At 65.1% G+C, this 112,159-nt stretch carries 103 protein-coding genes and 2 pseudogenes (2 of these 105 only partly in view); 49 read left to right on the top strand and 56 right to left on the bottom strand.

What is annotated here, in order from left to right; translation table 11 throughout:
* Positions 1–444 carry the beginning of an amidohydrolase gene (locus ACIPIJ_RS08255; RefSeq protein WP_401074793.1) on the bottom strand. The gene continues 1,239 nt to the left of window position 1, outside the view, so only the first 444 of its 1,683 coding nucleotides appear in the window; it begins with the start codon at positions 442–444; its stop codon lies beyond the left edge, outside the window.
* A 132-nt stretch (positions 445–576) separates the two neighbouring features.
* Here ACIPIJ_RS08255 and ACIPIJ_RS08260 point away from each other — a divergent pair, with 132 nt between their 5' ends.
* Positions 577–1,197: a TetR/AcrR family transcriptional regulator gene (locus ACIPIJ_RS08260; RefSeq protein WP_401074796.1), complete on the top strand. Its 621-nt coding sequence runs from the start codon at positions 577–579 to the stop codon at positions 1,195–1,197.
* A 10-nt stretch (positions 1,198–1,207) separates the two neighbouring features.
* Positions 1,208–1,687, top strand: a complete 480-nt coding sequence (locus ACIPIJ_RS08265; protein ID WP_401074799.1) for a GNAT family N-acetyltransferase — start codon at positions 1,208–1,210, stop codon at positions 1,685–1,687.
* On the opposite strand, the gene ACIPIJ_RS08270 is transcribed toward ACIPIJ_RS08265, so the two are convergent.
* From ACIPIJ_RS08270 to ACIPIJ_RS08285, 4 genes are all read right to left on the bottom strand, one after another.
* Complete coding sequence (locus tag ACIPIJ_RS08270) at positions 1,657–4,137, bottom strand: TonB-dependent siderophore receptor (protein ID WP_401074801.1); 2,481 nt, start codon at positions 4,135–4,137, stop codon at positions 1,657–1,659. The genes ACIPIJ_RS08265 and ACIPIJ_RS08270 overlap by 31 nt on opposite strands.
* 96 nt (positions 4,138–4,233) lie before the next feature.
* Entirely contained in the window at positions 4,234–5,202 is a 969-nt protein-coding gene (locus tag ACIPIJ_RS08275; RefSeq protein ID WP_401074804.1) for a FecR domain-containing protein, read from the bottom strand.
* Entirely contained in the window at positions 5,199–5,702 is a 504-nt protein-coding gene (locus tag ACIPIJ_RS08280; RefSeq protein ID WP_401074806.1) for a sigma-70 family RNA polymerase sigma factor, read from the bottom strand. The genes ACIPIJ_RS08275 and ACIPIJ_RS08280 overlap by 4 nt, the downstream gene beginning before the upstream one ends.
* A 169-nt stretch (positions 5,703–5,871) precedes the next feature.
* Positions 5,872–6,453, bottom strand: a complete 582-nt coding sequence (locus ACIPIJ_RS08285; RefSeq protein WP_401074809.1) for a helix-turn-helix domain-containing protein — start codon at positions 6,451–6,453, stop codon at positions 5,872–5,874.
* A 156-nt stretch (positions 6,454–6,609) separates the two neighbouring features.
* On the opposite strand from ACIPIJ_RS08285, the gene ACIPIJ_RS08290 reads away from it, so the two are divergent.
* From ACIPIJ_RS08290 to ACIPIJ_RS08310, 5 genes are all read left to right on the top strand, one after another.
* The gene (locus ACIPIJ_RS08290) at positions 6,610–7,515 is read left to right on the top strand and encodes a DMT family transporter (RefSeq protein WP_401074812.1); all 906 of its coding nucleotides are present in this window, start codon (positions 6,610–6,612) and stop codon (positions 7,513–7,515) included.
* 137 nt (positions 7,516–7,652) lie between these two features.
* Complete coding sequence (locus tag ACIPIJ_RS08295; RefSeq protein WP_401074815.1) at positions 7,653–7,802, top strand: hypothetical protein; 150 nt, start codon at positions 7,653–7,655, stop codon at positions 7,800–7,802.
* A 108-nt stretch (positions 7,803–7,910) separates the two neighbouring features.
* Positions 7,911–8,420 carry a sigma-70 family RNA polymerase sigma factor gene (locus ACIPIJ_RS08300; protein WP_401074817.1) on the top strand — a complete coding sequence of 170 codons (510 nt, stop codon included), beginning with the start codon at positions 7,911–7,913 and terminating at the stop codon, positions 8,418–8,420.
* Positions 8,420–9,364, top strand: coding sequence for a FecR domain-containing protein (locus ACIPIJ_RS08305; RefSeq protein ID WP_401074820.1), 945 nt, complete (start codon positions 8,420–8,422; stop codon positions 9,362–9,364). The genes ACIPIJ_RS08300 and ACIPIJ_RS08305 overlap by 1 nt, the downstream gene beginning before the upstream one ends.
* 65 nt (positions 9,365–9,429) lie before the next feature.
* On the top strand, positions 9,430–11,826 hold the full coding sequence (locus ACIPIJ_RS08310) for a TonB-dependent siderophore receptor (RefSeq protein ID WP_401074823.1): 2,397 nt from the start codon (positions 9,430–9,432) through the stop codon (positions 11,824–11,826).
* Here ACIPIJ_RS08310 and ACIPIJ_RS08315 read toward each other — a convergent pair.
* A complete protein-coding gene (locus tag ACIPIJ_RS08315; RefSeq protein ID WP_401074826.1) occupies positions 11,823–12,446 on the bottom strand; it encodes a glutathione S-transferase family protein in 624 nt (207 codons plus the stop codon). The two genes, ACIPIJ_RS08310 and ACIPIJ_RS08315, sit on opposite strands and share 4 nt — an antisense overlap.
* A 72-nt stretch (positions 12,447–12,518) precedes the next feature.
* Positions 12,519–14,630, bottom strand: a complete 2,112-nt coding sequence (locus tag ACIPIJ_RS08320) for a TonB-dependent receptor family protein (RefSeq protein WP_401074829.1) — start codon at positions 14,628–14,630, stop codon at positions 12,519–12,521.
* Between the two features lie 438 nt (positions 14,631–15,068).
* Between ACIPIJ_RS08320 and ACIPIJ_RS08325 the strand changes: the two genes are divergently transcribed.
* From ACIPIJ_RS08325 to ACIPIJ_RS08385, 13 genes are all read left to right on the top strand, one after another.
* Entirely contained in the window at positions 15,069–16,778 is a 1,710-nt protein-coding gene (locus tag ACIPIJ_RS08325; RefSeq protein ID WP_401074831.1) for an ABC transporter substrate-binding protein, read from the top strand.
* Entirely contained in the window at positions 16,775–17,707 is a 933-nt protein-coding gene (locus ACIPIJ_RS08330; protein WP_401074833.1) for an ABC transporter permease, read from the top strand. The genes ACIPIJ_RS08325 and ACIPIJ_RS08330 overlap by 4 nt, the downstream gene beginning before the upstream one ends.
* 21 nt (positions 17,708–17,728) lie before the next feature.
* Complete coding sequence (locus tag ACIPIJ_RS08335; RefSeq protein ID WP_401074835.1) at positions 17,729–18,973, top strand: acyl-CoA dehydrogenase family protein; 1,245 nt, start codon at positions 17,729–17,731, stop codon at positions 18,971–18,973.
* A 13-nt stretch (positions 18,974–18,986) separates the two neighbouring features.
* Positions 18,987–20,342, top strand: coding sequence for an LLM class flavin-dependent oxidoreductase (locus tag ACIPIJ_RS08340; RefSeq protein ID WP_401074838.1), 1,356 nt, complete (start codon positions 18,987–18,989; stop codon positions 20,340–20,342).
* 52 nt (positions 20,343–20,394) lie between these two features.
* Positions 20,395–21,450 carry an NADP(H)-dependent aldo-keto reductase gene (locus ACIPIJ_RS08345; RefSeq protein ID WP_401074840.1) on the top strand — a complete coding sequence of 352 codons (1,056 nt, stop codon included), beginning with the start codon at positions 20,395–20,397 and terminating at the stop codon, positions 21,448–21,450.
* A gap of 143 nt (positions 21,451–21,593) precedes the next feature.
* Positions 21,594–22,448, top strand: a complete 855-nt coding sequence (locus ACIPIJ_RS08350) for an ABC transporter permease (protein ID WP_401074843.1) — start codon at positions 21,594–21,596, stop codon at positions 22,446–22,448.
* A complete protein-coding gene (locus tag ACIPIJ_RS08355) occupies positions 22,445–24,088 on the top strand; it encodes a dipeptide ABC transporter ATP-binding protein (RefSeq protein WP_401074845.1) in 1,644 nt (547 codons plus the stop codon). Before ACIPIJ_RS08350 ends, ACIPIJ_RS08355 begins: the two co-directional genes overlap by 4 nt.
* Before the next feature lie 289 nt (positions 24,089–24,377).
* Entirely contained in the window at positions 24,378–25,970 is a 1,593-nt protein-coding gene (locus ACIPIJ_RS08360) for an ABC transporter substrate-binding protein (protein WP_401075734.1), read from the top strand.
* Entirely contained in the window at positions 25,967–26,953 is a 987-nt protein-coding gene (locus ACIPIJ_RS08365; RefSeq protein WP_401074848.1) for an ABC transporter permease, read from the top strand. Before ACIPIJ_RS08360 ends, ACIPIJ_RS08365 begins: the two co-directional genes overlap by 4 nt.
* Positions 26,950–27,813: an ABC transporter permease gene (locus tag ACIPIJ_RS08370; RefSeq protein ID WP_401074850.1), complete on the top strand. Its 864-nt coding sequence runs from the start codon at positions 26,950–26,952 to the stop codon at positions 27,811–27,813. Before ACIPIJ_RS08365 ends, ACIPIJ_RS08370 begins: the two co-directional genes overlap by 4 nt.
* Positions 27,810–29,522 carry a dipeptide ABC transporter ATP-binding protein gene (locus ACIPIJ_RS08375; protein WP_401074852.1) on the top strand — a complete coding sequence of 571 codons (1,713 nt, stop codon included), beginning with the start codon at positions 27,810–27,812 and terminating at the stop codon, positions 29,520–29,522. The genes ACIPIJ_RS08370 and ACIPIJ_RS08375 overlap by 4 nt, the downstream gene beginning before the upstream one ends.
* Before the next feature lie 10 nt (positions 29,523–29,532).
* A complete protein-coding gene (locus ACIPIJ_RS08380) occupies positions 29,533–30,744 on the top strand; it encodes an acyl-CoA dehydrogenase family protein (protein WP_401074855.1) in 1,212 nt (403 codons plus the stop codon).
* Positions 30,741–32,123, top strand: coding sequence for an MFS transporter (locus tag ACIPIJ_RS08385; RefSeq protein ID WP_401074858.1), 1,383 nt, complete (start codon positions 30,741–30,743; stop codon positions 32,121–32,123). Before ACIPIJ_RS08380 ends, ACIPIJ_RS08385 begins: the two co-directional genes overlap by 4 nt.
* Positions 32,124–32,168: 45 nt before the next feature.
* Here ACIPIJ_RS08385 and ACIPIJ_RS08390 read toward each other — a convergent pair whose 3' ends face one another.
* The 6 genes from ACIPIJ_RS08390 to ACIPIJ_RS08415 all read right to left on the bottom strand — a co-directional run bounded on the left by ACIPIJ_RS08390 (position 32,169) and on the right by ACIPIJ_RS08415 (position 39,330).
* The gene (locus ACIPIJ_RS08390; protein ID WP_401074861.1) at positions 32,169–32,798 is read right to left on the bottom strand and encodes a hypothetical protein; all 630 of its coding nucleotides are present in this window, start codon (positions 32,796–32,798) and stop codon (positions 32,169–32,171) included.
* Positions 32,799–32,886: 88 nt separating this feature from the next.
* Complete coding sequence (sfnR, locus tag ACIPIJ_RS08395; RefSeq protein ID WP_401074863.1) at positions 32,887–33,987, bottom strand: sigma54-dependent transcriptional activator SfnR; 1,101 nt, start codon at positions 33,985–33,987, stop codon at positions 32,887–32,889.
* A 9-nt stretch (positions 33,988–33,996) separates the two neighbouring features.
* Entirely contained in the window at positions 33,997–35,184 is a 1,188-nt protein-coding gene (locus ACIPIJ_RS08400; protein WP_401074864.1) for an acyl-CoA dehydrogenase family protein, read from the bottom strand.
* Positions 35,185–35,193: 9 nt separating this feature from the next.
* Positions 35,194–35,754: an FMN reductase gene (gene msuE, locus ACIPIJ_RS08405; RefSeq protein ID WP_401074865.1), complete on the bottom strand. Its 561-nt coding sequence runs from the start codon at positions 35,752–35,754 to the stop codon at positions 35,194–35,196.
* 333 nt (positions 35,755–36,087) lie between these two features.
* Entirely contained in the window at positions 36,088–37,095 is a 1,008-nt protein-coding gene (locus ACIPIJ_RS08410; protein WP_401074866.1) for an ABC transporter substrate-binding protein, read from the bottom strand.
* Positions 37,096–37,185: 90 nt separating this feature from the next.
* A complete protein-coding gene (locus ACIPIJ_RS08415) occupies positions 37,186–39,330 on the bottom strand; it encodes a methyl-accepting chemotaxis protein (protein ID WP_401074868.1) in 2,145 nt (714 codons plus the stop codon).
* A 226-nt stretch (positions 39,331–39,556) separates the two neighbouring features.
* Here ACIPIJ_RS08415 and ACIPIJ_RS08420 point away from each other — a divergent pair, with 226 nt between their 5' ends.
* Positions 39,557–40,876: a Na+/H+ antiporter family protein gene (locus tag ACIPIJ_RS08420; RefSeq protein WP_401074869.1), complete on the top strand. Its 1,320-nt coding sequence runs from the start codon at positions 39,557–39,559 to the stop codon at positions 40,874–40,876.
* Positions 40,877–40,880: 4 nt separating this feature from the next.
* Here the strand turns inward: ACIPIJ_RS08420 and ACIPIJ_RS08425 are convergent, their stop codons facing one another.
* On the bottom strand, positions 40,881–41,888 hold the full coding sequence (locus ACIPIJ_RS08425) for a FecR family protein (RefSeq protein ID WP_401074871.1): 1,008 nt from the start codon (positions 41,886–41,888) through the stop codon (positions 40,881–40,883).
* Between the two features lie 270 nt (positions 41,889–42,158).
* On the opposite strand from ACIPIJ_RS08425, the gene ACIPIJ_RS08430 reads away from it, so the two are divergent.
* From ACIPIJ_RS08430 to ACIPIJ_RS08440, 3 genes are read left to right on the top strand one after another with little or no spacing between them, the layout of a single operon-like run.
* Positions 42,159–42,632 (top strand): MarR family winged helix-turn-helix transcriptional regulator, encoded by a 474-nt coding sequence (locus tag ACIPIJ_RS08430; RefSeq protein WP_401074873.1) that lies wholly within the window; start codon positions 42,159–42,161, stop codon positions 42,630–42,632.
* 30 nt (positions 42,633–42,662) lie between these two features.
* Positions 42,663–43,856, top strand: coding sequence for an HlyD family efflux transporter periplasmic adaptor subunit (locus ACIPIJ_RS08435; RefSeq protein ID WP_401074875.1), 1,194 nt, complete (start codon positions 42,663–42,665; stop codon positions 43,854–43,856).
* Positions 43,853–45,388 carry a DHA2 family efflux MFS transporter permease subunit gene (locus ACIPIJ_RS08440; RefSeq protein ID WP_401074877.1) on the top strand — a complete coding sequence of 512 codons (1,536 nt, stop codon included), beginning with the start codon at positions 43,853–43,855 and terminating at the stop codon, positions 45,386–45,388. The genes ACIPIJ_RS08435 and ACIPIJ_RS08440 overlap by 4 nt, the downstream gene beginning before the upstream one ends.
* 99 nt (positions 45,389–45,487) lie before the next feature.
* Here the strand turns inward: ACIPIJ_RS08440 and ACIPIJ_RS08445 are convergent, their stop codons facing one another.
* Together ACIPIJ_RS08445 and ACIPIJ_RS08450 are read right to left on the bottom strand one after the other, a co-directional pair.
* Positions 45,488–46,417, bottom strand: a complete 930-nt coding sequence (locus tag ACIPIJ_RS08445) for a DMT family transporter (protein ID WP_401074878.1) — start codon at positions 46,415–46,417, stop codon at positions 45,488–45,490.
* 294 nt (positions 46,418–46,711) lie between these two features.
* Positions 46,712–47,305, bottom strand: coding sequence for a helix-turn-helix domain-containing protein (locus ACIPIJ_RS08450; protein ID WP_401074880.1), 594 nt, complete (start codon positions 47,303–47,305; stop codon positions 46,712–46,714).
* Between the two features lie 245 nt (positions 47,306–47,550).
* Here ACIPIJ_RS08450 and glnT point away from each other — a divergent pair, with 245 nt between their 5' ends.
* The 4 genes from glnT (at position 47,551) to ACIPIJ_RS08470 (ending at position 51,899) form a co-directional block, all read left to right on the top strand.
* Complete coding sequence (gene glnT, locus ACIPIJ_RS08455) at positions 47,551–48,885, top strand: type III glutamate--ammonia ligase (RefSeq protein WP_401074882.1); 1,335 nt, start codon at positions 47,551–47,553, stop codon at positions 48,883–48,885.
* A gap of 65 nt (positions 48,886–48,950) precedes the next feature.
* Positions 48,951–49,856, top strand: a complete 906-nt coding sequence (locus ACIPIJ_RS08460; protein ID WP_401074884.1) for a glutamine amidotransferase family protein — start codon at positions 48,951–48,953, stop codon at positions 49,854–49,856.
* A gap of 27 nt (positions 49,857–49,883) precedes the next feature.
* The gene (locus tag ACIPIJ_RS08465) at positions 49,884–50,558 is read left to right on the top strand and encodes a protein glxC (protein ID WP_401074885.1); all 675 of its coding nucleotides are present in this window, start codon (positions 49,884–49,886) and stop codon (positions 50,556–50,558) included.
* 15 nt (positions 50,559–50,573) lie between these two features.
* Positions 50,574–51,899: an FMN-binding glutamate synthase family protein gene (locus ACIPIJ_RS08470; RefSeq protein ID WP_401074887.1), complete on the top strand. Its 1,326-nt coding sequence runs from the start codon at positions 50,574–50,576 to the stop codon at positions 51,897–51,899.
* Positions 51,900–51,978: 79 nt separating this feature from the next.
* Here ACIPIJ_RS08470 and ACIPIJ_RS08475 read toward each other — a convergent pair whose 3' ends face one another.
* The 4 genes from ACIPIJ_RS08475 to ACIPIJ_RS08490 all read right to left on the bottom strand — a co-directional run bounded on the left by ACIPIJ_RS08475 (position 51,979) and on the right by ACIPIJ_RS08490 (position 57,141).
* Positions 51,979–53,232 carry an OprD family porin gene (locus ACIPIJ_RS08475; protein WP_401074888.1) on the bottom strand — a complete coding sequence of 418 codons (1,254 nt, stop codon included), beginning with the start codon at positions 53,230–53,232 and terminating at the stop codon, positions 51,979–51,981.
* 35 nt (positions 53,233–53,267) lie between these two features.
* Entirely contained in the window at positions 53,268–54,572 is a 1,305-nt protein-coding gene (locus ACIPIJ_RS08480) for a CitMHS family transporter (protein WP_401074890.1), read from the bottom strand.
* Positions 54,573–54,684: 112 nt separating this feature from the next.
* Positions 54,685–56,001: a C4-dicarboxylate transporter DctA gene (dctA, locus tag ACIPIJ_RS08485; protein WP_401074891.1), complete on the bottom strand. Its 1,317-nt coding sequence runs from the start codon at positions 55,999–56,001 to the stop codon at positions 54,685–54,687.
* 69 nt (positions 56,002–56,070) lie between these two features.
* Positions 56,071–57,141 (bottom strand): 4-oxalomesaconate tautomerase, encoded by a 1,071-nt coding sequence (locus ACIPIJ_RS08490; protein ID WP_401074893.1) that lies wholly within the window; start codon positions 57,139–57,141, stop codon positions 56,071–56,073.
* Between the two features lie 147 nt (positions 57,142–57,288).
* On the opposite strand from ACIPIJ_RS08490, the gene ACIPIJ_RS08495 reads away from it, so the two are divergent.
* Positions 57,289–58,188, top strand: a complete 900-nt coding sequence (locus ACIPIJ_RS08495) for a LysR family transcriptional regulator (RefSeq protein ID WP_401074894.1) — start codon at positions 57,289–57,291, stop codon at positions 58,186–58,188.
* A gap of 213 nt (positions 58,189–58,401) precedes the next feature.
* Here ACIPIJ_RS08495 and ACIPIJ_RS08500 read toward each other — a convergent pair whose 3' ends face one another.
* Positions 58,402–59,814: a purine-cytosine permease family protein gene (locus ACIPIJ_RS08500; RefSeq protein ID WP_401074896.1), complete on the bottom strand. Its 1,413-nt coding sequence runs from the start codon at positions 59,812–59,814 to the stop codon at positions 58,402–58,404.
* Between the two features lie 295 nt (positions 59,815–60,109).
* Complete coding sequence (locus tag ACIPIJ_RS08505) at positions 60,110–60,562, bottom strand: Lrp/AsnC family transcriptional regulator (protein WP_401074897.1); 453 nt, start codon at positions 60,560–60,562, stop codon at positions 60,110–60,112.
* Between the two features lie 110 nt (positions 60,563–60,672).
* On the opposite strand from ACIPIJ_RS08505, the gene ACIPIJ_RS08510 reads away from it, so the two are divergent.
* From ACIPIJ_RS08510 to ACIPIJ_RS08520, 3 genes and pseudogenes are all read left to right on the top strand, one after another.
* On the top strand, positions 60,673–61,287 hold the full coding sequence (locus ACIPIJ_RS08510; protein ID WP_401074898.1) for a LysE family translocator: 615 nt from the start codon (positions 60,673–60,675) through the stop codon (positions 61,285–61,287).
* A gap of 73 nt (positions 61,288–61,360) precedes the next feature.
* Positions 61,361–61,690 (top strand): annotated as a pseudogene (locus ACIPIJ_RS08515) (LysE family translocator); the annotation flags it as partial.
* A gap of 87 nt (positions 61,691–61,777) precedes the next feature.
* Positions 61,778–63,943 (top strand): response regulator, encoded by a 2,166-nt coding sequence (locus ACIPIJ_RS08520; RefSeq protein WP_401074900.1) that lies wholly within the window; start codon positions 61,778–61,780, stop codon positions 63,941–63,943.
* A 7-nt stretch (positions 63,944–63,950) separates the two neighbouring features.
* Here the strand turns inward: ACIPIJ_RS08520 and ACIPIJ_RS08525 are convergent, their stop codons facing one another.
* The 10 genes from ACIPIJ_RS08525 to ACIPIJ_RS08570 all read right to left on the bottom strand — a co-directional run bounded on the left by ACIPIJ_RS08525 (position 63,951) and on the right by ACIPIJ_RS08570 (position 73,454).
* Complete coding sequence (locus ACIPIJ_RS08525; protein ID WP_401074902.1) at positions 63,951–66,134, bottom strand: ATP-binding protein; 2,184 nt, start codon at positions 66,132–66,134, stop codon at positions 63,951–63,953.
* A gap of 123 nt (positions 66,135–66,257) precedes the next feature.
* On the bottom strand, positions 66,258–66,821 hold the full coding sequence (locus ACIPIJ_RS08530; RefSeq protein ID WP_401074904.1) for an NUDIX hydrolase: 564 nt from the start codon (positions 66,819–66,821) through the stop codon (positions 66,258–66,260).
* 2 nt (positions 66,822–66,823) lie between these two features.
* Complete coding sequence (locus ACIPIJ_RS08535; RefSeq protein ID WP_401074906.1) at positions 66,824–67,576, bottom strand: GntR family transcriptional regulator; 753 nt, start codon at positions 67,574–67,576, stop codon at positions 66,824–66,826.
* 88 nt (positions 67,577–67,664) lie between these two features.
* Positions 67,665–68,054 carry a carboxymuconolactone decarboxylase family protein gene (locus tag ACIPIJ_RS08540; RefSeq protein ID WP_401074908.1) on the bottom strand — a complete coding sequence of 130 codons (390 nt, stop codon included), beginning with the start codon at positions 68,052–68,054 and terminating at the stop codon, positions 67,665–67,667.
* 99 nt (positions 68,055–68,153) lie between these two features.
* Positions 68,154–68,639, bottom strand: a complete 486-nt coding sequence (locus tag ACIPIJ_RS08545) for a flavin reductase family protein (protein ID WP_401074909.1) — start codon at positions 68,637–68,639, stop codon at positions 68,154–68,156.
* Between the two features lie 13 nt (positions 68,640–68,652).
* Positions 68,653–70,134 carry an aldehyde dehydrogenase gene (locus tag ACIPIJ_RS08550; RefSeq protein ID WP_401074911.1) on the bottom strand — a complete coding sequence of 494 codons (1,482 nt, stop codon included), beginning with the start codon at positions 70,132–70,134 and terminating at the stop codon, positions 68,653–68,655.
* A complete protein-coding gene (locus ACIPIJ_RS08555) occupies positions 70,131–70,964 on the bottom strand; it encodes an alpha/beta fold hydrolase (protein ID WP_401074912.1) in 834 nt (277 codons plus the stop codon). The genes ACIPIJ_RS08550 and ACIPIJ_RS08555 overlap by 4 nt, the downstream gene beginning before the upstream one ends.
* A 68-nt stretch (positions 70,965–71,032) precedes the next feature.
* Positions 71,033–71,629, bottom strand: coding sequence for an amino acid synthesis family protein (locus ACIPIJ_RS08560; RefSeq protein ID WP_003256068.1), 597 nt, complete (start codon positions 71,627–71,629; stop codon positions 71,033–71,035).
* 229 nt (positions 71,630–71,858) lie between these two features.
* Entirely contained in the window at positions 71,859–72,902 is a 1,044-nt protein-coding gene (locus tag ACIPIJ_RS08565) for an LLM class flavin-dependent oxidoreductase (protein ID WP_401074914.1), read from the bottom strand.
* A 66-nt stretch (positions 72,903–72,968) separates the two neighbouring features.
* Complete coding sequence (locus tag ACIPIJ_RS08570; protein WP_401074916.1) at positions 72,969–73,454, bottom strand: flavin reductase family protein; 486 nt, start codon at positions 73,452–73,454, stop codon at positions 72,969–72,971.
* Between the two features lie 316 nt (positions 73,455–73,770).
* Here ACIPIJ_RS08570 and ACIPIJ_RS08575 point away from each other — a divergent pair, with 316 nt between their 5' ends.
* On the top strand, positions 73,771–75,174 hold the full coding sequence (locus ACIPIJ_RS08575; protein ID WP_401074918.1) for a purine-cytosine permease family protein: 1,404 nt from the start codon (positions 73,771–73,773) through the stop codon (positions 75,172–75,174).
* A gap of 41 nt (positions 75,175–75,215) precedes the next feature.
* Here ACIPIJ_RS08575 and ACIPIJ_RS08580 read toward each other — a convergent pair whose 3' ends face one another.
* The gene (locus ACIPIJ_RS08580; RefSeq protein ID WP_401074919.1) at positions 75,216–76,841 is read right to left on the bottom strand and encodes a methyl-accepting chemotaxis protein; all 1,626 of its coding nucleotides are present in this window, start codon (positions 76,839–76,841) and stop codon (positions 75,216–75,218) included.
* Positions 76,842–77,073: 232 nt separating this feature from the next.
* Entirely contained in the window at positions 77,074–78,273 is a 1,200-nt protein-coding gene (locus ACIPIJ_RS08585; RefSeq protein WP_401074920.1) for an NAD(P)/FAD-dependent oxidoreductase, read from the bottom strand.
* Positions 78,274–78,537: 264 nt separating this feature from the next.
* On the opposite strand from ACIPIJ_RS08585, the gene ACIPIJ_RS08590 reads away from it, so the two are divergent.
* Positions 78,538–79,056: an RrF2 family transcriptional regulator gene (locus tag ACIPIJ_RS08590; protein ID WP_401074922.1), complete on the top strand. Its 519-nt coding sequence runs from the start codon at positions 78,538–78,540 to the stop codon at positions 79,054–79,056.
* 15 nt (positions 79,057–79,071) lie between these two features.
* On the opposite strand, the gene ACIPIJ_RS08595 is transcribed toward ACIPIJ_RS08590, so the two are convergent.
* The gene (locus tag ACIPIJ_RS08595; RefSeq protein WP_401074924.1) at positions 79,072–79,983 is read right to left on the bottom strand and encodes an AraC family transcriptional regulator; all 912 of its coding nucleotides are present in this window, start codon (positions 79,981–79,983) and stop codon (positions 79,072–79,074) included.
* Positions 79,984–80,085: 102 nt separating this feature from the next.
* Here ACIPIJ_RS08595 and ACIPIJ_RS08600 point away from each other — a divergent pair, with 102 nt between their 5' ends.
* From ACIPIJ_RS08600 to ACIPIJ_RS08620, 5 genes are read left to right on the top strand one after another with little or no spacing between them, the layout of a single operon-like run.
* Complete coding sequence (locus ACIPIJ_RS08600; protein WP_401074926.1) at positions 80,086–80,643, top strand: carboxymuconolactone decarboxylase family protein; 558 nt, start codon at positions 80,086–80,088, stop codon at positions 80,641–80,643.
* A 46-nt stretch (positions 80,644–80,689) separates the two neighbouring features.
* Complete coding sequence (locus ACIPIJ_RS08605; protein WP_401074928.1) at positions 80,690–81,754, top strand: acyl-CoA dehydrogenase family protein; 1,065 nt, start codon at positions 80,690–80,692, stop codon at positions 81,752–81,754.
* Positions 81,751–82,572: an ABC transporter ATP-binding protein gene (locus ACIPIJ_RS08610; protein WP_401074929.1), complete on the top strand. Its 822-nt coding sequence runs from the start codon at positions 81,751–81,753 to the stop codon at positions 82,570–82,572. The genes ACIPIJ_RS08605 and ACIPIJ_RS08610 overlap by 4 nt, the downstream gene beginning before the upstream one ends.
* Positions 82,559–83,764 carry an ABC transporter substrate-binding protein gene (locus ACIPIJ_RS08615; RefSeq protein WP_401074931.1) on the top strand — a complete coding sequence of 402 codons (1,206 nt, stop codon included), beginning with the start codon at positions 82,559–82,561 and terminating at the stop codon, positions 83,762–83,764. The genes ACIPIJ_RS08610 and ACIPIJ_RS08615 overlap by 14 nt, the downstream gene beginning before the upstream one ends.
* Positions 83,764–84,519: an ABC transporter permease gene (locus ACIPIJ_RS08620; RefSeq protein ID WP_401074932.1), complete on the top strand. Its 756-nt coding sequence runs from the start codon at positions 83,764–83,766 to the stop codon at positions 84,517–84,519. Before ACIPIJ_RS08615 ends, ACIPIJ_RS08620 begins: the two co-directional genes overlap by 1 nt.
* 48 nt (positions 84,520–84,567) lie before the next feature.
* On the opposite strand, the gene ACIPIJ_RS08625 is transcribed toward ACIPIJ_RS08620, so the two are convergent.
* Positions 84,568–85,254: a GNAT family N-acetyltransferase gene (locus ACIPIJ_RS08625; protein WP_401074934.1), complete on the bottom strand. Its 687-nt coding sequence runs from the start codon at positions 85,252–85,254 to the stop codon at positions 84,568–84,570.
* Between the two features lie 82 nt (positions 85,255–85,336).
* Entirely contained in the window at positions 85,337–86,278 is a 942-nt protein-coding gene (argC, locus tag ACIPIJ_RS08630; RefSeq protein WP_401074937.1) for an N-acetyl-gamma-glutamyl-phosphate reductase, read from the bottom strand.
* Positions 86,279–86,396: 118 nt separating this feature from the next.
* Here argC and ACIPIJ_RS08635 point away from each other — a divergent pair, with 118 nt between their 5' ends.
* Positions 86,397–87,278: a LysR family transcriptional regulator gene (locus ACIPIJ_RS08635; protein ID WP_401074939.1), complete on the top strand. Its 882-nt coding sequence runs from the start codon at positions 86,397–86,399 to the stop codon at positions 87,276–87,278.
* Positions 87,279–87,284: 6 nt separating this feature from the next.
* On the opposite strand, the gene ACIPIJ_RS08640 is transcribed toward ACIPIJ_RS08635, so the two are convergent.
* Together ACIPIJ_RS08640 and ACIPIJ_RS08645 are read right to left on the bottom strand one after the other, a co-directional pair.
* A complete protein-coding gene (locus ACIPIJ_RS08640; RefSeq protein WP_401074942.1) occupies positions 87,285–87,491 on the bottom strand; it encodes a 4-oxalocrotonate tautomerase family protein in 207 nt (68 codons plus the stop codon).
* Positions 87,492–87,509: 18 nt separating this feature from the next.
* Positions 87,510–88,244, bottom strand: coding sequence for an SDR family NAD(P)-dependent oxidoreductase (locus ACIPIJ_RS08645; protein ID WP_401074944.1), 735 nt, complete (start codon positions 88,242–88,244; stop codon positions 87,510–87,512).
* Positions 88,245–88,368: 124 nt separating this feature from the next.
* Here ACIPIJ_RS08645 and ACIPIJ_RS08650 point away from each other — a divergent pair, with 124 nt between their 5' ends.
* Together ACIPIJ_RS08650 and ACIPIJ_RS08655 are read left to right on the top strand one after the other, a co-directional pair.
* Positions 88,369–89,289, top strand: a complete 921-nt coding sequence (locus ACIPIJ_RS08650) for a LysR family transcriptional regulator (protein ID WP_401074947.1) — start codon at positions 88,369–88,371, stop codon at positions 89,287–89,289.
* A gap of 93 nt (positions 89,290–89,382) precedes the next feature.
* Entirely contained in the window at positions 89,383–89,646 is a 264-nt protein-coding gene (locus ACIPIJ_RS08655; RefSeq protein WP_401074949.1) for a hypothetical protein, read from the top strand.
* Between the two features lie 64 nt (positions 89,647–89,710).
* Here ACIPIJ_RS08655 and ACIPIJ_RS08660 read toward each other — a convergent pair whose 3' ends face one another.
* From ACIPIJ_RS08660 to ACIPIJ_RS08670, 3 genes are all read right to left on the bottom strand, one after another.
* The gene (locus ACIPIJ_RS08660; RefSeq protein ID WP_401074952.1) at positions 89,711–90,361 is read right to left on the bottom strand and encodes a TIGR04211 family SH3 domain-containing protein; all 651 of its coding nucleotides are present in this window, start codon (positions 90,359–90,361) and stop codon (positions 89,711–89,713) included.
* 179 nt (positions 90,362–90,540) lie between these two features.
* Positions 90,541–91,590 (bottom strand): cytochrome D1 domain-containing protein, encoded by a 1,050-nt coding sequence (locus tag ACIPIJ_RS08665; protein ID WP_401074954.1) that lies wholly within the window; start codon positions 91,588–91,590, stop codon positions 90,541–90,543.
* 98 nt (positions 91,591–91,688) lie between these two features.
* Complete coding sequence (locus ACIPIJ_RS08670) at positions 91,689–91,841, bottom strand: hypothetical protein (protein ID WP_401074956.1); 153 nt, start codon at positions 91,839–91,841, stop codon at positions 91,689–91,691.
* Between the two features lie 270 nt (positions 91,842–92,111).
* On the opposite strand from ACIPIJ_RS08670, the gene ACIPIJ_RS08675 reads away from it, so the two are divergent.
* Positions 92,112–92,591, top strand: coding sequence for a VOC family protein (locus ACIPIJ_RS08675; RefSeq protein ID WP_401074959.1), 480 nt, complete (start codon positions 92,112–92,114; stop codon positions 92,589–92,591).
* Positions 92,592–92,730: 139 nt separating this feature from the next.
* On the opposite strand, the gene ACIPIJ_RS08680 is transcribed toward ACIPIJ_RS08675, so the two are convergent.
* Positions 92,731–93,807 (bottom strand): AbrB family transcriptional regulator, encoded by a 1,077-nt coding sequence (locus ACIPIJ_RS08680; RefSeq protein WP_401074961.1) that lies wholly within the window; start codon positions 93,805–93,807, stop codon positions 92,731–92,733.
* Between the two features lie 123 nt (positions 93,808–93,930).
* Here ACIPIJ_RS08680 and ACIPIJ_RS08685 point away from each other — a divergent pair, with 123 nt between their 5' ends.
* Positions 93,931–94,833 (top strand): LysR family transcriptional regulator, encoded by a 903-nt coding sequence (locus ACIPIJ_RS08685; RefSeq protein ID WP_401074964.1) that lies wholly within the window; start codon positions 93,931–93,933, stop codon positions 94,831–94,833.
* Between the two features lie 27 nt (positions 94,834–94,860).
* On the opposite strand, the gene ACIPIJ_RS08690 is transcribed toward ACIPIJ_RS08685, so the two are convergent.
* The 3 genes from ACIPIJ_RS08690 to lpxO form a co-directional block, all read right to left on the bottom strand.
* The gene (locus ACIPIJ_RS08690) at positions 94,861–95,430 is read right to left on the bottom strand and encodes a GNAT family N-acetyltransferase (protein ID WP_401074967.1); all 570 of its coding nucleotides are present in this window, start codon (positions 95,428–95,430) and stop codon (positions 94,861–94,863) included.
* 78 nt (positions 95,431–95,508) lie between these two features.
* Positions 95,509–95,853 carry a carboxymuconolactone decarboxylase family protein gene (locus ACIPIJ_RS08695; protein WP_054886376.1) on the bottom strand — a complete coding sequence of 115 codons (345 nt, stop codon included), beginning with the start codon at positions 95,851–95,853 and terminating at the stop codon, positions 95,509–95,511.
* Between the two features lie 70 nt (positions 95,854–95,923).
* The gene (gene lpxO, locus ACIPIJ_RS08700) at positions 95,924–96,823 is read right to left on the bottom strand and encodes a lipid A hydroxylase LpxO (protein WP_401074971.1); all 900 of its coding nucleotides are present in this window, start codon (positions 96,821–96,823) and stop codon (positions 95,924–95,926) included.
* 157 nt (positions 96,824–96,980) lie between these two features.
* Here lpxO and thpR point away from each other — a divergent pair, with 157 nt between their 5' ends.
* Positions 96,981–97,526 carry an RNA 2',3'-cyclic phosphodiesterase gene (gene thpR / locus ACIPIJ_RS08705; RefSeq protein WP_401074974.1) on the top strand — a complete coding sequence of 182 codons (546 nt, stop codon included), beginning with the start codon at positions 96,981–96,983 and terminating at the stop codon, positions 97,524–97,526.
* Positions 97,527–97,532: 6 nt separating this feature from the next.
* On the opposite strand, the gene ACIPIJ_RS08710 is transcribed toward thpR, so the two are convergent.
* The 3 genes from ACIPIJ_RS08710 to ACIPIJ_RS08720 form a co-directional block, all read right to left on the bottom strand.
* Positions 97,533–99,968 carry a TonB-dependent siderophore receptor gene (locus tag ACIPIJ_RS08710; RefSeq protein WP_401074976.1) on the bottom strand — a complete coding sequence of 812 codons (2,436 nt, stop codon included), beginning with the start codon at positions 99,966–99,968 and terminating at the stop codon, positions 97,533–97,535.
* Between the two features lie 79 nt (positions 99,969–100,047).
* On the bottom strand, positions 100,048–101,037 hold the full coding sequence (locus tag ACIPIJ_RS08715) for a FecR family protein (RefSeq protein WP_401074979.1): 990 nt from the start codon (positions 101,035–101,037) through the stop codon (positions 100,048–100,050).
* Entirely contained in the window at positions 101,034–101,540 is a 507-nt protein-coding gene (locus ACIPIJ_RS08720; protein WP_400686711.1) for a sigma-70 family RNA polymerase sigma factor, read from the bottom strand. The genes ACIPIJ_RS08715 and ACIPIJ_RS08720 overlap by 4 nt, the downstream gene beginning before the upstream one ends.
* Before the next feature lie 260 nt (positions 101,541–101,800).
* Here ACIPIJ_RS08720 and ACIPIJ_RS08725 point away from each other — a divergent pair.
* Positions 101,801–102,178 (top strand): annotated as a pseudogene (locus tag ACIPIJ_RS08725) (TetR/AcrR family transcriptional regulator); the annotation flags it as partial.
* A 26-nt stretch (positions 102,179–102,204) separates the two neighbouring features.
* Here ACIPIJ_RS08725 and ACIPIJ_RS08730 read toward each other — a convergent pair.
* Positions 102,205–103,110: an AraC family transcriptional regulator N-terminal domain-containing protein gene (locus tag ACIPIJ_RS08730; RefSeq protein ID WP_401074982.1), complete on the bottom strand. Its 906-nt coding sequence runs from the start codon at positions 103,108–103,110 to the stop codon at positions 102,205–102,207.
* A gap of 181 nt (positions 103,111–103,291) precedes the next feature.
* Here ACIPIJ_RS08730 and calA point away from each other — a divergent pair, with 181 nt between their 5' ends.
* Positions 103,292–104,344, top strand: coding sequence for a vanillin reductase (calA, locus tag ACIPIJ_RS08735; protein ID WP_346612377.1), 1,053 nt, complete (start codon positions 103,292–103,294; stop codon positions 104,342–104,344).
* 132 nt (positions 104,345–104,476) lie between these two features.
* On the opposite strand, the gene ACIPIJ_RS08740 is transcribed toward calA, so the two are convergent.
* Positions 104,477–105,793 carry a hypothetical protein gene (locus ACIPIJ_RS08740; protein WP_401074985.1) on the bottom strand — a complete coding sequence of 439 codons (1,317 nt, stop codon included), beginning with the start codon at positions 105,791–105,793 and terminating at the stop codon, positions 104,477–104,479.
* 202 nt (positions 105,794–105,995) lie between these two features.
* Between ACIPIJ_RS08740 and ACIPIJ_RS08745 the strand changes: the two genes are divergently transcribed.
* On the top strand, positions 105,996–107,195 hold the full coding sequence (locus ACIPIJ_RS08745; protein ID WP_401074987.1) for a sugar transporter: 1,200 nt from the start codon (positions 105,996–105,998) through the stop codon (positions 107,193–107,195).
* A gap of 76 nt (positions 107,196–107,271) precedes the next feature.
* On the opposite strand, the gene ACIPIJ_RS08750 is transcribed toward ACIPIJ_RS08745, so the two are convergent.
* The 3 genes from ACIPIJ_RS08750 to ACIPIJ_RS08760 form a co-directional block, all read right to left on the bottom strand.
* Complete coding sequence (locus ACIPIJ_RS08750; RefSeq protein ID WP_401074990.1) at positions 107,272–107,856, bottom strand: LysE family translocator; 585 nt, start codon at positions 107,854–107,856, stop codon at positions 107,272–107,274.
* A 50-nt stretch (positions 107,857–107,906) separates the two neighbouring features.
* Positions 107,907–108,737 carry an AraC family ligand binding domain-containing protein gene (locus ACIPIJ_RS08755; protein WP_401074993.1) on the bottom strand — a complete coding sequence of 277 codons (831 nt, stop codon included), beginning with the start codon at positions 108,735–108,737 and terminating at the stop codon, positions 107,907–107,909.
* Between the two features lie 84 nt (positions 108,738–108,821).
* Entirely contained in the window at positions 108,822–109,712 is an 891-nt protein-coding gene (locus ACIPIJ_RS08760) for a LysR family transcriptional regulator (protein WP_401074996.1), read from the bottom strand.
* Between the two features lie 104 nt (positions 109,713–109,816).
* Here ACIPIJ_RS08760 and nfsB point away from each other — a divergent pair, with 104 nt between their 5' ends.
* Positions 109,817–110,470 carry an oxygen-insensitive NAD(P)H nitroreductase gene (nfsB, locus tag ACIPIJ_RS08765; protein WP_401074999.1) on the top strand — a complete coding sequence of 218 codons (654 nt, stop codon included), beginning with the start codon at positions 109,817–109,819 and terminating at the stop codon, positions 110,468–110,470.
* Positions 110,471–110,538: 68 nt separating this feature from the next.
* Here the strand turns inward: nfsB and ACIPIJ_RS08770 are convergent, their stop codons facing one another.
* Both ACIPIJ_RS08770 and ACIPIJ_RS08775 read right to left on the bottom strand, forming a co-directional pair.
* Positions 110,539–111,693: a cysteine desulfurase family protein gene (locus ACIPIJ_RS08770; protein WP_401075002.1), complete on the bottom strand. Its 1,155-nt coding sequence runs from the start codon at positions 111,691–111,693 to the stop codon at positions 110,539–110,541.
* Between the two features lie 188 nt (positions 111,694–111,881).
* Positions 111,882–112,159, bottom strand: partial view of a LysR family transcriptional regulator gene (locus ACIPIJ_RS08775; RefSeq protein ID WP_401075005.1) — the end only. It continues 649 nt past the right edge of the window; only the last 278 of its 927 coding nucleotides appear in the window; its start codon lies beyond the right edge, outside the window; the stop codon is at positions 111,882–111,884.

Here is a 112,159-nt window from a genome sequence, read left to right on the forward strand (position 1 = left end):
CCACATGGTGTGGTAATCGGTGGACAGCAGGCACACCGGTTTGTCCGGGCAGATCGCGTCCAGCACTTCGCGGCGCAGCAGGTGCGGTGGCATCAGCGGCTGGATCCAGCCCATGCCGGTGATGGCCGTTTCCGTAGGGTTGGCGTCGACGTAGCGTTTGAGCAGGGCCAGCACTTCATCTGGGTCTTCATGGTTGACCAGCGCCTGGAAGGCGAAAGCGGTGCTGGAGAAGTGCCAGTGCGACTCGACGAAGCCGGGCAGCACCAGCTTGCCGCCGGCATCCACTAACCGCGTTGCCGGGCTGGCGTGGGCCATGACGCTGGCGTTATCGCCCACGCAGACGATGCGTTCCCCTTGCACGGCCACGGCGTTGGCCCAGGGCCGGTGCGGGTCGACGGTGTAGAGGCGGGCGTTATGGATGATGAGGTCTGCAGCGGTGGTCATGGCGGCTCCCTGGGTCAAAATGCCGCGCTAGTTTTGCGTCGATAAAAAGTTTTAGTCAATAAAATATTTTTGCGAGTTCAGCGATGTTGTATGCTGCCCATTCCCACCGATGGGTTCGACAAAGGTAGTGACGTGAGCGGATTACGCGAACAGCAGAAGGCCATGCGCCGGGAAACCATCAGCCGTACCGCGCTTGGCCTGTTCGAGGCGCAGGGCTACCAGACCACCACCATGGAACAGATCGCGCGCCTGGCGGCGGTGTCGGTGCCCACCGTGTTTGCCTACTTCGGCAGTAAGCAGGAGATCCTGCTGGAAAAACTGCGCGAAGCCGACCATCGCGCGGTCACCCAGGCGCGCCGCCGCCTGCCGGAATTCGACGATGCGCTGGATGCCTTGTGCTGCTACGAGGAACACCTCACCGACTACGCCTTCGCCGTGCTGCCTGCGCCGCTGTGGCGGGAGATACTGCCGCCCTTGCTGCCCCTGCTGGGCGGTGATCAGCACGACGTGCCGGCGGCGTACAAACGGGTCAACGACGCACTGGTCGATGAGTTGAAGCACTTGCTGCAGGATCTATGCGACAGCGGCAAGCTGCGGGCTGACCTGGATGTCGGCTATGCGGCGTTTCTGATCAACGACTATGGGCACCTGCAGTTGCTGCGCCTGTGCAATGGCGATGCGCTGGACATGGCCACGCACCGCGCCGAGGTGCGCAGGTTCATGGCCATGTTGCTGGCCGGCATGCGCCAATGAGGGGACGCCCATGGCTGTGACGCTGCGCAAGGCACGGGTCACCGACCTCCCTTCGATCTATTTGGGCGAGCAGGACTACATCCGCACCTGGGAGCCCGCTCACGCACTGGCCTGGCAGAACGACCTGCACCGCCACCTGACACGCTGGGTCGAGCACTTCGAGCGGCTCACCGTGGCGTTGCTGGATGAGCAGTTTGCCGGCTATTCGTTGTGGGCGCCCACCGAGGGGCAGGCCGAGCTGTGCACGATCAACGTCAGCCCGGCTTATCGGCGCTGTGGCATTGGCCGGGCGCTGCTGGAGCGTTATGGCGCCGATGCCGCACAAGCGAACTGTACCCGCCTGGTGCTGAGTGTCCGGGCAGACAACCCCGCCAGGTTGATGTACGAACAGGCAGGCTTCGCTTGCACCGGCACCGATTGCCATGGCTACCTGCGTTACGAAACAGTGACCGAGAGCCTTCAGAACGTGCCGCGCAAGGTCACCATGTAGCTGCGCGGTGCCCCATACCAGTTGCCGGTGTTGCTGGCATCCACGGTTTGGAAGTAGGTCTTGTCGAACAGGTTGTTGCCGTTGAGCGTGGCCGTCCAGTGCGCGTCGATGCGGTATTCGATCAAGCCGTTCCACAGCGCATACCCCGCCTGGCGGAACGCGTACGGGTCTTGCTGGCTGAGCGAGCCGTCGGGCATGCGATGCTGGACGAAACCTTGCTTGTAGCTGTCGCTTTGAATCGTTGCGCCCAGGCCGACCTTCCAGCGCTCGAACTCACCCGGCAGCTGATAGGTGGTGAAGAACTTGAACAAGTGCTTGGGCGTCTGCGTGCTCATCGGTTGGCCGTCGTTGCTCGGGTTGCCGGCGGTGCGCTGTTTGTTGATGTTCAGGGTGTAGCCGACCATCGCCTGCCAACCCGGTGCCAGCTCGCCGGAAATCTCGCTGTCGATGCCCTTGCTGATCACCTCGCCCGAAGCGCTGTAGAACCCTTGCCCGATGCTCACTGCCTCATTCATGCGCTGGGTGTAATACAGCGCACTGGACAGGTTCAGGCGCCCGCCCAGCAATTCACCCTTGGTGCCGAACTCATAGGTTTCGCCCTCGATTGGGTCCAGCGGCTGGCTGCTGGCCGACTTGTAGGCAGTCTGTGGTTGGAAGATCTCGGCGTAGCTGGTGTACAGCGACCACTGCTCGTTGAGGTCCAGCACCACGGAGCCGAAGGGGGTGATCTCGCCGCGGTTGCTCTCCTTGACCCGGGTGTCCATGTTGAAGTTGGGCACCACAGTGCGCACGTTGTCGCGGTAGTCGGAGTAGCGTGCGCCGAGGGTCAGGTGCAGCGGTTCGGCCAGTTGCGCTTTAAACGTGGCGTAGGCGCCGGATTTGCGCTGGTTCCAGTCGGGGTTGTAGTAATAGATGCCGGGCGTGCGTGGCTTGGGCATCGACCCTGCGTCGCCGCTGGTGATGTCGAACGGCACGTTGATGTCGCTGCTCGCCGACAGGTCGCTGTGGTCGGAATAGGTGCGCATCACCTCTTCATAGTCGGCGCCCACCAGCACTTCGTGTTGCAGGCCGAAGGCTTCGAAGGTGCCGGACAGGTTGGTGTCGAACAGGTCCTGCTCGTTGCTGTAGCCGCGGATGAAACGTTTGAAGGTGGTCAGGTTGGTGACTGGGTTGACCGAGTCGCTGACCTCGCCGATGTCCTGGGTCGAATCGAATTTGCTCTTGGTGTAACTGGCCTTGAGCGTCCAGTTGTCGTTCAGCGCGTGGTCGACCTTGGCGAAGTATTCGGTGCGTTTGTAGTTGTTGGCCGACCAGTCGGCTGCCAGCGAGCGGCTGCGCGAGCTGCCGATGGGCGAGCCGTCCTTGTAGCGCACCATGCCGCGGTCCCAGTAGCCGTCCATGTCGCGCCATTCGTAGGTGCCGCCGACAGTAACCAGCGTGGCGGGGCTGAGGTCGGCTTCGAGGGTGCCGAAGATCACGTGTTTTTCACTGTCGGCGTTGTCGTAGAAGTATTGTTTATCTTCGAACGACATCGCCACCCGGCCGCGCAAGGCGCCGTCGAACCCGAGCGGCCCGGTCAGGTCGACTTCGCTGCGGTAGTTGTCCCAGCTGCCGGCCGACTGGCTGATCTTCAGCTGGTTGTAGGGCAGGGCGCGCTTGCGCACCAGGTTGATGCTGCCACCGGGGTCGCCGGTGCCGCCGAACAGGCCGTCCGAGCCGCGCAGCACCTCGACGTGGTCGTAGGCGGTCATGTCGGGGAGGGTGTCGAAGGTTTCGTTGCGCAGCATCGGCGCGCCGCTGTCGGTCTGGATGCTGCGGATGACGAAGCCGCGCGAGTAGATCTCGTTCTTCGAATCGTTGCCACCCACCACGGTGATGCCCGTGGTCTGGTCGAGCACCTGGGTGAGGCTGGTGAGGTGCTGGTCCGCGATGCGCTGGCTGCTCATCACCGACACCGACTGCGGGGTTTCACGCAGGCTGCGGGCACGCTTGCCGCCTGCTGCGATGGCACCGGTAGTGTAGGAGCCGGTATTTTCGGTCTGCTCGCCAAGGTTGGCGGTACTGGTCACGTTGGTCGGGTCGAGCGCCACGGCGCCGTGCTGTGCGCCAGTGCCGATGGGCATCAGGCGATAGCCGCCGCTGTCTTGCGCCACCGCCAGCAAGCCACTGCCTTGCAGCAGGCGCTGCAGGGCCTGGTCGCTGCTGAAACTGCCTTGCAGCCCAGGGCTGTATTTGCCGGCCAGGTCGGCGGGAGCGAAGGCGATGTTCAGGCCGGTGGCGCGGCTTAGCGCGGTCAACGCGGCGTCCAGTGAACCTGCGGGGATGGCCAGTGCATGGCTGGCGCTGCTGTCGGCGGGTGCGGCCTGGGCCAGCGGTACACTGGCCAGGCCCAGGCTGGCGCAGAACAGGGCATGGCGGATGGCGATGCGCAAGGGAAGGTGTCGGGTCACGTCGAGTCTCGTTGGCAGTGTGAGTGTTTTGCTGTATATGCCGGGCGAGATCGACAACCCCTTCACACTGCGAAGCATTTTTTGCGTAGGTGGGTATCAGGCGCTCAGGCGCACCCAGTATCGGGTGTAGGCGTGCAGGCGCAGGCCGTGGGCCTGGGCGATGAAGGCCAGGGTGGCATCGGTGTCGGTGAGGTTGAAGTTGCCGCTGATCAGGCGTTGGCCGACCTGCGGGTCGCAACCCAGGTAGCCGCTGCGGTAGCGGCCGAGTTCGCCGAGCAGCTCGGCCAGTGGCATGTCGCGTGCGGGCAGCACACCGTCGCGCCAGGCTGCGGCGTCCTGGGCGCTACCGGGTAAGCGCAGGCAATTGTCCGCCGTCATCTGCCAGGTTTCGCCAGCCTGGGCGATGACCGCTTCACCGTGGCGCGGCTGCAGGCGCACCGCGCCTTCGGTAACGCCCAGGCGGCAGGCTTGTGGGGCCAGGCGCACGCTGAAGCAGGTGCCCAGGGCTTCGAACTGCCCCAACGCCGTGTCCACGCGCAGCGGGCGAGGGCGCGGGCTGCTGCTGTCGGCGCCGCTGTTGAGGTTCAGCTCGCCGCGCAGCAATTCGATATGCCGGGCACGCTCGTCGAAGTGCAGGCGCACGGCGCTGTCGGTGTTGAGCTCCAGCAGGCTGCCATCGGCGAGGGTCCAGCGCCGGTGTTCGCCCACGCCGGTGCTGTAGTCGGCCAGCAAGCGCTGCACGGGCGCGGCATCGCGCAGGCCCCAGCTGGTGCTACCGACTGCGGCGAACAGGGCCAGCAGCTTGAGCATCTGGCGCCGTTGCAGGCGTGCTTCGGGCAATTTGGCCAGTGCCTGGCGGGCCAGCCCGCTCGGCATGCCGGCAAACCGGCCGGTCAGGCTCTGCATACGCGCCCAGGCCTGGCGGTGCACGTCGTCACTGGCCAGCCAGGCGTCAAAGGCCTGGCGGGTGGCGAGGTCGGGTTGGTTGTAGGTCAGGCGGATTGACCATTCGATGGCCTCGTCGACCGCATCGCTCGGCAGCGAAGGCAGCGCGGCGCCTTTCATGGCGTGCCCTCGAAAACCAGTTGGTAGCAATGGCGCAGGGCCTTGGCCAGGTCACGCTCCACCGTCGACAGCGACACCCCCAGCTGCTCGGCGATGCGCGGGCAGGGCAAACCGTCCAGTTGTGCCAGCAGGAAGACCGTGCGCGCCCGCTCCGGCAAACTGTCGAGCAGGCGGTCGATGGCCACCAGGGCTTCGATGGCCAGGGCACTGACCTCCGGCGAAGGCGCTTGCGCCTCGGGCAACTGCGCCAGGGTGTCAAGCCAGGCGCGTTCGATGTCGCGGTGGCGCCAGAGGTCGATCACCAGGCCGCGGGCAATGGTCCGCAGATACGCGCGTGGCGTTTGTGGCACCTGTGCTTGGCGCCGCTGCAGCACGCGTACGAAGGTGTCCTGGGCCAGGTCGGCTGCATCCGCCGCGTTGTTCAGCCGATGGCGCAGCCAGCCTTGCAGCCAGCTGTGGTGTTCGACGTAGAGGTGCTCGATGGGGTGTCTGGCGGGCATGCGTGCTTCCCTTGCCATGCATGAATGCTAATGAATCGCATTATTACCCATTGTTCGACCGGCAAACCAGTGCTTTGCCATTTGCCCTGGCCCGCGATCGTGCGCTACGCCTCCTCACCGGTCGATCAACCGATGACGAGGCATGTGCACCGCGTGCCGGGCCCTGCACTCAAGGGTGCTCGATCACCATCACGGCGGTAGTATCCGCCTCGAACGCTTCGAACACATGCGGCAGGTGCGCCGAGTAGCTGATGTAGTCGCCTGCGTGCAGCAACACGGGGTCGCTGGCCGGGCCGATGTTGGCGCTGCCGGTACACAGCACCACGTGCTCGACCGTGCCTGGCAGGTGGGGTTGCGACAACCGCGCCTCCCCGGGCTGCACCTTCAGCCGGTAAATGTCCCGCTGCACGCCGGCAGGGCAGTCGGCCAGCAGGGTGGCGGCGTAGTTGGAGGCTTCGGCATAGGCGGTCATGCCCTCGTTGGCACGGATGACACGCAGGTGCTGCTGCGGTTGTTCGAAGAACCGCGTCACCTGCAGGCCCATGGCCATGGCCAATGACCACAGGGTTTCGATACTGGGGTTGCCGATACCCGATTCGAGCTGTGACAAGGTCGACTTGGCAACCCCAGCGCGCTTGGCCAGCTCGGTGACCGAGAGCCCGGCCAGCTGTCGTTCACGTTTGATTGCCAGGGCCAGCAGGTCGATCCGGCTGAGCGGGTTGCCGGGCATTTCGTTCGTTATGTCATTCATTTGTTCTTTAAATCATCCTTAAAGGTGTTGACGGTCCGGCAGGTGCTGTTCACTATGTCGGTCGTTAGTTCATTATATCGTTCGATTTGCCGACCATGGGGCCAGCATCAAGGTGGCTTAGGTTACGGCAACGCCCGCAGCAAGGAAGCAGTGCAAATGAAGCCAGATGCCCGTGGGGCCGTTGAAATGATTTTGGCCATGGTGATTTCCGGCACGGTCGGCTGGTTTGTCGTCATGTCCGGGCAAGCGCCGGAGGCCGTGGTGTTCTGGCGCTGCCTGTTCGGCGCCCTGGCAATGCTGGTGGCGTGCCTGGCGCTCGGGGTTTTCCGCCAGCCGCGGATCACTGCCCGGCAATTTGCACTGGTGTGCCTTGGCGGTGTAGCGCTCATGCTCAATTGGGTGCTGCTGTTCAGTGCCTACGGCCATTCCTCGATCGCCATTGCAACAGTGGTCTATCACGTCCAGCCATTCATGTTGGTCGGCCTGGGCGTGGTTTTCTTTGCCGAGCGCCTGAGCCCGGCCAAGGTGGGCTGGCTGCTGCTGGCCTTTGCCGGGTTGGTGCTGATCGTGTCGGCAAAGCGCAGCGGGCAAGCGGTGGGCTCCGACTATGTGGCCGGTATCTGCCTGGCGTTGGCATCTGCGTTCTTCTACGCAGTGGCGGCGGCAATCACCAAGCGCCTTAAAACCGTGCCGGCGCACCTTATCGTGCTGATCCAGATGATCGTCGGCGTGCTGGCGCTGGCACCGTTCGTGGATGTTGCCGCACAGGACATGGCGAGCGATGCCTGGACCTACCTGATCATTATTGGCGTGGTGCATACCGGGGTCATGTCGACGCTGCTGTACAGCGCCATCCAAAAGATCCCGACCGCGCTGGTCGGGGCGCTTTCGTACATTTACCCGATCGTCGCGATCATGGTCGATTGGCTTGCCTTCGGCCACCCCCTTGGCGTGCTGCAGATGGCCGGTGCTGCCGCCATCCTGCTCGCCGCCGCAGGCATGAATTTCGGTTGGGCGCTGACGCGCGCCAAGGGGCAGGAAGCGGCTGCTGGTTCGAGGTAGATCGCCAGGCGATCTGCCTGACTGCGCTGCAGGCGCTGGTCGACCAGGGCCGCCTCGCTGCGTCGGTGCTGGCCCAGGCACGCGCTAGGCTGTGCGACACAGCGGTGGCCCATGACTGATCCGGGCGAGATGACCGAGTGAGCCTGGTGTTGCTCAAGTGCCATCTCTATTGGGTGTGCCTGCTGTGGCAGGCACTGCCCCTCAGCGTCGAGGACTTTCGGGCGTTGCTGGTGGCCACGCAACTGGGCGTCCAGCAGTGCCCGCGCCTGTATTGCGGGCCGTTCTGAAGGGGCAGGCACAGCCGTTCAGGCGTTCGCGTACGCATAAAACCCTTGGACCTGCACAGTGACGTAAATTAGAATCACTCCTATTTACGCCACTGCAGGGCTTTCCCCATGATCGACGCCGCGACGCCCCCGCAGCACAGCCTGCCTGCCCTGTACCGCGAGCATCGGAGCTGGCTGGAAGCCTGGCTGCGCCGGCGCCTGGGCAATGCGTGGGATGCGGCCGACCTGAGCCAGGACACCTTCCTCAAGGTGCTGGCCAGTGCCCAGCCGCTGGCGGAAATTCGCGAGCCGCGCGCTTACCTGCTGACCGTGGGCAAGCGCCTGCTGAGCAATTTTCACCAGCGACGTAGCCTTGAACAGGCCTACCTGAACGCGCTGGCGCAGTTACCTGAACAAAGCCTGCCGTCTGCGGAGCAACGTTGGATTCTGCTGGAAACCCTGCAAGCACTCGACGAATTGCTCGACGGGCTCAAAGCCCCGGTACGCAAGGCCTTTCTCTGGAGCCAGCTAGAAGGCCTGGGCTACTGCGAAATCGCCGAACGCCTCGGCGTTTCCGAGCGCACCGTCAAACGCTACATGGCGCAGGCCTATGAGCACTGCCTGTTGGCGCAGCTGTAATGGCTGCACCTTCCACCGAGGCCCGTGAAGTGGTGCGTGCTGCGGCGCGCTGGTTGGCGCTGCTGGAGTCTGGCAAAGCCAGTGAGCTCGACCTCCAGCGCCTGGCGCAATGGCGCGCCAGCAGCAGCCTGCACGAAAATGCCTGGCAAAAGGCGCAGTTGCTGCGCCAGCGCTTTGCCCAGTTGCCGGGCGAGCTGGCGATGGCCACGTTGGACCGCCCGGACGCCGGGCGTCGTGCACTGCTCAAGCAGGCGCTGGGGGTGGCCGCACTGGTCCCCGCCGCCTGGCTGCTTGGCCGGCAGATGCCGCTGGAGGCCTGGACCGCCGACGTGCATACCGCCGTGGGGGAGCGCAGGCGCTTGCTGCTGAGCGATGGCACGGCCTTGCAGTTGAACACCGACAGTGCGGTCGACATCGACCTGCCTGCGCGACGGCTGACATTGGTCAGGGGGGAGGTTGCCGTCACGGTCCCCGCCGGCGTGAGCATGGCGGTGCAGGTGCCCTTTGGCCAGGTTGCCGTCAGCGCGGGCGAGGCCTGTGTGCGCCTGATCGATCAGGCCTGCCGAGTGTCTGTGCTCAGTGGCACCGCCATCCTGCAGCCACTGCGTGGCGCAGCCCTGGCGCTGCAGGCCGGGCAGCAGGCCAGCCTGCAGGCCGGCGGCGCTGGTCCGGTCACCGCGCTGGATGATCTGCTGCTGGGGTGGCGAGACGGGGTGCTGAGGCTGGACGATCGGCCGCTGGGCGACCTGTTGCGTGAGTTGCGCAGGTACCGCGCCGGTGTGCTGCGTTGGGAGCCGGCGCTGGAAACCCTGCGGGTCACCGGCACCTTCCGCCTCGACGACACCGACCGGGTACTGACGCTGCTGGCCGCCAGCCTGCCGCTGGAGGTGCATGCGCGCACCCGTTACTGGGTCACACTGGCTGCGCGAGAAAATCGCGCGTGAGGCTGTCCCCTTTTCTCCACTCGCCGGTCATTAGCAGTAGGAAAAAATAACGGGAGCCTTGTTCGATGCCTGCAGTACAGCCTTGCCGCCCACATCCCTGGATGCACCTGGGTTTCACCCTGAGCCTGCTGTTGAGTACCCCCGCCTGGGCCGATGACCTGGCCCGGCGCGCCTATCAGGTGCCCGCCGGCAGCCTGGGCGCGGCGCTTACCCGGTTTGCCGACCAGGCCGGCGTCAGCCTTTCGCTGGACCCGGCGCTGCTCAATGGCCGGCAAAGCGCCGGGTTGTCCGGCAGTTACAGTGTGACCGAAGGCTTCCTGCAGTTGCTGCAGGGCAGTGGCCTGCAATTGCGGCAGGTAGGCGAGGGCGCCTATACCCTGATGCCCGCAGTGCAAGGCGCCGATGCCCTGGAAATCGCCCCGACCAGCATTGTGGGTGGCCATGCCTCGGGCAGCGAAGCCCAGCCTTACGCCGGCGGGCAAGTCGCGCGCCAGGGCTCGCAAGGCCTGCTCGGCACCCGCGATTTCATGGACACGCCGTTCAGCATGACCACCTACACCAGCGACCTGGTCAAGAACCAGCAGGCCCGCACCTTGGGTGACCTGATTGCCAGCGACCCGTCGGTGCGCGCCACCAACCCGGCGGGTGGGCGTTTCGAGCAATTCACCATTCGCGGCTTCAGCCTGTTCAACAGCGATGTGGCCTACAACGGTCTGTACGGCATCCTGCCGACCTATTCGATCGACATGGAAATGGCTGACCGGGTCGACATCATCAAAGGGCCGAGCCAGATGATCAACGGCATCTCGCCACGCGGCAGCGTGGGCGGCGGCATCAATGTGGTGCCCAAGCGCGCAGGCGATACGCCCATCACCGAGTTCACCGGCAGCTACGCCTCCAACAGCCAGGTGGGCGGCGCAGTGGATATCGGCCGCCGCTTTGGCGAAGGCGACCGGTTCGGCGTGCGCTTCAACGGGGTGAAACAAGCCGGCGATACCGAATGGGACCACCAGCGCGTCGAACGCGAAATGGCCGTGCTGGGCCTGGACTTTCGCGGCGAGCGCCTGCGACTCTCGGCTGACCTCGGCCACACCGAGCGCGACACCGACGCGCCGCAGGAGCGGGTGCTGGTCGGCGCCAACGCCAAGGTGCCCAACGCCGACGACGTACGCCGCAACTACGCCCAGGCCTGGAGCCAGGCACGCACCAACGACACCTTCGGCGCACTGAATGCCGAGTATGACATCAGCGATTCGCTGCTGGCCTATGGCGCGGTCGGTGCCCGCAAGAGCCACCATGACTTCCTGCGCCACAACGTTTCGATCGTCAATGACGACGGCGACTTCACCGTCCAGCCGCGCGATTTCACCCGCGATGAATCGGTGCGTACCGCCATGGCCGGGTTGCGCAATTGGTTCCACACCGGGCCGGTCAGCCATGAGCTGAACCTGGCCGCCAGTTACTTCTACATGGACTTCGAAAACGGTGGCGCACGCTATGCCTCGGCGCCCAGCAACCTCTACAACCCGGTGGCAACGCCGACGCCCGGCACCCCGTCGCGGATCGACGCCCAGGTGTACACGGAAAATCGCTTTACCGGGCTGGCGCTGGCCGACACCCTCGGTTTTTTCGACGACCGCCTGCTGCTGACACTCGGTGCCCGCTGGCAGCGGGTGCAGGTGGATGACTGGAGCGATGGCGTGAAAGGCGACACCGCCTATGACGAGGAGAAAGTTTCGCCATCGGGAGGGGTGCTGCTCAAGGTCACCGACCAGCTATCGCTCTACGCCAACTACATGGAAGGCCTGAGCCAGGGCAAGATCGCGCCTTCCACTTCGGTCAACGAAGACCAGATTTTCCCGCCCTTCACCAGCCGCCAGGTCGAGGTCGGCGCCAAGTACGACCTGGGCCGCGTCGCCTTCACCGCCAGCGCCTTCCGCATTCGCCAGCCGGCCTACGAGACCAACGCCCGTTCCCGCGTGTTCGGCCCCAATGGCAAACGTGACAACCGCGGCATCGAGCTCAGCGTGTTCGGTGAGCCGCTGGATGGCGTGCGCCTGCTGGGTGGGGTGATGTACATCGACAGCGAACTGACCGACACCGTGGGCGGCACCTTCGATGGCAACCGAGCACCGGCCACGCCTGAGTACAACGTCAACCTCGGCGCCGAATGGGATGTGCCCGGGCTGGCTGGGCTGACCCTGACGGCGCGGGGCATCCACTCCAGCTCGCAGTACCTGGATCAAAACAACAGCAAGCAGATCGACGGCTGGGAGCGCTTCGACCTGGGCGCGCGGTACGCCTTCAAGGTCGATGCCACGCAGGTCACCCTGCGCGCCAGTGTCGAGAACGTGCTGGATGAGCGCTACTGGGCATCGGCCGGGGCGTCGGATGACAGCGAGCCGGGGCTGACGTTGTCGACGCCCCGGACCTATCTGCTGTCGGCAACGCTGGGGTTCTAGGCCATGCCGTTGCGCCCATGGGTCAGGAAGCCGTCACGCTCGCTCAGCCGTTGGTAGTAATCACGCACTGCCGGCAAATGCGGGTGCTCGAAAGGCGTTTCAAACCAGCGGTTGACCGACAGCCCGATGGGGATGTCGGCCAGGGTGAAGCGCTCACCGGCCACATAAGCACCGGTGGCGGTCAGCTGCTGTTCGAGTATGCGCATATAACGTGACCAGTCCTCGCACCCTGCGGCAAGTGCCTGGGCATCCTGGTGGGCCGGTGAATGCCGCACCAGCGACATGAACGCGTAGCTCCACGAGCGGTTCAGGTCCGAGGCCTGCCAGTCGATCCACTGATCGACGCGGGCCCTTGCCTTGGCGTCGGTGGGGTAGAACGCGGCATCGCCATAGCGCGTGGCGAGGTAGCGAATGATGGTGTTGGATTCCCACAGTGTGAAGTCGCCGTCCTGGATCACCGGGACCATGGCATTGGGGTTCAGAGCCAAAAATGCTGGGGCATCGGTGGCCTGGTAGCCCGCGCCCCAGTCTTCGCGCTCGAAGGGGATATCGAATTCGCTGCAGGCCCACAGGACCTTGCGCACGTTGATGGAAGACGCCCTGCCCAATATCCGTAACATGCTGTCAGTCCTTTACCGGGAAGAGCCGATCGTCAACCACGGCCCTTCCTCGGTCAAGCGCAAAAACAGCGGTCAGTAACGCACTTCCAGCCCCACGTACGCGCCGATGCCGTCGCCCGGCCAGAACGCCGCCGTGTCCTGACCCCGTGCGTCGTACACCGGCGTGATCGCCGTCACATAAGCCTTGTTGGCCAGGTTCTTCAGGTCCAGCGAGACCTTCCAGTTACCTTTGGGCGCTTCATAGCCCAGGTTCGCACCCCAGAGGGTGTATGACGGCGCGTACAGGCTGTTGGCATAGTCCGCCGCCGTGCGCGACGCCGACTGCACGTTCACCCCGGTGTACCAGCCGCTGTGGTCCTGGTACTGCAGCTCGCCCTGGTAGATGTGCTTGGGCACGCCCGGCAGCTGGTTGTCGCCAAAGGCCTCGTCATGCCGGTAGTAGAAGTCGTTGTAGGTGTACACCTGGCGCCAGCGCAGCCGGTCGCCCTGGGCGTTTTCCCACAAGCGGGTGTTGAGGCCGGCCTCGACGCCCTGGTGGATGGTAGGCGAGGCGTTGAATGCACCCGTGACCGCCGCTGCCGTGGAGGTGGCAGGGATGAGCTGCACGTTCAGCAGCTCGTCGTGGATCCACGAGCGGTACAGTGCCAGGCTGCCGTCGAAGATGCCGTGCGAGCCCTTGATACCGACTTCGAAAGTGTTGGCCTTCTGCTCCACCAACGGGCGGATGTAGGGCAGGGCAGGGCCCGAGCCCGAATATTCCCACGAGGCAGGCGGGTCGATGCTGCGGCTGAAGTTGGTGAACAGCTGCAGGTTGGGGCTGAACTCGTAACGCAGGCCAATACGGGGGGCAATGCTCCAGTTGTCGTAGTCCACATGCTGCGGGAAGGCGGTGGTGTTGGCGTTCACCGCGTGGTCGATGTCGACCTTGCGCCGCACATTGATGAACGAAACACCGCTGGTGAGCCACAGGTTGTCGACTAGGTTGAGGTCGTTGCCCAGCGCGATCACCCGGTCGAACGAGTCCTTGTAATCGACTTTTTTCAGCGACACTTTGTCGTCGTTGGCCGAGTTCACGCCACCGCGCAGGTGCTGGGTGGAGGTGAAGGCGATGTTGCTGCGGCTTTCATGGCCGAACAAGGTGTCGACGCGGTCGTAGCCCAGCAGCAGGCCGAGGTCGTGCCAGTCCCAGTAGCTGGGGTTGCTCGGGCTGCGCGGGCTGTTGGTGTGGCGGTAGTCGTGGTACGACAGGCCGACGGTCAAGCGGGCGTCGTCGTCGAAGGTGTAGGTGGTCTTGCTGCCCAGCCAGATGCTGCCGGGGCGGCGCGCACCGGCACCGCTGCTTTCGGCGGTGGCGCTGGCGCGGCGGCTGTGGTGCAGGGCCGCATCCAGGGTGGTGGCGCTGGGGTCGTTGTGGGTTTCGTCGCGGTAGCGCAGCAGCAGGCGGCTTTCCAGTTTAGGGCTGAAGCGGTAGCCGGCATTGGCAACGATGCCGGAGCTCTTCGCCAGGCTGTAGTCGCGGTAGCCTTCGTTGCGGTAGTTGTCGGCTTGCAGGTAGTAGTCCAGGTCGCCTTCGACGCCGCCGTAGCTGATGCTCTGCTTCTGGTAGTGGTAGCTGCCGGCTTCGGCGCGCACGCGCAGGCCGGGGGCGCTGTAGCCACTGTGGTTGACGAAGTTCACCGCACCGCCCAGGGTCAGCGCACCGTACTGGAAGGCGTTGGCGCCGCGCAGGATCTCGGTGTAGTTGACGCCGCTGGTGTTGAGGAACTCGTAGGGCGTGCCGCCGGGGCCGGTCAGCGGCAAGCCGTCGAAGAGGAACTTGATGCCTTCGCGAAAGTACCCCGGCGAGGTGTTGGCGCCCGAGCCGCGAATGGAGATTTTCGCCGCATCGTTGCCGCCGGTGGACTGCACGAACACCCCGGGCTGGTAGGCGAGGGTGTCCTGCAGGGTAGCGGTGCGGCCTTTGGCGACTTCCTCGCTGTCGACCACGCTGGTGCCGCCGGGTACTTCGGCCAAAGCACTGGCCGCTTGTTGCACTTCGGTTTGCTTGTTGCCCTGCACGGTCACCGTGCCCAGGGCCTGGTCAGCCGCCAGTACCGTGGCCGGGGCCAGCAGGGCCGTGGCCACGGTGGCCAGGGCGGCCTGGCGGACCGCCAGGCGCAGTGGATGGGGTTGGCTCGCACGCATCGTCGTATTCCTTGAAAGTCATCGTAGGTCCTCGGCGTTCTATGGGAATAGTCAGGCCTGTCGAAGGGGACAAGAGCAGTTTCTGTGCCAGGTGGCAATGTGCCGAAAGTTGTGGCTTGGTCGCCGCGTTGTATTTAAATCACTGAACAGATCGGCATAGTTTGTTGCGCCGCTGTTGTACGTCGAACAGTGCCAGTTATAGTTAAATACCGAAAACGACAGCAGCGTCCATGGTGCCTTGAGAAAAGCAGTACAGAGCGCTTGCTGTTGGTTTTGCAACATACGCTGAACAGTTTGTGCGGTTCGGCAACTTACAATCGCTTAAGCCCCTAATAAATAGGCCGGTAACGGCTGGCACGACTACTGCAACAGACTTTTTTACCTGAAAGGCGACGCGTAAAGATGTCGGCTTTCTATATAAGGGAGTCTCTGCAGTCGATGAAGCACTTCATTTATCGCTGGTGGGTAACAAGTACCTTGTTGCTGGCCGCCTGCTCGCCGGCCACGCCGCCGGACACCGCCAGCACCTTGAAGGGCGAGACGGTCAGCGAGGTGGACGGTGTACTGCGCTATGCGCCCGGCGACTTCGTCGAGCAGCAACCCGGCCGGCGTGGCGGCACCTTGCGCGTGTCGGCCGCAGGCGATGCTGGCAGCTTCGACATTCATGCGCTGTCCCACGGCAACATCGCCTGGATGGGCCGAGTGCTTTTCGACTGCCTGGTGTACCAGGCCGAAGACGGTACCCTCACACCGTGGCTGGCGAAAAGCTGGGACATCAGCGCCGATGGCCTGACCTACACCTTCCACCTGCGCGACGATGTCACCTTCAGCGACGGTGAGCGCTTCAACGCCGAAGCGGTGCGGGTCAACCTGGAGCACATGCGCGACCCGAAGACCAAGTCGCCGCTGGCGGCGGCCTATATCGCGCCATACCTGAAGGGCCGCGTCGTCGATGAGTTCACTTTCGAGGCCACCTTGCGCGAGCCCTACGCGCCGTTCCTCGATGTGCTGTCGCAAGGCTGGCTGGGGATGATCTCACCACGGCAGATCCTGGAAGCGCCCGCGACCATCGCCAGCAAGCCCGTCGGCAGCGGCCCGTTCGTGCTCACCCGTTGGGTGCGTGTGCAGGGCGCCACCTTCGAGCGCCGCCGGGGCTACCACTGGGCGCCGCCGGCCACCCATCACCAGGGCGAGGCCTACCTTGACCGCATCGAGCTCAGCTACGTGCCCGAAGCGATGATCCGCTACACGTCGCTGGAGGCCGGCGACAGTGACATGGCCCTGGATGCACCGGCGCAGAACGCCGAGGCGATCCGCGCCAACCCCGACCTGGTGTTGCGCAGCCGCGTGCGCAAGGGCATCCCGTTTCGTAGCATCACCTTCAATGTCGAGCGCCCGCCCTTCGATGACGTGCGCGTGCGCCAGGCAGTGGCCAAGGCCATCGACCGCAAGGGCCTGGCGTGGATCTCAGGCTTTGGCGAATACCTGGCCAACGACGGCTTCCTGGCCGTGAACACCCCCGGCTACGACCCGGTGGCTGCAGCTGCGCTGGCTTTCGACCCGGCACTCGCCAACCGCCTGCTCGATGACGCCGGCTGGACCGGCCGAGATGCGCAGGGCTTTCGTACCCGCAATGGCCAGCGCCTGGCCGCGACCCTGTTGACCTACGACAACCCGGCGTTCCCCGCCAACGTCGCCGTGGCCACCCAGGCCGACCTGCGCAAGGTCGGTTTCGACCTGGACATCCAACTGCTGCCCATCACCCGGGTTTCCGAGCTGCGCTACGCCGGCGACTTCGATGCGCTCGGCGGCGGTTACTGGCACACCAACACCGCCGATGGGCTGTACATCCTCTATCACAGCCAATCGATCCCCAGCGCGCGCATGCTCGGGCAGAACGTCGGCCACTTCCGCGATGCGCAGGTCGATCAACTGCTGGGCGAAGCCCGTGGCAGTACCGACCCGGCTCGCCGCCAACAGCTCTACCGCCAGGCCCAGCAACGCCTCGCCCAGACCCTGCCCTCGGTGCCTTCGGTGGAGGCGCAGATGCTGCTGGCCTACCGCAAGGCCGTGGGCGGCGTGCTGTTCGACGGCTCGCACAACGTTCCCCTGTTCACCGGCGTGTGGCTGGCCAAGGAGCAACCATGACACTGCTGCCAACCCTGCTGCGCCGCCTGCGTGACGGCGTAATCGTACTGTGGGCCGCTGCGACGCTGACCTTCATCGCCGTGCAGCAGACTGCCGCAGACACCGCGCTCGCGATTCTCGGTGGCCCTGACGCCATGCCAACGCCGGCCATGCTTGCCCAGGTGCGCGCCGATTACGGCCTCGATGAACCGCTGTGGGTGCAGTACGGCCACTACCTGGCACGCCTGGCCCAAGGGGACCTGGGCGAATCGTATCGGCTGCGCATTCAGGTCAGCCAAGCTATCGGCGAACAGGTCGGTGCCACCCTGGCCCTGGCCAGCACGGCGGCGCTGCTGGCGGTGTTGTTGGCGCTGCTTTCGGCGCTGCTCACCGCCAACCGCAGCCGGCGCCTGCGGGCGCTGGTGTCGGGTGTCGAGCTGGTGCTGTCGTCGACCCCCAACTTCGTGATTGGCACCTTGCTGCTGCTGGCCTTCGCCTTCTACTTCCACCTGCTGCCGCCCTCAGGTTCCAGCGGCTGGCGCTCGCTGGTGCTGCCGACCCTGGCCTTGGCGCTGCCGATTGCCGCGGTGCTGGCCCAGGTGCTGCGCCAGTCGCTGGAACAGGTGCTGGAACAACCCTTCATCACCCAGGCCCGCGCGCGCGGCATGTCCGACACCGCCGTGCGCTTGCGTCATGCCCTGCGCCACGCGCTGGTGCCGCTGGTGACCCTGGCCGGCTACGTGTTTGCCAGCCTGCTGGGCGGCGCGGTGGTGCTGGAGCTGCTGTTCGGTCGCCAGGGGATTGGCCGGCTGATGCTCGAAGCCACCGGCAACAAGGACGTGCCGCTGGTGCTGGGCGTGACCCTGCTGGCGGCGGCCATCTACGTGCTGGTGAACCTGCTGGTGGACCTGCTGACCCAGGCCATCGACCCGCGCACCGCGCGCCGCTGAATTCAACAGAAAGGAACCTTCATGAGCCAAACATCTGTTACCGACGCCGAGCTTGATGCACGCTTCGCGCCCCTGTACGCGCGCATCGCCGAGGGCGCGGTGGCGCGCGAGCAGCAACGCACCCTGGCCTTCGAACCGGTAGCCTGGTTGCGCGAGGCGGGCCTGGGTGCCTTGCGTGTGCCGCGCAGCCACGGCGGCCTTGGCGCCAGCCTGCCGCAGCTGCTGCGCCAGCTGGTGCGCCTGGGCCAGGCCGATTCCAACCTGCCGCAGATCTTCCGTGCTCACTTTGGCTTCGTCGAAGGGCGCCTGGCCTCCAACGATGCAGCGTCGCAGGACTATTGGTTTGCCCGCGTAGTGGCCGGCGAGCTGTGGGGCGCGGCCATGGCCGAGCGCTCCGACAGTACCGGCAACACCGTACAGCTCAGCGACGCTGAAGGCGGCTTGCACCTGGACGGCGAGAAGTACTACTGCACCGGCACCCTCTACGCCGATTGGGTAGCGGCGGTGGCCAACCATGGCGATGACTTCGTCAGCCTGGCGGTGCCCACCCGTGCACCGGGCGTGGAGCGGGTCGATGATTGGGACGGTTTCGGCCAGCGCCTGACCGGCAGCGGCACCACGCGCTTCACGCGCGTCGCCGTGCAACCGCAGCACCTGCTGCGCCGCTTCGCCAAGGGCGAGCTGCGCGCCGAGTCGTACCTCACGGCGTTCTACCAGGCCGTGCACCTGGCTACCCTGGCCGGCATCGGCCGCGCTGTGCTGGCCGATGCCGTGGCCTTTGTCCAGGGCCGCACGCGGGCGTTCGGCGTGCCGGGGCAATCGCAACCGGCCGACGACCCGCTGGTGCAGGCGGTGATCGGCCGCCTGGCAAGCCTGGCCTTCGCCGCCGAGGCGCAGGTCACGGCGGTGGGCCAGAGCCTGCAGGCCGTGTTCGAAGCCGGGCAGGCCGGCGAGGTGCCGGAGCAGCTGTACACCGACGCCGAGATTCACACCTTCCAGGCCCAGCAAATCGTGCTGCCGCAGGTGCTGCAGGCCAGCACCTTGTTGTTCGAAGTCGGCGGCGCCTCGGCCACCAGCAATGCCCGGCGCCTCGACCGCCACTGGCGCAACGCGCGCACGTTGGCCTCGCACAACCCAGCCATCTACCGCGAGCAGGCCTTGGGCAACTACTACCTCAATGGCATCAGCCCGGCCCAGGCCTGGCGTGACCGCCAGGCCGCCGCCAGCGAAGGGCAGGGCAGCGGCGACGAAGCCAGCGCGGTCTGAACAGGAGAACCCCATGAGCAGCAAACCCGCACAGATGAGCCTGGGCATGAATATCCTCGGCTTCGGCTCGCACGCCGGCGCCTGGCGCCAGGGTGAAGCGGCGATCGATGCCTATATCGACGTCAACTACTACCGCGACATCGCCCGGTTGTCCGAGCGTGGCTGCCTGGATGCGATCTTCCTCGCCGATGGGCCAGCACTGCCGCCCGATGTATCCAGCCAGCCGGGCGGGCGCCTGGAGCCGACCGTGTTGCTGACGGCCGTGGCCGCGGCCACGGATCGGATCGGTGTGATCGCCACCTGTTCCAGCACCTACAACGAGCCGTTCAACCTGGCCCGGCGCATCGCCTCGCTGGACCACATCAGCGGTGGCCGCGCGGCCTGGAATGTGGTCACCAATGCCGGTGACGCCGCTGCGCAGAACTTCGGCCTGGCAGGTGCGCCGTTGCATCTGGACCGCTATGGCCGTGCCGAAGAGTTTGTCGATGTGACCCTGAAGCTGTGGGACAGCTGGGAGGACGACGCGGTGATCGGTGACCGCGCCGGCGGGCGTTTTGCCGACCCGCGCAAGGTCCACACCCTGGATTTCCAGGGCAAGCACTTTCAGGTCAAGGGCCCACTGAACCTGCCGCGCTCGCCACAAGGGCGGCCAGTGGTGGTGCAAGCGGGGTCGTCCGAAGGCGGCAAGGCGCTCGGTTCGCGTTATGCGGATGCGATCTTCACCACCCAGACCACCCTGGCCGACGGGCTGGCCTTTTATCAGGACATGAAGGCCCGAGCCAAGGCCTGGGGGCGCAACCCGCAGCACCTGAAAATCATGCCTGGGCTGTCGACCGTGATCGGCAGTACCGAAGCCGAGGCGCATGCGCGGTTCGATGAACTCAATGCCTGGCATGGCGAGCATGGGCTGCTGCAGCAAGTGGCCGGGCGCATCGGTATCGACGCCAGCCAGCTGGACCCGGATGCGCCGTTGCCCTGGGCGAAGATCGGCGCGGTGGCGGATTTCGAGCGCGGTTCGCATGGGTTCCTCGAAGCCCAATTGAACCTGGCGCGCAGCGAGAACCTGACCATTCGCCAGCTGTCGCGGCGGATCCTGGTCGGGCACCGGTTGGCGGTGGGCACACCGGAACAGGTTGCCGACACCCTCGCCGAGTGGTTTCTGGCAGGCGCCGGGGATGGCTTCAACATCATGCCCGACATGTTTCCCTCGGGGGCGCGGGTATTCGTCGAGGAGGTGGTGCCGTTGCTGCAGAAGCGCGGGTTGTTCCGCACCGAGTACACCGGGACGACGCTGCGCGAGCACCTCGGGTTGCCTAAGGCAGCGAACCAGTTTGCCGAGGCTCGGCGCGAGACCGCGGCGGCTGTTTAGGGGGCTGAAAAGCAGCCCCTCGAATTCATTCCACTACCCAAGGATTCACACCATGCTCTACCGCCACCTGGGCCACACCGACCTGCAAATCAGCCTGCTCAGCCTCGGCACCATGACCTGGGGCCACCAGAACACCGAGCAGGATGCCCACCAGCAACTGGACGCGGCCATCGCCGCCGGCATCAACTTCATCGACACCGCCGAGATGTACCCCACGCCCACCCGCGCCGAAACCTGGACCACCACCGAGCGCTACATCGGCACCTGGCTTGCCGCCCGCGGCCAGCGCGACAAGCTGGTGCTGGCCAGCAAGATCGCCGGCCCCGCCCGCGACCCCGGTGCCCAGGCGCACATCCGCGATGGCCTGTCACACCACGACCGCAAGAACATCGTCGCCGCCCTGGACGGCAGCCTGCGTCGCCTGCAGACCGACTACCTGGACCTCTACCAGTTGCACTGGCCGGACCGCAGCAGCAACTTCTTCGGTATCCGCGAATACCCTTACGTCGACGACCACCCGCAAACCGCCGCCATCGAAGAAACCCTCGCCGTGCTCGATGACCAGGTCAAAGCCGGCAAGGTCCGCCACATTGGCGTGTCCAATGAAACCCCCTGGGGTGTAGCGCGCTTCCTGCGCCACAGCGAGGAGCAGGGCCTGGCACGCATCGCCAGCATCCAGAACCCCTACAGCCTGCTCAACCGGCTGTACGAAAACGGCCTGTCGGAGTTCAGCCACCGCGAAGGCATTGGCCTGCTGGCCTACTCGCCGCTGGCCTTCGGCGCGCTGACCGGCAAGTACCTGAACGGCGCGCGCCCGGAAGGTTCGCGGTTGTCGTCGGTGTACCGCACGTTCAATCGCTACGGCAGCGACGAGGCCAACAGCGCCATCGCCAGTTACGTGCAGATTGCCCACGAGCACGGGCTGACCCCGGCACAGCTGGCGTTGGCGTTCGTCATCCGCCAGCCGTTCGTGGCCAGCGCGATCACCGGGCAGACCACCTTGGCGCAGTTGCAGGACAACCTCAGCGCGGTGGATGTGCAGCTCAGTGACGAAGTGCTGGCCGACATCCAGGCCGTGCACCGCCGCATCCCCAACCCATCGCCGTGAGTTGAATGGCAAGGGCTTCGCCCTTGTTCGCGGGGCAAGCCCGCTCCCACAGGTTCTGCACATCATTCTAGGTTGGTGTGAATCCTGTGGGAGCGGGCTTGCCCCGCGAAGAGGCCGGCACAGGCAACCAAAAAAGGACTGACATGACCGCAAGTGCACTTACCCATCCAACTTCAAGCGGCCGCACCATCTGGCCAGCCCGGCCTGGCCTCTGGCTAGCCTGGGGCATGCTTGGCCTGTTGCTGCTGGCGGTAGCCTTCCCCAACGGGCTCTCCCCAGTCGACCCCCTGGCCGCCGACGCCCGCCTGGCCTACCAACCCCCCAGCAGCACCTTCTGGCTGGGCACCGACGAAAACGGTCGTGACCTGCTCAGCCGCCTCATCCACGGCGCTCGCCCATCGCTGTTCATCGGCCTGGCCGCGACCCTGGTCGGCCTCGGCCTGGGTACGCTGCTCGGCCTGCTGGCGGGCCTGGCGCCGGGCTGGCTGGACAACTTGCTGATGCGTGCCGTCGACGTGCTGCTGGCGTTCCCCGACCTGCTGCTGGCGTTGGTGATCATCACCCTGTTCGGCCAGGGCACCAGTAACCTGATCCTCGCCGTGGGCATCGCCTCGGTGCCGCGCTATGCCCGGTTGGTGCGTGCACAAACCCTGACTATCCGCCACGCAGGTTTCGTCGAGGCGGCAGTGACCTTGGGCCGCAAGCCGCTGGCAGTGGTACTGACGCACGTACTGCCCAACGCCGTGCAACCCGTGCTGATCCTTGCCTGCATCGGCTTGGGTGGCGCGATCACCGCCGCCGCCGCCCTGAGCTTTCTCGGCTTCGGCGCACCGCCACCGGCGCCCGAGTGGGGCGCGATGATGGCCGTGGCGCGCAATTTCATGGCCAACGCCCCTTGGCTGATGGCCTGGCCGGCGCTGGCGATCACACTGACTGTCACTTCCATCAGCGTCATCGGCCGTGACTGGCTGCGGCGCAGCGAGGGTAGAAGCGTATGAGCCTTATCGAAACACAGCCACCGCTGGTGGACATCCGCGACCTGCGCGTGGCCTTCAATGGCGTACCGGTGGTACGCGGCGTCAACCTGCAGTTGCACGCCGGGCAGTGCCTGGCGCTGGTGGGCGAATCCGGCTCCGGCAAAAGCGTGACCGCGCGCACCCTGGTGGGCCTGACCGGCCCAAGGGCCGAGGTGCAGGCGCAGCGTCTGGCCTTTGCCGGGCAAGACCTGCGCAAGCTCGACGAGGCCGCCTGGCAACGCCTGCGGGGAGGGCGAATCGGTTTTGTCATGCAGGACGCGCTGGGCTCGCTCGACCCGTTGCGGCGGGTGGGTGCCGAGATCGAGGAACCGCTGTTCCTGCACACCCGCCTCGGCGCCGAACAGCGCCGGTTGCAGGTGCTGGAGCTGTTGCGCCAAGTCGGTGTGCCAGAGCCGCAGGTGCGTGCCCGGCAATACCCGTGGCAGTTGTCGGGTGGGTTGCGCCAGCGGGCGTTGATTGCCTCGGCCATTGCCTGCCAACCGAGCCTGCTGATTGCCGACGAGCCGACTACCGCGCTGGATGCCACCGTGCAGGCGCAGATCCTCGACCTGCTAGAGCAGCTGCGTGCGCGTGACAATAGCTTGCTGATGGTCAGCCATGACCTGGCCGTGGTGGCGCGCCTGGCCGACTGGGTCGCGGTAATGCGCCATGGCGAGGTGGTCGAGCAGGGCAGCGTCGAGCAGATCCTGCAGGACCCACAGGACCCCTACACCCAACGCCTGTTGAGCGCGGCGCGGGCGGTGCATTTTCAGCGCCCGGTGGCGCCAGCCCTGGCCCTGGTGGACGCCGTGAACGAGCAACCGGTGCTGTTGGAAGCCCGTGGCTTGAGCAAAGTCTTCGTTGGCCCGGACGGTCGTCCTCGGCAGGTGCTGGACGACGTGTCGCTTCAACTGCGTGCAGGGCAGACCTTGGGTGTGGTGGGTGAATCCGGCTCTGGCAAGAGTACCCTGGGCCGCATCCTCTTGGGCCTTGAAAAGCCGGAGCAAGGCACTGTGGCGTTTGCCGGGCAGGACTGGCTGGCGCTTTCTGCCGAGCAACAGCGCCAAACCCGCCAAGGCATCCAGGTAGTGTTCCAGGACCCGTTGGCCTCGTTCGACCCGCGCTACACCGTGCTGCGCGTGCTGTCCGAGGCGCTGGCCCAGGCCGGCGTGCCACGGGGGCTGCGGCGTACCGAGGCGACGGCGTTGCTGGAACGGGTACAACTGCCGTCAAGCGTGCTCGACCGGCGTCCGCTGGAGTTGTCTGGCGGGCAACGCCAGCGCATCGCAATTGCTCGGGCACTGGCAATGAAACCGAAGGTGCTGGTGTTGGATGAGCCGGTGTCGGCGCTGGATGTGTCGGTGCAGGCGCGGATCCTGGCGTTGCTGGCCGAGCTCAAGGCCGAGCTGAATCTGGCGTGCGTGTTCATCTCGCATGACCTTGGCGTTGTTGAGCAAGTCAGCGATCAGGTGCTGGTGATGCAGGGCGGCAAGGTGGTGGAGCAGGGCGCAGCGGCGCAAGTGCTGGGGCAGCCGCGGCATCCGTACACCCGCGCGTTGCTCGAGGCGGTGCCGAGCTTGCCCGAGGCGCGGCCGAGTTGGGTTAGCCGGGTTGCTGTGTGAGTGTTGGCCGATGTTTTAGGTGTTGCGCAGATCGAGCGCCGCGCGCGCGGCGCTCGATCTGGAGGGCGCCAAAACCCTGTCGACATGCACCGGCGGGCCCAACAACTGTCCGCCTCCCAACACCCCCCACACACTTTGCCCTCCCACCAGCACCACTCACCCGCCAAACCTCAACAAAATCAACCTTTTGAACCCGGCACAACTCCTGCAACAGGCCTGGCATAGCCCAGTCCCCGCAGGAGCGACCTTGAACCGACCCATCCTCCCCCTGATCCCGCTCTGCGCCGCGCTGGCCCTGGTCGGCTGCGAGCGTGCCGAGCAGCACACGGTGCAAAGCACCCAGCCCATCACCGGCGGCACGCTGGTGTACGCCACCGACCGCGAACCCACCTGCCTTGACCCGCATGTGGCCGGCGACATGCCCCAGGTATTCGTCGCCCAGCAGTACCTCGACTCGCTGGTGTCGATGGACAGCAACGGCCAGATCGGCCCCTGGCTGGCCAACAGCTGGGAAGTCTCCGCCGATGGCCTGCGCTACACGTTCCACCTGCGCCGCGACGTGCACTTCACCGATGGCACACCGTTCAATGCCCAGGCGGTCAAGGCCAACCTCGACCACATGGCCAACCCCAAGACCCAATCCAGCACCGCCGGTGGTTATATTCGCCAATACCGCAGCACAAAAGTGCTCGACGAGTACACCGCCGAGGTCACCCTGGCCACGCCCTATGCCGCCTTCCTCGAAGTGCTGGCGCAGGGTTTCCTCGGTATCCAGTCGCCCACCGCACTCACCCGCAGCCGTGACGAAAACTGCGAAAGCCCGGTGGGCAGCGGGCCGTTCAAGGTGGCGCGCTGGGACCGGCAGAACCAGGTGGAGCTGGTGCGCAACCCGGACTACAACTGGGCACCGCCAACCGCGCAGCATCAAGGGCCGGCGTACCTCGAGCGCATCGTCTGGAAGTTCATCCAGGAACCGTCGGTGCGCTTCGCCTCGCTGCAGGCCGGTGAGGTGGATGTGATCGAAGCGCTGCCGCCGGAATCGCACGAGGCCGCACGGCGCAACCCGGACGTGGATTTGATCATCGCCCAACGCCCGGGCAACCCCACCAACGGCACCTTCAACCTGCGCCGCGCACCGTTCGACGACATCCGCGTGCGCGAGGCGCTGGTGCGCAGCGCCGATGTCGAGGGCGCGCTCAAGAGCGTGTACTTTGGCGAGTTTCCGCGTTCCGGCGGGCCGCTCAGCGTGGCCACGCCGTACTACAGTGGCGACTTCGAACACAGCCAGGCCTACGACCCCGCCCGTGCCGCCCAGTTGCTCGACCAAGCTGGCTGGACCGGCCGCGACAGCGAGGGCTACCGCACCAAGGGCGGCCAGCGCCTGCGTGCCGTGGTGCTGATCGGCGCGCGCACGCCGCCGTCAGAGCTGACCCTGTGGGAACAGGTGCAGGCCACCACCCGCCAGGTCGGCTTCGAACTGGTGCTCGACCAGATGAGCGACGCTCAGGTCACCAGCCGCCAGGCGGCCTGGGACTACGACATCCGCATCGGCTACTGGAACACCAACACCCCCGACGTACTGCGCATCATCTTCACCAGCGCCTTCGTCCAGCCTGCTGGGGTCGGCGGTTATCACCAGAACTCCTCCGGCTATGCCGACCCAGGTTTCGACGCATTGCTCGACAGCGCCCTGGCCACCCAGGACACCGAGCAGCGCCGCCAGCGCTACCACCTGGCGCAGCAGCAGGCCGCCGCGCAGTACCTGCAACTCACCACCTACCCGCAAAGCACGCGCCTGGGGATCTACAAGACCGCCCACGGTGTGCGCCTGGAGCCTTCGCTGGCGGTGACCTACCTCTATGACGCATGGGTGAACAAATGACGTCGACAACCCTCGCCGTAACCGACCCGCGCCGTGAGCGGCTGGCCGCCCTGGGCCGCCGCGCGGCCATCCGCCTGGCGGGTGGCGTACTGGTGCTGTGGGCAGTGGCAACGCTGACCTTCTTCGCCTTGCGCCTGATGCCCGGCGACCCGGTGCTGGCCATCCTCGGCGGCACCACCGGCAACCCGTCGCCCGAAGCCATTGAAGCCGCGCGCCAGGAATTCGGCCTGGACAAGCCATTGCCGGTGCAATACGTCCTGTACCTCGGCCGCCTGTTGCAGGGTGACCTGGGCATGTCCTATTCGCAGCACCTGCCGGTCACGCGGGTGCTGGTGGAGCAGGGCGGCGCCACCCTCGAGCTGACCGTGGCGGCACTGGTGCTGGCCTGGTTGCTGGTGCTGTTGCTGACGGTGGTCACCGCTGGCCGTGGCCGTTTGATTGGCGGCGTGGCCTCATTGCTGGAGACGGTGAGTGCGTCCTTGCCGCACTTCTGGCTCGGCGTGGTGCTGCTGGCCGTGTTCGCCTTTGGTCTGCGCTGGTTCCCACCGGCGGGCAGCGATAGCTTCGCCAGCCTGGTGCTGCCGGCGTTTTCGCTGGCGATTCCGTTGGCAGGCTTCATCGCCCAGGTGACCCGTGAATCGCTGGAGCTGACCCTCGAACAGCCTTTCGTGCTCACCGCGCGTACGCGCGGCCTGAGCGACCTGGCGGTGCGCTTCAAGCACGCCCTGCGCCATGCCTTGCTGCCCGGCGTGGCGCTGTCGGGCTGGGCCATCGGCGCGCTGATCAGCGGCGCGGTGGTGTGCGAGGTGATCTTCTCCCGCAAGGGCATCGGCCGCCAGTTGTACCAGGCCGTGCAGTTGCAAGACCTGCCGCTGGTGATTGGCATCAGCCTGGTGGTGGCCGCCGGCTATGTGCTGGCGAATATTCTGGTCGACCTGCTGTACCAGTGGATCGACCCTCGGCAACAGGAGGCTGCAGCATGACGGACCTGACCTTGGACCGGGCCCAGGCGCCCGTGCGTCGGCAACGGCGCCTGAACCTGCCGCCGCTGGGCGCGAGCCTGGCGATCCTGTTTCTGCTGGCGCTGCTGCTGGCGGCGTTGCTGCCGGGGCTGTTCACCCGCATCGACCCGCTGGCCATCGTGCCGCGCGAGGCGTTCCAGCCGCCGAGCTGGACGCACTGGCTGGGCACCGACCAGTCGGGCCGCGACATCTTCGCGCGGATCATCCACGGCGCCCGTCAGAGCCTGCTGATCGGCGTGGCCGCCACGGCCATCTCGATGGCCATCGCCATCACCCTGGGGCTGCTTGGCGGCCTGGGCGGGGCGCGCCTGGACCGGGGGGTGGGCTGGCTGCTGGAGGTGCTGTTCGCCTTCCCCAGCCTGGTGCTGGCGCTGTTGTTCGTGGCGGTGTTCGGCAGCGGCGTCGGCCCGTTGATCGTCGCCACCGGGTTGGGCGGTGCGCCGGGTTATGCGCGCATGGTCCGTGGCCAGGTGCTGGCGGTGCGCAACGCCGGCTATATCGAAGCGGCGCGGGCGCTGGGGCACCCGACCTCGCGCATCGTCCTGCGTCAGCTGCTGCCCAACGCCATGCGCCCGCTGGTGGTGACCCTGACCATGGGCGTCGGCCAGGCCATCGTCTGGGCCTCGGCGCTGAGCTTTCTCGGCCTGGGCGCACGGCCGCCGGCACCGGAGTGGGGGACCATGCTGTCAATGGGCCGCGACTTCATTGCCAACGCCTGGTGGCTGACCTTCTTCCCCGGGCTGTTCATCGTCCTGACCACGCTGGCCACCACCGTGACCGGCCGCTATATCCAACAACGCCTGGAGGGCCGCCTGCCATGAACGACAAGACCTTGATCGTCGAGGGGTTGAACGTGGCCTTCGAGGGCCGCAGTGTGGTCCGTGAATTGTCCTTCACCTTGCAACCGGGGCGCTGCGTGGCGCTGGTGGGGGAGTCGGGCTCGGGCAAGAGCGTCAGTGCCCGCAGCCTGGTCGGCCTGGCCGGGCCACGGGCACAGGTGAGTGCCCGGCACGTGAGCTTCGGCGGGCATGACCTGCTTGACCTTAGCGAGCAGCAGTGGCGCGCGGTGCGCGGCAAGGACATCGGCTTCGTGCTGCAGGATGCGCTGGTGTCGCTGGACCCGCTGCGGCCGGTGGGCAAGGAAATCCTCGAAGTGCTGCAGACCCATCAGTACGGCGACCGGCACACCCGTGCGGCGCGGGTGCACGCTTTGCTGGAGCGGGTCGGCGTACCGGACGTCGCCTTGCGTGCCCGGCAGCGCCCGGGGCAATTGTCCGGTGGCCTGCGCCAACGTGCGCTGATTGCCAGTGCACTGGCTCTGGACCCCGCACTGGTCATCGCCGACGAGCCGACCACCGCGCTGGATGCGACGGTGCAGGCGCAGATTCTCGACGTGTTCCAGCACATCAAGGCCCGCGGCGCTTCGCTGCTGATCATCAGCCACGACCTGGCGGTGGTTGCGCAACTGGCTGACGAAGTGGTGGTGCTGCGCCACGGCGAGGTGGTGGAGCAGGGCCCTATGCAGCAGGTGCTGCGCCAGCCGCGCCACCCTTACACCCAGGCATTGCTGGCGGCGGTGCCGGCTGAACACCCACGTGGTAGCCGCCTGTCACCGGCGCGCGCAGGCGTAACCCGTGAGCCGAAGCCACGGCTGAAAAGTGACGTGCTGCTGGAGGGGCGCGGCCTGGGCAAGCGCTACCTGGGCCCGGATGGCCTGCTGCGGCAAGTGGTGCAGGGCGTCGATTTCACCCTGCGCGCCGGGCGCACGCTGGGCATCGTCGGCGAGTCGGGCTCGGGCAAGACCACCGTGGCACGTATCGCCCTCGGCCTGTTGCAGCCCGATGAAGGTGAAGTGTTGTACCGCGGCCAACCTTGGAACCGCCCGGGCAACGCTATAACGGAGGCGCTGCGCAGGCCGCTGCGCCGCCAGATCAGCGTGATCTACCAGGACCCGCTGGGTTCGTTCGACCCGCGCTGGAGCGTGGCGCAGATTCTCGATGACGCCCTGCAGGTAGCCGGTATCGAGGCAGCGGCACGGCCTTCACGCATCGCGGTGCTGCTGAACCAGGTGCGCCTGCCGGCTGAACTTGCCCAGCGCCGGCCGTTGCAGTTGTCCGGCGGGCAGCGCCAGCGGGTGGCCATCGCCCGTGCGATCGCCAGCGAACCGAAGCTGATCATCTGCGACGAGCCGGTCTCGGCCCTGGACGTGTCGGTACAGGCCCAGGTGCTCGACCTGCTCGCCGACCTGCAGGACGAATTGGGCCTGGCCTACCTGTTCATTTCCCACGACCTCGGTGTGATCCGCCATGTCAGCGATGACGTGCTGGTCATGCGCCACGGCCAGGTGGTGGAGTACGCGCCGGTGGAACAATTGTTCAACGCCCCGGCCCACGAGTACACCCGGCGGCTGCTGGGCGCGGTACCCAGGCTGCCCGGCAGCGGCAGCGAACTGGTGGTGCCGCCGCTGGACCTGGCGCACGAAGCCTTCGACCTGTTCGACGAATCACGCCTCTGGAAAATCGCCATCTAAGGACTGAACCATGACCACGTTCCAACGTTTCCCCACCCAGGCACCGGCCGCCAACGTTGCGGCGCTCAAGGCGCGCATCGTGGCGCTGCTGCCGACCATCGCCGCGGGCGCCGCCCAGCGTGAACGCGAGCGCCAGTTGCCCTTTGATGCCATCGGCCAACTGGCCGCTGCCGGGTTGTATACCGTGCGCATTCCCGTTCAGTACGGCGGCCCGGGCGGCACGGTCAGCGATGTGATCGAGCTGCTGCTGCAGGTGGCTGCAGTCGACTCCAACGTCGCCCAGGCCCTGCGCCCAGGCTTTGCCTTTGTCGAAGGGCTGCTGGTGTCGCGTGCCGAAGGCGCAGAACAGGAGCGCGAACGCTGGTTCGCCCGCTACCTGGACGGCGCGGTCATCGGCAACGCGGGCTGGGAGCTGGGCGGTGCCAACGGTGCCATCGCGGCCCGCCTGGTACGCGAGGGCGAGCACTTCCGCGCCAATGGCAGCAAGTTCTACAGCACCGGCGCGTTGTTCGCCGATTACGTCAGCGCCGTGGCCCTGGACGAGGACGAACAGCCGGTGTCGTTCATCCTGCCGCGTGATCGCGAGGGCCTGGAGCTGGTCGACGACTTCGACGCCATGGGCCAGCGCCTGACCGCCAGCGGCACCACGCACCTGCGCAATGTGAAGGTCGAGGCCAGCGACATCCGCACCCGCACCGTGGAGGAGGGCAAACGCACGCTGGTGACGCCGTTCCTGCAACTGTTCCTGGGCACCGTGCTGGCGGGTATCGCCCGCAATGCGCTGAACGATGCCAGCCAGTTCGCCCGCGAGCACGCCCGCCCGATCAAGCACAGCACGGCCAGCCATTCGGTGGACGACCCTTATGTGGCGCTTTCGGTGGGTGATATTGCGGCCCGCGCCTATGGCGCTGAAGCGCTGGTGCTCAAGGCCGCTGCAGCCATCGACAAGGCCTGGGCCGCAGAACTGGACGAGGCCGCAGTCGAGCAGGCTGCCATCGAGGTGGCGCAGGCTCAGTACCTGGTCGCCGAACTGGCGCTCAAGGCCGCCGAGACGCTGTTCGACGTGGGTGGCGCCTCTACCACCGGCCGCCAGCACAACCTCGACCGCCACTGGCGCAACGCCCGCACCGTGGCCAACCACAACCCGCGCCAGTGGAAGGCGGCGGTGGTGGGCGCGTGGCAGCTCAAAGGCACCCGGCCACCTGTCTCGGGGCTGTTTTGACCGCACAGCCGGCCTTGCTGGCCGGCCATGTGCAGAGCCCCAAGGTGCCGGTGATCATCGGCGCCGCGCTGTTCATGGAGTTGCTCGACAGCACGGCGGTGATGACCGCGCTGCCGCAGATGGCCGCCGATTTTGGCGAGCCGGGCCTGCGCATGAACCTGGTGGTGTCGCTGTACATGCTGGCCCTGGCGTTGTGCGTGCCGCTCAGCGGTTGGGCCGCCGAGCGCTTTCGCCCGCGCCAGGTGATGCTGCTGGCGATGGGCCTGTTTACCTTCGCGTCACTGACCTGCGCCCTGGCCGATACGCTGTGGCAGCTGTGCCTGGGGCGCATGCTGCAGGGCGCTGCCGGGGCGCTGATGACCCCGGTGGGGCAGGTGATCATCCTGCGCTGGTCAAGCCGCGAGCAGCTGCTGCAGGCGATGTCCTGGCTGGCCTTGCCGGCGCTGGTCGGGCCCTTGATCGGGCCGTTGCTGGGCGGCTTGCTGGTGACGGTGCTGTCGTGGCACTGGATCTTCCTGGTCAACCTGCCCATCTGCCTGCTCGGTACCTGGCTGATCCTGCGCCATGTGCCGGACTACCCGGCACGCCCGGTGCCGCCGCTTGACCTGCGTGGCCTGCTGCTCAGTGGCGGGGCCTTGGCCATGCTGGTGTTCGGCCTGGAATCACTGGGCCTGGGGCAGTTGCCGCGGGCGTGGGCGCTGGCCCTGATCGCTGGCGGGCTGGCCTGCACGCTGGGCTACCTGGCGCATGCGCGGCGGCACCCCAATCCGCTGGTCGACCTGTCGTTGCTGCGCTTGCGCAGCTTCGGCGTGGCCCAGGCCGGTGGCGGGTTGTTTCGCCTCGGCTCGGCGGCGCAACCGTTCCTGATCGTGCTGCTGTTGCAGAATTGCCTGGGCATGAGCCCGCTGGCGGCCGGGTGGCTGGTGGTCAGTGGCGGTGTGGGCGCCTTGCTGATGAAGTTGCTGGCGGTGCCACTGGTGCGGCGCTACGGCTACCGCCGGGTGCTCAGTTGCAATGCGGTGCTCAGCGGCGTCGGCATTGCCTTGTGTGCCAGCTTCGACCTCGACACGGCGGTCTGGTTGATGGCCGTGGTGCTGTTTGCTGCAGGCCTGGTGCGTTCGCTGCAGTTTTCCACATTGGGCGCTGCCAGTTATCAGGATGTACCGGGTGAGCGCTCGGCGGCGGCCAGTTCGTTGTCGGCGATGTCGGTGCAGTTGACCATGGCCATGTCGGTCAGCCTGGCAGGCGTGCTGCTCGGCGTATTGGCCGGTGCAGATGGGCGCAGCGAAACCTCGGTGGCGGACATCGCCACGGTGATGCTGCTGTGCGCCGCGATGTGCGGGCTGTCCGGGGCGGTGTTTCGGCGTTTGGCGAACTGACGTATCGGATGACCGGTCGCGGGGCCCTGCGACCGCAGGCTACGCTCAGTACCTAAGAAACATTTCGCAACATTCACCCAGCACACCCTGAAGGATCACGTTCACCCGCTGTTGATGGAAGGCTGCGCTGGTTGGCAGGTCGCCCCATGGGGGGCCGGAAATCACGGGTTGTGGCAAGCACGCCCGTGCAACTCCAAGCGGAGGCTCATCATGCTCAAGAAATCCTTGTTGGCGTTGGCCATCGGCGCCGTGTTGTCGGCGTCGACAGCGCTGGTGCCTGACTCCATTGGCGGCGCGTCCAGTGCGTATGCGAAGGATGGTGGCGGTGGTGGTGGTGGCGGTGGTGGCCATGGTGGCGGAGGTGGCCATGGTGGCGGAGGTGGCGGTAGCGGTGGTGGCGGTCACGGTGGCGGAGGTGGTGGCAGCGGCGGTGGCAGCGGCGGTGGCAGCGGCGGTGGCGGTGGTCACGGCGGCAGTGGAGGCGGCAGTGGCAGTGGGCACAGTGGCGATGGCGGTGGCCATGCCAGCTCCGGCCGCGGAGAGAGTGGCCGCAATGGGGCTGATGATGGGGCCAACCATGAGGCCAACCACGAGGCCAATCATGCTGTGGGTGAAGCGCACGGTGTAGGGCATGGCGCTGATGATGGGGCCAATCATGATGTCGGGGATGATCATGGAGGTGATCGGACCTGATATTCACATAGCCTGCACCGGCCCCTTCGCGGGTAAACCCGCGAAGGGGCCGGCAGCCACGCTATGAATCTCAGATCGACAACCGCACGATCCGGTTGTCCACCACCTGCGGCTCCGGCCCCCGCCGCTTGTTCACCACCAGCTCGCCAATCGCAATCAGCCGGGTACGCGTGACATTGCGCGACAACCCCAGCAACTGTGCGGTATGCACCTGGTTGTAATGGCAGAAGTGGTACGCCGAGCGCAACAGCGCATTCTCGACCTTCTCGTACAAATCCCCAGGCTGTTCTTCATACAGCCGGCTGAACGCCTGCTGCAGCAAATCTTCCACGGCATTGCTCGCCGGTTCTTCTTCCTGTCGCTCCAGGCGCAGGTTGGACAGGCGCAGGTCCTGGGCCTGGACCAGGCCGTCGCCGCACGTCAGCAAGCTGTGATGAATCACGTTCTCCAGCTCGCGAATATTCCCCGGCCAGCTGTACTCCACCAGTTTGGCCTGGGCCTTGGGGCTCAGCTCCACTGGGCCATAGTTCAGCCGCTCACTGTAGGTGCGGATGAAGTGCCGGGCCAGTGGCAGGATGTCCCCCGGCCGGTCACGCAGGGGGTGCAACTGCAGGGTCACCACGTTCAGGCGGTAGTACAGGTCTTCGCGAAAGTGCCCGGCATTGATCGCCTTTTCCAGCTGCACATTGGTCGCCGCCAGCACCCGCACGTTGATCGGGAGGCTCTTGCGCGAGCCCAGGCGCACCACCTCGCGCTCCTGCAGCACGCGCAGCAGCTTGACCTGGATGGGCAGGGGCAAGTCACCGATTTCGTCGAGGAACAGCGTGCCGCCGTTGGCCTCCTCGAACCAGCCGGCCTTGGCCGCCAACGCGCCGGTGAAGGCGCCCTTTTCATGGCCGAACAGTTCGGCCTCGACCAGCGATTCGGAAAACGCGCCGCAGTTCACGGCAACGAACGGGCCGTTGCGCCGGCCGCTGAGATTATGAATATGGCGCGCGACCAGCTCCTTGCCCGTGCCGGTTTCGCCGATGATCAGGACGCTGGCCTCACTGGGGGCGACCTGTTGCAGGTGGGCGAGCAGCGCCTGCGACCTGGGGTCTTCGAAGACCTGTGCGGTCGCCCTGATCGAGGTAGCCAGTGTCGGTGACGGGGGGAGGGTCAGCAGTTGCATGGGCGATCCTTAGGAATAGAAGGATGGGGCAGGGCGCTTGCCGCTGAGGGCCCACTCGCCGAGCTCGTGGATACGGTAATCCACCGGATCGTGCAGGGTTTGAGTCCTCAGGTTGCGCCAGTGGCGATCAAAGCGCAGCGAGGCGTGGGTGGCGCGGGCGCCGGTCACCTCGAACAATCGGTTGCAGATGTCCAGGCCGTGGCGGGTAGCGGCGACCTTGGCGGTGCCGATGGCCAGGGCCAGGTCGCCGCGCGCCTCGGCGGTCAGCGCTTGCTCCTTGGCCCAGGCACTGTCGAGCTGGTTGGCGGCGCGCTCGATCAACAGCCGTACGCTCTCCAGGCCGACCCAGAATTCGCCGTAATGGCGCAGCACGTAAGGGTCCTCGGCGGTGGTGGCGGCGCTGGAGCGGAACCACGGCCGGCTTTCCTTGAGGGTGTATTGGCGCGCCTCCTCGAAGGCGCCTTCGGCGATGCCGAGGAACAGGTTGGCAAAATGCAGCTGGGCGATCAGTGGGCGCAGGGCAGCGAACGGGGTGCTCAGCGGGCCTGGGTCGAGCAGCAGCTCGTTGTGTTCGACCCGCACCCGTTCGAAGGTGGCGCTGCCACTGTCGGTCTGGCGCTGGCCGATGTTGTTCCAGTCGTTGTGCAGGGTGATGCCGGTGCGCCCGCTGGGGATCGCGGCGATCAGCAGCTTGCCACCGGCGCGTTCGTCCACCGCCGAGGCAATCAGCATTTCCGAGTCGCTGGCGCCGGAGCAGAAGCTCTTCTTGCCAGAAAACTCGCACCAGCCCTCGAAGTGCTTGACCACCGTGCGGGTGTCCAGCGGGTTGAGGGCATTGCCCCAGAACCAGTGTTTGCGCGCGGTCTGCTCGAACCACGGCTGCCACTGGTCGGGGCGTGCAAACAGGCGCACGGTGGCCAGCATCAGGTGATGGAAGCCGAACACGTGGGCGATGGAGCTGTCGACGCGGGCGAACTCGCGCACCACCTCGAAGGTGTCGCGCCAACTGGCGCCCTGGCCGCCGAAGGCCTGCGGGATCGCCAGCGACAGCAGGCCGCTGGCGCGCAGTGCATCGCGCTCGGCCTTGGGGCTGCCGCCGCGCTCGTCGCGCTCGACGGCGGTCTGGGCGAACTGCCCGGCCAGCTCGCGGGCAATGGCCAGGGCAGTGCGCTGGGCAGGGGTTACAGATGCATTCATGGCCGCTCCTCAAGCGCTCTTGCGCAGCGCGTGGTGGGCGCCGAACAGGGGCACGGCGCGCTCGGCGGCCAGGCGGATGCGGGCACTCAAGGCGTCGCTGGACACGCGGTAGTCGGCCAGCTCGGCCTGGCTTGCGTACACGCCGATCGGCAGAGTCAGGGCCTGCAGGAAGCTGAACAGCGGGCGCAACTGGTGATCGAGCACCAGCGCGTGGCGTTCGCTGCCGCCGGTTGCAGCGAGCAGCACCGGGGTGTCGACCAGCGCGTCCTGGCCGATCAGGTCGAACAGGTGCTTGAAGTGGCCGGGGAAGCTGCCGCGGTAGACCGGTGTGGCGACGATCAGCAGGTCGGCCTTCTCCACCAGGCGCAGCTGTTGCTCCACGGTTTCTGGCAATTCGCTGCGCCACAGCGCGCCACCCAGGGGCCGGGCGATGTCACCCAGCTCGATCAGGTGCGGCTTGATGTTCAGGTGCTGGCCCAGTTCGGCAAGGATCGCCTCGGTCAGGGTGAGGGTGCGCGAAGGGCGGGCGGTGCCGCCGGACAAGGCGACGACGTTCAGTGGGGCGCTCATGGCAGGTCTCCGGTTGAATAAGCGGGACTTTGCTTGAGCAATCGTCGTGCCGAATTTGAATACTGTTAGTGATCAACAGGTTGCGCTGTTTTCAGGGCCGCGACCGGTGTTGCCTTGTGGGCGTTGAGTGTTGACCAGGTGTTGCGCTGCAGACAGTTGGCCAGGTGTTGGCGGCTGTACAGTGAGGAGAGTTATAGAGGGTTTATGGCTATTAAAAAAAGAATAAGAATTTATATTCTTATGCTCTTTTCTGTTTTGGTCGGCGTTGCCCGTGCGCACAGGGAACCGACCCTCTCGCGGGCATACGCGCTTTCACAGAGGCCGCAGTCCTCCCTACAGGCTTGCCTCGACCTTGGCGGCGGCATCGGCAGGCAACCAGGCCTTCCACACCTGCGGGTTGTTGCGCATGAAGGCCTTTGCCGCTTTCTCGGGGGCCAGGCGTTTATCGCTCATCTCGGCCAGGGCCTTGTTCAGGCGGTCAATCGGCAGGTCGACTTTTTCGAACACCGTCACCAGCTCCGGGTATTGGTCACGAAACGCCTTGGAAACACCGATCGACAGCTTGGCCGGCAATGACCGGCTACCCCGCGGGGCCTGATTCTTCGGGTCGGTGAGGGTGGCCCAGGCTTGGGCATCGAAAGGCGGCTCCTGCAGCCGCACCAGGTCGTGACGGCCCATCAGCGGGGTCGGGCTCCAGTAGTAGAACAGCACCGGTTTTCGGCGGCGGATGGCCGACTCCACTTCTGCGTCCAGCGCCGCGCCCGTACCGCTGCGGAAGTTGTTGTACAGGCCATCGAGCCCATAGGCCTTGAGCTTCTGGCTGTTGACGATTTCCGACGTCCAGCCGCTGGGGCTGTTGAGGAAGCGGCCTTTGCCTGGCGCTTCAGGGTCGCTGAACACCTGGGGGTAACGCTTGAGGTCGTCGACACTGCGCAGGTCTGGCGCCAACGCCTCCAGCTTGCGGGCCGGATCGCCCTTGATCACGTAGGCCGGCACCCACCAGCCTTCTTCGGCGTTCTTTACCGTGTCGCCCAGGGCGAATACCTGGCCCGCCTGCTCGGCCTTGACCCAGGCGGGGCTGCGCCCGGCCCATTGTTCGGCGACCACCTGCAGGTCATTGCGCGCCAGCGCCACTTCCATGCTCACGGTGCTGCCGGGGAGGGTGTCGGTGGGGTAGCCGTAACCGTGCTCGACGATCAGGCGCAGGATTTCGGTGGTCAGTGCACCGCTTTCCCAGTTGATGGCGCCAAAGTGGATGGGCGTGCGTTGCTCCGTCGAGGCGGCGCTGGCCAGGCCCAGGGTGAGCAGCAGGCTGACCAGCAACGTTGCAATCTTCTTCATCGGGACCTCGTCGGTTGCCGCGCAGGGCTGCAGGCAAGTGTAGCCGACGAGGTGTACAGGGCAGCGGGGCCCGCACGAGGCCCCGCATGCTCAGACGCGGAACTGGTCCATCAACGCCTGCTGCTGGTTGGCCAGGCTGTTCAGCGACTGGCTGACCCGCGCCGACTCGTTGGCCTGGCCCGATAGCGACTCGGTCACGTCGCGGATGGTCGCGACATTGCTGTTGATCTCTTCGGCCACCGCGCTTTGTTCCTCGGCGGCCGACGCGATCTGCAGGTTCATATCGCTGATCACGGTCACGGCCTGGCCGATACGCTGCAGCGCAGTGACCGCCTGGCCGACCTGCTCGACACCGCCCTGGGCCTGGCGGTGGCTGTTGTCCATGGCCCCGACCACTTCGCGGGTGCCGGCCTGCAGGGCTTCGATGACCTGGCGGGTTTCTTCCACCGACTCCTGGGTGCGCTGCGCCAGGTTGCGCACTTCGTCGGCGACCACGGCAAAGCCACGGCCTGCCTCACCGGCGCGGGCGGCTTCGATGGCGGCGTTGAGCGCCAGCAGGTTGGTCTGTTCGGCGATCGAACGGATCACTTCCAGCACCGAGCCGATCTTCTCGCTGTTCTGCGCCAGGCCCTCGACTTCGGCCATCGCATTGCTCATGTCGGCGGCCAGGGCGTCGATGCTGCGGGTGGTACGGTCGATCACCGCCAGGCCTTCACGGGTGGCCTGGTCGGCATCGCGTGCGGCCTGCGCAGCCTGGGAGGCGCTGCGGGCAACGTCCTGGGCGGTGGCGCTCATTTCGTGCGAGGCGGTGGCCACCTGGTCGACCTGGCGGTACTGCTGCTCCATGCCGGCGCTGGTTTCGGTGGCAATCGCCGAAGACTGGTCGGCGGTGCCGCGCGCAGCTTGCACCGAGCGTTTGACCTCGGCGATGGTCGGTTGCAGCTTGTCCAGGAAGCGGTTGAACCAGCCGGCCAATTCGCCGAGCTCGTCGCCCTTGTCGTAGGTCAGGCGGCGGGTCAGGTCGCCTTCGCCGCTGGCGATGTCTTTGAGCATCGCCGCCACGCCGAGGATCGGCCGGGTCACGCCACGCGCCATCAGCCATACCAGCAGCAGGCCGGCGATCGCCGCGGCCAGGCCCAGGCCCAACTCCAGCAGGGTGCCACTGGTGTTCAGGGCATCGAGTTCCTGCTTGAGGGCTTCGGCCGGGCCGGTCAGGGCGTTTTCCGGCACATCCAGCAGCACGCCCCAGGGTTGCGCGCCGGGGATAGGCTGGAAGGCGGCGAGCACCTTCAGGCGTTGCTGGTCGTGGTGCACGGTCAATTTGCCTTCAGCCAGCGTGCGCACCAGTTCGGCGCCTTTGCTGCTGTCGACCTGGTCGAAGCGCTGGGCCAGCTTGCCGGCGTCGGCGCTGTAGCCGGCCAGCAGGCCCACCGGGCTGAGGATGCCAACCGTGGTGCGGCCGTCGTACAGGCTGCGGCTGGCCTCCTGGCTCAGGGCCTGCAGGCTGTTGAGGTTGATGTCGATGGACAGGGTGGCGATCACCTTGCCGTCGACCGCCAGCGGGAACACGATGCTGGTCATCAGCACGCGCTGGCCGTCGATGCCGTAGAAGTACGGCTCCACCACACAGACCTTGCCGCTGCTGCGTGGGCATACCCACCAGGTGTTGGCGGGCTGGCCGCTGGGGCCGATCTCGGTGTTGGCCATGTCGTGCTCGGGCAGGGCCATGGCGGTCAGCTGGCCGGCACGCGGTTGCGACCAGTACAGGGCGAAACGCCCGGTTTCGTTGCTGCCCAGCTCCGCCTGGCCGGTGAACAGGCTGTCCTTGTTGTCCAGGGCATTGGGTTCGAACACCAGCGACAGGCCCAGCAGGTCGGGGTTGGCCTGCAGTGCGGCGCGCACCTGGCGGGTCATGTCCTCACGCAGGTCGTAGGCATCGAGGAAGCGCTTTTCCGCTTGTTCGCGCAGGAACAGCACCTGGCGGGCGAACCCGGCGCCGTACTGGTAGGCATCCATGAACTGGCGGCGGATGTTCAGGGCCTGGACTTCGCCTTGCGACTCGATGCGCGCCTGCGCCGCCTCGCTGAGCATCTGCATGCTGCTGGCCTTCACCAGGTCCGAGCTGTGGTCCATGCGGTACAGGGAAAGACCGACGAGCAGGGTGACGATGGCGGCCAGGCACAGACCGGCGAGCAGGGTGATCTTCCACTGGATGGAAAGTTGTCGCAAAGGCATGAGGGGAAATCCCTTTTTTTGGCAGTAAGGGTTTGGCTTGGGACCTGAGCAGGCATAAGCCCGCCAATCATCACGCTATGTCGGCGAGTTGAAATTTTTCTTTATTCAAACATTCAATTTAAATTTCTGGCCTGCGTAATCCGCCGCAACATGGCGCTTTTGACATCTGCCCCCCACTGCTGCAGAGTGCGCGCTTTTTTGTCTGCAGCTAGAGGTAAGCCAAACCATGAATGCAGTGATTGCCGCAGTCGGCATCATGCTGATACTCAGCCTGTCGCGCGTGCACGTGGTCATCGCCCTGATCATCGGCGCGCTGGCCGGCGGCCTGGTCGGTGGCCTGGGTATCGAGGGCACGCTCAAGGCCTTCAACGGCGGCCTGGGCGGTGGCGCCACGGTGGCGCTGTCGTATGCCTTGCTTGGCGCCTTCGCCGTCGCCATCGCCAAGTCGGGCCTGGCACACGCCCTGGCCGACCGAGCCCTGGCGATGATCGACCGCCAGGGCCACGCCAATGGCGGCAAGGTCAAATGGCTGCTGATTGGCCTGATGCTGGTGGTGGCGGTGTCGTCGCAAAACATCCTGCCCATCCACATCGCCTTCATTCCGCTGCTGGTGCCGCCGCTGCTGTACGTGCTGACTCGCCTGCGCATCGACCGCCGGCTGATCGCCTGCGTGATCACCTTTGGCCTGATCACACCGTACATGTTCCTGCCGGTGGGCTTTGGCAACATCTTCCTCAACGAGATCCTGCTGGCCAACGTCGCCCGCGCCGGCGTCGACGTCAGTGGCGTGAACGTTACCCACGCCATGGCCATTCCGGCGGCGGGCATGCTGGTGGGGCTTTTGCTGGCGGTGTTCATCAGCTACCGCAAGAAACGTGACTACGACCTGGCGCGCATCGAGCAAGTCGAGCAGGTCAGCGTCCAGTACAACCCGATGACCCTGCTGGTGGCGGGGTTGGCGATCGCCTCGGCGTTCATCGTGCAGCTGTGGCTGGACTCGATGATCATCGGCGCCATGGTCGGTTTCCTGATCTTCTCGTTGTCGGGCATCGTGCGCTGGAAGGACACCGACGACCTGTTCACCGAAGGCATGAAGATGATGGCCATGATCGGCTTCATCATGATCGCCGCCTCGGGCTTTGCCGATGTGATGAAGGCCACGGGCGAGGTCAAGAGCCTGGTGGAAACCTCGGCGCAATGGATCGACCACAGCAAGGGCATTGGCGCCTTGCTGATGCTGCTGGTGGGCTTGCTGGTGACCATGGGCATTGGCTCGTCGTTCTCGACGGTGCCGATTCTGGCTGCGATCTTCGTGCCGTTGTGCGTGCAGCTGGGCTTCGACCCGCTGGCCACGGTGTGCATCGTCGGCACAGCCGGTGCCTTGGGCGATGCGGGGTCGCCGGCATCGGACTCGACCCTGGGGCCGACGTCGGGGCTAAACGTCGATGGCCAGCACCACCACATCTGGGACACCGTGGTGCCGACCTTCATCCATTACAACCTGCCATTGCTGGCGTTTGGCTGGCTGGCGGCGATGACGCTGTAAGGCGTCAGCCCTTGTCGGGTGGCGGGGAAATGCTGTTGAGAACGGTGCTGCCGTCCTTGCTGCGGGTCAGGTAGATCGGCAGCACCTTGGGCAGGTTATCCACCAGGCGTGCGACTTCGCGGGTGTTGTAGATCCCGCTGATGCGAATGCGCCCGGTGCTGGCATCGGCCAGCAGCAGCGGGGCATCGAGGTAGCGGTTGATCACTGGCAGGGCCTGGTCGAGGCTGAGGTTGTCGAGCACCAGCTTGCCGCTGCGCCAGGCCAGGCTGTTGGCATAATCGTCGCTTTCGGCCAGGTGTGGCTCGAAGTCGCCAATACGATAGCTGGCCTGCATGCCAGGCCCCAGGCGATAACCACCGGTGCTGCCATCGCTGCTCACCAGCACTGAGCCTTGCACCAGGGTGACCTTGACCTGGTCCTGGTACTTCCAGACGTTGAACTGGGTGCCCGTGACGCGGGTCTGGCCGTGGCCTGCGCGGACGATGAAGGGGTGTTCGCTGTCATGCTTGACCGTGAAGAACGCTTCGCCACGCTTGAGCGTGACCTGGCGCTGGTCCTTGTAGTTGAAATAGGTCAGTTCGGTGTTGAGGTTGAGCTCGACCGAGCTGCCGTCGCTCAGCTGCACGGTCTGCGCCCGATCACCGGCTTCAACGTGCTGGTAGTGGTTGGGCAGCCAGCCTTGTTCCCAGCCAACCCAGCCCGCCAGCGGCAGTACCAGCAGGGCAATGGCCGCGGCCGAGGCCATGGGCCGCCACTGGCGTGGCCGCCTCACCTGGCGTGCAGGGGGGTTGAAGTCGATGACCGTGGCATTGCGCGGCAGCAGGTCGGCGGTTTGCCAGATCTCCAGCATCGCCTGGTACTCGTCGCCATGGCGCTTGTCCGCTGCCAGCCAGCGGGCGAACGCCTCGCGCTCGACCACCGTGCAATCTTCGGCGTGCAAGCGCATGCACCAATGCGCGGCGGCGTCGGTGATGGCATCGTCTGGGCTGGGGGCGAGGGGGTCGTGGTTCATTGCGGCTCCGGGTTTTGCGCATTCTACCCCTTGCAAGGGGGTCCCGAGAACCGAGGTAATGGCGAATGACTATCAGTTATGCAGGTTTTTCGTCGGTTTCGCTAGGGTTTTTCCGCGTTTGAGAACGCTTCGCGGGCATATATGCGTAAGAGCGAGGGTGGCCTGGAGAACACGCCCCCATCATGATTATTTACATAGCCCCCTAATGAAGTCTTTGACATTCACTGCCTAGGCAGTAATATTTTTATACAATTGCCCGAGCCGATGCCGATGTCCCATTTCACCCCGGAAAACTTCCAGTCCTGCGCCATCGGCATGCTGCTGGGCCGTGCGGCGATTCTCAAGGACCGCATTCTCGACTGGCACCTCGAATCAGAGGGCGTCACCGCCGCGCAGTTCAAGGTGCTGATCATCGTCACCCAGTACCAGGTGGATACCCCGGCCGAGCTGTGCCGCTACCTGGGCCTGGACAGCGGTTCGATGACCCGCATGCTCGACCGCCTCGAGCAGAAGGGGCTGATGGTGCGCAACCGCTGCGCCGATGACCGCCGCCAGGTACGCCTGGCCCTGACCGCCGATGGCCAGCGCCTGGCCGACCGCTTGCCGGAGATCGGCGCGGCGGCGATGAACGAACTGGTCGGCGTGCTCCAGCCCGACGAGCTGAAGGCCCTCGAAGGCCTGCTGGCCAAGGTCCTGCTCGGTGCCGGCGACCCCCTGACGATCCGCCGCTTCGGCGATCGTTGATCCCTGTTACGCATTTTCCAAGGTATTGCCATGGCCACTCCCGCAGACACCTCAACTCCCTCCGCCGCACCGGAACCGTCGCGCAAGCGCAAAGCATGGCTGCTCGGCCTGCTGCTGGTGGTGCTGCTTGCCGGCGCTGGCGCCTGGGCCTGGTACAGCCTGATCGGGCGCTGGCACGAGAGCACCGACGACGCCTACGTCAACGGCAACGTGGTGGAAATCACCCCGCTGGTCACCGGAACTGTCACCAGCATCGGCGCCGATGATGGCGACCTGGTGCACGCCGGCCAGGTGCTGCTGCAGTTCGACCCGGCCGACAGCGAGGTGGCCCTGCAGGCCGCCGAAGCCAAGCTTGCGAAGACCGTGCGCCAGGTGCGTGGCCTGTACAGCAACGTCGACTCGCTCAAGGCCCAATTGCAGACGCGCCAGGCCGAGCTGCAAAAAGCCCAGCAGAACTACAACCGGCGCAAGGTGCTGGCCGACAGCGGCGCGATTGCCGCGGAAGAAATCTCCCACTCGCGCGATGATCTGACCGTGGCCCAGGCCGCCGTGAACAGCGCCCGTCAGCAGCTCAACACCAGCACCGCGCTGGTCGACGACACCGTGGTTTCGTCGCACCCCGAGGTGATGGCCGCCGCCGCCGACTTGCGCCAGGCCTACCTCGACCACGCGCGTACCACCCTGGTGGCGCCGGTGACCGGTTACGTCGCCAAGCGCACCGTGCAGTTGGGCCAGCGCCTGCAGCCGGGCACCGCGACCATGGCGGTGATCCCGCTGGACGAGGTGTGGATCGACGCCAACTTCAAGGAAACCCAGCTGCGCGACATGCGCATCGGCCAGCCGGTGGAAATCAGCGCCGACCTGTACGGCAGCGAGGTCAAGTACAGCGGCACGGTCGACAGCCTGGGTGCCGGTACCGGCAGCGCATTCGCCCTGCTGCCGGCGCAGAATGCCACCGGCAACTGGATCAAGATCGTCCAGCGCGTACCGGTGCGTATTCACCTGAGCCCTGACCAGCTCAAGGAGCATCCGCTGCGCATCGGCCTGTCCACCGTGGTCGAGGTCGACCTGCACGACCAGAGCGGCCCGGCCTTGGCCCAGCAGCCACCGCAGCAGGCCAGCTACACCACCCAGGTGTACGACCGCCAGCTGGTTGAGGCTGACGACCTGATCGCCCGGCTGATCCACGACAACAGCGCCACCGGCAAGACGGCGCAACGATGAGCAACAACGCTGCGGCGCAGTTCACCCCGCCGAGCCTGCTGCTGACCACCATCGGCCTGTCGCTGGCGACCTTCATGCAGGTGCTCGACACCACCATCGCCAACGTGGCGCTGCCGACCATTTCCGGCAACCTGGGGGTGAGTTACGAGCAGGGCACTTGGGTGATCACCTCGTTCGCGGTGAGCAACGCCATCGCCTTGCCGCTGACCGGCTGGCTCAGCCGGCGTTTTGGCGAGGTGAAGCTGTTCATCTGGGCCACGCTGCTGTTCGTGCTGGCGTCGTTCCTGTGCGGCATTGCCCAGTCGATGCCGGAGCTGGTCGGCTTTCGGGTCTTGCAGGGCGTGGTGGCCGGGCCGTTGTACCCGATGACCCAGACGTTGCTGATTGCCGTGTACCCGCCGGCCAAGCGGGGGATGGCGCTGGCGTTGCTGGCGATGGTCACGGTGGTGGCGCCGATTGCCGGGCCGATCCTCGGTGGCTGGATCACCGACAGCTACAGCTGGCCGTGGATCTTCTTCATCAACGTGCCGATCGGCCTGTTCGCCGCCGCCGTGGTGCGCCAGCAGATGCGTACGCGCCCGGTGGTCACCAGCCGCCAGCCGATGGACTACATCGGCCTGCTGACGTTGATCGTCGGGGTTGGCGCGTTGCAGGTGGTGCTCGACAAGGGCAATGACCTGGACTGGTTCGAGTCGTCGTTCATCATCGTCGGCAGCCTGATCTCGGTGGTGTTCCTGGCGATCTTCATCATCTGGGAGCTGACCGACCGGCACCCGGTGGTCAATTTGCGGTTGTTCGCGCACCGCAATTTCCGCATCGGCACCATCGTGCTGGTGGGCGGTTATGCCGGGTTCTTCGGCATCAACCTGATCCTGCCGCAATGGCTGCAGACGCAGATGGGCTACACCGCCACCTGGGCGGGCCTGGCAGTGGCGCCCATTGGACTGTTGCCGGTGATCATGTCGCCGTTCGTGGGCAAGTACGCGCACCGGTTCGACTTGCGGGTACTGGCGGGGCTGGCGTTTCTGGCGATCGGCACCAGTTGCTTCATGCGTGCGGGTTTCACCAACGAGGTGGACTTCCAGCACATTGCCCTGGTGCAATTGTTCATGGGCATTGGCGTGGCGCTGTTCTTCATGCCGACCTTGAGCATCCTGCTGTCGGACCTGCCGCCACAGCAGATTGCCGATGGCTCGGGGCTGGCGACCTTCCTGCGCACGCTGGGGGGTAGCTTTGCGGCGTCGCTGACCACGTGGATCTGGATCCGCCGGGCTGACCAGCACCATGCTTACCTGAGCGAGCACATCAGCCAGTACGACCCGGCGACGCGGCATACGCTGGAGCAACTGAGCGGTGCCAGCCCGCAGAGCTATGCGCAGTTGGAGCAGATACTCAATGGGCAGGCGTACATGATGTCGACGGTGGATTACTTCACCTTGATGGGGTGGATATTTGCCGGGTTGATTCTGCTGGTGTGGCTGGCCAAACCGCCGTTTACCGCGAAGGCGGGGCCGGCGTCGGCAGGGCATTAAGCCTGTGCGGCTCCTGAACTAGCGCGCTTGAAAGCAAAACCTAAGCAGAGCAGCGGCAAAACAGAAGCAGAGCAACAGGGGCGGTGGTGGCAAATTGCATCAATGTGCGCAACGGCTGGTATCGCCCTTGTCCGCCGGTGCCTTGCGCCAGGCGGCCAGGACGGTCGCCAGCACGATCAGCGCGGCCCCCACCGCCATGCGCAGGGTCGGTTGGTCACCGAACAGCCACCAGGCGCCGAGGATCGCGTACACCGGCTCCAGCGCGATGATCATGCCGGCCGTGCGCGCTTCGAGGCCCTCCAGGCTCTTGACGAAGAGGAACTGCGACAGCCCGGTGCAGAACACGCCCAGCAGCGCCAGGTTGACCCAGTCGTTGCCGCTCAAGCTGGTGCTGGCCAGGTGGGTGAAGGCGAACGGCGCCACCAGCGCGGCTACCACCACGTTCTGCCAAAACGCCACCTGCATGGCGTTCATGCTCGACGCATTGCGGCGGTTGGCCACGGTCAACACCGCGAACGCCAGGCCCGAGCCCAAGCCCCAGATCAGGCCGATGGTGCCGCTGTCGAGCAGGTCGAAGGAGGGCACCACCATCACCAGGCCAGCGGTAACCATCAGCAACAGCAAGCCCTGCACGGCACCGATGCGCTGGCCGAACACGCCGCGTTCGATCATCGCAATTAAGGCAGGAAAGCTGGCGAAGCCCAAGGTGGCTACAGCCACGCCGCCGACCTTGACGGCAATGAAGAAAGTTACCCAATGGGTGGCCAGCAGCGCGCCGGTCAGGCCGAGGGTCGGCAGGTTGCGCAGGGTCAGTGCATCGAGCAGGCGGGTGCCCTTGAGCCCGGCGACAAAACCCAGGGCAATGAAGGCGAAGGTGGCGCGGCCGAAGGTGATGATGCTGGCATCGGCCTCGATCAAGTGACCGAGAATACCGGTCAGGCCGAACAGCACAGCGGCGATGTGTGCAACGCACAGCGCGTTACGGTGGCCGGTGGCAGCACCGGCTACGGGGATTGAAGTCGCGATCATGGCAGTCAAGTCTTCACAATGTGGCGCGCGCAAACACTCCCGGCTGGCGCGGCGCGGGTCTCTGATACTGGGAGTTTTATCGTTATGAGCCCGGACGAATTGCCCGGTGCAAAAAGGCGCCACAGCGTTGGAGTTGTGAAGCGAGGCTGCTTACTCGCAAATACCGCGTCGGCCAGCCCACGGCGCGGGGCTGGTCAACGCGTGTATTATTTTTGTATACAGCATGGTGAAGCCGATCACGGGCGACGTGTGCTTGTCTGATTGCGACATCGCTTGTTGCTGCGCCGCGCCGCCCTACTCGTCGCCGTAGTTCATGATCGACAGCAGGCGGATCGGAACCTGTACCAGTTGCTCCGGCCCGTGCGGGGTTTCACCATCGAAGGTCAGGCTGTCGCCGGCCTGCATGCGGTAGAGCTGGTTACCGTGGCGGTACACCAGTTCACCCTCCAGCAAATGCAGGAACTCCGTGCCTGGGTGGGCGAAGGTTGGAAACTCCTCGCTGGCGTCGTCCATGCTCACCATGTACGCCTCGAAGTTCTTCTTCGGCCCCCTGGCGTGATTGAGCAAGTGGTAGGTATGGCCCTTCTCGGTGCCGCGGCGCACTACCTCTAGGCCTTCACCTGCCTTGACCAGCAGCGCGTTGCCGTCGGGCTGGTCGTACTGGCTGAACAGCTTGGCCATGGGCATGCCCAGCACGTCACACAGGCGGCTGAGGGTGTCGAGGCTGGTAGACACCTGGGCGTTCTCGATCTTGCTCAGCATCCCTTGGCTGATGCCGGCAGTGCGCGCCACATCGGCAAGCTTGAGGGACTGGGCCTGGCGCTGGCGCTTGATCTGCAAGCCCAGGTACTGCTCCAGGCGAAGGCGCGGTTCGGTTTCGGTCGGCATCGAATGTCCTGCACGGTTTCAGTTCAAGAATAAAATTTTCGCACTGAGAAAGTGCTGCGCGGGGGTACGTCGACCACTTGTTTCCTCAGGTGAAAACAAGTTTCCCATATCTTCAGGCCCCTGTGGGAGTGGGTTAAGCCGACAAGCAGCGCGCCTGGGCAATGTTGGCAAGTACATTGCATTCCTGTGATGAAAGTAAGTTTCCCATGCGGAATCAGTGCCCCTCACCCAGGAGTGTTCAACCCATGTTGCCAGCAGAAACCCAACGCACCCTCGACGAACACGGCATCAAGTACGTGCTGGCGCAGTTCGTCGATATCCATGGCTCGGCAAAGACCAAATCGGTGCCTGTATCGGGCCTGAAAATGGTGGCCGAGGAGGGCGCCGGTTTTGCCGGGTTCGCCATCTGTGGCATGGGCATGGAGCCGCACGGCCCGGACTTCATGGCCCGTGGCGACCTTGCCACCTTGATCCCGGTGCCCTGGCAGCCCGGCTACGGTCGCGTGGTGTGCGTCGGCCACGTCAACGGCCAGCCCTGGCCCTATGACAGCCGCCACGTGTTGCAGCGACAGGTGCAGCGCCTCGCCGACAAGGGCTGGACCCTGAACACCGGCCTTGAACCCGAGTTCAGCCTGTTCCGACGCGACGAGCAGGGCAAGTTGCAGCTGGTGGACGCCTCCGACAACCTCGACAAGCCCTGCTACGACTACAAGGGCCTGTCGCGTTCGCGGCTGTTCCTCGAACGCCTGACCGAAGCCTTGCAACCGGTGGGTTTCGACATCTACCAGATCGACCACGAGGACGCCAACGGCCAGTTCGAGATCAACTACACCTACAGCGACGCCCTGGAGTCGGCCGACCGTTTCACCTTTTTCCGCATGGCCGCCGGCGAGATCGCCAATGACCTGGGCATGATCTGCTCGTTCATGCCCAAGCCCGACCCCAAGCGCGCCGGCAATGGCATGCATTTTCACCTGTCGCTGGCCAGCAGCACCCACAAGAACCTGTTCCACGACCCGTCCGACAGCAGCGGCATGGGCTTGTCCAAACTGGCCTACCACTTTGCCGCCGGCCTGCTGGCCCACGGCCCGGCGCTGTGCGCGTTCGCCGCGCCCACGGTCAACTCGTACAAGCGCCTGGTGGTCGGCCGCTCGCTGTCCGGCGCCACCTGGGCCCCGGCCTTTGTCGCATACGGCGCCAACAACCGCTCGGCGATGGTGCGCATCCCGTATGGCCGCCTGGAGTTCCGCCTGCCGGATGCCGGCTGCAACCCGTACCTGGTCACCGCCGCGATCATCGCCGCAGGCCTCGATGGCATCGACCGCCAGCTGGACCCTGGTGAGATGTGCAACGAGAACCTCTACAACCTGAGCTTGGAAGACATCGCCGCGCGCGGCATCAAGACCCTGCCACAGTCGTTGAAGGAAGCCTGCGACGCGCTGGAGGCCGACCCGCTGCTGCGTGAAGTGCTCGGCGCCGAAATCGTCGACGAGTTCCTCAAGCTCAAGCGCATGGAGTGGGTGGAGTACTGCCGCCACGTCTCCGACTGGGAAATCCAGCGTTACACCGAGTTCTTCTGACCGCCCCAATCCCCTGGGCGGCCAGCACGACAACGGTCGCCCACTGCCTAGTAAGGAGCATCACCATGTGTGGAATCGTAGGTCTGTACCTGAAAAAGCCCGAGCTGCAAGCCCAGCTCGGCAAACTGTTCGAACCCATGTTGCAGGCCATGACCGACCGCGGCCCGGACAGCGCCGGCTTTGCCATCTATGGCGATGAGGTGGCCGATGGTTGGGTCAAGCTGACGCTGCAGGCCAACACCATCGATTATCCCTGGGCCGATCTGATGGGCCAGCTGGAAGGGCGCCTGGGCTGTTCGCTGGACGGGTTGCAGAACGCCAGCGCTGCGGTGCTGAAGGTGCACACCAGCGAAGCCGCCGCCCGGGCCGCCTTGGCCGAACTGGCGCCCGAGGTGCGCATCATGAGCGCCGGGCAGAGCATCGAAATCCTCAAGGGCATGGGCCTGCCGGCAGAGATATCCAGCCGCTTCGGCCTGGCCGGCATGAAAGGCAGCCACATCATCGGCCACACCCGCATGGCCACCGAGAGTGCGGTGACGATGGAAGGCAGCCACCCGTTTTCCACGGGCGCCGACCTGTGCCTGGTGCACAACGGCTCGCTGTCCAACCACTTCCGCCTGCGCCAGGCGCTCAAGCGTGAAGGCATCAGTTTCGAAACCGACAACGACACCGAAGTGGCCGCCGGCTACCTGGCCTGGCGCCTGCAGCAGGGCGACACCCTGGCCCAGGCCCTGGACGGCGCGCTGCAAGACCTGGACGGCTTCTTCACCTTCGCCATCGGCACCCGCAATGGCTTTGCCGTGATCCGCGACCCGATCGCCTGCAAGCCGGCGGTGCTGGCCGAAACCGACGACTACGTGGCCATGGCCTCCGAGTACCAGGCGCTGGCCGGCCTGCCGGGCATCGACAAGGCCAAGGTCTGGGAACCGGCGCCGGCCACCTTGTATGTCTGGGAGCGCGAAAGCGCCTGACCTGCCACCGAACCCCTGGAGAACCTCATGAAAACGATCGACCTTTCCAGCGCCTCGGTGCGCGAACTCAACCAGGCCCTGCATGGCGACGTGCAGGCCCGTGAATGGCGGGTCAGCCGCCCGGACGGCAAACACAACCTGGCCGTGGGCATCAACCAGGCCGTCTCGGTGGATATCGACGGCCACGCCGGCTACTACTGCGCCGGCATGAACCAGCAGGCCAGTGTCACCGTGCACGGTAACGTCGGCGTGGGCGTGGGCGAGAACATGATGTCGGGCCTGGTGCGGGTCAAGGGCAGCGCCTCGCAGGCCGCCGGTGCCACGGCCCATGGCGGGCTACTGGTGATCGAGGGAGATGCCGGTGCGCGTTGCGGTATCTCGATGAAGGGCGTGGACATCGTGGTCGGCGGCAGCATCGGCCACATGAGCTGCTTCATGGGCCAGGCCGGGCGCCTGGTGGTGTGTGGCGATGCCGGCGATGCGCTGGGCGACTCGCTGTACGAAGTGCGTATCTACGTCAAGGGCACGGTCCAGTCGCTGGGCTCGGACTGCATCGAGAAAGCCATGCGCGCCGAACACCTGCAAGAGCTGCAGGAACTGCTCGACACCGCAGGCCTTGAACACAAGGCCGCCGATTTCAAACGCTACGGCTCGGCCCGTCAGCTGTACAACTTCAAAGTCGACAACGCCAGCGCGTACTGAATCAGGAGCAACCCCATGAGCGAGCAATTCCCCCCGGTACTGCGTGAGTCGGCCACGTTCGATCGCCTGACCATCCAGGAAATCCAGCGTGCTGCCGAAACCGGCATCTACGACATCCGTGGCGGTGGCACCAAGCGCCGCGTGCCGCACTTCGACGACCTGCTGCTGCTCGGCGCCAGCGTGTCGCGCTACCCGCTGGAAGGCTACCGCGAAAAATGCGGCACCGACGTGCTGCTGGGCACCCGCTTTGCCAAGAAGCCGATCCACCTGAAGATCCCGGTGACCATCGCGGGCATGAGCTTCGGCGCGCTGTCGGCCAACGCCAAGGAAGCCCTGGGGCGGGGCGCGACCATCGCCGGCACCAGCACCACCACCGGCGACGGCGGCATGACCCCGGAGGAGCGCGGCCAGTCGCAGCACCTGGTGTACCAGTACCTACCGTCCCGTTACGGCATGAACCCCGACGACCTGCGCAAGGCCGATGCCATCGAGATCGTCCTCGGCCAGGGCGCCAAACCGGGCGGCGGCGGCATGCTTTTGGGCATGAAAGTCACCGAGCGAGTGGCCGGCATGCGCACCTTGCCGATTGGCGTCGACCAGCGCAGCGCCTGCCGCCACCCGGACTGGACCGGCCCGGACGACCTGGCGATCAAGATTGCCGAGCTGCGCGAGATCACCGACTGGGAAAAACCCATCTACGTGAAGATCGGTGCCAGCCGCCCGTATTACGACGTCAAGCTGGCGGTCAAGGCCGGCGCCGATGTGATCGTGCTCGATGGCATGCAGGGCGGTACGGCGGCGACCCAGGAAGTGTTCATCGAACACGTCGGCATCCCGATCCTGCCGGCCATCCCGCAGGCGGTACAGGCGCTGCAGGAGATGGGCATGCACCGCAAGGTGCAGTTGATCGTCTCGGGCGGCATCCGTAACGGCGCCGATGTGGCCAAGGCCATGGCCCTGGGCGCTGATGCCGTGGCCATTGGCACCGCCGCGCTGATTGCCCTGGGCGACAACCACCCGCGGCTGGATGCGCAGCTGAAGGACATCGGCTCAGCCGCGGGCTTCTACGATGATTGGCAGAACGGCCGCGACCCTGCCGGTATCACCACCCAGGACCCGGAACTGGCCAAGCGCCTGAACCCGGAAGAGGCCGGGCGGCGCCTGGCCAACTACCTGCGTGTGCTGGTGCTGGAAGCGCAGACCATGGCCCGTGCGTGCGGCAAGTCGCACTTGCACAACCTCGACCCCGAGGATTTGGTGGCGCTGACCGTTGAAGCGGCGGCCATGGCGCGGGTGCCTCTGGCCGGTACGGCCTGGGTGCCGGGCCAGGCTCAGTATTGATTCCACGGTCCGGGGCCGCAACGCGGCCCCAAGGCCATCCCCCCATTCACAGGGTGGGGGGATGGTCAAAGTGCCTGTGCTACCAAAGCGCAATGTCATAGGTCAGGTAGACCCGGTTACTGTCGCGCCCCCGGGCAAAATCGGCGCGATAGACGTAATTGCGCAGCTTGATGCCCAGCCCTTTGAACGTTCCGGCCTGCACCACATACGCCAGCTCGCTGTCGCGCTCCCACTCGCCCAGCCCGGCCTCACTGGCCTTGCCGTTGTCACCGCTCAGGTAACGGCTCATGAACGTCAGCCCAGGCACCCCGGCTGCCGCGAAGTTGTAGGCGTAGCTGACCATCCAGGTCTTCTCGTCTTCCTCGATGAACTTGCCAATCCCCACGTTGCTGAACGAGTAGACGGTGGCGCCGCTGATGTACGGCAGCCCGGCAACGCCATCGAGTACTTGGTAGCCCGCACCCACGGTGTGGCCGCTGTGGGCATAACTGAGCTGGCCGCTGATCATGTGGTTGTCGACAGGGCCGCCATGGGCTGCGCCGTCATCGCGGCTCTTGAAGTAGCGCACGTCACTGGTGAGCACCCCGCCTGCCAGCGGCAGTTCGTGCTGGAGGCCGGCAAAGTCCTGGCGGTAGAAGTTGTTCAGTTCGCCGCGAAAGTAGCTCAAGCGCAGGGTTTTGCTGATGGCGTAATCGGCGCCTGCGTAGCTGAAGTCAGCTGATGCATCGCCGTTATAGCCATCAGCGAACAACCCCGTGCTGTCGGACGAATCGCGCTGCTTGAAACGTTGCAGATGGCCACCGGTGACGGTCAGCCCGCTGATGTCGCTGGATACCAGCTGCGTGCCCTGATACGTCTGCGGCAGCAGGCGCGCATCGTTGTACACCAGCACCGGCGTCTTCGGCAGCAAGGTACCGTGCTTGAGCACGGTCTTGCCCAGCCGGGCCTTGGCCGTGGCCCCGGCACTGCCGAACTCGTTGGCCGCCCGGCCGTCTTCGTGCACCGGCAACAAACCCGTACCGCTGCGCCCACGGCCCGAGTCCAGGCTGACGCCAACCAGTGCCATGGCATCCAGGCCGAAGCCCAGGGTGCCTGGCGTGAACCCGGAGGCATACTCCAGCAGAAACCCTTGCGCCCATTCCACGCGTTCGCTCTTTGCCGAGGCGGCGGCGCGCGCACTCAGGCCGTGCTCGTCGCGAAAGTTCTCGTTGAAGTACACGTTGCGCAATTGCAGCTTGAGCGTGCTGTCCTCGATGAACCCGGCAGCGTTGGCCTGAGGCAAATGGGCAAACAGCAGGCCGCACGCAGCCCTGCGCAGAATGACTCGAGTCATGTCCGGATACTCTCTTGTTATTGTGGGTCGGGCAGTCAGACGAAGAACGACAAGGCACCTGTCAGCAGGGCGATGGCGGTAATGACCAGCGAGGTCAGCACGGCCCACTTGACCGTGGCTTTCTGGAAGTCACCGATATCCCGGTCGACCATGCCCACCAGCAGCAACGTTGACGCCACCAGCGGGCTCATCAGGTGCACCGGTTGGCCGAGCACCGAGGCGCGGGCGATTTCCACCGGGTCGATGCCATACGCCGCGGCGGCATTGGCCAGGATTGGCACCACGCCGAAGTAATAGGCATCGTTGGACAGCACGAACGTCAGCGGCATGCTGGTGATGGCCACCACCAGCGGGAACCAGTGGCTCCAGGATTGCGGAATCCAGTCCACCAAGGTTTGCGCCAGTGCATCGACCATCTTGGTGCCGGAGAAGATGCCGGCAAAGATGCCTGCGGCGAACACCAGCAGCACCACGGTCATGGCGTTGCCGGAATGGGCCAGGATTCGTTCCTTCTGCACATTCAGTTGCGGGTAATTGATCATCAGCGCAGCGACGAAGCCGATCATGAACAGAATTGCGGCGTGCATGACCCCCGCCACCAGGGCGACCATCACCGCCACCACCAGCACCAGGTTGACGTAGGCCAGGCGCGGGCGCTTGTGCGGGGTGTCTTCGAGGATGGCCTTGATGTAGCAGTTGCCGCCACCGGCCTCCAGCTTGATGTTGCCGATGCGCTTGCGCTCGGTGCGCCCCAGCCAGAATGCCGTGAACACCACCCAGGCGGCGCCGCCGATCATGGTCGGCAACATGGGGATGAAGTACTCGGTTGCATCCAGGCCCAGTGCCGCGATCGCCCGCGTCGCAGGCCCGCCCCAAGGGCTCAGGCCACTCATGATGCTCAGCGACAGCATGGCCACGGTGGCGAGGATCATCGGGTTCATGCCGATGCGTTTGTACAGCGGCAGCATGGCCGCGCAGGTGATCATGTAGGTGGTGGTGCCATCGCCGTCCAGCGCCACCAGCAGCGAGAGCAGGGCGGTGCCGATGGCGATCTTGATCGGGTCGCCGTTGACCCGCTTGAGGATCTTGCGGATCAGCGGGTCGAACAGGCCGGCATCGATCATCAGGCCAAAGAAGAGGATGGCGAACAGCAGCAGGGCTGCCGAGGGTGCGACCATTTTCAGGCCGTCGAGCATCATTTTGCCAAGGTCTGGGGCAAAGCCTGCGATCACGCCAAACACGATGGGCACCAAGGTCAGGGCGACGATGGGCGATAAGCGTTTACTCATGATCAGGTAGGTGAATGCCACCACCATGGTCAAACCCAGCAATGCCAGCATGGTTGTCTCTCTTGTTGTTTTTGTCAGTGTGGCCGAAGGCAAGGCAAACGGCGGCCATGCCGCCCGGGTTGGTACCTGCCGGGCGGAGCGTTGAACGTCCTTGTGATGGAGGTCAGCCTTGGCGAGTGGTCTCGCCGATCGGCCAGGGCGTGTTCGCCTCGGATGGCGCCGCTGGCGAAGTTTTCCCTTGCGCCAGCGTTTGCCTGAGCACCTGCCGATCGCAGGCGCCTTCGGAAAACGAGATGACCACGGTGGCCACGGCGTTGCTGGCCAGGCTGGTAAGGGCGCGGGCTTCCGACATGAAGCGGTCGACGCCGATCAGCAGGGCCAGGCCGGCCAGCGGGATATCGTGGATCACTGTTAGCGTCGAAGCGAGTGCGACGAAACCGCTGCCCGTCACACCCGCAGCGCCTTTGGAGGACAACAGCATGATCGCCAGCATGGTCAGCGTCTGGCCCAGGGTGAGGTCGATGTTACAGGCCTGGGCGATGAATACCGCGGCCAGTGAAAGGTAGATCGCGGTGCCATCGAGGTTGAACGAGTAACCCGTGGGCAGCACCAGCCCGACCACGCCCTTCTTGCAGCCCAGTGCCTGGAGCTTTTCCAGCATGCGCGGCAGTACTGGCTCGGTGGACGACGTGCCGAGCACCACCAGAAATTCCTCACGCAAGTAACGCAGCAGTTTCCACAGGCTGAAGCCATGCAGGCGGCACAACCCACCGAGCACTACCAGGACAAAGAACGCGCAGGCGATGTACAGGGTCATCACCAGTTTGGCCAGGGCGCCCAGCGAAGTGATGCCGTACTGGCCGACGGTAAACGCCAGTGCGCCAAATGCGCCCACCGGGGCAAAGCGCATCAGGTACCCAAAGATGCGGAACACCATCTGTGAGGCGGCCTCAAGCACGTTCAGCACCGGCTGGCCATGCTCGCCCATGGCCGACAGGGCGAACCCCGACAGCACAGCGATGAACAGCACCGGCAGCACTTCACCTTTGTTGAAGGCGCCCATGAAGGTGTCGGGGATGATGTGCATGAAGAAGTCGACCACGCCCAGCTTGGCCGCCGAGGCGGTGTACTGGCTGAGGCCGGCGGTGCTCAGGGTGGCAGGGTCGATGTTCATGCCCACGCCTGGCTGGAACACATGCACCGCCACCAGGCCGATCACCAGGCTGACCACGGTCAGCACCAGGAACAGCAGCAATGTCTTGCTCATCAGGCGGCCCAGCGAGCGCGTGTCGGTCATGCCCGCGATGCCCGTGACGATGGTGCAGAACACCACGGGCGCGATCATCATCTTGATCAGCTTGATGAAGGCATCGCCCAGCGGTTTGAGCGCCACGGCCTGCTCGGCCCAGAAGTGGCCGACCAGTACGCCCAGCAGCACGGCGCAGAGGATCTGGAAGTAGAGCGATTTGACGAGTTTCATGAGGCATCACCCATTGTTGAAATTGTGCGGATGCGCTTTGAGTCACACGGTTGGGGTTGGCAGTACGCGCTAGCTGGCAAGGCGGCGCATTGTCGGGGCATACACAAAGCCTGAGAAGAGCCGGCGGGCGGTGCGGATCACCGACGCTTGCAGTTTGCCGCTGTCGCGGCTGAGGGCCACATCGATGACCCCGCTGGGGTGCTCCAGGCGTACTTCGGTGAGGGTTTCGGCGTGTTCGCCCAGCAGGGCTGCAGTCACGGTGCCGGGGGTCACGCACGCAGTGGCCAGGCCGATCGCACCCGTGATCGCCAGCGCGCGGTGGCAGTTGTGTGGCATGAAGTAGCGCACTTGCAGCGTGCCGTCACCGGTGGGGGCGGACACCACCACCGGTTTTGGGATCACCATGCCACTGACATCACCCAAGCCCATGGCCCGGCCCGCCTGCAGGCGTAAAGCCTCCAGGCGCTTGAGCAGCGCGCTGTCGGCATCCAGCGCGGCCGGGCGCTCGTTACCGGCCAGGCCCAGTTGGCTGGCTTCGACAATCATCAGCGGCATGGCCATGTCGATGCAGGTAACGGCGGTGCCGTCGAACACATCACACGCCTGCCCGGTAGGGAAGAGTTTGCCCGTCTTGCTGCCTACTGCGTCGAGGAAGGTCAGGTGGATCGGCGCGGCGGTGCCGGGGACGCCGTCGATGGCAGTGCGGCCTTCGTACTTGACGGTACCGCCAGGTGTTTGCACCAGCGAGGTGACGAATGTCTGGGTATTGAGGTTGCGAATGCGCACCAGGGTCTTGTCGCCCCGGGCTTTGACCAGCCCTTGTTCGATAGCGAACGGGCCGACCGCGCACAGCATGTTGCCGCAATTGGGCGCGGTGTCGACGCGCCGTTCAGCGACCATCACTTGCACGAACAGGTAGTCGACGTCAGCGTCCGGGTGCAGCGAGGGGCTGACAATCGCCACCTTGCTGGTTTGCGGGCTACCGCCGCCGATGCCGTCGATTTCCAGCTCATGGCCAGAGCCCATCAGGCTGATCAGCACTTCGTCGCGCTCTACGACATTGACGGGCAGATCCCAGGCATGGAAGAAGGGGCCTTTGGAGGTGCCGCCGCGCATGAGTACACAAGGGATTCGTTGCATGACTACTGACTCTCGTTGATCAATTGGCATCATTGATGTGCTGAGAGAAAGAGTGACAGGCGTTGATAAATCAATCCAATGCAAATATCGTAGCTATTAATGCGTCACAGCTAATAATGGTCGGTGGTCGCCTGGGGAGTTTAAGTTGTGGAATATGAGCTGCAAGATATTCGATCTTTCGTGAAAATCGCTGAATTAGGCAGCTTTCACGAAGCCGCAGAGGCGCTGCACTTGTCGCAACCCGCTCTAAGCCGGCGTATCAAGAAGCTTGAGGAGGGCTTGGGCACGCCATTGCTGGAACGCACCACCCGTCGCGTCGGCCTGACCAGCGTGGGCAGGGACTTTCTGCCCAAGGCGCGGCGGCTGCTGGACGATTTTGAAGACTCCATCTTGAGCATCCGTGAGCTGGCTGAACGCCAAACCGGCCAGGTCACACTCGCCTGTATCCCGACGGCGGCGTTTTATTTCCTGCCCTCGGTGATAAGGCTGTACAGCGAGCAATACCCCAAGATCCGCATCCGCCTGCTGGACCTGAGCGCCAACGATGGCCTGGAAGCGGTGTTGCGGGGCGAAGCGGACTTCGGCATCAACATGATGAGTGGCCAGCACCCGGACATCGAATTCGTGCCCCTGGTCAACGAGCATTTCGTCCTGGCCTGCCGCCGCGACCACGAACTGGCAAGCCGTGCCTCGGTGACCTGGACGCAGTTGGCCGACTACCGGCTGATCGGTGTAGGGCGCCTGAGCGGCAACCGCATGCTGCTGGACCATGCCTTGTCGGGCCTGAACCTGCGCCCCAAGTGGTTCTACGAGGTGCAGCACCTGTCCACGTCGCTGGGGATGGTCGAAGCTGGGCTGGGGGTCTCGGCGATGCCCAGCCTGGCCATGCCGGCGGCGGACCACCCGACGCTGGTCAGCGTACCGCTCACCGAGCCCGAGGTCACCCGCACCTTGGGCCTGGTGTATCGGCGTGGGGCCTCGCTGTCGCCCGCGGCCGAGAAGTTCGTGTCGATCTTGCTGGAAAAATGGCGCGTCAGCCAGGCCTAGGCTCTGTGTGAAAAGCCTTGATACTCGGTGATGCTGCGTTGAAAACAGCCTCGGAATGCTCATTTACACCCCGTGAAGTCGAGCGCGACTCCGACCGTTACTCGGCTGTTTTCGCCTTGCCTGACCTTCGTCTCAAGACTTTTCACACAGACCCTAGCAGCAATTGCCGGGCTCAGGCTGAGTTGCCAGGGGTTCAGTGCTTGGCGAGCACGCTCAATGCCCAACCGCCAGCTTGGCACGGGTCTGCCGACGACGATACGCAGTGTCGCGGCTTGCCAGCCACCAGTACAGCGGTGAGGTGATCAGCAGCCCCACCAGCCAGGACAGGTCGGCGCCGTTGATGTGCTCGGAGATCGGCCCCACGTACAGCGGCGTGTTCATGAACGGGATCTGCACCACGATCCCCACTGCGTAGGCAATCAACGCCTGCGGGTTGTAGCGCCCGTAGATGCCGCCATCGACCTTGAAGATCGACTGGATGTCGTAGTCACCTTTGTGGATCACATAGAAGTCGATCAGGTTGATCGCCGTCCACGGCACCAGTACCACCAGCAGCACCAGCACCATGTCGACGAAGTGACCGATGAAGTCCGCCGAGGCGAACACCGCCACCACACTGCACGCCGCCAGCACGATCAGCGACAGCACCGCGCGGCTTTTGGCGGTGGGGATCCAGCGGTAGGCGAAGGTCTGGATCAGGGTGATGATCGACAGCACCGCGCCATACAGGTTGAGGGCGTTGTGGCTGATCACGCTGAGCAGGAACAGCACCAGCATGACTGGGCCAAGGGTGCCGGTGGCCAGCTTGACCGCGTCCATGGTGTCCATGCCGGCCGGGATCGCCAGCACCGCCACGGCGCCGAAGATGAACGACAGGCTCGAACCCAGGGCAGAGCCCAGGTAGGTGGTCCAGAAGGTCGACGAGACCTTGACGTCGGCCGGCAGGTAGCGCGAGTAGTCCGACACGTAGGGGGCAAAGGCGATCTGCCACAGCGCCGCGAGCGATACGGTGGCCAGCCAGCCGGCCAAGTTGAAGCCGCCACGGGTCAGGAAGTCATCGCTCTGCACGTGGCTGAAGATGTAGCCGAAACCGACCACGATGCCGATGCCCAGCACCCAGGTGCCGATGCGGTTGAGCACGTGGATGAAGCGGTAGCCGATGATGCCGATGATCCCCGAACCCAGCGCGCCGACGACGATGCCGACCGGCACCGGTACGGCATCGACCACGCCATGCAGCGACTTGCCGGCCAGGACGATGTTGGAGGCAAAGAAGCCGATGTACATCACCCCTGCGATCACCACCACCAGCAGGGCGCCGAGTGAACCGAACTGGGCGCGGCTCTGGATCATCTGCGGGATCCCCATCTGCGGGCCCTGGGCCGAGTGCAGTGCCATCAGCACCCCACCGACCAAGTGCCCGACCAGGATGGCGACGATGCCCCACACCAGGTTCAGGTGAAACAGCTGCACGCCCAGCGCGCCGGTGACGATGGGCAACGGCGCGATGTTGCCGCCGAACCACAGTGTGAACAGGTCCCTTACCTTTCCATGGCGGTCTTGCGGGGGCACGTAGCCGATCGTGTGTTTTTCTATGAGGGGTGCCGAATTGGCTGCACTGGTCATGACTGACTCCAAGGCAAGGTGGGGCATCGGGTGCTGCCCGGGTGCGTGCCGGCGAAGGGCGACGCGTTCTTGTTGGAGCGATGATGGGGGGTGCGGGGGGAACGAGAAATTAGTAAATATGTGCCCATAAACCTTAAAAAACCTAAGGCTGACAAAAGGTTAAGGGACGGGTGGTAGCAAGGAGCGGGCCACCGGGCTGGAAGGCCCGGGTTTGGCAGGTTTGGGCGGCAATCCTGTCAAATGGGTGTGCCTTGATGGTGCGGGGTGCTCGATTGAGGTGCGGCTACAGAGCCTGCTACATCGGCAGCATCCGGTCCTGAATCACCTCCTTCATCACCAGCGTCGAACTCAGCCGCTTCACATTGGGAATGCTGGTCAGCTGTTCGTCATACAGCTTCTGAAATGCCGGCAGGTCCTTGGCCACCACATGCAGCAGGTAATCCGGGTCCCCGAACAGGCGCTGCGCCTCGACGATCTGCGGGATCTCGCCCAGCGCCGCCTCGAAATCCGCCACTGGCTGGCGGGTGACTTCACGCAAGGTGACGAACACCAGCGCGGCAAAGTTCAGCCCCAGCGCCGCCGGTGCCAGGCGCGCGTGGTAACCGAGGATGGCACCGGCCTCTTCCAGCGCCTTGAGCCGCCGATGGCAGGGCGACAGGCTCAGGCCTACGCGGTCGGCCAGTTCGGTGACCGACAGGCGCCCGTCCTTTTGCAGTTCGGCAAGGATCTTTCGGTCAGTTCTGTCCATTGAGAAGAATCTTCCAGCAATTAGGGTTGCAAGGGGAATATACGAAAGATAATCCCCCGATGGAATCCGTAGGCTTTCTTCATCCCGAAATCGTGTGAAGGAAGACTCAAGTGGCAATCAGTGTGCTGACGGCGTTTTGGGCCGTGTCGTTGCTGTTCGTGATCACCCCCGGTGCCGATTGGGCGTACGCCATTTCGGCCGGCATGCGCGGGCGCTGGGTCATGCCGGCAGTGGCGGGTATGTTGTCCGGGCATTTTCTGGCGACCCTGGTGGTGGCGGCGGGGGTAGGCAGCCTGGTGGCCGGGCACCCGCTGGCGCTGATGTTGCTGACGCTGGCGGGCTGCACCTACCTGCTGTGGCTGGGCGGCAACCTGTTGCTCAGCCCCGCCGTGCCCGAAGCGGGGCAGGGCGGTGTTGGCGATAGCGGCTCGCGCTGGGCCTTCAAAGGCTTTTGCGTGAGCGGGCTCAACCCCAAGGTGTTCTTGCTGTTCCTGGCCTTGCTGCCGCAGTTCACCGACCCGCAGTCGAACTGGCCAGTGCCGCTGCAGATCCTGCTGCTGGGGCTGGTGCACCTGTGCAGTTCGCTGGTGGTCTATTTATTGGTGGGGTACGGGGCCAAGGCTGTGTTGAGCAGCCGCCCGGGCGCGGCGAAGGTGGTGGGCAGGTTGTCGGGGTTGGTGATGATTCTGGTGGCCGGTGTATTGATTGTCGGCCAATTGGGTTGAACCCACCGGCCATAGGGCCGGTACAGACGCCAACGAAGCCCTCGGGATACACTCGGCTCACCTCATCGCACACCAGGACGTGCCTCATGCGGACAGCCCGCGGCGGCTGTTCGGCATGGGCCTGGCCACCAGCCTGCTCAACCCCAAGATCGCCGTGATGTACCTGTCACTGATGCCGCAGTTCATCCAGCCAGGCCACGGCAGCGTGCTGGCCCAATCGCTGGTGCTGGGTGCCACGCAGATCGCCATCAGTGTCACGGTCAATGCGTTGATTGCGCTCATGGCCGGCTCGATTGCCGTGTTCCTCGCCGGGCGGCCGCTGTGGCAGCAGGTACAGCGCTGGCTGATGGGCACCGTGCTGGCCGGCCTGGCCCTGCGCATGCTCGCCGAAGGGCGCCGTTGATCGACCGGTAAAATCCTGCGGAACGAACCGTTGATTGCACATCTCCTATCCTCAGATGGATGGCAATGTGCCCGGGACTTCCCTGACATGAACGTGTTTCAGCAACCTGATACCCACACCCCGCCACTGCACTTCTTGCTCAACGGTGGCACCCTCGGCAATTTGTTGCAGTCGATGGACTGGAGCGATTCGCCGCTCGGCCCGCCAGGGGCATGGTCACCGCAATTGCAGGCAGTCATGGCCACATTGCTGCCTGCGCAGGCGCAGTTCGTGCTGTTTTGGGGGGAGGAATTCATTGCCCTCTACAATGACGCCTATGCGCCGACCATCGGCACCAAGCATCCCCAGGCACTGGGGCGGCCAGCCGAGGAAAACTGGCGTGAGCTGTGGGGCGACCTCGAACCGCTCCTGCGTGGCGTACGTGAGACAGGTCAGACATTCTCGGCCAAGGATCGCCCCTTTTACATAGAGCGGCGCGGCCTGGGCGAAACCGTATACTTCGACGTGTCCTATTCCGCCGTGCGCGAGGCCGATGGCAGCGTCGGCGGTGTGCTGTGCCTGGTCACCGAAACCACCGAGCGCGTGCGCTTCCAGCAACGCCAGGCGTTTCTGCTGGAATTGGGCCGGACCTTGCCCGGGCTGGGCGAGGCGGAACGCATCGAGGCCTATGTAGTGACTCGGCTTGCCCAGCATCTTGGGGCGACACAGGTGTGTTTCGGCGAAGACCAGGGCGACGGCACGGGCTTCCGAGTGGCGCGTGATTGGGCCGACGGCGTGCCCTCGATGGTCGGCCAGCATTGCTACGCAACGTTTGGCGCATCGCTGCGCGAGCAACTGGCGGCGGGGCAGGTGGCGCAGCAGGCCTATGACAGCGCGTCAACGGCGCCGAGCGGCCTGTGCGCCACGCTGCATGTACCGGTACTGCGGGGCGGGCGCCTGGAAGCGATGCTCGCCGTGCACTTCCACACCCCACACCCGGTTTTTGAAGACGAATGCCAACTGCTGGAAGACGTCGCCAAGCTGGCCTGGGCGGCCATTACCCATGCCCGCGCCGAGCGTGCCCTGCACTTGCTCAACGAAAGCCTGGAAGACCGCGTGGCGGCTGTGCTGGCCCAGCGCGAGGCGGCGATGCTGCAACTGCACGAGGCGCACAAGCTGGAAATGATCGGGCAGTTGACCGGAGGCATTGCCCACGACCTCAACAACATGCTCACGCCGATCATCGCTTCGTTCGAGTTGATGCGTCGCAACCCCCAGTCCGAGCGTGCCCCGCGCCTGATCGACGGGGGGCTTCAGGCCGCCGAGCGGGCGCGCAACCTGGTTGGGCGCCTGCTCAGTTTTGCCCGCCGGCAGACCCTCAAGCCCCAGGCCGTGTCGCTGGCAGCACTGGTAGAGGACATGCGTGAGCTGATGGCGCGCTCGCTGGGCCCAACCATTGCCGTGCAGGTGCAGATCGACCCGGCGCTGCCGTCCGTGGTGGTCGACCCGCATCAACTGGAGCTGGCCGTGCTCAATCTGGTGGTCAATGCGCGCGACGCCATGGCCGACGGCGGTGCTCTGCGCATTGTCGCCGGGCGCGATGCCGACGGCCCGCCGAGGCCCACCGGTGTGGCAGCCGCGCAGTTGGTGTGGCTGCAGGTCCGCGACAGTGGCTGCGGCATGAGCGACGAGCAGTTGCGCCGCTGCATCGAGCCGTTCTATTCCACCAAGGGCGTGGGCAAGGGCACCGGCCTTGGCCTACCGATGGTGGAAGGGTTGGCGGTACAGTCCGGTGGTGGCTTCGAGATTCGCTCGCAGCCGGGGGAGGGGACCGTCGCCACGCTCTGGCTGCCGGTCAGCGATGTCGCGGCGGTCTGCCACGACCGTGAAATGGCCGACGTGCCCCTGGCCGACCGTGCCAGCCGGGTACTGCTGGTGGACGATGAGGAAATCGTGCGCCATGCCACGGCCTTGCAGTTGCGCGACCTGGGTTACCAGGTGACCGAAGCTGCCAGTGCCGCTGCGGCGCTGCAGTTGATGGAGCAGGGCTGGTTGCCGGATGTGCTGGTGACCGACCACGTCATGGCCGAGATGACCGGTGTACGGTTCGCCCAGCAACTGCGCGAGCGTCGGGCCGACCTGCCGGTGTTGATCATCACCGGCTATGCCAACCTGACCCCGAGGGAGCTCAAAGGTTTCGAGGTGTTGCGCAAGCCGTACCGGCGCGCCGAGCTGGCGCAGAGCGTGGCGCGGTTGCTGGCCGCAAAGCGCTAGCGGCGCTTCAACTGTCCAGCACCTTGCCAAGCATCAGGCACACCTGCTCGGCCGAGTATGGCTTGGCCAGGAACGGAAAACCCTGGTGCCCGCCTTCGGCAATCGCATCGCTGTACCCCGACGTCAGGATCACCGGCAATTGTGGGCGCTGGCGCCGCAGTTCAAGGGCCAGCGCCAACCCGCCCATGCCCGGCATGACCACATCGGAAAACACGGCGTCGAAGTGCTCAGCCTGGCCGGCCAACTGCGCCAAGGCGTCTTCCGCCGATTTTGCCCAGCTGACCTGGTAACCGTGGTCCTCGAGGATTTGCGCCGTGAACGTGCCGAGGTCGGGGTTATCCTCCACCACCAATATTCGCCGTCGCGCACCGCCCATCTCGGGTGATGTTGGCGTGGCGGCCGGATCGGCCTGTTCGGCTGGCGGTGCCTCCTGCGGCAGGTACAGGGTAAAGGTGGTCCCCTGGCCCTCGATGCTGGCCACCTCGACATCGCCCCCGGACTGCTTGGCGAAACCGAACACCTGGGACAGGCCAAGCCCGGTTCCTTCACCGGGCGCCTTGGTGGTGAAGAACGGGTCGAAGATGCGGTCGAGCAGCTCGGCGGCGATGCCGACGCCACTGTCCACCACCGAAATCGCCGCAAACGGCCCGGCTTGTGCCGGCTGGCCGCGTAAGCCAGGCATCTGCCGGTTGGCCTGCAGGCGCAGGCGCAAGGTGCCTTGACCGGCCATGGCGTCGCGGCCGTTGAGCATCAGGTTGATCACCGCCGTCTCCAGCTGGCTGAGGTCGGCGCGGATATGGCAAGGCGCCTGGGGCAGCTCCAGCTCTACCTGGATCCGCGCCCCGGTGGCGGTGTCGAGCATCTCGGCCATGGCCTGCAGGCGTGGCCCGGCCTCGAACACCTGCGGGCTCAAGGCCTGCCGGCGGGCAAAGGCGAGCAGCTGGCCGGTCAGCTTGGCACCGCGGTCGACGGTGTCGGACATGGTCTTCAGGTAGCGTTCACGGCGGGCTTCGTCGAGGTTGGGGCGCTGCAGAAAGTGCAGCGATGAGCGGATGATGGTCAGCAGGTTGTTGAAATCATGCGCAACGCCCCCGGTCAGTTGGCCGATGGCTTCCAGCTTCTGCGCCTGGCGCAACACGGCTTCGGTGTGCAAAAGCTGGGTGGTGCGTTCTTCGACGCGGTGCTCCAGGGTGGCATTGAGCGCCTCCAGCGCGGCCATCGCCTCGCGCACTTCGGCATGCGCCTGAACCCGTTGGATATGCGACCAGCAGCGCTCGGTCACCTCGCGGATCAAACGCAGTTCATAACCGGTCCACACGCGTGGTGCCTTGTCGTGGATGGCCATCAGCGCGGTCAGACGACCGTCCTTGATCAGCGGCATGCAGATGGTCGCGGTGATACCGATGGCCTGGAACGTGGCCGCTTCCTCGGCGGCCAGTTCGTTGAGGTTGTCGTTGATGATCAGTGCTTCGCCCGCGCGCAGGCGGCTGACTGCAAGGCGGCCGAAATCGGCCAGGCGATACTGCCCGATCAGCCGCGGTGAGCCGGGGGCGACGGCATCGCCACAGATGTTGAAGCCATCCTGGTCGGCGTCCATCACCGCGTAGGCGCAGCTGGACAGCTGCAGGTGCTCCACCAGCCTGCGCGTGGTGATGGCCATGATCCGCTCCGGGTCGGTGGCGTTGGCCACCTCGCGGCCCAGGCTGTCGAGGAAGTTCAGGCGCTGGCTGTTGACCACGCTGGTGGTGGTTTCGGTCACCGTGTCGAGCATGCCCAGCACGCTGCCGTCCTCGCCGCGGATCGGGCTGTAGCAGAAGGTGAAGTAGGCGCGTTCGGGGGCACCGTTGCGGTCGATGACCAGCGGGAAGTCTTCGATGTACACCGCCTCGCCGGCCATGGCACGGGCGGCCATGGCGCTGATGTTGCCCCAGGCCTCCTGCCACACCTCGCTGAATGGCCGGCCCAGGCACAGCGGCTTGCTGCCGAGGATGCGCGCGAAGTCATCGTTGTAGAGGGTGATCAGCTCGCTGCCCCAGAGCACCGCCTGCGGGAAGCGTGAGCCCACGCACAGGGCTACCGACGTCTTGAGTGCGCTGGGCCAGGCCTCCAGCGGGCCAAGCGGGGTGTTATGCCAATCATGCTGGCGGATGCGTTCGGCCATCAGCCCGCCGCCGTCTAGCCATTTCGCCATGTGCTGTGCCAATCCTTTTGCCTGGGAGGATAAGGGTGCACCGAGACGGCCGAATTGGCGAGGGCTTTGTGTCGCCTGTTTTGGCCTCATCGCCGGCGTGCCGGCGATGAGGCCGCTGCGGGCTCAGCGAATGAAATGCACCTTGCCGGTGTCGTCATTGCCCATGTAGATCCCATACACACCGGCCTGGCGTTCGAGGATGTAGCGCTCGAGGATCTGCCGGATCGCCGGGTAGTAGATTTCTTCCCAAGGGATCTCGTCTGGCGCGAAGAACTGGTAATCCAGCGTCTCCGGCCCGTACTGGCCGGTCTCTTCGGTGGCGATGGCGCGGAAGATGATGTACACCTCGCTGATTTGCGGCACGCTGAAGATCGAGTACGGCGAGACAATTTCGCCGCGCACGCCGCTCTCTTCCCACACCTCGCGCAGCGCCGCCTGCTCGGTGGTTTCACCCGCCTCCATGAAGCCGGCCGGCAAGGTCCAGGTGCCTGGTCGGGGTGGAATGGCGCGCTGGCACAGCAGGTATTTGCCATCGCGCTCGATGATGCAGCCGGCGATGATCTTCGGGTTTATGTAGTGGATATAGCCGCAACCGGTGCAGTGCAGGCGTTCGTGGGTGTCGCCTGTGGGAACGCCCCGGGCCAGTTCCGTGGTGCAGTGCGGGCAATAGCGCGGGGCGTTGGGCATGGTCAGCGGCCTATGCGAGGTTCCTTGAGGGCCAGGGGCGCAACGATATCGCGCACCTTGGTGTTGTCGTCCTGCTTCTGGCGCAGGTAATCCAGGGCCACCTTGGCGGCGGCGCGCACGTGGTCGACCGACGCCTGGTGGGCCACCAGCGGGTCGCCGCCCTTGATCGCTTCGACGATCTTTTCCATCTCACGGTTGCTGGCGCCACGGCGGTTTTCCTGGGACACCGAGGTGGCGCGCAGGTAGCTGATGCGGGCCTGCAGCTGGCGCAGCTGCTGGGCGGCGACCTGGTTGCCGGAGCCTTCCAGGAGTACGTCGTAGAAGCCTTGCACCGAGTCCAGCACCTGCTGCAGTTCGCCTTCTTCGAGGGCCTCGCGGTTGACCTCCAGCGCGCGCTCCAGGGCGCGGATGTCCTTGGCCTTGGCGTTGAGGGTGAACAGCTGCACGATCAGCCCTTCGAGCACGCAGCGCAGCTCGTAGATGTCGCGGGCGTCTTCCAGGGTGATGATGGCCACGCGCGGGCCCTTGGCGTCGGCGAACTCCACCAGGCCTTCGGACTCCAGGTGGCGCAGCGCTTCACGCACCGAAGTGCGGCTGACGCCGAGGCGGTCGCAAAGGTCGCGCTCGACCAGGCGGTCGCCTGGGAGCAGGTGGAAGTTCATGATCGCGCCGCGCAGTTTGTCGAGCACGATTTCACGCAGGGTAACGGGGTTGCGGTTGACCTTGAAGCTGTCGTCGAGTGGCTGGCGTTTCATCAGGTGCGCTCTTTATGAGGCTGTTGCGCCAACATCGCGGAGCCCCCTGAACCGAGGCACTCCTTGCAGTGGTTCGAACAGCCCGTTGTTAACGGGTTGACTCCGCATCGGCTTCGGCGAACGCCTCGCGGGCCAGGCGGAAACTGTCCACCGCCGCGGGCACGCCGCAATAAATGCCGACCTGGAGCAGGATCTCGCGAATCTGCTCTCGGCTCAGGCCATTACGCAATGCGCCGCGAATGTGCAACTTGAGCTCGTGGGGCCGGTTGAGCGCAGAAATCATGGCCAAGTTTATCATGCTGCGCTCTTTCAGCGACAAGCCATCGCGGCCCCAGACGTGGCCCCAGCAGTACTCGGTGACCAGTTCCTGCAACGGCTGGGTGAACGCGTCGGCATTCTGGATGGAGCGGTTGACGTAGTCCTCGCCCAGCACCTGGGTGCGGATCTGCAGGCCTTTCTCGTACTTTTCGTTGCTCATTGCCTGGCTCCGAATCAAAACAGGGGCCGCAACCCCGGGTGAGCGGGTCGCGCGGCCCCTAAAAAAGGGGTATTAGGGCTGCGCAGCAGCCCGAGGACTTCAGCCGAGCGGGGGCAGGGCGCCCAGCTTGCCCTTGTGATAAACCATCGGCGTCACTGGCTGCTCGGGCAGTACCAGGTTCTTCACCGCGCCAACGATGATCGCGTGGTCACCACCGTCATACTCGCGCCACAGTTCGCACTCGATGATCGCCGTGGCCTTGGCCAGCAACGGGTTGCCCAGCTCGCTCAGATGCCAGTCGATGCCGGCGGCCTTGTCCTTGCCCTTGCCGGCGAAGGCATACGCCTCGGCGGTCTGCTCGGCGGACAGCAGGTGAATCGCGAACTGCTTGCTGTCGCGCAGGATCGGGTAGGTGTCGGAGGCGTAGTTGGGGCAGAACAGCACCAGCGCCGGGTCGATCGACAGCGCGCTGAACGCGCTGGCGGTGATACCGACGATGCCGCCGTCGGCGTCCAGGGTGGTGACCACCGTGACCCCGGACGGGAAGGAGCCCATCACGTCTTTGTAGATGCCTGGTTCGATCATCTCGTGCTTCCTCTTAACGCATCACGAACGGGTCGGGCATCGGCGCGGTGGACAGGTTGATCCACACGGTCTTCAGCTCGGTATAGGCCAGCACCGAATCGATGCCGCTTTCACGGCCGTAGCCGCTGTTCTTGAAGCCGCCGATCGGCGCCATGGCCGACACGGCGCGGTAGGTGTTGACCCAGATGATCCCCGAGCGCACATCACGCGCCAGGCGGTGGGCACGGCCCAGGTCGCGGGTCCAGATACCGGCAGCCAGGCCGAACTGCGAGTCGTTGGCGATGGCCAGTGCCTCTTCCTCGGTCTTGAAGCGGATCACCGCAGCGACCGGGCCGAACACTTCTTCCTGCATGATGGTCATCGAGTTGCTGTCGCACTCGAACAGGGTCGGCTCGTAGAACCAGCCGTCACCGTCGACCTCGGCACGCTTGCCGCCCATGTGCAGCTTGGCGCCTTCGGCCTTGGCCGCAGCGACCAGGCCTTCGACCACGGCCAGCTGTTGCGCGGTGGCCATCGGGCCCATTTCGCTGGCATCGTCCTGCGGGTTGCCAATGCGGATGCGTTTGGCGCGCTCGACCAGCCGGGTGACGAATTCGTCGAAGATCTCGTCCTGCACCAGCAGGCGGGAACCGGCCACGCAGCTTTGCCCGGAAGCGGCATAGATGCCGGCCACGGCACCGTTGATGGCACTGTCCAGATCGGCGTCGGCAAAGATGATGTTCGGCGACTTGCCGCCCAGCTCCAGCGACAGCTTGGCGAAGTTCTCGGCGCTGCTGCGCACCACGTGGCGGGCGGTGGCGGCACCGCCGGTGAAGGCGATCTTGCGCACCAGCGGGTGGCGGGTGAGCGCGGCTCCCGTGCTTGGGCCGTAGCCGGTGACCACGTTGACCACACCCGGCGGGAAGCCGGCCTCCAGGGCCAGACGCGCCAGTTCGAGGATGGTCGCCGAGGCGTGTTCGGAAGGTTTGAGCACGATGGTGTTGCCGGCGGCCAGGGCCGGTGCCAGCTTGATCGCGGTCAGGTACAGCGGGCTGTTCCACGGGATGATCCCGGCCACCACGCCGATCGGCTCGTGCACGGTGTAGGCGAACAGGTCCGGCTTGTCGAGGGGCAGGGTGCCGCCTTCGAGCTTGTCGGCAAGGCCCGCGGTGTAGTGGAAGAACTCCGGCAGGTAGCCGACCTGGCCACGGGTTTCGCGGATCAGCTTGCCGTTGTCACGGCTTTCCAGCTGGGCCAGGTGCTCTTTGTTCTCGGTAATCAAATCGCCCAGGCGGCGCAGCAGTTTGCCCCGCGCGGTGGCGGTGATGCTGCGCCAGGCCTTGCTTTCGAAGGCGCGCTGGGCGGCCTGCACGGCCAGCTCCACGTCGGCTTCATCGGCATCGGGCAGTTGCGCCCAGGCTTGGGCGGTGGCCGGGTTGAGGCTGTCGAAGGTCTTGCCGCTCTGGGCATCGAGCCATTGGCCGTCGATGCACATCTGGAAACGAACGAGGGTCATGCAACAATCCCCTTGGCGGATTCGGTGAGGGTGCGGGCTTGCTTGAGGAAGTCCAGCAGCATCTTGTTGACTTCACGCGGAGCCTCCACCGGCATCATATGCCGTTGCTCGGCGAGGACCACGCTTTGCGCCCCAGGGATGCTGGCGGCAAGCTGGCGGGTCATGGCCGGGGTGGAGCCCAAGTCGAGTTCGCCGGTGGCGATCAGCGTCGGCACCTGAATGCTGCCCAGGTCGCCTGCGCGGTACATGTCCTGGGTGGCGAACAGCGAATAGGTGGTGTGGTACCCCTGCGGGTCGTTGCTTGCCAGTACCTGGCGAATCGCCGCGACTTGCGCCGGGTTGGCAGCCTTGTATTCACGGCTGAACCAGCGGTCGAGGGCGGCATCGACGTTGGCGTCGGGGCCCTGTTCGGCAGCCTGGGCGGCACGGGCGATAACGCCGGCACTCTGCTCCGGGGTGCGGTTGAACACGCTGTTGAGCACGACGAGTGCAGCCAGGCGCTGTGGGTACTGGAGGGCGAAGGCACGTGCGACCAGGCCGCCCATGGAGAAACCGATCACGGTCGCCTGGGCAATCTGCAGGTGGTCGAGCAGTTCGGCCAGCTGTGCGGCGTAACCTTCCAGGCCGGTGTCGGCGGCAGGCAGCGCGCTCTGGCCGTGGCCGAGCATGTCGTAGGCGATGACGCGGTAGTCGTTGGCCAGGCCGACGAACTGCCCGCCCCACATTTCCTTGTTCAGGCCCACGCCGTGGATCAGCACCACGGCTTGGCCCTGGCCTTGTACCAGGTAACTGGTCCCGGCCGGTGTACGTTCAGCGACAGGCTGAATCATGGAGGGCGCTCCTTGAAGGTCGGGCGCGGCGGGTATTCACGCCACGCCCAGGCCCGTCTTGGTTGTTGTTATTGAGCGTTGGCTTTTTCGGCAGCCAGTTCTTCCAGGTCGATGTAGCGGTTGCCGATGCGCGGGTGCAGGCGGCCACCGTCGGCAGCGCCCAGTACCACGACGATCTCGTCGGCGCGCGGGGCGTCTTCGATCTGCATTTCCAGGGTGATGTAGTGCGAACGCAAGCCTTCGTCGTCCTTCTGCATCATCGGGATCTGGATCGAGGTGCCTGGCCCGCCGCGCTTGTTGGTGAAGCTCAGGTAGCTCTTGGCCTGCACCGCTTCGCGGTAGTGGTTGCCGAAGCGCAGGGTGTGGATCACCGCCGAGGCGTGTTCGATCTCGCCGTCAGCGCCGACCACGGCAGCTTTACCGTAGGCTTCGATCTTGTCGGCACCGCCGATGGCGGCGGTCAGGCGCTCGACCATCAGTGCACCCAGCTCGGAGCAGTTGGCGCGGATTTCCGGCTTCAGATCTTCAACGAAACCGCGACCGGCCCATGGGTTCTTGATGACCACGGCCAGGCCGACCATGGTCACCGGCTTGTCGGTGGCCTTGCCACCTTCAATGCGGGTCTCTTCGGAATAGGTGACGATCTTGCGGATTTCGAAACTCATGGATGGCTCCTGGTGAGGGTTATCAGCTCTTGTTGTCTGATGGTATACCATAATATTTGTTGTGCAAGAGGGGGCTTGAAAAATCTCTTGCCTGTGGACGAAAGGTTGCTTGATCCCTTGGTTTGCGCGGCGTCTGTACTGTGCGAAATCCAAAAAAATGCCCGCTCGCGAGGGCCATGACGGCCCCCGCGAGCGGGCTGATCCCGCAACGAATTCAGGCAATGGGAATTCAGGCGAACGCCGGCACCACTTCCTTGATGAACAGCTCGAGCGATTTCTTCTTCTCGGCGTGGGGCAGGCTGTTGTCGCACCAGAAGCTGAACTCGTCGACACCGAGCTCCTGGTAGTACTTGATACGCGCAATGATTTCTTCGGGGGTGCCGATCATGGTGTTCTTGCGGATGTTATCCAGCGCGAAAGCCGGCACTTCGGCGAATTTCGACTCCGGGCTTGGCGCCAGGAAGCCGTTCACCGGCACGGTCTTGTTGCCGAACCAGGCGTCGAAGGTGCGGTAGAAGCGCGAAATGGCCTGGGCGCCGATCTTCCAGCCTTCCGGTTCCGAGGGGCTGTGCACATGGGTGTGGCGCAGCACCATCAGTTGTGGGCGCGGCACATCCGGGTTGTTGTCCAGCGCGGCCTGGAACTTGTTTTTCAGGTCCAGCACCTCTTCGTCGCCCTTCATCAGTGGGGTGACCATGACGTTGCAGCCGTTCTTCACCGCGAAGTTGTGCGAATCCGGGTCGCGGGCCGCGATCCACATCGGCGGCATGCCTTGTTGAACGGGCTTGGGCACGCTGGTGGAGGTCGGGAAATTGTAGATTTCGCCTTCGTGGGCGTAGTCGCCTTCCCACAGTTTGCGTACCGCCGGGACCATCTCGCGCAGGGCCTTGCCGCCGTCGGTGGCCGGCATGCCGTTGGCCATGCGGTCGAACTCGAACTGGTAGGCGCCACGGGCCAGGCCCACTTCCATGCGGCCGTTGCTGATCACGTCGAGCAGGGCGCATTCGCCGGCAACGCGGATCGGGTTCCAGAACGGCGCGATGATGGTGCCGGCGCCCAGGCGGATGGTCTCGGTGCGCGCGGCGAGGTAGGCCAGCAGCGGCATCGGGCTCGGCGAGATGGTGTATTCCATGGCGTGGTGTTCGCCAATCCACACGGTGCTGAAACCGCCGTCTTCGGCCATCAGGGTCAGTTCGGTCAAGTCCTCGAACAGCTGGCGGTGGCTGACCTGTTCATCCCAACGTTCCATGTGCACGAACAACGAAAATTTCATGGGGCTTTCCTCGGAGCTTGAAAGTCTCGCCTGGCGCGCCAGGCGTCAGTAATAAGGCTAGGCGTTTCAGGCGAAGGCGGGCAGGCTGGCCATCTTGCCGCGGCAGTACACCATCGGCCGTGGGGCTTGCTCGGGGACGATCAGGTTGTGCACCTTGCCGACCATGATGGCGTGGTCGCCACCTTCATATTCGCGCCACAGTTCGCATTCGATCACCGCGGTGGCGCCGGCCAGGATAGGGTTGCCCAGTGCGCTCAGGGACCACTCGATGCCGGCGGCCTTGTCCTTGCCCTTTTTCGCGAACGCATAGGCTTCGGCCTGTTGTTCACCGGAGAGCAGGTGAATGGCAAAGCGCTTGTTCTTGATCAGCACGGGATAGGAGTCGGAGCTGTAGTTGGGGCAGAACAGCACCAGCGGCGGGTCCATCGACAGGGACGAAAAGGCACTGGCGGTGAGGCCGACGATCGAGCCGTCGTCGTCCAGGGTGGTGATGACGGTGACGCCGGACGGGAAGGAGCCCAGGACGTGCTTGTAGACGGTTGCGTCGATCATGGCGTGTACCTCGAATGGGGCAGCGGTGGACCGCTTTTTATCGTTGATGTGTCTGATGGTATACCGTAATACTCGATTTGCAAGCGGAATTTTCCACCTCGACGAAATCGCGATGAGCGGCGCAAAGCCGCATGAATAGGGGGCTTGGAGCAAGCATGGGCGTCTGGCTGGCGTTGCTGAACCGGATCAGTTAAAGATTTTCAGGCCGAATCAGTGTTGTCAAAAGTTTGGAATACCATAATATGGTCCGCAGCTGAGAGGCCGCCTAGACGCGGTTTCCTTACAAAGATAAAAACGACCTTTCGAGCTGAAAACCATGTCCCAACCGTCATCGCAACACCAGTTTGTCGAGAATCACACGGTCGATTACGTTCCACCTGCCGAGCGCCATGGGAAGGCGCGCGACCTGTTCACCCTCTGGTTCAGTACCAACATCGCGCCACTGCCCATCGTCACCGGCGCCATGGTAGTCCAGGTGTTTCACCTGAACCTGTTGTGGGGCCTGATCGCTATCGTGCTGGGGCATCTTGTCGGGGGCGTGGTCATCGCCCTGGCCTCTGCGCAGGGACCGCAGCTGGGCATTCCACAGATGGTGCAAAGCCGCGGTCAGTTCGGCCGGTATGGCGCCTTGCTGATCGTGTTCTTCACCGCGCTGATCTATGTCGGCTTCTTCATTTCCAACATCGTCCTGGCGGGCAAGTCGATCCACGGCATCGCCCCGAGCGTGCCGATGCCTACGGCTATCGTCATCGGCGCCCTGAGCGCGACCGCCATCGGGGTGATCGGTTACCGCTTCATTCATAGCCTGAACCGTATCGGGACCTGGGTGATGGGCTCGGCGCTGCTGGCCGGCTTCATCATGATGTTCACCCAGGAGCTGCCAGCCGACTTCTTCAGCCGAGGCGCGTTCAACCTGTCGGGCTTCATCGCCACGGTGTCGCTGGGTACCATCTGGCAGATCAGCTTCTCGCCGTACACCTCGGACTATTCGCGCTACCTGCCTAAAGAAGTCGGGATTGCCAAGCCGTTCTGGGCCACTTACTTCGGCGCCACCCTGGGCACCATCCTGTGCTTCAGCTTTGGTGCGGTGGCTGTGCTGTGCGTGCCAGAAGGCACCGACGCGATGGACGCGGTCAAGCAGGCCACCGGCTGGCTGGGCCCGATCCTGATGGTGCTGTTCCTGCTCAACATCATCAGCCACAACGCCCTCAACCTGTATGGCGCGGTGCTGTCGATCGTCACGGCGATCCAGACCTTCGTCGCCCAATGGACGCCCAGCATCAAAGTGCGGGTGATACTGGCGGCGGTGATCCTGGTGGCATGCGGCATGGTTGCGCTGAACGCTTCGGCGGACTTCATCGGCCACTTCATCGGGCTGATCCTGGCGCTGCTGCTGGTGCTGGTGCCGTGGGCCTCGATCAACCTGATCGACTTCTACCTGATCAAGAAGGGGCAGTACGACATCGCCTCGATCTTCCAGGCGGATGGCGGGATCTACGGGCGCTTCAACCCTCACGCGATCATTGCCTATGCGTGCGGGATCCTGGTGCAGTTGCCGTTTGCCAATACGTCGCTGTATGTGGGGCCGTATTCGAACCTTGTCGAAGGGGCAGACCTGTCGTGGCTGTTCGGCTTGATCGTGACCGTGCCGCTGTATTACTGCCTGGCGACGCGGGGCAAGGCCGAGGGGGCTGTGCGGGCCGTTGGCGTTAACGATTGACCTGAGAAAAGGGGCCGCAAAGCGGCCCCGGCTGTTTCACGTCAAACCTTGAACTGCGCCACCATGCCATTCAAATCAACCGCCAGGCGCGACAAATCCTGCGCCGCCGCACTGGTCTGATTGGCTCCCGCCGAGGTCTGCATCGCCAGATCGCGAATGTTCACCAGGTTGCGGTCCACCTCGCGCGCCACCTGCGCTTGTTCCTCCGATGCACTGGCGATCACCAGGTTGCGCTGGTTGATCGAGGCGATCGCCTCGGCAATCACCTCCAGCGCGTCCCCGGCGCCCTGCGCCACTTGCAGTGTGCCGGTAGCACGCCCCTGGCTGCTGTGCATGGCTGTCACCGCACGCTCGGTACCGTTCTGGATCCCGGCAATCATCTGCTCGATCTCCGCCGTGGATTGCTGGGTGCGGTGGGCAAGGGCGCGTACTTCATCGGCGACCACGGCAAAGCCGCGGCCAGCCTCACCGGCGCGGGCGGCTTCGATGGCGGCGTTGAGTGCCAGCAGGTTGGTCTGCCCGGCGATCGCGCCGATCACGTCGAGCACACGGCTAATCTCGTTGGCATTGTTGGCCAGTTGTTCAATCTCGGCAGAGGTGCCGGTGACGTCATCGACCAGGTGCTGGATCGAGGCCAGCGCCAGGTTGACCTGCTCGCGGCCATCGCGAGTGGTGCGGTCGGCGCCCTGCGAGGCGTCGGCGGTGCTCACCGCGTTGTTGGCCACTTCCTCGACGGCAGCAGTCATCTGGTTGACGGCAGTGGCGGCCTGGTCGATTTCTGCGCTCTGCTGGTGCAGGCCGCGGCTGGTGTCTTCGGTGACGGTGTGCAGTTCTTCCGAGGCCGAAGCCAGCTGGTCGGACGAGGCGGCGATCTTGCGCAGGGTGTCGCGCAGGCTTGCCTGCATGCGGCTCAGGGCGCGCAACAGCAACGCTGGCTCATCACGGCCGGTGACTTGGATATCCTGGGTCAGGTCGCCGGTGGCAACCCGTTCGGCCACGGCCACGGCGTCGGCCAGTGGCACCACGATGCTGCGGGTGAGGGCCGTGGCAATGGCGGCCAGGGCGAGCATGATCACCAACAGCGAACCGATGACTGCTGTGAAGGCTTCGTCGGCCACATCGCTGCTGCGCTGCGAGGCCTGTTCGGCGCCGTTGCCGTTGTAGGTGATCAGCGCGGTCATGGCTTTCATCATGCCGTCGGCGATTTCGGTGAGCGGGCCGGTGATCTGCTGCTTGGCCTCGGCCATGCGCCCGGCAGCGATGTTTTGCAGCACCTGTGCCTGCAGGTCGAGGTACTGTTGATGGGCGGCGTTGAACGTGTTGAACAGGGCACGGTCATCGGCGGCGATGATGGTGGCCTCGTAGTCCTTGAGGCCGCCATCGAGTTGCTCGTTGATGCCTTTGAGCAGGTCGATGTTGCGTAGGCGCTCGCTGGGGCTGTCATCTAGCGCGGCGCGCAGCGTGACGGCGCGGGCACGCCCGAGGTTGGTACTGATTTCACTGAGGGCGACCACGGCAGGCATCCAGGTGACACGGATTTCATCCGTGGCCTCGTCCATCTGCCGGGTTTCATAGAGTGCGATAAGGCCCATGACCAGGACCAGGATGCCCAACAGGGCGAATACGCTTGCCGCGCGAATGCCGATCTTCATCTTCCGTAACTGCATGGAATGCTCCTTGACGGTGGCGTGCAGGCGTCAAGAGCATGGACGGAAGGCCGGGCTACCGGGTTGGTGCCAGGCTCTCGATGCGCTGCGGATTTAAGTGTGTGCCTCACCCTCTTGAATGTATTTTTCTTTCAATGATGCCATATGGCTATCATTGTTGACCAGTCATTCAATGTAACGACTTGTGCTGACAAATCCGTCATAAATTGACGGATCTGTCAGGAAATTGCGCCTAAACGATGGCGATCGCCGGGTCTGCAGCGGCCAGCGCCAAGGCGCGATCAGCAGCGGGCGGGTAGATCCACACCCCGTTGATCTGGCGCTTGAGGTTTTTGCCTTCCTGGCCCTCAAGTTTCAGTTCGCGCTCCCAGCCTTCGCTGAATGCCGCGCCCCAACCACCGAGGTCCAGGCAGGTAACGTACTTGGGTTGGCGGTACACCACCGGCTGCTCGCCGAGCAGGTCGGCCATGGCGTTGTTGCCGCAGTGGCGGCCCATGGGGATGGCGTGCTGGCAGGTCATAAGCGCGTGGTTACCCAGCTCGTCGACGGCGGCCCAGGCCGTGTCGCCGGTGGCGTAGATATGCGCCTGGCCAATCACCTTGAGGTGATCGTCGACCTTGAGGCGGCCAAAGTTGTCACGCTCGCCGGCCACTTGCGCGGTCAGCGGGCTGGCCTTGACGCCGACGGTCCAGATCACGGTTTTGCTGGCGATGTACTCGCCGTTGTCCAGGGTGACGCCACCGCCATCGACGGCGACCACCGAGGTACCGGCCAGCCACTCGACGCCGGCCTGTTCGCAGGCGGCGACAATGGCTGGGGTGATGCCGGCGCCCAACGCGGCGCCAACCTTGGCGCCACGGTCGACTACCCGCACGCGCACCGCCGCATCACCGAGTACCGCGCGCAAACGGGCTGGCATTTCGGTGGCGGTCTCGATGCCGGTAAAACCACCGCCGCACACCACCACGGTGTTGCGTGCGGGGGAGGCGGGCAGGGTAGCCAGGCCTTCCAGGTGTTGCTCAAGGCGCACGGCCGATTCCATCTGGTCGACATCGAAGGTGTGTTCGGCCAGGCCCGGTACTGCCGGGCGCGCCACTTGGCTGCCAGCGGCGAGGATCAGGCGGTCATAGGCGATTTGCTGCGCTTGGCCATTGGCGTCGGTGTAGCTGACGCTGCGCCCATCGCTGTCGATGGCCTGCGCATGGCCTTCGATGAACTGCACGCCCACGGCGTGGAACAGCTCGCCCAGTGGCGCCTTCATGCCGTGCACGTCGGCCTCGTAGAAGCGCGGGCGGATGTGCAGTTCGGGCTGAGGGGCCAGCACGCTGATGCTCAGGTCGTCGCGCTGGGCCTGGTCAAGCAGGCGGGCGGCGCTCAGGGCGCTCCATACACCGGCAAAGCCGGCACCGATGATCAGGATGTTCGATTTCATGAAGGTGCTCCTTGGGTAATGGGGTTTCGGGGGGTTATAGGTGCCCCTCGAGTAACTACGACTTTAGTGGTCGTAGTTTTTGGCGGCAAGCTTTTTTTGCAGCCCGTCACGGTGCAGGGCGCTGCTGAAGCCGCTGAAAAGCGCATGAAATAGGGACTTTAGGCGTGTTTTGGCTGCCTTAGATGTCGACGAGCGGTGCTCTTCAGCTTTGCCAAGGCCCGATGATCAGCGTACTATTTGCGACAAAGTTGGTCGGAGATTGATATGTCGCTCTACAGTGCTGGCGTCGAATACGGCATCCATTGCCTGCTCTACCTCGTGGACGATCGCGGGGACACCCGCGAGTCCAGCGTGCGCGACTTGGCAGAATTGCAGGGCGTGCCGCAGGAGTACCTGGCCAAGGTCTTCACCAAGCTGGCACGCGCCAGGCTGGTGGTCGCCACCGAAGGTGTGCGCGGCGGCTTTCGCCTGGCCCGGCCTTCGGATGAGATCACCGTGCTGGACATCGTCAATGCCATCGACGGGCCGAAGAAGATCTTCGACTGCCGCGAAATCCGCGAGCGCTGCACATTGTTCGAAGGTTCGCCGCCGGGGTGGGCAACCGAGGGCACCTGTGCGATCCATGCCGTGATGCTGGGGGCGCAGAAGCGTATGGAAGAAGCGCTGGCGCAGCAGACCATCCTCGACCTGGCGCGGCGCTTCGGGCGCAAGGCGCCGGTGGAGTTTGGCCAGCAGGTCAATGAGTGGATGGGCGAGCGACGGATCCCGGCGAGTCAGTCGTAAACAGGCAGTAGAACCTCAGCGCCCCTCATGCTGGCGACGATACGCCCCCGGCTGCACCCCCACCGCCTTGGCAAATGCCCGGGTAAACGCCGCCACTGACTGATACCCCACCTGTGCGCCCACTTGCTCGACGGTATTGCCCGCCTGCAGCAGCTGGCAGGCATGGCGCATGCGCAGGGCCAGCAGCACCTGCCCCGGTGACTGCCCGGCCAGTTCGTTGAAACGTTTGAAAAACGCCGAGCGTGAAAGCCCCGTGCACGCCGCCATGCTCTCCAGCGTCCAGGCCTGCCCGGGTTGTTCGATCAATTGTGCCAGCAAGCCGGCGAACGCCGGCTGCCGGGCCAGCGCCACCAGGCCGCCAAGCGGTTGCCCAGCATGCACCTGCTGGCGCAGCACATACAGGAACAGCAAGTGCGTCAGCCGCTCCAGCAAGGTCTGCGAAGGCGCAGGCAGGCGCTTGCACTCTTCCAGGATCAGCCCGAACAGCGCCCGCGCCGCATGCCCGGCAGGCTCGTCGGCGCGCAGCAAAATCCAGTCAGCCAGGCCCTCGACGATCAGTGACGACAGCCCCGGGCGAAAGTGGAAGAACCCGCACACCAGCCCCACGCCATCGCCAGCATGGGCATCCAGCGCCTGCATCACCTGGCGCGGCTGGGCGCAGGCGCTCACCGGGTCCTGGTCGCTAGACAACCGGTAAGCCAGATCGCGCAGCAAAAACACCGCATCGCCGGCTTCCAGGCGCACGGCCTGCGCCTCCCCGTCGATGTGCAGCCAGCAATGCCCCTGTACCACCAGGTGAAAACTGGCCCGCCCCAGGCCCTGGGTGCTGGCGTGCCAGCCACCGCAATAGCGGCCCACGTGGAACAGGCTGGCGTCAAGCTCAAGGCCTTCTAATAACCAATCGACAAGATGGCTGGATGAAATCATCTAATGCAAAGACTCAGGAGCAAGGAAAGGCGACTGATGAATATGGAGGGTAACGCTTATAACCAACAGACTCTATGGACACCCCTCAAAGGAGTCCACTCCATGTCCTCGCGCATCACGCTACACACGCTTCAGAGCGCCCCGGAAGCGGCCCGCCCGTTCCTCGAAAACGCCCAGAAGAACTCAGGCTTCATCCCCAACCTGCTCGGCGTGCTGGCCAATGCCCCGGCGGCGCTGGAAACCTACGTGACGGTGTCGGGCCTGAACGGCAAGGCCGAACTGACCCTGGCCGAGCGCGAAGTGGTGCAGCTGATTGCCGCCACCCAGCACGGTTGCGACTTTTGCGTGGCCGGCCACACCGCCGTAGCGCTGAACAAGGCCAAGCTGCCGCAGGACGTGGTCGATGCCCTGCGCGCCCGTGGTGAACTGCCGCACGCCCGCTACGAGGCCCTGGCCGCGTTTGCCCGCGAAGTCATCGCCACCCGCGGCAATGTCAGCGAAGCCACGTACCAGGCGTTTCGCGAGGCCGGTTTCACCGAGGGCAACGCGTTGGAAGTGATTCTCGGCGTCAGCCTCGCAACCCTGTGCAACTTTGCTAATGTGTTCGCCCAGACGCCGCTCAACGACGAGCTGAGCAAGTACCGCTGGCAGCCTGCGTAATCCGCACTTGGCGCCGCGGCGCGTGCTTTTCAAAAGGAGTAGGGACATGCTTGATGCTGCATTTGCGCAGTGGCTGGATGCCAATGCCGAAGCAATCGACCAGGGCCAGTGCGACCCGCACCGGGTGCTGGCGCACCTCGCCGAGTCGCAGTTGCTGCGCGTTGGGGTCGACCCGGCACTCGGTGGCAGCGGCGGCGAAGTGACCGACGCGGTCGAAGCCATTGCTGCCATCGCCCGCCATTCACTGGCCGCGGCGTTCGTCTGCTGGGGCCAGCGCGCCTTCATCGAATACCTGTTGCAAAGCCCCAACCAGGCCCTGCGCGAGCGCTTGATGCCTGGCCTGCTGAACGGCGAACTGGCCGGCGCCACAGGGCTTTCCAACGCCATGAAATTCCTCTCCGGCATCGAGGCGTTGCAGGTGCGCGGCCGCCCGCAAGCGGATGGCTGGTCGCTCGACGGCCGCCTGCACTGGGTGACCAACCTGCGCAAGAGCGGTTTCGTGGTGGCCGCGGCCATCGAGGACGACGCCGGCGGTGCGCCGTTCGTGCTAGCGATCCCTTCCGCTGCGCAGGGGCTGGAGCGCTCCGACGACCTGCAACTGATGGGGCTGCAATCGAGCAACACGGCCGCGCTGGCGTTCCATCAGGTCGAGCTCAAACGCGAGTGGCTGCTGCACGAAAACGCCCGCGAGTTCCTGCCCAAGGTGCGCCCGGCGTTCCTGGCGTTGCAGTGCGGCATGGCCATCGGCCTGGCGCGCCGTGCGCTGGACGAGGTTGAGGGGCACATGAACGGGCGCATCGCGTTCCTCGAAGAAGCCCGCCAGGTGCTCAAGGAACGCCTGGAGAACACCGTGGCGGAGCTCAAGCAAGGCCTGCTCGAAGGGCGCTTCCTCAGCCAGCCGGCAGCGCTGTTCAAGCTGCGCATCACCCTCGCAGAAAGCGCCGCCGACGCCGTGCAACTGGAGCTGCAGGCCAGTGGGGGCAAGGCTTATCTGGACGAATTCGGTGCGGGCTTCGCGCGGCGCTGGCGAGAGTCGGCGTTCGTGCCGATCGTCACCCCGAGCCTGGTGCAACTGCGCGCCGAATTGCACCGCCAGGCGGCCAACGCATGAGCCCAGTGTTGCTCGAAGCCCGTGACATCAGCCTGGGCTACCCGCGCGATGGCGGTTGGCAGGAGGTGCTGGCGCGCTTCGACCTGCAACTGGCACCCGGGGAGGTGGTGACCCTCCTTGGCCCCAGCGGTGTCGGCAAGTCCAGCCTGCTGCGCGTGCTGGCGGGCCTACAGCAACCCCGTGGCGGCAGCGTGAGCCTGCACGGCGAACCCTTGCAGGGCCCGCATCCACGCCTGGCGGTGGCCTTTCAGGACCCGAGCCTGTTGCCCTGGCTGAGCCTGGAAAAGAACGTCGCCTTTGGCCTGGATTTCGCCCGCCAACCCACGCTGGCTGCAGCCGAGCGCCGCGCGCGCATCGACCATGCGATCAGCGCCGTGGGCCTGGCCCATGCTCGCAGTCACTACCCGGCGCAGCTGTCCGGCGGCATGGCCCAGCGCACCGCGCTGGCCCGCTGCCTGGCGCGGCAACCCGAGGTGCTGCTGCTCGACGAGCCCTTCGGCGCGCTGGATGAGGTGACCCGCGCCGACATGCAGCAACTGCTGCTTCAGTTGATCGCCACGCACAACACCGCCGCGGTACTGATCACCCACGATATCGACGAAGCCTTGCTGTTGTCCGACCGCGTACTGCTACTGGGTGACCACCCAGCGCACATCCTCGGCCAATGGCACATCGACCTGCCGCAACCACGGGCGCAGCGGGTCGAGGAGCTGGGCGCGCTGCGTATCGACATCCTCAAGACCCTTCGGCGGGCAAGCCGCACAGTCGAACCTTCCCCCACCTCGTTGCCCTCGGAGGCTGTCCATGTGCATGGATGACTGCTGTTCCTCTTCTTCGCGTCGCGATTTCCTCAAGCTTAGCGCCATGCTCACCGCCGCCGGTGCCTTGCCGCTGCTGTCGAGCCTGCAGGCGCGCGCCGCTGCCGAGCCGGACGCACCGGTACGCATTGGTTACCTGCCGATCACCGACGCCACGCCGTTGCTGGTGGCGCACAACAACGGCCTGTTCGAAGCCGAAGGCATCAAGGCCGAGCGGCCGGTGCTGCTGCGCAGCTGGGCACAGGTGATCGAGGCGTTCATTTCCGGCCAGGTCAACGTCATCCATTTGCTGTCGCCGATGACCGTGTGGGCGCGTTATGCCAGCAAGGTGCCGGCCAAGGTGGTGGCGTGGAACCACGTCGGGGGCTCGGGCCTGACCGTCGCGCCGGGCATCAGCGACATGCAACAGCTGGGCGGCAAGACCGTGGCCATCCCGTTCTGGTACTCGATCCACAATGTGGTGCTGCAGCAGATGCTCAACGACAACGGCCTCACGCCCGTGTCCAAGCCTGCCAATGCGCCGTTGGCTGCCAACGAGGTCAACCTGTTGGTGCTGCCACCATCGGACATGCCGCCGGCCCTGGCCAGCAAACGCATTGCCGGCTACATCGTCGCCGAACCGTTCAACGCCCTGGCCGAGAACCTCAAGGTCGGCCGCGTGCAGCGCTTTACCGGCGATGTGTGGCGCAACCACGCCTGCTGTGTGGTGTTCATGCACGAACACGACCTGAACAACCGCCCCGAGTGGTCGCAGAAGGTGGTCAACGCCATCGTCAAGGCCCAGCACTGGACCCGCGACCACCGTGCCGAAGCGGCAGCGCTGCTGTCCAAGGCCGGCCCGAACAAATACACCCCGCACGAGCCGGCGGTGCTGGCCAAGGTCCTGGCCCCGGCTGCCGAGGATCGCGCCGGCTACATCGCCAGCGGTGCCATCCAGCACCAGCAGTGGGACGAGAAACGCATCGACTTCCAGCCATACCCGTTCCCCAGCTACACCGAAGAGCTGGTCAAGCGTTTGAAGGGCACCCTGATCGAAGGCGAGAGCGGGTTCCTTGCCGGCCTGGACCCGGCGCAAACTGCCCGCGACCTGGTCGACGACCGCTTCGTGCGCAACGCCATTGCCGCGGTCGGTGGCCCGTCGGTGTTCGGCATCGCTGACACCTTCGAGCGTAGCGAGGAGTTCGCGGTCTGATGCTCAAGCACGTTGTTCATGCCGGCCTTGGCTTGTTGGGGTTACTGGGGTTGCTGCTGCTGTGGTGGGCCGGGGTGCGGCTGTTCGGCGAGGCCGATGGCCTGTCGGCGCGTTTCTCGCCACAGGCAACCCTGGGCAGTCTGGCCGAGCTGCTGGGGCAGGGCGAGGTCTACGGGCACGCCTGGGTCAGCCTCAAGCGCATTCTTGTCGGCCTGTTGCTGGCCTTGTTGATCGGCGTGCCGCTGGGCCTGCTGGTGGGCAGCTATCGGCACCTGGAAGCGGCGACCACGCCGGCCTTCCAGTTCCTGCGGATGATCTCGCCGTTGTCGTGGATGCCGGTGGTGGTGATGCTGATGGGGGTGGGCGACCAGCCGATCTACTTCCTGCTGGCGTTTGCCGCGTTGTGGCCGATCCTGCTCAATACCGCTGCGGGCGTGCGCCAGCTCGACCCGCGCTGGCTGCAATTGAGCCGCAGCCTGAGTGCCACGCGCTGGGAAACCTTGTGCAAGGTGATCATTCCCGGGGTGATCGGCCATGTGCTGACCGGCGTGCGCCTGGCCATCGGCATCCTGTGGATCGTGCTGGTGCCGTGCGAGATGTTGGGGGTGAGTGCCGGGCTTGGGTATTTCATTCTCGATACCCGTGACCGGCTGGCTTACTCGGAGCTGATGGCAATGGTGCTGCTGATCGGTGTGCTGGGGTTCATGCTCGATGCCCTGGCGCGTGGGTTGCATCGGCGCTGGGTGCATGCCTGAAGGCCAATGCGGCCGCTTCGCGGGGCAAGCCCGCGAAGGGCCCTCCGATCAATGCACTGTCTTGCGCTGCCTCACACATTCGAGCGCCAGTTTTGCCCGCTCATCCAGCCACTCATCCCGCTGCCGCTCAGCCTCGATCATCGCATCCTCGCCCTGCTGGTTGAGCAGGTAGGTATGAATCTGATGCACCTCGGTGGTCTGGTAGATCGGCGCGATATCCAGCCGCCCGATCAGCGCACCGCTGGCCTGCCCGGTGCTGCTCATCAGCACCTGCGGCCCACTGGCCGCCACCACCTGCATCCCCCTTGCCTCGAACCACGGTACCCGGTTGGCGAACGCGTTCAGCTCGACGCTGGCAAAACGCGCCTGCACATCCGCCAGCAAGGCGCTGCCGACACCCTGGCGGCGATGCTCGGGCACCACGGCAAGGAACGCCAGGGCACAGGCCTGTGGGTTGTCCTGGGCCGGTAGCGTCAGGGCGAAGCCAAGCAGTTGGTCCGGCGCATCGGCGTTAAGCGCCAGGGTCAGCTGCACGGCCAGCCCGCGGGTGCCGTCCATGGCCTGCAGGTATTGATGCACCTCCATGCCGAACCCGTACTGGTACAGCGGGTACAACGGGTTGTCGGCACGAATGGCGACGCTGCTCAGTTCGCCAACATGGTGGATCACCAGTTCGCGGAGCTGGTTCTGGAAGGATTCGGGCGGCACGCTGTCGAGGCGGCTCAGGATGAACATCGGTGGACGGGCTCCGGCTGCGGTTAGATCACCCCGCGCCGGGTTGGCGCGGGGTTGCACAGTCTAAACCCTTTTTGCCGAGTCAGCCTTGCGCCTGTATAGCCGCGAGCATCAGGTCGAGGTTTTGCACGGCCGCACCTGAGGCACCCTTGCCCAGGTTGTCGAACACAGCCGTGAGCAGCACCTGGCCGTGCTCCGGGTTTGCGTACAGCGCCAGGCGCAGGTCGTTGCTGTCGTTCAGTGCTTCGGGGTCGAGCGGGGTGGCTGGGCCGTGCTGATGCAGCGGCATGACCTGAACATGGCGTGCGCCCTGGTAGTGGCGCTCCAGGCACGCCTGCAGCTGTTCGGCGCTGGGCTGGCCAGGCAGCAGGCGCATTTGCAGCGGGATGCTCAGGACGATGCCCTGGCGATAGGCCGCATAGCCGGGCATGAAGATTGGCCGGGCCGAAAGGCCTGCATGCTGCTGGATTTCCGGCACGTGCTTGTGGGCCAGTTCCAGGCCGTACAGCTGCAGGGTCGGCACCTGTTGCGCGTCGTGCTGCTCATGCCGCTCGACCGCCGCGCGGCCACCCCCGGAATAGCCCGATATGGCATGGATGCTCAGCGGGTAGTCGGCCGGCAGCAGGCCGGCCTTGATCAGCGGGTGCAGCAGGGCGATGGCGCCGGTGGGGTAGCAGCCTGGGTTGCTGACGCGCTTGGCCTGGGCGATCCGTTCGGCCTGCTGCGCGTCCAACTCCGGCAGGCCGTACACCCACCCAGGCGTGGTGCGGTGCGCGGAGCTTGCATCGATCACCCGCACCGCCGGGTTGTGGATGGCCGCCACGACCTCGCGGGCGGCATCGTCGGGCAGGCATAGCAGGGCGATGTCGGCGCTGTTGATCGCCTCGCGGCGGCGCTGCGGGTCCTTGCGTTCGGCTTCGGGCAGGGTCAGCAGGCGCAGGTCGTCACGCCCGTGCAGGCGCGCATGGATCTGCAGGCCGGTGGTGCCTTGGTCGCCATCGATGAAGACAACAGGGGTTTGCATGGTGAGGGTCCGATCAAGGGAAGGTGGCTTATGTTCGCGTGTGGCGCTTATAAAGGAAATTTGAATATGATGACGCTTTGATTCAGTTTTACTGAACAACATCCAGCAGGAACCACCGATGCGCGAAATCAGCCTCGACCGCCTCCGCACCCTGGTGGTCATCACCGACCTGGGCTCATTCGCCGAGGCCGCCCGCCAATTGAACCTCGCCCCCCCGACCATCAGCCTGCACGTGGCCGAACTGGAAGCGCGGGTGGGTGCGCCGCTGCTCACCCGCAACCGCAACCAGGTGCGCCCGACGGCCATCGGCGAAACGTTGCTCGCACGTGCGCGCCGCTTGCTGGCCGATGCCGACCTGGCCCTGGACGAAGTGCGCCGGCAAGTTGAAGGCCTGACCGGGCGGGTGCGCCTGGGTGCCTCGACCGGGGCCATCGCGCACTTGTTACCCAAGGCACTGGAACACTTACGCGTCGCCCACCCCGGCATCGATGTGCAGGTGCAGGTGCTGACCTCGCAAGCGTCTCTGGCGCGGTTGCGTGAAGGTGCGCTGGACATCGGCCTGGTGGCCTTGCCGCAGGTGGCGGGCAAGGGCGTCAAGGTTACCCCCTGGCGGCGTGACCCGATCCTGGCCTACGTCCCGGCCGACTGGCAGCCACCGGCCAGGGTTACCCCAGCCTGGCTCGGGCAGCGGGCGCTGATCCTCAATGACAGCAGCACCCAGCTGTCGCGGGTGACCGGTGAATGGTTCGCCGCGGCCGGGTTGTACCCCGAGCCGCGGATCGAACTGAACTACAACGATGCGATCAAGAGCCTGGTGGGCGCCGGCTATGGCGCTACCTTGCTGCCCCAGGAAGGCGAGATGGCCGAACTGGACCGGCGCATTGCCCGCCGGCCCTTGCGGCCGGGGTTGTGGCGGCAATTGGGGATTGCCTGCAGGGAAGGGCAGACCGAACGGGCCACCGGGTTCGTGCTGGAAGCGTTGGAGCGGTTGCGTCAGTAAGCGTGCTCAGCCGCGTTCTCGCTGCCTCACCGCGGTCACTGTCTCGCCGCCGACCCCCCAGTTATCCGTCGGCACTTCCTCGATCACCACAAAGGTGCTGGCCGGCGGTTTGCCCAGCACCTGCTGCAGCAACTGCGTGGTGCCTTCGATCAACAGGCGTTTGTGCTCGGCGCTGACCCCTTCGTCGGTCACGCGAATGTGGACATAAGGCATGCGTGTTCGCTCCTCTGCTCAGTGCCAGGTGCCGGCGGTGCTGCCGCCATCGACGGGCAGGATGACGCCGCTGACGAAGCGCGCATCGGTCAGGTACAGCACAGCGTCCACTACATCTTGCGGCGAGCCGGTGCGGCCGCTTGGCGACAGCGCGCCCAGGCCTTCGACATTCCCGCTGTGCAGCGGCGTGTCGATGATCCCTGGCGCCACCGCATTGACCTGCACACCGCTGGCGGCCAATTCCAGTGCCAGGCCTTTGACCGCTTGGTTCAGCCCACCCTTGACCAGCACCGGCAACAGCGCCGGCACGCGGGTATCCGGCTGCAGGGCAATGGACGCGGTAATCGCGATGATGTGCCCATGGCCCTGTTCGGCCATGATCCGCGCCGCAGCCTGGGCCGGGTAGAAGAAGCCCTTGAGGTTGGTGCCGACCAGGGCGTCGACATCGGCCTCGGTGTACTCGGTGACCGGTCTTGGAATGAAGATCCCGGCATTGTTGACCAGGATGTCGACCCCATCGAAGGCCTCGACGGCCGCAGCGAACAGCCGGCGGGCGGTGTCGGCCTCGGCGATGTCTCCCGCTACACCAACAAAGCGCAGTGGTTGACCGAGGCGGGCGGCGGCCTGGTCCAGGCGCGCCTGGCTGCGGGCGTTGCCGACGACGTTGTCGCCCCGTTCGAGGAAGGCCTCGGCGAGGGCGAAGCCCAGGCCGCTGGAGGCCCCGGTGATGATGACGGTTCTTGGCTGGGTCATGCTTGCGTTCTCCAGAAGGTGAGCCGGCGGCTCGTGGTGGAAGCCACTGTAGGCTGCAATGCATGCTTGAAAAATGTGCTGGATGGCATTTGAATGGATACATCATGTAATCAATCGAGCTGCCATGCCCCGCCATTTCGATGACCTCCAATTGGGCAGCCTGGAACTGTTCTGCCAGGCCGCCGACAGCGGCAGCTTCACCGCCGCCGCCAGCGAGGCAGGCGTGACCCCGGCGGCCGTAAGCCGCAGCGTGGCGCGCCTGGAAGAACGCCTGGGTGTACGCCTGTTCGTGCGCACCACTCGGCAGATGCGTCTTTCCGAAGCAGGGCAGGCCTATTACCAGCAATGTCGCCAGGCACTCGGGCAACTGGTCGAGGCCGAGCGCCAGGTCACGGGCGGGCAGGCCGCGCCCAGCGGCCGCCTGCGCATCAGCGCGCCCACGCCTTATGCCCATCACCGCTTGTTGCCGCTGCTACCGCGTTTTCGCCAACGTTACCCGCAAGTCCAGGTGGACGTGCATGTCAGCAATCGCAACGTCGATTTTGCCGAGGAACACTTCGACCTCGCCATCCGCGGCCGCGAGCCTGCGGACTCACGCCTGGTGGCGCGGCGCCTGGAAAATGCCGAGCTGGTCGTGGTGGCAACGCCTGACTACCTGGCGCGCAGGGGCACGCCACAGGTGCCGGAAGACCTGGCCGGGCATGAGTGCATCCAGTTCGAGCTGGCCAGTACTGGGCGCCGCCCGCCGTGGAGCTTTCAGCGTGATGGCCGGCAGATAGACGTGGACACCCAGGGCGGCTTCACCTGCCTGGGCGATTTCCTCGCCACCGCGACCCTGGTGCGCCATGGCGGCGGCCTGATGCAGGCCTATCGCTTCACCGTGCAGGACGCGCTGGCCAGCGGCGAGCTGGTAGAAGTGCTGGACGACTACGGTGGCACTTCGCGCCCGTTCATGCTGATCTACCCCCAGACGCGGCACATGCCGCAGCGGGTGCGGGTGTTTATCGACTTTCTGTTCGCCGAGGGCGCACGATTACCGGGTTGAGTCGAGGCGCTGGGGCGTCTGGCCGACTATGCTGATGGCTGCGTCAAGCCAATGCCTCTCGATGACCCTTCCGATTTCCCAGGAGACCGCTCCATGAAATCCATCGCACTGCTGGTGATTGCTTCTGTGTTGAGTGTTGCCGCGCACGCGGACCCTGCGAGCAACTGTGCAGCCAAGATCAAGGAACTGGAAGATTTCCACAAGGCCAGTGGCCAGGCAATGCATGGCGGCATGGCCCATGACTTCAAGGTGCACCTGCAGAATGCCAAGGACGCCCAGAAGGCGGGTGACATGACCCAATGCCAGTCATCGGCGGACCAGGCCAAGACTATCTATAACAAGGCCCGCAGCAAGTAAGCATCCGCTGTGCCGGCCTCTTCTCGCGACGGTAGCGAAGGGGCCGGTACAGGCGCTGAAAACCTCAGAACCAGCGGTCGTTCTTCTTCCGCCCACGGGTCAGCGCCGGCAGGATCAGCCCCATCAGCAGCCCCGCCCCGGCGATGCTGCCGCCATAGACCATGTAGCGCATCATCACCTGCTTGTTCTCGTCACCCAGGCGCGCCTGGGTATCGCGCAGGGTCGACTGGGTCTGGTCGAGCTGTTCGTTGAGCGCCTTGTTGCGAGCTTCCAGTTCGTCGACCAGGTGCTTGCGTGAATCGAGAGTTTCCTGCATGCCCTGCACGCGGTTCTTCCAGCTGTCGTCGATGGTCTTGAGCTGCCCGGACAGCTCCGCCACCTGCGCGTCGAGTTGCGGCAGGCGTTCATTCTGGCCCGGCACCGACTGCAGGTCGCTGGAGAGGATCCACACGAGGTCGCCGTTCTGCCCACGTACCTGGCTGTAGTTGCCCTGGCTGCCGATCAGCGTCAACTTTTGCCCCGACTTCAAGGTGCCGACGATGCGGTGGCCGTCGGTCGGCCCGCTGCGCACGTAGGTACTCAGGCTGTCACTGACCCAGCGCGCATCGCTGGCCGGCTCTTCGGCATGCACGGGGGCGGCGAGGGCTACCAGGGCGGCGATCAGGCTGCCGCGCAGGGCAGGGAGGGCGAGGGAGGCTGGGCGGGATTCAGGCATGTGGGGTCTTCGCTGCAACAGGAAAAATAGGCCCATGGACGGGGGGCCGGCGAACTGGTCGTTGAAATGACCGTCAGCCAAAGACCGCATTTTTGTAGGCAGGTTCACTGCTTAGTGCGGGAATTGTCTGCAGGATGTTGCAGGGCACTTCGTTGAAGCGCCCAGGCAATTGGCTGTGATCAGCGCTCAGGCTGCGGCACGATGGCCAGCGCATCCGGCTCCGGGCCGACATTCCAGCGTGCCTTTTCGCTCCAGCTGGCGGTATCGATCACCGCTACCTGGTCACCGCCGCTGATCGCCACGTACGCCCGCTTGCCATCCGGCGAGACCACCGCACCGATCGGCAACGCCTCGGCACCGAGCAGGGTCTCACGGTATTCGGCACCTTCCTGCGCCAGGCCAATGCGCTTGATTTCACGCTTGGCTGCCACGTCGATCACCGCCAGCTCCGCCGACTTGGCACAGGTCACCAGCGCGTACTTGCCGTCGGGTGTCATGGCGATGCGAATCGGGAAGCCGCCGGTGCGGATACGGTCGGTGACCTCCAAGCGTTTGGCATCGACGATCACCACCTCATCGTCTTTATTGTTGCTGACCCACACCTGGGTGCCGGTCGGCGCGACGGCAATACCTTCACTGCCGTTACCGGTAGGGATGTCGGCAATCTTCTTCTTGTGGAGCAAGTCGACCACCGACAACGTGCCTGAATCCATATGGGTGACATAGGCGCGCTCGGCACCGGGCGACAGCGCAACCATGTGCGGCTTGCCGCCGCCGACGTCGATACGGTCGAGTGCCTTGCCCTGAGCCAGGTCGACGATCAGCAGGCGTTCGCTGTCCTCAGTAGTCACTACCACACGTTGGCTGTCCGGCAGGAAGCGAATGCCGTGGGGGCGCGAATCCTTGCCCAGGTCGATGGTGCGTACCACTGTGCGTGACGGCCAATCGATCACGCTCAGGCTGTTGTTCGCCGTGCCTTTCGCACCATAGTTGCCGACCACCGCCAACTGGCCGTTGCTGGCCACCACCACCTCGTGCGGGCCGGTGCCCACAGGCAGGCGCACCAGTTCTTTGCCGTTGCTGATATCCAGTGCCGAAACGCTGGCGTCGGCCTTGTTGCCCACGAGCAGCACATCGGCGGCCAGCGCTGGGGCGGTGCAAGCCAGCAGTGCGCTGGCCAGGGCCAGGCGGCGAAGGTGCGGGATCATCGGGTTGAGAGGGAAGGGCATGTCCAGTCTCCTTTGGTTTGCAGTCCATGTTGCATGCTCAAAGGCTGTGACCGGGCCGCGCTTGCAAGAGTTCGAATCATGTGCCCATCCGGGTTCTATCAGGCGTTTGCGGCGCCCGTTCCGGGGCGCGGCAACTGCTCGATATAGTCGGCAATCTTGCGTCGCATGCCATGATCGCCCTGTTGCAACAGCAGGCTGAATGCCGGAGGCCGTGCGGCTTTGGCGCCGTCGATGGCATAGCGCTCGATCAATAGGGCAATTTTTTCACCGCCCAGGTAGTCGTTGCACAGCCTTTCGACCTGTTCGACAGTGAGGTGCTACAGCTTCGCTTCGAAGTCCGACAAACCTGAATCCCCCTGTGTGAAGCCGGTAACGACGCACCCTGAAGATGATCGTGCCTGTCAGCGGGCTCTGTGAAGTTGGCGGGGGGTGGATTTTTCTCTGTTGTGTGTAGTCCTTTTCTGATTGGTGCGATGCAGGGGCTAGACTCAAGGGTCTCTGCTCATCCACGGAGCCCCGTCATGACTGCCAAGAACACAATCTGCCTGTGGTTCGACCACGATGCCGAGGAAGCGGCCAACTTCTATGCCCGTACCTTCCCCGACAGCAGGGTGGTCGCCGTGCACCAGGCACCGAGCGACTACCCGTCGGGCAAGGCAGGTGACGTGATCACTGTCGAGTTCACCGTCATGGGCATCCCTTGCGTGGGCCTCAATGGCGGCAACGCGTTCAGCCATAGCGAGGCGTTTTCATTCCAGGTCAGCACCGAAGACCAGGCCGAAACCGATCGGCTGTGGCACGCCGTGGTCAGCAACGGTGGCCAGGAAAGCGTCTGCGGCTGGTGCAAGGACAAGTGGGGGATCTCCTGGCAAATCTGCCCGCGCATTCTCATCGAGGCCATCGCCAACCCGGACCGGGCGGCGGCCAAGCGCGCGTTCGAGGCCATGCTGGGTATGGTCAAGATCGACGTGGCGGTGATCGAGGCGGCATTGCGCGGTTGACCGAGGGCGTCGACGTCGCGTTCGGGCATTGTGTTGGCGGATTCGTGGACGCTGGCTGGCCGGTGATGAGGCAGCACCAGACATGGCGCCACAGTGCCAGGCTGACCGATTACCCGTTCGAGGACAGCTTCTTGCGTGATTAACGGGTTGAGGTCGCCTGGGTCAACCGAATGATCTGCCGGGCACAGAAGGCCCCCGTCAGGATCACCCCAAACAGCCGCAACGTCTGCATCGCCAGCACCAACCCGACATCGGCATGGGTTTCCACTGCGATGATCGCCATGGCATCCAGCCCTCCCGGGCTGGTCGCCAGGTACATCGACAGGAAGTCCGTGCCCATGGCCAGGGCCAGCACCCAGGCGCACGCCGCACACAGCACGATCAACGCAACGGCCCCGGCAATCATGGTCGGCAGGCGTTTCCACACATAGCGCACGGTCTGGCGGTCAAAGCGCAGGCCGATGTAGCAGCCAATGGCGCCGTAGGCCACCGCCAGCAGCGGCTCGGGCAGGCTGATCGTCAGCAACCCGCTCAACTGCAGCGCGCCACCGAGCAACAGAGGCATCAACAGGGCGCCTGCGGGCATGCGGCTGCCGGCCACGATGCCGAGCACTACCACGCCCAGGCTGAGCAACGTGTCGGGCAGGTGCGGGCCTTGCATGACCGCCGGCGCGTTGGCCGCAGCGCCTGGGCCCGGTGTGGCGCCGAGCAGGTGGCTGACCAGCGAGCCGATCATCACCACGCACACCACCCGCACATACTGCATGGTCGCCACCACCCTGGCGTCGGCGCCGTTTTCCTCGGCCATCGAGACCATGGCCGAGGCGGCGCCCGGCGCGGTGCCCCAGGCGGCGGTACTGCCGGGAATGCCACCGAAACGTACAGTGCCGAGGCCGACGATGGCGCTCAGGGCAACGGTGATGAACGTGGCCACCAGCATCAGGTGCCAGGACTGCGCCATCGACACCAGCACCGCCCAGGTCACCGAATGGGCGACCAGCAGGCCGACGCAGCCCTGGCCGAAGCGGAACACCTGGCGGTGCAGGGGCAGGCGCGCACCGCAGACGGCAAACACGATGGCCACCAGCATCGGGCCTAGGAACAACCCGGCCGGTACCGCCAGGGCATGCAGCAACTGGCCGAAGCCACCGGCGCAGGTCAACAGCGCGAGCCATTGGAAGAGGGTTCTGGAAGAGCCTGATAGGGCGGTCTGCAACGGGGATACTCCTTGCGCAGCGATAACGCGGGCTGGCAACGCCAGCGCAGAAAATTATCGACTGGGCAACCGATCAAGTCTATTTTCTACTTTTGATGAATCCATAACTGAAATTCATGAATCATGGACCTGCGCGACCTCACTTATTTTGAAACCATCGCCGAACTCGGCCACCTGGGCCGCGCCGCAGAAAAGCTCAACCGCAGCCAGCCGGCGCTGACCAAAAGTATTCAACGGCTTGAAGCATCGCTGGGGACCCGGCTGTTCCAGCGTGATGGCCGGCGCATCAAGCTCACCGATGTGGGCAAGCTGCTGCTGGCACGGGGCAGGCAACTGCAGCTGAACATCGCCGAAACCGAACGCGAGGTGCGCGACTTCGCCAACGGGCTGGTTGGCAATATTCGCCTGGGCTGCGCGGCGAGCATGGCCGACCACCTGCTGCCGCACCTGACTGCCGCCTTGCTGGCGCGGGCGCCGGAAGTGACCCTGAAACTGTCCATCGCCCAGGACGATGTGCTCAAGGAGTCGCTGAGGGCAGGTCGGCTGGATGTGATCATTTCGCCGCAGGTCGCCGTCGACGCGGAGTTCACCACCTACCCGATCCTCGAGGATGAAGCGATCGTGGTGGCCAGTGCCGAACACCCGGTATTCGCCGGGCCTGTCTCGCTGCAGGACCTCTGCCAGTACCGCTGGGTGCTGGCGGGGCCGACGGTGACCGCCCGGCGCTGGCTCGACAATGTATTCATCGCCCATCAGTTGCCTGCGCCGCAGGTTCAGATCGAGACCAATGCGATTTCGTTGCTGCCGCGGTTGATCGCCCGCACTCAGTTGCTCAGCTTTGCCGCGCGGGAAACCCTGGAGCATGGGTTGGGCATGTCGTGGTTGCGCGAGGTGCCCTTGCGGGAAACCACCATGCGCAGGACCGTGGCGGTTTCAGTGCGCACCGAGGGTTATCTGTCACCTGCGGCGCAGGCGTTGGTGGCGTTGCTCAAAGACAAGGGCAGCAGCTTTTTCGAGCGCGATTGAACGGCGAACAACGCAGACCATTTGGGCCTAGCGCCCGCGCCGACGCGATACCCGCGCCTCGATGTTCTTGCGGCCGATCAGCAGCGGCGGTTTTTCCACCACCGGCTCGTCGGCCAGCCACTTGTACATCACCAGGCAGTCCACCAGGCCCAGGCGGGCGTGGCGATAAGCCTTGGGCAGGCGCCCGACGGTCTCGAAACCGAGCGTGTGCCACAGGGCCACGGCCACTTCATTGCTGGCCACCACCGAGTTGAACTGCAATGCCAGGAAGCCTTCCTGGCGCGCCAGTTTCTGCGAATGCTCGCACATCAGCCGGGCCACCCCACGGCCACGGGCGGCCTCGCTGACCATGTAGCCGCAATTGCCGACATGGGCGCCGGGGCCTGCGGCGTTGGCCTTGAGGTAATAAGACCCCAGCAACTCGCCGTCTGCCTCGGCCACCAGCGTGCGCAGTGGCAGCTCCAGCCACAATTGGCGGGCCTGCTCGAAGCTCATTGCAGGGTCGTAGGCGTAGGTTTCGCGGGCCTGGGCGATGGCCTGGAAGGTGGGCCAGAAACGCTCGAAATCGTCGGGCGTCATGGGGCGGATGTGGATCATGGCGGTACCTGCTATGGCTAGGCCGCCAAGTCTGGGTGGCGCGGCGCTGTCGCGCAAGGGCGGCAACACCGCGTTGGCTCAGCCGTTGGCCTTGCCGACGGCGTCCAGGGCGCGGGCGGAGTAGACCAGCGCGGCGCCGGCATTCATCGCCACCGCCACACCCAGGGCTTCGGCGATTTCCTCACGGGTGGCGCCGTGCTTGACCGCCTGCTGCGAGTGCACCGCGATACAGCCGTCGCAACGGGTGGTGACAGCCACGGCCAGGGAGATCAGTTCGCGGGTCTTGGCGTCCAGGTGGTTGGTCTTGGCACCGGCACCGCTGGCGGTCATGTAACCGGCCACGGTGTCGGGGGACAACTGCTTGAGATCACCGATGCCGGCCATCAACTGCTTACGGTAGGCGTCCCAGTCCATCATGCTCATCGTCTTCACCTTGGGGAGGTTGCGAGTGGAGCTATCAGGCTAGTCGAAGTTGTGGGTGTCTGTGCGGGCCTCAGATATAGATGAACACCAACACCAACGCCGCCACCACCAGCCACTTCTCCAGGTAGTAACGCATGCGGTTGCGCTTTTTCAGTGCCTTGCCACGTTCACGGATCTTGTAGATCCGGGTGAACAAGCGGTTGATGCCGCCGGTCTTGTCGTTGGCATTGTTCGGTGCGGCTGCGGCGGCCATCACGTTGCGGCTGAACCAGCGGTTGAACGCAGTGGCCCAGCGGTACTTCAGCGGGCGCTCGATGTCGCAGAACAGGATGATGCGATTGTGCTCGGTGGTGTTGGCGGCGTAGTGGATGTAGGTCTCGTCGAACACCACCGCCTCACCGTCACGCCATGAGTACTTTTCGCCGTCCACATCGATGTAGCAGCCATCGTCATTCGGCGTGTCCAGGCCCAGGTGGTAGCGGTAGGAGCCAGCGTACGGGTCGCGGTGACGCACCAGCTTCGCCCCCGGTGGCAGGGTGGCGAACATGGCGGCCTTGATCGAGCCGATGCCCTGCAGCAGTTCGGTGGTGCGCGGGCACAGGTTCATCGCCGACGGGTGGCTCTCGCCGTACCACTTCAGGTAGAAGCGCTTCCAGCCGGTCTTGAAGAACGAGTTGAAACCGACGTCGTCATAGTTATCGGACTTCTTGATCTCGCCCACATGCAGCAACTTTTGACCTTCCTCGCGGATTTCCTGCCAATGGTCCTTGAGCGGCTGCAGCTCGGGGAACGCCTCGACCGGCAGGTAGGGCTTGGCCGGGTGCTTGGAGAACAGGTAAAGGAAGCTGTTGACCGGGGCCAGGAAGCTGGAGTGGTCGCCCAACTGGCGGGTCAGCTTGTGACGTACCCTACCGCGCAGGTGAACATAGGCGATCGAAAGGGCGAAGATCAGTACGAGTGCAATTTTCATGGACGATTACTTGTCGAAAAATGGCCATGCGCCATGGCATAAGCCCGCCAGCATAAACAATCATGGGGGTAGTTTGTACATATTGTTACGTGAATTCCGGGCGACTTAGGTGTAATGCCCTACAGGTTGCGCAAACGTTTAAGGTTAAGGAGCACCCATGGTCCAGGATATCCGCCCCAGTGGCGCCCCCTTCAAACGGCTGTTTTTTGCGTTGCCGGTGAGCGATGCCCAGCGCCGTGCTATCGCCCAGTGGCGGCGTGGCCTTGCGCTGCGCAGCGGCAAGCCGGTGCCCAGCGAGAACTTCCACCTGACCTTGCTGTTTCTCGGTGACGTGGATGCAGCGCAAGTGCCGGCCATCTGCGCAGCAGTGGACAACCTGGCCCGCCCCGATGCGCCGTTGCGCTTGCTGCTCGATCAACTGAAGGTATGGCAGCGTGCCAACGTGCTCGTGCTCGAACCCCAGGAAGCACCCGCCGCGTTGCGCCAACTGGTGTATGGGCTGCAGCAGGCGCTGCTGCCCATGGGCTTTGCCGAACAGGCCCGCGAGTACCGACCGCACCTGACCCTGTCACGCGAGTTTCGCGGCCAGCCGCCAGAGGCGAGTGAGGCGCCGGACTTCTTCGTGACGGCCCGGCACTTCACGCTTTACGAATCACGCAAAGGCCAGTACTGGCCACTGGCGCAATGGCCGTTGACGGCCTGACCCGGCTCAGAACTGCGGCGTGTACTTGACTGTGAACATGAAGTTGCGCGGTTCGCCATAGTTGTTGCTGCCGTTGAGCTGGTTGAAGCCGGCCACCCAATACTTCTTGTCGAACAGGTTTTTGGCATTGACCGAAAGGTTTATCTCCGGCGTCAGCTGGTAGGCCAGGCGCGCGTTCCACACGGTATAACCGGGCACGGTGTAGGTGCGCTCGTAGCCTAGGGTATGGCTTTGGGTGGTGAAGCCCAGGCCGGTGCTCCAGCGCTGGCCGTCCAGTGGCAGGGTGTAATCGGCCCAGGCGCGCAACATGTGTTTGGGCGTCCACTGGCTGAACACGCGGCCTTCTTCGTCCGGGTCGTCGAGGAACTTGGTGGTGTTGTAGGTGTAGCCGGCAAAAACTTGCAGGCCGCTGAGCACTTCGCCGCTGATCTCGGCCTCGATGCCCTGGCTGCGCACCTTGCCTGCCGCGGTGGAGCAGTACCAGTCATCACAGGCAAAGCCTGAGGCCACATCGGTGATCGCGCGGTTTTCCTGGTCATAGCGGAACACGGCCAGCGAGGCATTGACCCGGCCATCGAACAGCTCGCCCTTCAGGCCCGTTTCGTAGTTGCTGCCGATGATTGGCTTGAGCGGCACATTGTTGACGGCGCGTTCGGTCTGCGGCACGAACACATCGGTGTAGCTGGCGTACCAGGCCCACTCGCGGGTCAGGTCGTAGACGAAACCGGCATAGGGCGTGACTTCGCCCGACTCGGTCATGCGGCTGGTGGGGTAGCGGTTGCCCGGGTCGGTGCGGCTGTTGAAGTCGATCGAGTCCCAGCTGTAGTCGAACCAGCTGACGCGCGAACCCACGATCAGGGTCAGGTCGTCGGTCGGCTTGACCCGCCACACGCCATACAGGCCCTTTTGGCGGATGTCGTAGCTGGCCTTGTTGGCGCGGGCGAGTTCGCCGTCGAACAGGCTGTCGCGGCTGGGCTCCGGGCGGTCGTGGTCGATGTCGAAGATGTTGTCACCGGAGGCATCGAAGTTGCGCCAGTAGGCATCGTCCGAGGTCAGTTTGGAGTAGTTGCCGCCCACGGTGATTTCATGGGCCAGCGGGCCGGTGTCGAAGTGCCCGACCAGGTTCATGTCCAGGCCGAGTTTGGTGTTGTGGAAGTCGGTGATCCAGTCGGCGTAGGTAATGCCGCTGCCATCGGGCTCTACGCCTTGGCCGGTGGTCTGCACCCGCTGGTGCGTGGAGGTGTTGGTTTCGTCCATTCGCACGGCGGCAGCCTTGAATGCCCAGTCGTCGTTGAAGCGGTGCTCGAGGTCCAGGTAGTAGGTGGTGACGTCGGTTTCGGCACGGCTCCAGCGGGCGCCGGTGAAGGTCGAACGCGGCAGGTCGATGGGCTTGCCGTCGGCGTAGCGGGGCAGGCCACGTAGCATTGGCCGCGACTGCTGGCGGTTGTAGCTGATGCCGCCGCCAAGGGTGGTGGCGTCGTTCAGGTCGATGTCCAGCGCGCCATACAGGGAGTGGGACTTGCTCCATTGGTAGTCGATGAAGCTGTCGCTCTGGTCCTCGTCGGCGACCAGCCGGCCGCGCACACGCCCGTCGGCGGTCAGCGGGCCGCCGGCATCCAGTTGCAGGCCATAGTGGTCCCAGCTGCCGGCCTTGCCGGTGAGGGTGACTGTCGGTGTGGCCTGGCCGCGCTTGCGCACCAGGTTGATCGCACCGCCCGGGCTACCGGTGCCCTGCAGCAGGCCGGAGGCACCGCGCAGCACTTCCACGCGGTCGAAGAACACCAGGTCCTGGGTCGCCCAGTTGCCCAGCGAATAGTTGTTACGCGGGATCGGCACCCCGTCGTACTGCCAGTCGTCGATCTGAAAGCCCCGCGAGGTCACCACCACACCGGGGCCGATGCCTTGGGCGCCGACGATGCCGGTGGTGTGGTTGAGCGCGTCCTGCAGGTCGGTGATGCCCTGGTCGTCCAGCTGCTTGCGGGTGATCACCGTGATCGACTGGGGGATTTCCTTGAGGCTGTGCGTGCCCTTGCCCAGGGTGACTGCGCGGGCGGCGTACGAGCCGCTGCCTTCGCTGGTGGCATCCAGGTAGTCGTCGGTGATGCTGGTGCTCCCCAGCTCCAGTGCATCACCGTTCTGGCTGGCCGGGGCCACGCTGAAATGCCCGCTGCTGGTGACGCGCAACTGCAGGCCGCTGCCGGCCAGGGCGGCTTGCATGGCTTGCTCGGCGCTCATCTGGCCGACCACCGCCGGGGCCTGCTTGCCCCGCACCAGCGCCGGCTCCAAGGCGATGATGGTGCCGCTCTGGCTGGCAATGCGGTTGAGGGTAGCTGCCAGGCTTGCCGGCGGCAGGTTGAACGACAGGGTCTGCGCCTGGGCGAGGGCGCTGAAGCTGGTGAGGGCGGCGACCAGGGGCAGGGCGCGGGGCCAGAGGTTGTGCACGGAATTCTCCCGATTGTATTGGCTTGTCAGGAGATAGGTGCGACGAGAAATGAAAACCGGACACGCTTGCGAATGATTTTCATGATTTTTTTTGCCGCGCCGGCGCAGGGCCGATCAACGTCAGCCATGGGCCATAGTGTTCGATGCTGATTGGCAGGGTTTCGGCCAGGGCGGCCAACGCCGCGTGTGGCTGATCGAGGGGGAACACCCCTTGCACCCGCAGGTTGCCGATTGCAGGGGCCACACGGATGTAGCCGCGCTGGTAGGGGCGCAGCGCATCGATCACCGTGTTCAGTGGCTCGTCCAGCACTTCCAGGCGCCCATTGACCCAGGCGGCACGCTGCTGTTGGTCGTTGTCCAGTGGCTCGATGCCGTTGCTGCGCAGCAGCGCTGCCTGGCCCTGCTGCAGGTCGAGCCAACGGCCATCGTGCAGGCTGGCACGCACACTGTGCTCCAGCACCACGACCCGCGTGGTGGCGTTCTCCTGGCTGACCAGAAAGCGTGTGCCCAGGGCCTGGACCTGCCCCTGCGCCGTACGCACACGCAACGGGCGGCGAGGGTCGGCGGCCACCTGGATCAGCAACTCGCCACGGCGCAGCACCAGCAGGCGTTGCGCGGCGTCGAAGTACAGGTCGACGGCACTGGCACTGTTGAGGCTCAGGCGGCTGCCGTCGGCCAAGGTGAAGCTGCGCCGTTCGCCGCTGCCGGTGTGCAGGTCGGCCAGCCAGTTTTGCGCCGTGTCGCTGCGCCAGCCGCCCCATAGTGCGCCGCCGAACAGGCCGACGCTGGCCAGCGCGGCCAACACTTCACGGCGCGAGTGGGTGGGTTGCAGCAGCACCTGGCGCGCCTCGGCGGCCTGGCCCGGGGCGCGCTGCTCCAGTGCACGCAACGTGGCGATCGGGCGGCCAAGGCGGCGCTGCAGGCGTTCCCAGGCCTGCTGGTGGGCGGGGTCCTGCTGCAGCCAGTGGGCCAGGCGCTGCAGCAGAGCGTCATCCGGTGTACGGGCGTTGAGCGTCACCATCCAGTCGATGGCTTGTTCGCTGATCGCGTCCAGCGGGCGGCCGCTCATGGCTGCACCTCGCTCAGGTAGCACTGGCACAGGGCCTGTTTCATGTAGCGGCTGACGGTGCGTTCGCTGATCTGCAGCTTGCTGGCGATGTCGACATAGCTCATGCCGTCGAGCTGGCTGTACAGGAAGGTCGCCTTGACGATGGCGGGCAGGCCGTCCAGCACCTGGTCGATGGTCACCAGCGCCTCGATCAGTAGCAGTTGTTCTTCAGCCGAAGGGGCCACCGGTTCCGGCAGCTGCGCCAGGCGCTCCAGGTAGGCCTGTTCCAGCTGGCGGCGGCGGTGGCGGTCGAAGATCAGCCGCCGGGCGATGGTCGACAGGTAGGCGCGCGGCTGCTGGATGCTGTCGGGGTCGACCCGGGCACCGAGCATCTGGCAGAAGGCCTCGGCGGCGGTGTCCTCGGCATCGGCGCGGTTGCGCAGGCGCTTGTGGATGTGTTGGAGCAGCCAGCGGTGATGGTCGCTGAAGAAAAAGCCCAGCTTGCGGGTCGATGTGCTGTCCAACGCCTGGCATCCAGTTGTGAGTGTGAATCGTTCTCAATATTAGCCGGGTCGCTGGATGCCTCGCAATGGGGGGTGCTGAACAGTTGCTCGCCCAGTTGCCGGGCTGCGGGCAGCAGCAGGGCGGCGGCCGGGCCCTCGCTGTCTTCCAGCAAGGTCGAGCTGAGCACTGTGAGGGACTGCGGGTCGTAATGGCCGACAACGATCAAGGCGTTCATGGGGTTCTCCTGCGCTGGCGTGCGCTACGCAAGCGCCTGTCCCGTGACCACCGGCGCCGGCAGTTGCTCGAGCAGGCGCTGTCGCGTTGTGACGCGACGTTGGCCAGCCGCGCCGGGGTGATTGCCGAGGCCTACGTGGACTGTGTGATGAGCCAGGGGCGGGAAATGCCAGGCGTGTCGGCAGCGCTGGCCGGGTCGCCGGAGCTTGAGGCGATCAAGCGCGGTTACGAGCAGCCTTTCCTCGACAAGTGCCGGGCGGCTTTGGGTGGTTTTGCGCCGAGCGGCGAAATTGGTGCGGCGGGGATGCGTTTGCTGATGGGGGCTGCGGAGGCGTTGTCGCAGGCGGCGGCGGGCGAGCTGGAGGCGGGGCAGGCGAAGGATGAGTTGCAGGCAGCGATTGTTGCCATGGTCGGGCGGCAGTGATTGGGGCTGGTCAGCAGCCCCAACCATCAGACAGGCAAACTCTGGTAAGGCAGTTCATCCCCCGGGCTACGGGCAAACTGGCGCTTGTACTCGCGGCTGAACTGCGAAGTGCTCTGGTAACCCACCCGATGCGCCGCTTGCGCCACACCCAGCCCTTCGCCAATCAGCATCTGCTGCGCTTTCAACAGCCGCAAGCGCTTGAGGTATTGCATCGGCGCCATGTCGGTGCAGCGTTTGAAGTGTTCGTGGAAGGTCGAGACGCTCATGTTCGCGCGCGCCGCCAGCGCCTCGACGCTCAGCGGTTCGCTGTAGTGCTCACGCAGGTGGGCGAGGGCGGCGCCGATGCGCGCAAAATGCCCCTGCTGCTCGACCAGCGCCCGCAACACGCCGGCCTGCGGGCCGCGCAGCGCGGTATATAGCACTTCGCGCACCCGCGCCGGCCCCAGCACCCTGGCGTCGACCGGATCCTGCAGGCAGCGCAGCAGCCGCTCGACCGACTCGCGCATGGTCACATCGAGCGCCGCCGACGTCATCGATTGCGGCGTCTGCGCCTGCACCGCCGGGTCGGGCGCCAGTTCCATGCTCTGCACAAGCTCGCCCAGCACACCCCGGTCGATGTCCACCGCTACGCCCAGCAGCGGTTCATCGCGGGTGGCGAAGGTTTCGCACATGAACGGCACCGACAGCGCCTGCACCAGGTAATGCCCGGCACCGTACTCCAGGGTGCGCGGGCCAAGCCGGGCAAGCTTGCTGCCCTGGGCCAGGATCATCAGGCTGGGCTCGTAGATCTGCGGGCTGCTGGCCACGTAATGGTCCCAGCTCAGCACCTGCACCTGGGGCAGGTGGGTGGGCACGAAGCCTGGGCGGGTGGCCAGGCTGCGGATCAGCGTGCACAGCGGGGCGTTGGCGTCTACGTGGCGGGTCAGTTGCATGATGGACCATGGGCAGAGAATCAGACAGTTGCATCATCGCAGATTGGCAGGCCAGCGCCAGACGGTGCGGTGTAGGTTCGGAGAATCAGGCATGCATGCCGGAGAATCTGCGGTGGGAAAGGCGGTCGAGGGCGCGCAAAATTCGCCGCCTGAATCGTTTCACTTCCCTGTGAGGTCTTGCATGTATACCGCCATCGGTTACGCCGCCCAAACCCCGACCAGCCCGCTGGCCCCCATGACCTTCGAGCGCCGCAGCCCGCGCCCGGACGATGTCGCCATCGAGATCCTCTACTGTGGTGTGTGCCACTCCGACATCCACCAGGCCCGTAACGAGTGGGGCATTGCCGTGTACCCGCTGATGCCCGGCCACGAGATCATCGGCCGCGTCACTGCGGTGGGCGACAAGGTCTCGGCGCACAAGGTCGGCGACCTGGTCGGCGTTGGCTGCATGGTCGACTCGTGCCGCCATTGCGAAGCCTGTGCCAAGGACCTGGAACAGTACTGCCTGGAAGGCCCGACCATGACCTACGCCACCCCCGACCGGGTCGATGGCAGCAACACCATGGGCGGCTACTCCAGCAGCATCGTGGTCAGCGAACACTTCGTGGTGCGCATCCCGGCCGGCATGGACCTGCCCAGCGCGGCGCCGATCCTCTGCGCCGGCATCACCACCTACTCGCCGCTCAAGCACCATGGCGTTGGCCCCGGCCACAAGGTCGGCATCCTCGGCATGGGCGGCCTGGGCCACATGGGCATCAAGCTGGCCAAGGCACTGGGCGCCGAAGTGACCCTGTTCACCCGCTCCCAGGCCAAGGCCGACGAAGCCCGCCGCCAGGGCGCTGACCACGTGATCGTGTCCACTGATGCCGAACAGATGCGCGCCGCCGCCGGCCGCTTCGACTTCCTGCTCGACACCATTCCGGTGCAGCACGACCTCAACCCGTACCTGGAAACGCTGAAGTTCGATGGCGTGCACATTCTGGTCGGCCTGATCGAGCCCATCGACCCGGCGGTGCACGCGGCCAACCTGGTAATGAAGCGCCGGGTGCTGGCCGGTTCGTTGATCGGCGGTATCGCCGAGACTCAGGAAGTGCTGGATTTCTGTGCCGAGCACGACATCCGTTGCGATATCGAGATGCTGGATATCCGCAACATCAACCAGGCGTATGAGCGCATGATCGCCGGGGATGTGAAGTACCGCTTCGTGATCGACATGGCCACGTTGCAGGGCTGATTCCGGCGTCAATCAGTACCGGCCCTTTCGCGGGCAAGCGCGCTCCCACAGGTTTGCCACTGTTCTTGAGGGCAGTGGGCAACCTGTGAGCGGGTTTGCCCGCGAAGCAAGTGACGCAGATTCAGGGGCTGGTCACCAGACCAGCGCCTTGTCCCACCCCTTCCAGAACAACCACCGCCGCACCTCGCCATGCTCCCCGGTGCCGATCTGCCACTCAGGCCGCCCGCTGCCCAGCGCAATCACCGAAATGAACCCGGCATGGCTCGCCGCAACCAGCGTGCGCCCGTCTTCGCTGATGTCCATGGCACTGATGGTCGAACCCAGGTAATGCTGCCAATGTTCCGCGCCATCCTCGCCAAAGGCCCGCAAGTAGCCGTAGGCATCGCCTACGATGTACTCGCCATCACCTGCCACCCCGGCGTAGACCCGGGCACCATCCTGCAGCAGCGGCGTGCGCGGGTCTTCGCTGTAGTACTCGGTGTCCAGCCCCGGCAAGTCCGCCACGCGCACCCCCAGCGTGCCACCGTTGTAAAAGTGGCAGGCATTGACGATCAACTGGTCGCCGCGGCGGTTGAACAGGGCGAAATGCGGGTACTCGCCACCAGGGCCGATCTGCGCCACGGGTTCCAACTGCTCGTTCAGCACCATATGGCGGCTGCTCTGCTCGCCGACCACGATCAGCCGCCCATCCGGCGACACTGCGCCATGCTCCATGGCCAGCCCCATGCCGATATCGTCCGGGTCGGTGCCTTCGGCCAATTCTTCTTCCACCTGTGCCTGATTCGGCAGCAGCCGGCTAGCACCCTCGGCCGACAGCAGGAAAATGCCGTCGGCGCTGACCAGCAGCACCCGCTGGCCATTCGCGAAAGGTACCAGCGTGGTGGGTGTCGGCGGCAGGTCGAAGGGCTCGAACGGGTATCCCGCCGGCAGCCCCTCAAGCCCAGTGGGCCAGGGCAGGCGAGCGACTTGCGGGCCGCCCCAGCCATCGGTTACCCGCACGCCCTCGGCGTTGGCCAGGGCGAAGTAGCGGCGCTGCGGGCAGCGGCCGAAGTGGTCGATACCAATGACCGGTGTCACACCCTGTTGGTCGATGCGTACCACCTGACCCTTTTCATGCGGCATGCCGATGCGCGCCAGCAAGCTGGCGTCGTCCAGCAGCAGGACACTGCAGATACCTTGCCCGTGTGCGTCGAGCAGCGGTACCAGCGGCAGGTGGGCAGGCGGCCAGGCCGCACGGAAGGCCTGGCGTTGCGCTTCGTCGACCCCCGGCCGGTTGATCGCCTGCAAGGCGGCCTGCCAGGCATCGAGCAAATGCTCGGTGGCGGCGTGTTGCGGTTCTTCGAGGTCGTCCCAGCCTTGGGCGCTGCCTTGCGCGACGTAGCGGTTGATGGCCTGGGCATAGGCAGTGACCGCCTGTTGCCATTGCTGCTGGGGATGTGGCTTGTTCATGGGCGGATCGGGCTCCTTGTTCCGCTTGCATTTCACACAAAGCGCGCATGTTACCTGCAATGCGCTGCGGGTTGTGAGGCTCGATATTGACGCGTACCATGCCGCCATTCCCTCCAATAACAAACCCGTGCCTCAGCGCGGCCGATACTTGGCCCCTGACGCGCGTCCTTTCGCCTTGCCTGCGGAGAATTGACTTCCACCCATGAACGGACCCATCCCCACCGATCTGCCGCCAACCACCGGCGGCGGCAGCTGGCTGAGCGTGATCGCCCTGGCCCTGGCGGCCTTCATCTTCAACACCACCGAGTTCGTCCCGGTGGCGCTGCTCAGCGACATCGGCAGCAGTTTCGACATGACCACCGCGCAGGTCGGCCTGATGCTGACCATTTATGCCTGGGTGGTGGCCCTGGCCTCGCTGCCGATGATGCTGCTGACGCGCAACATCGAGCGGCGGCGCCTGCTGCTGTTCGTGTTCCTGGTGTTCATCCTCAGCCACCTGCTGTCGTGGCTGTCGCAGAGCTTTGCGATGCTGCTGGTGAGCCGTATCGGCATCGCCTTGTCGCACGCGGTGTTCTGGGCCATCACCGCGTCGCTGGCGGTGCGCGTGGCACCGCCGGGCCAGCAGGCCAAGGCGCTTGGCTTGCTGGCCACCGGCACTACCTTGGCAATGGTGCTGGGCATTCCGCTGGGCCGCGTAGTAGGCGAGGCGCTGGGTTGGCGCGTGACCTTCCTCAGCATTGCCGGGGTGGCGTTGGCCACCATGCTGTGCCTGATGAAGTCGCTGCCGCTGCTGCCCAGCCAGAACTCAGGCTCGCTGCGCAGCTTGCCGATCCTGTTCAAGCGCCCGGCATTGGTCATCACCTATGTGCTGGTGACACTGGTGATCACCGCGCAGTTCACCGCCTACAGCTACATCGAGCCGTTCGCCTTGCACGTGGCGCAGATCGGTGGCGAGCGCACCACACTGTTGCTGCTGTTGTTCGGGGGTGCCGGGGTATTCGGCTCGGTGTTGTTCAGCCGCTACAGCGACCGTTTTCCGCACGGCTTCCTGGTCGGCTCGATCGGTTTGCTGGCGGCTTGCCTGCTGTTGCTGTTGCCGCTGTCGGGCAACTTCTACCTGTTCGCCGGGCTGAGCATGTTCTGGGGTATCGCGATCCTCAGCTTCAGCCTGGCGCTGCAGTCCAAGACCCTGAAGCTGGCGTCGGATGCCACGGATGTGGCCATGGCGCTGTTCTCGGGGATCTACAACATCGGTATCGGTGGCGGGGCACTGCTGGGCAGTATCGTCAGCAGCCAGATGGGCGTTGCCGATATCGGCATGGTCGGCGGCAGTGTGGCGGTGGTTGGACTGTTGCTGGCGGTGGCCAGTACCCAGCGGTTTCGTGAGGCATTAGGACGCTGAAAAAAGCGCGGGTCTCTTCGCGGCGGTGCGGCGCTCCGATTTACCCGCGAAGAGGCCAGCACCACCAACATCGATTTCAGCCAAGCAGCGCCGCCCAGGCCGACACCAGCAACATCCCCGCCAACCCGCGGTTGAACCACAGCAACCGCCCCGGCGCCTGCAACCAGCGCGCACTTCCCACCCCCAGCAGCGCCCAGGCGGTCATGCACGGCAGGGCGATCAGCAGAAACACCAGCGCCAGCTGCCACACCGGCAATGACGGCGCCGCAAATACCCCAATCACTGCCACGGCCATCATCCACACCTTCGGGTTCACCACTTGCATCGATGCTGCACTGAGGGCACCAAAAGGTTTGGCTGCGCTGATACCCAGGGGTTGCCCGGCGCTGCGCAGAATGCGCCACGCCAGCCAGCTCAACCACAGCACCCCGGCCCAGCTCATCAGCGTTTGGGCCATCGGGTGGCGCAGCAGCAGTTCCCCCAGCCCCAGCCCGACCAGCAGCACCACCGCCGCCGCTGCACCGCAGCCCGCCAGGATAGGTGCCACACTGGCGCGCATGCCCTGCCGCGCGCCATGGGCGAGGATCAACAGGTTGGTCGGCCCCGGGCTGAGGCTGGCGACCAGGGCGAAGAGGATGAACGGTAACAACGAATGCGACATGCTGAACGGCTCCGATTGGACAGAGCACCATGCTCGGCTATCGCCGCGTGTCAGTCTGGAAGGTTTGTGCAACGGCGCCGATAGTCCGCTGGGGTGAGCTGGTAGGCTCGGCGGAACCAGCGCCCCAGGTGGCTCTGGTCGGCAAAACCCAGCGCCATCGCCACTTCGGTGGGCGTCTGGCCCTGGGCGAGCAGGCGCCGGGCGCGGGCCAGGCGCAGCTGGATCAGGTAGGCGTGCGGCGCCAGGCCGAAGGCAGCCTTGAATGCGCGGGTGAGGCGAAAGCGGTCGATGCCGCAGGCGCGTGCCAAGTCGTCGAGGCCGATGTCCTGGTCCAGGTGGGCATGCAGGTAATCACGCGCGCGCTGTGCGGTCAGCGGCAGGCGCGGGTCGGGGTTGAGGCGCTTGCGCCAGTGCAGGTGGCCGGTCAGGCAGCCGAGCAGGTCATCGGTGGCGGTTTGCCGGACGATGCGCAGCTCCTCGCCATGCACGGCCTGGAAGGCGCGCGCCGTGGCGCCGACCAGGCGTGGGTCATGGCACAAGGGGTCGGCGATGCTGGGCAGGCTGTCGCCCGGCGCCTGCTCGAACAGTGCCCGCAGTTCGGCTTCGAGCCATTTCGGTTCGAGGTAAAGCGTCGAGTAGGTGAAGCCCTCTTCGGTCGGTGCGTGGCCGTTGTGGATATCGCCGGGTTCGAGCAGGAAGACGTGCCCTGGGGTGCTGCGGTGGCGCACCCGGCGGCAGTCGAACTGTTGCACGCCCTGTTCGGTGTAGCCGACCAGAAAACTGTCGTGCCAGTGCGGGTCGTAGGCATGGCCAACGAAATGCGCGCGGACCGACTCGATGCCGGTGTCGGCGTCTTGCTTGAGGTCGATCCAGTTAGGCATGGCGGCAAGGCTGCAGACGGGTAGGGCAGCTCACCTTAACGCAGAAGCCGGCCCCGGTTTAGAACATTTGTGCAGCGCGGCGCGTCACTGCGGCTGCTGCGCCGCGAAGCGGTCACGCAGCCACAGGTGCAACTGCGACACCGCCGGTGACAGCTGCTTGCGATGCGGGCACACCAAGGTCACCGGGGTCAGTTCGCCAGGGTGCTCGGGCAGCAGCACTTCCAGTTCGCCAGAGGCCACATTGGCGCTTACGTCCAGCCACGACTTGTAGGCGATGCCCTCGCCCAGCAGGGCCCAGCGCCGCACCACGTCGGCATCGTCGCTGAACAGCGGGCCGCTGACCTGCACGGTACGGTTGCCCAGCCGCCATTTGTCATAGGTGCGCCCCAACTGCAGGTACAGCAGGCAGGCGTGCTGTTGCAGGTCATCCAGCGTCTGCGGCCGGCCATGGTGCGCCAGGTAGTCAGGCGAGGCCACCAACACCCGGCGGTTCCAGGGGGCCAGGGGCAGGGCGATGTAGTTGGCTTCTTCGTTCAGGCCGTAGCGGATGGCCACGTCCACCGGGTCGCGGAACAGGTCGGCGACCTGGTCGGAGAGGTGAAAGCGAAGGGTCAGCTCCGGGTGCTCGCGGCGGAAGGCGCTCAGCCACGGCAGCAAGATGTTGCGCCCCAGGTCCGAGGGCGCCGACACCTGCAGCACGCCGCGCAGGGTGCTGCGCGCACCGTGCAGGTTGTCGCGGCCCTGGCGCAGGCTCTCCAGCACGCTCAGCGCAGTGGGCAGGTACAGCTCGCCCTCGGCGGTCAGGCGCAAGCTGCGGGTGGTGCGAGCGAACAGGCGCACATCGAGGTCGCGCTCCAGGCGCTTGATTGCCGCGGCGACCTGGCCGGGCAACAGGTCAGCCTCGTGAGCAGCGGCCGTGAAGCTACCGAGTGCGCTGCTGCGCACGAACAATTCCAGGTCGGTGATGCGCAGCATTTTCACTCCATCGATGAAAGTGTTGCTGCATTCTGCCGGTTTTTCTTATTTGCAGGAAAGATAATATGCGCCACACATCCCGTTCCGCTTAATGGAGTTGCAGCATGGATACCGTTTCCCTGGCCAAGCGCCGTTACACCACCAAAGCCTACGATGCCGGCCGCAAGATCCCCCAGGCCACCGTCGATGCCCTGCTGGAGCAGCTGCGCCACAGCCCGTCCTCGGTCAACTCGCAGCCGTGGCACTTCATCGTCGCCGACAGCGCCGAAGGCAAGGCGCGCCTGGCCAAGAGCACAGCGGAGGGTTATGCCTATAACACGCCGAAAATACTGGATGCCTCTCACGTGATCGTGTTCTGCACCCGCACCGAGATGACCGAAGCGCACCTGGACGCGGTGCTCGGCCAGGAAGCGGCAGACGGGCGATTCCGTGATGACCAGGCCCGCGCCGGGCAGAACCAGAGCCGCCGTCACTATGTGAGCCTGCACCGTTTCGACCACAAAGACCTGCAGCACTGGATGGAGAAGCAGACCTACCTGGCGCTGGGCACTGCGCTGCTGGGCGCCGCCGCTCATGGCCTGGATGCCACGCCGATCGAAGGCTTCGACAGCAAGGTCATGGACGCCGAACTGGGCCTGCGTGAGCAGGGTTACACCAGTGTGGTGGTGCTGAGCCTGGGTTATCGCAGCGAGGCAGACTTCAATGCTGGGCTGAACAAGTCACGCTTGCCGGCTTCGAAGGTGTTTACCTTTCTGTAAAGCAATGCCGGCCTCCTCGCGGGCTTGTCCCGCGAAGAGGCCGGTTCAGGCCGCTGCAAACTGCGGCCTTACCACAACGCCACCGATCCCGCCGTCACCACTCGCCCAAATACCTCAAGCGCCTTGTCCACCTCGGCCTCACTGGTAAACCGGCCGATACTCACGCGCACGCTTTTGCGCGCCTGCTGATCATCCAGCCCCAACGCCAACAGCACATGCGATGCCGCGTTGCTCGCCGAATTGCACGCCGAGGTGGTCGACAGCGCCAGCTCGCTGGCCAGCGCCGCACTGTTGAAGCCCGGGGCTTCGATGCGCACATTCAGGGTATGGGCGATGCGCTGGGTAGGACAGCCATTGAGGCTCACCCCAGGCAGCGCCAGAAGCCCTGCCCGCAGGCGCCCGGCAAGCTGTTCGATGCGCAGGTACTCACTGTCGCCCGGCTGGCCGGCGAGCGCGAAGGCGCTGCCCATGCCGACGATCTGATGGGTCGGCAGGGTGCCGGAGCGCAGCCCGCGCTCATGGCCACCACCGTGAATCTGCGCGCGCATCAGTTCGCGTGCACGCGGCCCCACGTACAACGCGCCGATGCCTTTTGGGCCATAGGCCTTGTGCGCCGAAAACGACATCAGGTCGACCGCCATTGCCCGCAACTCGATGGCCACCTTGCCCACCGCCTGGGCCGCATCCACATGCAGCAGGGCGCCTTGGGCGCGCACGCGTTCGCCGATAGCGGCGAAATCGGTGACGGTGCCCAGCTCGTTGTTGACCGCCATCAGTGACACCAGGCGGGTGTCGGCACGCAAAGCGGCCTGTACGTCGTAGGGCTGGATCAGACCGCTGGCGTCCGGTGCCAGGCGCGTGACGGCCCACCCTTGGCGCTCCAGTTCGTTGACGGTGTCGAGCACGGCCTTGTGCTCCAACTGGCTGGTGATCAGGTGGCCCGGTTTGCCGAGCCCCTGGGCGATGCCTTTGAGCGCAAGGTTGTTGGACTCGGTGGCGCCCGAGGTCCACACCAGCTCATCGGCGCTGGCGCCGACGCAGACGGCCACTTGCTGGCGCGCCTGCTCGACGGCCTCGCGGGCACTCTGGCCGTAGGCGTGGCCCATCGATGCAGGGTTGCCGAAGTTCACCTGGCGACCGAGGCAGGTGAGCATGGTTTCGATGACCCGGTCATCTACCGGGGTGGTGGCGGCGTAGTCGAAATAGAGTGGGGCGCTGGGCATGGTGGCGGGTCCTGGGCTGTCACCGTGAGGTCGGCGATCGTTGCAGCAAGCGTACCCGCGCACCTGAAGAAGATTTTGCCCTTTTATGCGAGGGTGAACCGTGCTCGCGAGAAAAATATTCTCCACACATACTGATGGATAGAATGATTTAAACGGCGTGGGCGTGTTGCTAGCCCACGCACCGGTATTCAGGCCGGTTCCAGCGCCCGTTCTTCCTCGGCCACCACCCGCTCGCACAACTCGATGATCTGCTCGCGCATCCAGCGGTTGGCCGGGTCCTGGTCGGTGCTCTCGTGCCAGTACAGGTGCGTCTCCAGGGGCGGTACATCCACCGGCAACGGCTGGTAGCGAAGTTGATGGCGACGGGCGAAGCGCTCCGGCACGGTCATCACCATGTCGGTCTGTTGCAGTACCTGCGAGGCCATCAGGTAATGCTGCGAACGCAGCGCCACCTTGCGTTGCACGC

Origin of the sequence: Pseudomonas sp. NPDC087185, from assembly GCF_044744955.1 — a bacterium.
Lineage (GTDB): Bacteria > Pseudomonadota > Gammaproteobacteria > Pseudomonadales > Pseudomonadaceae > Aquipseudomonas.

Coding starts and splice junctions, on each gene's coding strand:
- ACIPIJ_RS08685 (WP_401074964.1), top strand. CDS start 93,931: ATGGACCTGCGCGACCTCACTTATTTTGAAACCATCGCCGAACTCGGC.
- ACIPIJ_RS08675 (WP_401074959.1), top strand. CDS start 92,112: ATGACTGCCAAGAACACAATCTGCCTGTGGTTCGACCACGATGCCGAG.
- ACIPIJ_RS08690 (WP_401074967.1), bottom strand. CDS start 95,430: ATGATCCACATCCGCCCCATGACGCCCGACGATTTCGAGCGTTTCTGG.
- ACIPIJ_RS08730 (WP_401074982.1), bottom strand. CDS start 103,110: ATGCAACTGACCCGCCACGTAGACGCCAACGCCCCGCTGTGCACGCTG.
- ACIPIJ_RS08370 (WP_401074850.1), top strand. CDS start 26,950: ATGACGGACCTGACCTTGGACCGGGCCCAGGCGCCCGTGCGTCGGCAA.
- ACIPIJ_RS08285 (WP_401074809.1), bottom strand. CDS start 6,453: ATGAATGACATAACGAACGAAATGCCCGGCAACCCGCTCAGCCGGATC.
- ACIPIJ_RS08760 (WP_401074996.1), bottom strand. CDS start 109,712: ATGCTGCGCATCACCGACCTGGAATTGTTCGTGCGCAGCAGCGCACTC.
- ACIPIJ_RS08655 (WP_401074949.1), top strand. CDS start 89,383: ATGAAATCCATCGCACTGCTGGTGATTGCTTCTGTGTTGAGTGTTGCC.
- ACIPIJ_RS08290 (WP_401074812.1), top strand. CDS start 6,610: ATGAAGCCAGATGCCCGTGGGGCCGTTGAAATGATTTTGGCCATGGTG.
- ACIPIJ_RS08555 (WP_401074912.1), bottom strand. CDS start 70,964: ATGATTCAGCCTGTCGCTGAACGTACACCGGCCGGGACCAGTTACCTG.
- ACIPIJ_RS08620 (WP_401074932.1), top strand. CDS start 83,764: ATGCTCAAGCACGTTGTTCATGCCGGCCTTGGCTTGTTGGGGTTACTG.
- ACIPIJ_RS08500 (WP_401074896.1), bottom strand. CDS start 59,814: ATGACCAGTGCAGCCAATTCGGCACCCCTCATAGAAAAACACACGATC.
- ACIPIJ_RS08300 (WP_401074817.1), top strand. CDS start 7,911: ATGATCGACGCCGCGACGCCCCCGCAGCACAGCCTGCCTGCCCTGTAC.
- ACIPIJ_RS08580 (WP_401074919.1), bottom strand. CDS start 76,841: ATGCAGTTACGGAAGATGAAGATCGGCATTCGCGCGGCAAGCGTATTC.
- ACIPIJ_RS08315 (WP_401074826.1), bottom strand. CDS start 12,446: ATGTTACGGATATTGGGCAGGGCGTCTTCCATCAACGTGCGCAAGGTC.
- ACIPIJ_RS08535 (WP_401074906.1), bottom strand. CDS start 67,576: ATGAAACGCCAGCCACTCGACGACAGCTTCAAGGTCAACCGCAACCCC.
- ACIPIJ_RS08330 (WP_401074833.1), top strand. CDS start 16,775: ATGACACTGCTGCCAACCCTGCTGCGCCGCCTGCGTGACGGCGTAATC.
- ACIPIJ_RS08460 (WP_401074884.1), top strand. CDS start 48,951: ATGTGTGGAATCGTAGGTCTGTACCTGAAAAAGCCCGAGCTGCAAGCC.
- ACIPIJ_RS08755 (WP_401074993.1), bottom strand. CDS start 108,737: ATGCCTAACTGGATCGACCTCAAGCAAGACGCCGACACCGGCATCGAG.
- ACIPIJ_RS08470 (WP_401074887.1), top strand. CDS start 50,574: ATGAGCGAGCAATTCCCCCCGGTACTGCGTGAGTCGGCCACGTTCGAT.
- ACIPIJ_RS08505 (WP_401074897.1), bottom strand. CDS start 60,562: ATGGACAGAACTGACCGAAAGATCCTTGCCGAACTGCAAAAGGACGGG.
- ACIPIJ_RS08740 (WP_401074985.1), bottom strand. CDS start 105,793: ATGAACAAGCCACATCCCCAGCAGCAATGGCAACAGGCGGTCACTGCC.
- ACIPIJ_RS08605 (WP_401074928.1), top strand. CDS start 80,690: ATGCTTGATGCTGCATTTGCGCAGTGGCTGGATGCCAATGCCGAAGCA.
- sfnR (WP_401074863.1), bottom strand. CDS start 33,987: ATGCAACTGCTGACCCTCCCCCCGTCACCGACACTGGCTACCTCGATC.
- ACIPIJ_RS08425 (WP_401074871.1), bottom strand. CDS start 41,888: ATGAACCACGACCCCCTCGCCCCCAGCCCAGACGATGCCATCACCGAC.
- ACIPIJ_RS08600 (WP_401074926.1), top strand. CDS start 80,086: ATGTCCTCGCGCATCACGCTACACACGCTTCAGAGCGCCCCGGAAGCG.
- ACIPIJ_RS08450 (WP_401074880.1), bottom strand. CDS start 47,305: ATGCCGACCGAAACCGAACCGCGCCTTCGCCTGGAGCAGTACCTGGGC.
- ACIPIJ_RS08275 (WP_401074804.1), bottom strand. CDS start 5,202: ATGAAAGGCGCCGCGCTGCCTTCGCTGCCGAGCGATGCGGTCGACGAG.
- nfsB (WP_401074999.1), top strand. CDS start 109,817: ATGGATACCGTTTCCCTGGCCAAGCGCCGTTACACCACCAAAGCCTAC.
- ACIPIJ_RS08650 (WP_401074947.1), top strand. CDS start 88,369: ATGCCCCGCCATTTCGATGACCTCCAATTGGGCAGCCTGGAACTGTTC.
- ACIPIJ_RS08380 (WP_401074855.1), top strand. CDS start 29,533: ATGACCACGTTCCAACGTTTCCCCACCCAGGCACCGGCCGCCAACGTT.
- ACIPIJ_RS08340 (WP_401074838.1), top strand. CDS start 18,987: ATGAGCAGCAAACCCGCACAGATGAGCCTGGGCATGAATATCCTCGGC.
- ACIPIJ_RS08750 (WP_401074990.1), bottom strand. CDS start 107,856: ATGTCGCATTCGTTGTTACCGTTCATCCTCTTCGCCCTGGTCGCCAGC.
- ACIPIJ_RS08475 (WP_401074888.1), bottom strand. CDS start 53,232: ATGACTCGAGTCATTCTGCGCAGGGCTGCGTGCGGCCTGCTGTTTGCC.
- ACIPIJ_RS08550 (WP_401074911.1), bottom strand. CDS start 70,134: ATGACCCTCGTTCGTTTCCAGATGTGCATCGACGGCCAATGGCTCGAT.
- ACIPIJ_RS08530 (WP_401074904.1), bottom strand. CDS start 66,821: ATGCCCAACGCCCCGCGCTATTGCCCGCACTGCACCACGGAACTGGCC.
- ACIPIJ_RS08265 (WP_401074799.1), top strand. CDS start 1,208: ATGGCTGTGACGCTGCGCAAGGCACGGGTCACCGACCTCCCTTCGATC.
- ACIPIJ_RS08545 (WP_401074909.1), bottom strand. CDS start 68,639: ATGATCGAACCAGGCATCTACAAAGACGTGATGGGCTCCTTCCCGTCC.
- ACIPIJ_RS08350 (WP_401074843.1), top strand. CDS start 21,594: ATGACCGCAAGTGCACTTACCCATCCAACTTCAAGCGGCCGCACCATC.
- ACIPIJ_RS08660 (WP_401074952.1), bottom strand. CDS start 90,361: ATGCCTGAATCCCGCCCAGCCTCCCTCGCCCTCCCTGCCCTGCGCGGC.
- ACIPIJ_RS08645 (WP_401074944.1), bottom strand. CDS start 88,244: ATGACCCAGCCAAGAACCGTCATCATCACCGGGGCCTCCAGCGGCCTG.
- ACIPIJ_RS08625 (WP_401074934.1), bottom strand. CDS start 85,254: ATGTTCATCCTGAGCCGCCTCGACAGCGTGCCGCCCGAATCCTTCCAG.
- dctA (WP_401074891.1), bottom strand. CDS start 56,001: ATGAAACTCGTCAAATCGCTCTACTTCCAGATCCTCTGCGCCGTGCTG.
- ACIPIJ_RS08595 (WP_401074924.1), bottom strand. CDS start 79,983: ATGATTTCATCCAGCCATCTTGTCGATTGGTTATTAGAAGGCCTTGAG.
- ACIPIJ_RS08560 (WP_003256068.1), bottom strand. CDS start 71,629: ATGAGTTTCGAAATCCGCAAGATCGTCACCTATTCCGAAGAGACCCGC.
- ACIPIJ_RS08345 (WP_401074840.1), top strand. CDS start 20,395: ATGCTCTACCGCCACCTGGGCCACACCGACCTGCAAATCAGCCTGCTC.
- ACIPIJ_RS08375 (WP_401074852.1), top strand. CDS start 27,810: ATGAACGACAAGACCTTGATCGTCGAGGGGTTGAACGTGGCCTTCGAG.
- lpxO (WP_401074971.1), bottom strand. CDS start 96,823: ATGAAAATTGCACTCGTACTGATCTTCGCCCTTTCGATCGCCTATGTT.
- ACIPIJ_RS08410 (WP_401074866.1), bottom strand. CDS start 37,095: ATGAAGAAGATTGCAACGTTGCTGGTCAGCCTGCTGCTCACCCTGGGC.
- ACIPIJ_RS08320 (WP_401074829.1), bottom strand. CDS start 14,630: ATGCGTGCGAGCCAACCCCATCCACTGCGCCTGGCGGTCCGCCAGGCC.
- calA (WP_346612377.1), top strand. CDS start 103,292: ATGTATACCGCCATCGGTTACGCCGCCCAAACCCCGACCAGCCCGCTG.
- ACIPIJ_RS08585 (WP_401074920.1), bottom strand. CDS start 78,273: ATGAAATCGAACATCCTGATCATCGGTGCCGGCTTTGCCGGTGTATGG.
- ACIPIJ_RS08310 (WP_401074823.1), top strand. CDS start 9,430: ATGCCTGCAGTACAGCCTTGCCGCCCACATCCCTGGATGCACCTGGGT.
- msuE (WP_401074865.1), bottom strand. CDS start 35,754: ATGAGCGCCCCACTGAACGTCGTCGCCTTGTCCGGCGGCACCGCCCGC.
- ACIPIJ_RS08335 (WP_401074835.1), top strand. CDS start 17,729: ATGAGCCAAACATCTGTTACCGACGCCGAGCTTGATGCACGCTTCGCG.
- ACIPIJ_RS08420 (WP_401074869.1), top strand. CDS start 39,557: ATGAATGCAGTGATTGCCGCAGTCGGCATCATGCTGATACTCAGCCTG.
- ACIPIJ_RS08445 (WP_401074878.1), bottom strand. CDS start 46,417: ATGATCGCGACTTCAATCCCCGTAGCCGGTGCTGCCACCGGCCACCGT.
- ACIPIJ_RS08575 (WP_401074918.1), top strand. CDS start 73,771: ATGTCCCAACCGTCATCGCAACACCAGTTTGTCGAGAATCACACGGTC.
- ACIPIJ_RS08465 (WP_401074885.1), top strand. CDS start 49,884: ATGAAAACGATCGACCTTTCCAGCGCCTCGGTGCGCGAACTCAACCAG.
- ACIPIJ_RS08430 (WP_401074873.1), top strand. CDS start 42,159: ATGTCCCATTTCACCCCGGAAAACTTCCAGTCCTGCGCCATCGGCATG.
- argC (WP_401074937.1), bottom strand. CDS start 86,278: ATGCAAACCCCTGTTGTCTTCATCGATGGCGACCAAGGCACCACCGGC.
- thpR (WP_401074974.1), top strand. CDS start 96,981: ATGGTCCAGGATATCCGCCCCAGTGGCGCCCCCTTCAAACGGCTGTTT.
- ACIPIJ_RS08415 (WP_401074868.1), bottom strand. CDS start 39,330: ATGCCTTTGCGACAACTTTCCATCCAGTGGAAGATCACCCTGCTCGCC.
- ACIPIJ_RS08365 (WP_401074848.1), top strand. CDS start 25,967: ATGACGTCGACAACCCTCGCCGTAACCGACCCGCGCCGTGAGCGGCTG.
- ACIPIJ_RS08610 (WP_401074929.1), top strand. CDS start 81,751: ATGAGCCCAGTGTTGCTCGAAGCCCGTGACATCAGCCTGGGCTACCCG.
- ACIPIJ_RS08695 (WP_054886376.1), bottom strand. CDS start 95,853: ATGAGCATGATGGACTGGGACGCCTACCGTAAGCAGTTGATGGCCGGC.
- ACIPIJ_RS08490 (WP_401074893.1), bottom strand. CDS start 57,141: ATGCAACGAATCCCTTGTGTACTCATGCGCGGCGGCACCTCCAAAGGC.
- ACIPIJ_RS08715 (WP_401074979.1), bottom strand. CDS start 101,037: ATGAGCGGCCGCCCGCTGGACGCGATCAGCGAACAAGCCATCGACTGG.
- ACIPIJ_RS08565 (WP_401074914.1), bottom strand. CDS start 72,902: ATGAAATTTTCGTTGTTCGTGCACATGGAACGTTGGGATGAACAGGTC.
- ACIPIJ_RS08435 (WP_401074875.1), top strand. CDS start 42,663: ATGGCCACTCCCGCAGACACCTCAACTCCCTCCGCCGCACCGGAACCG.
- ACIPIJ_RS08280 (WP_401074806.1), bottom strand. CDS start 5,702: ATGCCCGCCAGACACCCCATCGAGCACCTCTACGTCGAACACCACAGC.
- ACIPIJ_RS08615 (WP_401074931.1), top strand. CDS start 82,559: ATGTGCATGGATGACTGCTGTTCCTCTTCTTCGCGTCGCGATTTCCTC.
- ACIPIJ_RS08540 (WP_401074908.1), bottom strand. CDS start 68,054: ATGAGCAACGAAAAGTACGAGAAAGGCCTGCAGATCCGCACCCAGGTG.
- ACIPIJ_RS08480 (WP_401074890.1), bottom strand. CDS start 54,572: ATGCTGGCATTGCTGGGTTTGACCATGGTGGTGGCATTCACCTACCTG.
- ACIPIJ_RS08665 (WP_401074954.1), bottom strand. CDS start 91,590: ATGCCCTTCCCTCTCAACCCGATGATCCCGCACCTTCGCCGCCTGGCC.
- ACIPIJ_RS08400 (WP_401074864.1), bottom strand. CDS start 35,184: ATGAATGCATCTGTAACCCCTGCCCAGCGCACTGCCCTGGCCATTGCC.
- ACIPIJ_RS08570 (WP_401074916.1), bottom strand. CDS start 73,454: ATGATCGACGCAACCGTCTACAAGCACGTCCTGGGCTCCTTCCCGTCC.
- ACIPIJ_RS08635 (WP_401074939.1), top strand. CDS start 86,397: ATGCGCGAAATCAGCCTCGACCGCCTCCGCACCCTGGTGGTCATCACC.
- ACIPIJ_RS08305 (WP_401074820.1), top strand. CDS start 8,420: ATGGCTGCACCTTCCACCGAGGCCCGTGAAGTGGTGCGTGCTGCGGCG.
- ACIPIJ_RS08440 (WP_401074877.1), top strand. CDS start 43,853: ATGAGCAACAACGCTGCGGCGCAGTTCACCCCGCCGAGCCTGCTGCTG.
- ACIPIJ_RS08770 (WP_401075002.1), bottom strand. CDS start 111,693: ATGCCCAGCGCCCCACTCTATTTCGACTACGCCGCCACCACCCCGGTA.
- ACIPIJ_RS08355 (WP_401074845.1), top strand. CDS start 22,445: ATGAGCCTTATCGAAACACAGCCACCGCTGGTGGACATCCGCGACCTG.
- ACIPIJ_RS08590 (WP_401074922.1), top strand. CDS start 78,538: ATGTCGCTCTACAGTGCTGGCGTCGAATACGGCATCCATTGCCTGCTC.
- ACIPIJ_RS08520 (WP_401074900.1), top strand. CDS start 61,778: ATGAACGTGTTTCAGCAACCTGATACCCACACCCCGCCACTGCACTTC.
- ACIPIJ_RS08390 (WP_401074861.1), bottom strand. CDS start 32,798: ATGATCATCCCCGACATCATGATTGGCCCCATCATCAGCGCCATGCCC.
- ACIPIJ_RS08525 (WP_401074902.1), bottom strand. CDS start 66,134: ATGGCGAAATGGCTAGACGGCGGCGGGCTGATGGCCGAACGCATCCGC.
- ACIPIJ_RS08640 (WP_401074942.1), bottom strand. CDS start 87,491: ATGCCTTATGTCCACATTCGCGTGACCGACGAAGGGGTCAGCGCCGAG.
- glnT (WP_401074882.1), top strand. CDS start 47,551: ATGTTGCCAGCAGAAACCCAACGCACCCTCGACGAACACGGCATCAAG.
- ACIPIJ_RS08745 (WP_401074987.1), top strand. CDS start 105,996: ATGAACGGACCCATCCCCACCGATCTGCCGCCAACCACCGGCGGCGGC.
- ACIPIJ_RS08325 (WP_401074831.1), top strand. CDS start 15,069: ATGAAGCACTTCATTTATCGCTGGTGGGTAACAAGTACCTTGTTGCTG.